The organism is Candidatus Kaistella beijingensis (assembly GCF_020084865.1).
Classification (GTDB): domain Bacteria; phylum Bacteroidota; class Bacteroidia; order Flavobacteriales; family Weeksellaceae; genus Kaistella; species Kaistella beijingensis.
Genome location: NZ_CP071953.1, coordinates 2,249,186 through 2,364,528, shown reverse-complemented (window position 1 = coordinate 2,364,528; position 115,343 = coordinate 2,249,186). Strand labels below are relative to the sequence as shown.

At 37.5% G+C, this 115,343-nt stretch carries 99 protein-coding genes, 5 tRNA genes and 3 rRNA genes (2 of these 107 running past the window's edge); 51 read left to right on the top strand and 56 right to left on the bottom strand.

What is annotated here, in order from left to right; translation table 11 throughout:
* The 4 genes in view from fabF to pyk are tightly spaced (at most 15 nt apart) and all read left to right on the top strand, a layout consistent with a single transcriptional unit that may run on beyond the window.
* Positions 1-774: the 3' portion of a beta-ketoacyl-ACP synthase II gene (gene fabF, locus J4771_RS10995; protein WP_224135049.1), read on the top strand. 471 nt of this gene lie to the left of the window's left edge; only the last 774 of its 1,245 coding nucleotides appear in the window; its start codon lies beyond the left edge, outside the window; it ends in the stop codon at positions 772-774.
* Between the two features lie 15 nt (positions 775-789).
* Positions 790-1,554: a ribonuclease III gene (rnc, locus tag J4771_RS10990; RefSeq protein WP_224135048.1), complete on the top strand. Its 765-nt coding sequence runs from the start codon at positions 790-792 to the stop codon at positions 1,552-1,554.
* A complete protein-coding gene (locus J4771_RS10985; RefSeq protein WP_224135047.1) occupies positions 1,529-2,002 on the top strand; it encodes an IPExxxVDY family protein in 474 nt (157 codons plus the stop codon). The genes rnc and J4771_RS10985 overlap by 26 nt, the downstream gene beginning before the upstream one ends.
* A complete protein-coding gene (gene pyk, locus J4771_RS10980) occupies positions 1,995-3,440 on the top strand; it encodes a pyruvate kinase (protein ID WP_224135046.1) in 1,446 nt (481 codons plus the stop codon). The genes J4771_RS10985 and pyk overlap by 8 nt, the downstream gene beginning before the upstream one ends.
* A gap of 201 nt (positions 3,441-3,641) precedes the next feature.
* Here pyk and groL read toward each other — a convergent pair whose 3' ends face one another.
* The 5 genes from groL to J4771_RS10955 all read right to left on the bottom strand — a co-directional run bounded on the left by groL (position 3,642) and on the right by J4771_RS10955 (position 9,930).
* Complete coding sequence (groL, locus tag J4771_RS10975) at positions 3,642-5,267, bottom strand: chaperonin GroEL (RefSeq protein WP_224135045.1); 1,626 nt, start codon at positions 5,265-5,267, stop codon at positions 3,642-3,644.
* 89 nt (positions 5,268-5,356) lie between these two features.
* Positions 5,357-5,635: a co-chaperone GroES gene (locus J4771_RS10970; protein WP_224135044.1), complete on the bottom strand. Its 279-nt coding sequence runs from the start codon at positions 5,633-5,635 to the stop codon at positions 5,357-5,359.
* A 181-nt stretch (positions 5,636-5,816) separates the two neighbouring features.
* On the bottom strand, positions 5,817-6,848 hold the full coding sequence (locus J4771_RS10965; protein WP_224135043.1) for a leucine-rich repeat domain-containing protein: 1,032 nt from the start codon (positions 6,846-6,848) through the stop codon (positions 5,817-5,819).
* A gap of 59 nt (positions 6,849-6,907) precedes the next feature.
* Complete coding sequence (locus J4771_RS10960) at positions 6,908-9,277, bottom strand: M1 family metallopeptidase (RefSeq protein WP_224135042.1); 2,370 nt, start codon at positions 9,275-9,277, stop codon at positions 6,908-6,910.
* Positions 9,278-9,351: 74 nt separating this feature from the next.
* A complete protein-coding gene (locus J4771_RS10955) occupies positions 9,352-9,930 on the bottom strand; it encodes a HupE/UreJ family protein (RefSeq protein WP_224135041.1) in 579 nt (192 codons plus the stop codon).
* Between the two features lie 54 nt (positions 9,931-9,984).
* Here J4771_RS10955 and J4771_RS10950 point away from each other — a divergent pair, with 54 nt between their 5' ends.
* Positions 9,985-10,494, top strand: coding sequence for a DUF6702 family protein (locus J4771_RS10950; protein WP_224135040.1), 510 nt, complete (start codon positions 9,985-9,987; stop codon positions 10,492-10,494).
* Here the strand turns inward: J4771_RS10950 and J4771_RS10945 are convergent.
* Together J4771_RS10945 and radA are read right to left on the bottom strand one after the other, a co-directional pair.
* On the bottom strand, positions 10,491-11,063 hold the full coding sequence (locus J4771_RS10945) for an acyl carrier protein phosphodiesterase (RefSeq protein ID WP_224135039.1): 573 nt from the start codon (positions 11,061-11,063) through the stop codon (positions 10,491-10,493). The genes J4771_RS10950 and J4771_RS10945 overlap by 4 nt on opposite strands.
* 161 nt (positions 11,064-11,224) lie before the next feature.
* Positions 11,225-12,571 carry a DNA repair protein RadA gene (gene radA, locus J4771_RS10940; protein WP_224135038.1) on the bottom strand — a complete coding sequence of 449 codons (1,347 nt, stop codon included), beginning with the start codon at positions 12,569-12,571 and terminating at the stop codon, positions 11,225-11,227.
* Positions 12,572-12,827: 256 nt separating this feature from the next.
* On the opposite strand from radA, the gene J4771_RS10935 reads away from it, so the two are divergent.
* Complete coding sequence (locus tag J4771_RS10935) at positions 12,828-14,447, top strand: CTP synthase (RefSeq protein WP_224135037.1); 1,620 nt, start codon at positions 12,828-12,830, stop codon at positions 14,445-14,447.
* A gap of 204 nt (positions 14,448-14,651) precedes the next feature.
* Positions 14,652-16,469 (top strand): membrane protein insertase YidC, encoded by a 1,818-nt coding sequence (gene yidC, locus J4771_RS10930; protein WP_224135036.1) that lies wholly within the window; start codon positions 14,652-14,654, stop codon positions 16,467-16,469.
* Between the two features lie 156 nt (positions 16,470-16,625).
* Here yidC and J4771_RS10925 read toward each other — a convergent pair whose 3' ends face one another.
* A complete protein-coding gene (locus J4771_RS10925) occupies positions 16,626-17,210 on the bottom strand; it encodes a ribonuclease HII (RefSeq protein WP_224135035.1) in 585 nt (194 codons plus the stop codon).
* A 135-nt stretch (positions 17,211-17,345) separates the two neighbouring features.
* Here J4771_RS10925 and J4771_RS10920 point away from each other — a divergent pair, with 135 nt between their 5' ends.
* The 7 genes from J4771_RS10920 (at position 17,346) to J4771_RS10890 (ending at position 27,314) form a co-directional block, all read left to right on the top strand.
* Positions 17,346-20,390, top strand: coding sequence for a SusC/RagA family TonB-linked outer membrane protein (locus J4771_RS10920; RefSeq protein WP_224135034.1), 3,045 nt, complete (start codon positions 17,346-17,348; stop codon positions 20,388-20,390).
* A 12-nt stretch (positions 20,391-20,402) separates the two neighbouring features.
* On the top strand, positions 20,403-22,061 hold the full coding sequence (locus tag J4771_RS10915) for a SusD/RagB family nutrient-binding outer membrane lipoprotein (protein WP_224135033.1): 1,659 nt from the start codon (positions 20,403-20,405) through the stop codon (positions 22,059-22,061).
* 80 nt (positions 22,062-22,141) lie between these two features.
* Positions 22,142-23,920, top strand: a complete 1,779-nt coding sequence (gene argS / locus J4771_RS10910; protein WP_224135032.1) for an arginine--tRNA ligase — start codon at positions 22,142-22,144, stop codon at positions 23,918-23,920.
* Positions 23,921-23,986: 66 nt separating this feature from the next.
* Positions 23,987-25,039: an AMP-binding protein gene (locus tag J4771_RS10905; RefSeq protein WP_224135031.1), complete on the top strand. Its 1,053-nt coding sequence runs from the start codon at positions 23,987-23,989 to the stop codon at positions 25,037-25,039.
* Positions 25,040-25,113: 74 nt separating this feature from the next.
* Positions 25,114-25,506 (top strand): alternative ribosome rescue aminoacyl-tRNA hydrolase ArfB, encoded by a 393-nt coding sequence (gene arfB, locus J4771_RS10900; protein WP_224137829.1) that lies wholly within the window; start codon positions 25,114-25,116, stop codon positions 25,504-25,506.
* 189 nt (positions 25,507-25,695) lie between these two features.
* Positions 25,696-26,670, top strand: a complete 975-nt coding sequence (locus tag J4771_RS10895; protein ID WP_224135030.1) for a deoxyhypusine synthase family protein — start codon at positions 25,696-25,698, stop codon at positions 26,668-26,670.
* 338 nt (positions 26,671-27,008) lie between these two features.
* Positions 27,009-27,314 (top strand): MGMT family protein, encoded by a 306-nt coding sequence (locus J4771_RS10890; RefSeq protein WP_224135029.1) that lies wholly within the window; start codon positions 27,009-27,011, stop codon positions 27,312-27,314.
* Between the two features lie 31 nt (positions 27,315-27,345).
* On the opposite strand, the gene recA is transcribed toward J4771_RS10890, so the two are convergent.
* Positions 27,346-28,350 carry a recombinase RecA gene (gene recA, locus J4771_RS10885; RefSeq protein WP_224135028.1) on the bottom strand — a complete coding sequence of 335 codons (1,005 nt, stop codon included), beginning with the start codon at positions 28,348-28,350 and terminating at the stop codon, positions 27,346-27,348.
* 171 nt (positions 28,351-28,521) lie between these two features.
* Here recA and J4771_RS10880 point away from each other — a divergent pair.
* The 4 genes from J4771_RS10880 to J4771_RS10865 all read left to right on the top strand — a co-directional run bounded on the left by J4771_RS10880 (position 28,522) and on the right by J4771_RS10865 (position 33,848).
* Positions 28,522-28,592, top strand: a tRNA-Gln gene (locus tag J4771_RS10880).
* Between the two features lie 609 nt (positions 28,593-29,201).
* On the top strand, positions 29,202-29,831 hold the full coding sequence (locus J4771_RS10875; protein ID WP_224135027.1) for a DNA methyltransferase: 630 nt from the start codon (positions 29,202-29,204) through the stop codon (positions 29,829-29,831).
* A complete protein-coding gene (locus J4771_RS10870) occupies positions 29,812-31,302 on the top strand; it encodes an Eco57I restriction-modification methylase domain-containing protein (protein ID WP_224135026.1) in 1,491 nt (496 codons plus the stop codon). The genes J4771_RS10875 and J4771_RS10870 overlap by 20 nt, the downstream gene beginning before the upstream one ends.
* 26 nt (positions 31,303-31,328) lie before the next feature.
* Entirely contained in the window at positions 31,329-33,848 is a 2,520-nt protein-coding gene (locus J4771_RS10865; protein ID WP_224135025.1) for a GIY-YIG nuclease family protein, read from the top strand.
* A gap of 439 nt (positions 33,849-34,287) precedes the next feature.
* On the opposite strand, the gene J4771_RS10860 is transcribed toward J4771_RS10865, so the two are convergent.
* Both J4771_RS10860 and J4771_RS10855 read right to left on the bottom strand, forming a co-directional pair.
* On the bottom strand, positions 34,288-35,169 hold the full coding sequence (locus J4771_RS10860) for an SDR family oxidoreductase (RefSeq protein ID WP_224135024.1): 882 nt from the start codon (positions 35,167-35,169) through the stop codon (positions 34,288-34,290).
* 160 nt (positions 35,170-35,329) lie between these two features.
* Positions 35,330-36,664: a dihydroorotase gene (locus J4771_RS10855; RefSeq protein ID WP_224135023.1), complete on the bottom strand. Its 1,335-nt coding sequence runs from the start codon at positions 36,662-36,664 to the stop codon at positions 35,330-35,332.
* Positions 36,665-36,769: 105 nt separating this feature from the next.
* Between J4771_RS10855 and J4771_RS10850 the strand changes: the two genes are divergently transcribed.
* The 8 genes from J4771_RS10850 to ribA all read left to right on the top strand — a co-directional run bounded on the left by J4771_RS10850 (position 36,770) and on the right by ribA (position 43,701).
* Positions 36,770-38,215, top strand: a complete 1,446-nt coding sequence (locus tag J4771_RS10850; protein WP_224135022.1) for an oligosaccharide flippase family protein — start codon at positions 36,770-36,772, stop codon at positions 38,213-38,215.
* Between the two features lie 54 nt (positions 38,216-38,269).
* Positions 38,270-39,295, top strand: coding sequence for a sugar phosphate nucleotidyltransferase (locus J4771_RS10845; protein ID WP_224135021.1), 1,026 nt, complete (start codon positions 38,270-38,272; stop codon positions 39,293-39,295).
* A gap of 106 nt (positions 39,296-39,401) precedes the next feature.
* Complete coding sequence (locus J4771_RS10840) at positions 39,402-40,196, top strand: DUF4292 domain-containing protein (RefSeq protein WP_224135020.1); 795 nt, start codon at positions 39,402-39,404, stop codon at positions 40,194-40,196.
* Entirely contained in the window at positions 40,193-41,776 is a 1,584-nt protein-coding gene (locus J4771_RS10835) for a peptidoglycan DD-metalloendopeptidase family protein (RefSeq protein WP_224135019.1), read from the top strand. The genes J4771_RS10840 and J4771_RS10835 overlap by 4 nt, the downstream gene beginning before the upstream one ends.
* Positions 41,777-41,810: 34 nt before the next feature.
* A complete protein-coding gene (locus tag J4771_RS10830; protein ID WP_224135018.1) occupies positions 41,811-42,011 on the top strand; it encodes a twin-arginine translocase TatA/TatE family subunit in 201 nt (66 codons plus the stop codon).
* 9 nt (positions 42,012-42,020) lie between these two features.
* The gene (locus J4771_RS10825) at positions 42,021-42,635 is read left to right on the top strand and encodes a DUF4254 domain-containing protein (RefSeq protein WP_224135017.1); all 615 of its coding nucleotides are present in this window, start codon (positions 42,021-42,023) and stop codon (positions 42,633-42,635) included.
* Complete coding sequence (locus J4771_RS10820) at positions 42,628-43,095, top strand: hypothetical protein (RefSeq protein ID WP_224135016.1); 468 nt, start codon at positions 42,628-42,630, stop codon at positions 43,093-43,095. Before J4771_RS10825 ends, J4771_RS10820 begins: the two co-directional genes overlap by 8 nt.
* A 9-nt stretch (positions 43,096-43,104) precedes the next feature.
* Positions 43,105-43,701 (top strand): GTP cyclohydrolase II, encoded by a 597-nt coding sequence (gene ribA, locus J4771_RS10815; protein ID WP_224135015.1) that lies wholly within the window; start codon positions 43,105-43,107, stop codon positions 43,699-43,701.
* A gap of 68 nt (positions 43,702-43,769) precedes the next feature.
* On the opposite strand, the gene deoD is transcribed toward ribA, so the two are convergent.
* Both deoD and J4771_RS10805 read right to left on the bottom strand, forming a co-directional pair.
* Positions 43,770-44,477 (bottom strand): purine-nucleoside phosphorylase, encoded by a 708-nt coding sequence (deoD, locus tag J4771_RS10810; RefSeq protein ID WP_224135014.1) that lies wholly within the window; start codon positions 44,475-44,477, stop codon positions 43,770-43,772.
* 121 nt (positions 44,478-44,598) lie between these two features.
* Positions 44,599-45,117 (bottom strand): hypothetical protein, encoded by a 519-nt coding sequence (locus J4771_RS10805; protein ID WP_224135013.1) that lies wholly within the window; start codon positions 45,115-45,117, stop codon positions 44,599-44,601.
* A gap of 111 nt (positions 45,118-45,228) precedes the next feature.
* Here J4771_RS10805 and J4771_RS10800 point away from each other — a divergent pair, with 111 nt between their 5' ends.
* The 5 genes from J4771_RS10800 to J4771_RS10780 all read left to right on the top strand — a co-directional run bounded on the left by J4771_RS10800 (position 45,229) and on the right by J4771_RS10780 (position 50,814).
* Positions 45,229-46,965, top strand: coding sequence for a glycoside hydrolase family 3 protein (locus J4771_RS10800; RefSeq protein ID WP_224135012.1), 1,737 nt, complete (start codon positions 45,229-45,231; stop codon positions 46,963-46,965).
* A 139-nt stretch (positions 46,966-47,104) separates the two neighbouring features.
* Complete coding sequence (locus J4771_RS10795) at positions 47,105-47,518, top strand: GxxExxY protein (RefSeq protein WP_224135011.1); 414 nt, start codon at positions 47,105-47,107, stop codon at positions 47,516-47,518.
* Positions 47,519-47,802: 284 nt separating this feature from the next.
* Positions 47,803-48,936, top strand: coding sequence for an N-acetyl-alpha-D-glucosaminyl L-malate synthase BshA (gene bshA, locus J4771_RS10790; RefSeq protein ID WP_224135010.1), 1,134 nt, complete (start codon positions 47,803-47,805; stop codon positions 48,934-48,936).
* A gap of 75 nt (positions 48,937-49,011) precedes the next feature.
* Positions 49,012-50,280: a DUF2851 family protein gene (locus J4771_RS10785; protein WP_224135009.1), complete on the top strand. Its 1,269-nt coding sequence runs from the start codon at positions 49,012-49,014 to the stop codon at positions 50,278-50,280.
* Between the two features lie 51 nt (positions 50,281-50,331).
* Positions 50,332-50,814 carry a hypothetical protein gene (locus J4771_RS10780; protein ID WP_224135008.1) on the top strand — a complete coding sequence of 161 codons (483 nt, stop codon included), beginning with the start codon at positions 50,332-50,334 and terminating at the stop codon, positions 50,812-50,814.
* 83 nt (positions 50,815-50,897) lie between these two features.
* Here the strand turns inward: J4771_RS10780 and J4771_RS10775 are convergent, their stop codons facing one another.
* Together J4771_RS10775 and J4771_RS10770 are read right to left on the bottom strand one after the other, a co-directional pair.
* The gene (locus J4771_RS10775) at positions 50,898-52,739 is read right to left on the bottom strand and encodes a monovalent cation:proton antiporter-2 (CPA2) family protein (protein ID WP_224135007.1); all 1,842 of its coding nucleotides are present in this window, start codon (positions 52,737-52,739) and stop codon (positions 50,898-50,900) included.
* On the bottom strand, positions 52,736-53,257 hold the full coding sequence (locus J4771_RS10770) for an NAD(P)H-dependent oxidoreductase (RefSeq protein ID WP_224135006.1): 522 nt from the start codon (positions 53,255-53,257) through the stop codon (positions 52,736-52,738). Before J4771_RS10770 ends, J4771_RS10775 begins: the two co-directional genes overlap by 4 nt.
* A gap of 80 nt (positions 53,258-53,337) precedes the next feature.
* Here J4771_RS10770 and J4771_RS10765 point away from each other — a divergent pair, with 80 nt between their 5' ends.
* Positions 53,338-54,489, top strand: a complete 1,152-nt coding sequence (locus J4771_RS10765; protein WP_224135005.1) for a hypothetical protein — start codon at positions 53,338-53,340, stop codon at positions 54,487-54,489.
* A 51-nt stretch (positions 54,490-54,540) separates the two neighbouring features.
* On the opposite strand, the gene recJ is transcribed toward J4771_RS10765, so the two are convergent.
* On the bottom strand, positions 54,541-56,253 hold the full coding sequence (gene recJ / locus J4771_RS10760) for a single-stranded-DNA-specific exonuclease RecJ (protein WP_224135004.1): 1,713 nt from the start codon (positions 56,251-56,253) through the stop codon (positions 54,541-54,543).
* A gap of 186 nt (positions 56,254-56,439) precedes the next feature.
* The gene (locus J4771_RS10755; RefSeq protein ID WP_224135003.1) at positions 56,440-58,062 is read right to left on the bottom strand and encodes an ABC-F family ATP-binding cassette domain-containing protein; all 1,623 of its coding nucleotides are present in this window, start codon (positions 58,060-58,062) and stop codon (positions 56,440-56,442) included.
* A 182-nt stretch (positions 58,063-58,244) separates the two neighbouring features.
* Between J4771_RS10755 and smpB the strand changes: the two genes are divergently transcribed.
* The 3 genes from smpB to J4771_RS10740 all read left to right on the top strand — a co-directional run bounded on the left by smpB (position 58,245) and on the right by J4771_RS10740 (position 61,100).
* Complete coding sequence (gene smpB, locus J4771_RS10750; protein WP_224135002.1) at positions 58,245-58,703, top strand: SsrA-binding protein SmpB; 459 nt, start codon at positions 58,245-58,247, stop codon at positions 58,701-58,703.
* Positions 58,704-58,780: 77 nt separating this feature from the next.
* Entirely contained in the window at positions 58,781-60,265 is a 1,485-nt protein-coding gene (locus tag J4771_RS10745) for an OmpA family protein (RefSeq protein WP_224135001.1), read from the top strand.
* A 94-nt stretch (positions 60,266-60,359) separates the two neighbouring features.
* Positions 60,360-61,100 (top strand): YebC/PmpR family DNA-binding transcriptional regulator, encoded by a 741-nt coding sequence (locus J4771_RS10740; RefSeq protein WP_224135000.1) that lies wholly within the window; start codon positions 60,360-60,362, stop codon positions 61,098-61,100.
* Positions 61,101-61,130: 30 nt separating this feature from the next.
* Here J4771_RS10740 and J4771_RS10735 read toward each other — a convergent pair whose 3' ends face one another.
* Positions 61,131-61,427, bottom strand: a complete 297-nt coding sequence (locus tag J4771_RS10735; RefSeq protein ID WP_224134999.1) for a GNAT family N-acetyltransferase — start codon at positions 61,425-61,427, stop codon at positions 61,131-61,133.
* A 246-nt stretch (positions 61,428-61,673) separates the two neighbouring features.
* Here J4771_RS10735 and J4771_RS10730 point away from each other — a divergent pair, with 246 nt between their 5' ends.
* A complete protein-coding gene (locus J4771_RS10730; RefSeq protein WP_224134998.1) occupies positions 61,674-62,093 on the top strand; it encodes an OsmC family protein in 420 nt (139 codons plus the stop codon).
* An 8-nt stretch (positions 62,094-62,101) separates the two neighbouring features.
* Here the strand turns inward: J4771_RS10730 and J4771_RS10725 are convergent, their stop codons facing one another.
* From J4771_RS10725 to J4771_RS10655, 15 genes are all read right to left on the bottom strand, one after another.
* The gene (locus J4771_RS10725; protein ID WP_224134997.1) at positions 62,102-63,790 is read right to left on the bottom strand and encodes a putative transporter; all 1,689 of its coding nucleotides are present in this window, start codon (positions 63,788-63,790) and stop codon (positions 62,102-62,104) included.
* An 87-nt stretch (positions 63,791-63,877) separates the two neighbouring features.
* The gene (locus J4771_RS10720) at positions 63,878-65,254 is read right to left on the bottom strand and encodes an alpha-amylase family glycosyl hydrolase (RefSeq protein ID WP_224134996.1); all 1,377 of its coding nucleotides are present in this window, start codon (positions 65,252-65,254) and stop codon (positions 63,878-63,880) included.
* 77 nt (positions 65,255-65,331) lie between these two features.
* The gene (aroQ, locus tag J4771_RS10715; protein ID WP_224134995.1) at positions 65,332-65,739 is read right to left on the bottom strand and encodes a type II 3-dehydroquinate dehydratase; all 408 of its coding nucleotides are present in this window, start codon (positions 65,737-65,739) and stop codon (positions 65,332-65,334) included.
* A gap of 63 nt (positions 65,740-65,802) precedes the next feature.
* Entirely contained in the window at positions 65,803-67,263 is a 1,461-nt protein-coding gene (locus J4771_RS10710) for a geranylgeranyl reductase family protein (protein ID WP_224134994.1), read from the bottom strand.
* A gap of 1 nt (position 67,264) precedes the next feature.
* Positions 67,265-68,293 (bottom strand): polyprenyl synthetase family protein, encoded by a 1,029-nt coding sequence (locus J4771_RS10705; protein ID WP_224134993.1) that lies wholly within the window; start codon positions 68,291-68,293, stop codon positions 67,265-67,267.
* Between the two features lie 2 nt (positions 68,294-68,295).
* Positions 68,296-68,913: a hypothetical protein gene (locus J4771_RS10700; RefSeq protein ID WP_224134992.1), complete on the bottom strand. Its 618-nt coding sequence runs from the start codon at positions 68,911-68,913 to the stop codon at positions 68,296-68,298.
* A 28-nt stretch (positions 68,914-68,941) separates the two neighbouring features.
* Positions 68,942-69,601: a hypothetical protein gene (locus J4771_RS10695; RefSeq protein WP_224134991.1), complete on the bottom strand. Its 660-nt coding sequence runs from the start codon at positions 69,599-69,601 to the stop codon at positions 68,942-68,944.
* Positions 69,602-69,610: 9 nt separating this feature from the next.
* The gene (locus J4771_RS10690; protein WP_224134990.1) at positions 69,611-70,213 is read right to left on the bottom strand and encodes a hypothetical protein; all 603 of its coding nucleotides are present in this window, start codon (positions 70,211-70,213) and stop codon (positions 69,611-69,613) included.
* Positions 70,210-70,998, bottom strand: coding sequence for a COG1361 family protein (locus J4771_RS10685; RefSeq protein ID WP_224134989.1), 789 nt, complete (start codon positions 70,996-70,998; stop codon positions 70,210-70,212). Before J4771_RS10685 ends, J4771_RS10690 begins: the two co-directional genes overlap by 4 nt.
* A gap of 25 nt (positions 70,999-71,023) precedes the next feature.
* Positions 71,024-71,494: a hypothetical protein gene (locus tag J4771_RS10680; protein WP_224134988.1), complete on the bottom strand. Its 471-nt coding sequence runs from the start codon at positions 71,492-71,494 to the stop codon at positions 71,024-71,026.
* 225 nt (positions 71,495-71,719) lie between these two features.
* Positions 71,720-71,791, bottom strand: a tRNA-Glu gene (locus tag J4771_RS10675).
* Between the two features lie 15 nt (positions 71,792-71,806).
* A complete protein-coding gene (gene rpsT / locus J4771_RS10670) occupies positions 71,807-72,061 on the bottom strand; it encodes a 30S ribosomal protein S20 (RefSeq protein ID WP_224134987.1) in 255 nt (84 codons plus the stop codon).
* 80 nt (positions 72,062-72,141) lie between these two features.
* A complete protein-coding gene (locus J4771_RS10665; protein WP_224134986.1) occupies positions 72,142-72,462 on the bottom strand; it encodes a hypothetical protein in 321 nt (106 codons plus the stop codon).
* Positions 72,463-72,480: 18 nt separating this feature from the next.
* Positions 72,481-72,552, bottom strand: a tRNA-Glu gene (locus J4771_RS10660).
* A 53-nt stretch (positions 72,553-72,605) separates the two neighbouring features.
* Complete coding sequence (locus tag J4771_RS10655; protein WP_224134985.1) at positions 72,606-73,886, bottom strand: N-acetylmuramoyl-L-alanine amidase family protein; 1,281 nt, start codon at positions 73,884-73,886, stop codon at positions 72,606-72,608.
* 55 nt (positions 73,887-73,941) lie between these two features.
* On the opposite strand from J4771_RS10655, the gene J4771_RS10650 reads away from it, so the two are divergent.
* The 3 genes from J4771_RS10650 to J4771_RS10640 all read left to right on the top strand — a co-directional run bounded on the left by J4771_RS10650 (position 73,942) and on the right by J4771_RS10640 (position 77,532).
* Positions 73,942-76,536 (top strand): putative LPS assembly protein LptD, encoded by a 2,595-nt coding sequence (locus J4771_RS10650; protein WP_224134984.1) that lies wholly within the window; start codon positions 73,942-73,944, stop codon positions 76,534-76,536.
* A gap of 171 nt (positions 76,537-76,707) precedes the next feature.
* Entirely contained in the window at positions 76,708-77,088 is a 381-nt protein-coding gene (locus J4771_RS10645; RefSeq protein ID WP_224134983.1) for a RidA family protein, read from the top strand.
* Entirely contained in the window at positions 77,089-77,532 is a 444-nt protein-coding gene (locus J4771_RS10640; protein WP_224134982.1) for a hypothetical protein, read from the top strand.
* Between the two features lie 66 nt (positions 77,533-77,598).
* Here J4771_RS10640 and J4771_RS10635 read toward each other — a convergent pair whose 3' ends face one another.
* Positions 77,599-79,119: a trypsin-like peptidase domain-containing protein gene (locus tag J4771_RS10635; protein WP_224134981.1), complete on the bottom strand. Its 1,521-nt coding sequence runs from the start codon at positions 79,117-79,119 to the stop codon at positions 77,599-77,601.
* Between the two features lie 301 nt (positions 79,120-79,420).
* On the opposite strand from J4771_RS10635, the gene J4771_RS10630 reads away from it, so the two are divergent.
* Entirely contained in the window at positions 79,421-80,335 is a 915-nt protein-coding gene (locus J4771_RS10630) for a dimethylarginine dimethylaminohydrolase family protein (protein WP_224134980.1), read from the top strand.
* A 179-nt stretch (positions 80,336-80,514) separates the two neighbouring features.
* Here J4771_RS10630 and J4771_RS10625 read toward each other — a convergent pair whose 3' ends face one another.
* The gene (locus tag J4771_RS10625; protein WP_224134979.1) at positions 80,515-81,177 is read right to left on the bottom strand and encodes a copper homeostasis protein CutC; all 663 of its coding nucleotides are present in this window, start codon (positions 81,175-81,177) and stop codon (positions 80,515-80,517) included.
* 66 nt (positions 81,178-81,243) lie between these two features.
* On the opposite strand from J4771_RS10625, the gene ctlX reads away from it, so the two are divergent.
* Genes ctlX through J4771_RS10585 form a run of 8 tightly spaced genes read left to right on the top strand, consistent with a single transcriptional unit; the run spans position 81,244 to position 88,598 of the window.
* The gene (gene ctlX, locus J4771_RS10620) at positions 81,244-82,167 is read left to right on the top strand and encodes a citrulline utilization hydrolase CtlX (protein ID WP_224134978.1); all 924 of its coding nucleotides are present in this window, start codon (positions 81,244-81,246) and stop codon (positions 82,165-82,167) included.
* 33 nt (positions 82,168-82,200) lie between these two features.
* The gene (locus J4771_RS10615; protein ID WP_224134977.1) at positions 82,201-82,560 is read left to right on the top strand and encodes an S-adenosylmethionine decarboxylase family protein; all 360 of its coding nucleotides are present in this window, start codon (positions 82,201-82,203) and stop codon (positions 82,558-82,560) included.
* Positions 82,557-84,023 (top strand): DUF4178 domain-containing protein, encoded by a 1,467-nt coding sequence (locus J4771_RS10610; protein ID WP_224134976.1) that lies wholly within the window; start codon positions 82,557-82,559, stop codon positions 84,021-84,023. Before J4771_RS10615 ends, J4771_RS10610 begins: the two co-directional genes overlap by 4 nt.
* Before the next feature lie 2 nt (positions 84,024-84,025).
* Complete coding sequence (locus J4771_RS10605) at positions 84,026-84,220, top strand: hypothetical protein (RefSeq protein WP_224134975.1); 195 nt, start codon at positions 84,026-84,028, stop codon at positions 84,218-84,220.
* A gap of 11 nt (positions 84,221-84,231) precedes the next feature.
* Positions 84,232-84,447, top strand: a complete 216-nt coding sequence (locus tag J4771_RS10600; protein WP_224134974.1) for a DUF350 domain-containing protein — start codon at positions 84,232-84,234, stop codon at positions 84,445-84,447.
* Positions 84,440-85,951 (top strand): polyamine aminopropyltransferase, encoded by a 1,512-nt coding sequence (locus tag J4771_RS10595; RefSeq protein ID WP_224134973.1) that lies wholly within the window; start codon positions 84,440-84,442, stop codon positions 85,949-85,951. Before J4771_RS10600 ends, J4771_RS10595 begins: the two co-directional genes overlap by 8 nt.
* 26 nt (positions 85,952-85,977) lie before the next feature.
* Complete coding sequence (locus tag J4771_RS10590; protein WP_224134972.1) at positions 85,978-87,567, top strand: flavin monoamine oxidase family protein; 1,590 nt, start codon at positions 85,978-85,980, stop codon at positions 87,565-87,567.
* A complete protein-coding gene (locus J4771_RS10585; RefSeq protein WP_224134971.1) occupies positions 87,564-88,598 on the top strand; it encodes a hypothetical protein in 1,035 nt (344 codons plus the stop codon). The genes J4771_RS10590 and J4771_RS10585 overlap by 4 nt, the downstream gene beginning before the upstream one ends.
* Positions 88,599-88,710: 112 nt before the next feature.
* On the opposite strand, the gene J4771_RS10580 is transcribed toward J4771_RS10585, so the two are convergent.
* The 3 genes from J4771_RS10580 to nadD form a co-directional block, all read right to left on the bottom strand.
* The gene (locus J4771_RS10580; protein ID WP_224134970.1) at positions 88,711-90,933 is read right to left on the bottom strand and encodes an outer membrane beta-barrel family protein; all 2,223 of its coding nucleotides are present in this window, start codon (positions 90,931-90,933) and stop codon (positions 88,711-88,713) included.
* A gap of 406 nt (positions 90,934-91,339) precedes the next feature.
* Complete coding sequence (locus J4771_RS10575) at positions 91,340-91,681, bottom strand: DUF3817 domain-containing protein (RefSeq protein ID WP_224134969.1); 342 nt, start codon at positions 91,679-91,681, stop codon at positions 91,340-91,342.
* A gap of 61 nt (positions 91,682-91,742) precedes the next feature.
* Entirely contained in the window at positions 91,743-92,327 is a 585-nt protein-coding gene (gene nadD / locus J4771_RS10570) for a nicotinate (nicotinamide) nucleotide adenylyltransferase (RefSeq protein ID WP_224134968.1), read from the bottom strand.
* Between the two features lie 152 nt (positions 92,328-92,479).
* Here nadD and J4771_RS10565 point away from each other — a divergent pair, with 152 nt between their 5' ends.
* On the top strand, positions 92,480-94,057 hold the full coding sequence (locus J4771_RS10565; protein WP_224134967.1) for a BamA/TamA family outer membrane protein: 1,578 nt from the start codon (positions 92,480-92,482) through the stop codon (positions 94,055-94,057).
* 113 nt (positions 94,058-94,170) lie between these two features.
* Here J4771_RS10565 and J4771_RS13210 read toward each other — a convergent pair whose 3' ends face one another.
* The 13 genes from J4771_RS13210 to leuS form a co-directional block, all read right to left on the bottom strand.
* Positions 94,171-94,305: a hypothetical protein gene (locus tag J4771_RS13210; protein WP_262900167.1), complete on the bottom strand. Its 135-nt coding sequence runs from the start codon at positions 94,303-94,305 to the stop codon at positions 94,171-94,173.
* A gap of 482 nt (positions 94,306-94,787) precedes the next feature.
* Positions 94,788-94,895 (bottom strand): 5S ribosomal RNA (rrf, locus tag J4771_RS10560).
* Between the two features lie 145 nt (positions 94,896-95,040).
* Positions 95,041-97,797, bottom strand: a 23S ribosomal RNA gene (locus tag J4771_RS10555).
* Between the two features lie 171 nt (positions 97,798-97,968).
* Positions 97,969-98,042, bottom strand: a tRNA-Ala gene (locus tag J4771_RS10550).
* A gap of 12 nt (positions 98,043-98,054) precedes the next feature.
* Positions 98,055-98,128 (bottom strand) — tRNA-Ile (locus tag J4771_RS10545).
* A 141-nt stretch (positions 98,129-98,269) separates the two neighbouring features.
* A 16S ribosomal RNA gene (locus J4771_RS10540) occupies positions 98,270-99,786 on the bottom strand.
* Together the 16S, 23S and 5S rRNA genes with 2 tRNA genes alongside form the textbook arrangement of a ribosomal RNA operon.
* 771 nt (positions 99,787-100,557) lie before the next feature.
* Entirely contained in the window at positions 100,558-102,222 is a 1,665-nt protein-coding gene (locus tag J4771_RS10535) for a tetratricopeptide repeat protein (RefSeq protein WP_224134966.1), read from the bottom strand.
* Between the two features lie 98 nt (positions 102,223-102,320).
* Complete coding sequence (locus J4771_RS10530; protein WP_224134965.1) at positions 102,321-103,193, bottom strand: PstS family phosphate ABC transporter substrate-binding protein; 873 nt, start codon at positions 103,191-103,193, stop codon at positions 102,321-102,323.
* A gap of 263 nt (positions 103,194-103,456) precedes the next feature.
* On the bottom strand, positions 103,457-104,299 hold the full coding sequence (locus J4771_RS10525) for an energy transducer TonB (protein ID WP_224134964.1): 843 nt from the start codon (positions 104,297-104,299) through the stop codon (positions 103,457-103,459).
* Positions 104,300-104,329: 30 nt separating this feature from the next.
* On the bottom strand, positions 104,330-104,896 hold the full coding sequence (locus tag J4771_RS10520) for an ExbD/TolR family protein (protein WP_224134963.1): 567 nt from the start codon (positions 104,894-104,896) through the stop codon (positions 104,330-104,332).
* A gap of 10 nt (positions 104,897-104,906) precedes the next feature.
* Positions 104,907-105,515, bottom strand: a complete 609-nt coding sequence (locus J4771_RS10515) for an ExbD/TolR family protein (protein ID WP_224134962.1) — start codon at positions 105,513-105,515, stop codon at positions 104,907-104,909.
* A 70-nt stretch (positions 105,516-105,585) separates the two neighbouring features.
* Positions 105,586-106,455 carry a MotA/TolQ/ExbB proton channel family protein gene (locus tag J4771_RS10510; RefSeq protein WP_224134961.1) on the bottom strand — a complete coding sequence of 290 codons (870 nt, stop codon included), beginning with the start codon at positions 106,453-106,455 and terminating at the stop codon, positions 105,586-105,588.
* 256 nt (positions 106,456-106,711) lie between these two features.
* On the bottom strand, positions 106,712-110,023 hold the full coding sequence (gene leuS / locus J4771_RS10505; protein ID WP_224134960.1) for a leucine--tRNA ligase: 3,312 nt from the start codon (positions 110,021-110,023) through the stop codon (positions 106,712-106,714).
* A 108-nt stretch (positions 110,024-110,131) separates the two neighbouring features.
* Here leuS and J4771_RS10500 point away from each other — a divergent pair, with 108 nt between their 5' ends.
* Positions 110,132-110,884 (top strand): glycosyltransferase family 2 protein, encoded by a 753-nt coding sequence (locus tag J4771_RS10500; RefSeq protein WP_224134959.1) that lies wholly within the window; start codon positions 110,132-110,134, stop codon positions 110,882-110,884.
* On the opposite strand, the gene J4771_RS10495 is transcribed toward J4771_RS10500, so the two are convergent.
* The 5 genes from J4771_RS10495 to J4771_RS10475 all read right to left on the bottom strand — a co-directional run bounded on the left by J4771_RS10495 (position 110,877) and on the right by J4771_RS10475 (position 115,187).
* Positions 110,877-112,139, bottom strand: a complete 1,263-nt coding sequence (locus tag J4771_RS10495; protein ID WP_224134958.1) for a 3-deoxy-D-manno-octulosonic acid transferase — start codon at positions 112,137-112,139, stop codon at positions 110,877-110,879. The two genes, J4771_RS10500 and J4771_RS10495, sit on opposite strands and share 8 nt — an antisense overlap.
* Positions 112,140-112,185: 46 nt before the next feature.
* Positions 112,186-112,659 carry a DUF1648 domain-containing protein gene (locus J4771_RS10490; protein ID WP_224134957.1) on the bottom strand — a complete coding sequence of 158 codons (474 nt, stop codon included), beginning with the start codon at positions 112,657-112,659 and terminating at the stop codon, positions 112,186-112,188.
* Between the two features lie 82 nt (positions 112,660-112,741).
* The gene (locus tag J4771_RS10485; protein WP_224134956.1) at positions 112,742-113,458 is read right to left on the bottom strand and encodes a C40 family peptidase; all 717 of its coding nucleotides are present in this window, start codon (positions 113,456-113,458) and stop codon (positions 112,742-112,744) included.
* Between the two features lie 72 nt (positions 113,459-113,530).
* Positions 113,531-114,178, bottom strand: coding sequence for an O-methyltransferase (locus J4771_RS10480; RefSeq protein WP_224134955.1), 648 nt, complete (start codon positions 114,176-114,178; stop codon positions 113,531-113,533).
* Between the two features lie 172 nt (positions 114,179-114,350).
* Positions 114,351-115,187, bottom strand: coding sequence for an OmpA family protein (locus J4771_RS10475; protein ID WP_224134954.1), 837 nt, complete (start codon positions 115,185-115,187; stop codon positions 114,351-114,353).
* A gap of 83 nt (positions 115,188-115,270) precedes the next feature.
* Here J4771_RS10475 and tilS point away from each other — a divergent pair, with 83 nt between their 5' ends.
* Positions 115,271-115,343: the 5' end (the start) of a tRNA lysidine(34) synthetase TilS gene (gene tilS, locus J4771_RS10470; protein WP_224134953.1), read on the top strand. The gene runs 860 nt beyond the window's last position; only the first 73 of its 933 coding nucleotides appear in the window; it begins with the start codon at positions 115,271-115,273; its stop codon lies beyond the right edge, outside the window.

Below are 115,343 nucleotides of genomic sequence, written 5' to 3'. Positions count from 1 at the left end.
TACACTACGGTTTCAGCGTGTGCTTCATCAGCAAATGCCATTATCGATTCCAAGATGTTGATTCAGTTAGGAAAAGCAGACGTTATTGTTTGCGGTGGTTCCGAAGCTGCAGTTACTGCAAGTGGAGTTGGTGGATTTAATGCAATGATGGCGCTTTCCACGAGAAACGATGATCCGAAAACAGCATCAAGACCTTTCGACAAAGACAGGGATGGTTTTGTTCTCGGTGAAGGAGCGGGCTGTATTATTTTGGAAGAATACGAACACGCGAAAAAACGCGGTGCTACAATCTATGCCGAATTAAAAGGTGGCGGTATGAGTGCAGATGCTTATCACATGACTGCACCACATCCTGAAGGTTTGGGCGCTTATCTCGTAATGAAAAATTGTTTGGAAGATGCAGGTGTAACAACCGACGAAGTAGATCATATCAATATGCACGGTACTTCTACTCCATTGGGTGACATCGCAGAATCTAACGCAATTTCTAAATTATTGGGTGAACACGCTTTCGACATTCAGATCAATTCCACCAAATCGATGACCGGTCACCTATTGGGTGCAGCCGGAGTTGTTGAGGCAATTGCAGCTTTAAAAACGATTATTCACAAAGTAGTTCCGCCTACAATCAACCATTTCACGGACGATGAAAAAATCGACAGCCGTTTGAATTTCACGTTCAACCACGCTGTAGAAAAGGATGTGGAGATTGCGATGAGCAACACGTTCGGTTTTGGTGGGCACAATGCATGTGTGCTTTTCAAGAAAATTTAAGTTTTAAAGTCCTTTATGGAGTTAAAGAAATACTTTTCTAAATTCTTAACTCAAAGAAAAAAAAACTTCTCGGAAAAAGATTATTATTTAAGCAGCGAAATCAGCAAGATTACCGGTTGCGGAATTCAGAATATCAATCTTTACCGTGAAGCATTTTCCCTTAAAACCACTTCTAAAAACAAGGAAATCCGAAATTACGAAAGACTGGAATTTTTGGGTGATTCTGTTTTGGGAGCGATTATATCCTGTCATCTTTTTGCGACTTATCCCGATGCAAACGAAGGTTATTTAACGCAGATGAAATCCAAAATCGTCAACCGTAAAAACCTCAACAAACTTGGTTCTGAACTGAATTTGCCTAAATTTCTTCAAAACGAATCGCAAACACCTTTAAGTGAAAATATTGCCGGAAATTTATTTGAAGCATTAATAGGCGCGCTTTATCTTGACGTAGATTACGAAACGTGTAAGAAAGTAGTTTTAGAAAGACTTTTAACTCCATCTGAAATCAACAAACTGGAAAACAAAATTGTAAGTTACAAAGGTTTGCTTTTGGAATGGAGCCAAAAAAAGAAAGTCAACATCAAATACGAAACCTGCGAAGAATTACAACCTAATAAAAGTTTGGTATTCCGCAGTTATGTTTGGTTGGATGAAGAAAAAATTTCAAACGCCACGGAAACTTCCAAGAAAAAAGCCGAAGAAAAAGCAGCACAACGCGCATTTTATATTCTGAACAAAAAACAAAGCATCCTTGAAAACCAAAAAACTGCTACTTGATATTGAAGATGATGACGAAGAAATAACGCTGGGTCTAGTTCGTCTTGCTAAAGAAGTTCCTGATTATGAGCTTTTTTACCAAATCAATTCTATTAACTCATTTCAGTTTTCGCGTATTGAGGATTTTGTTTACCACGGATTTTATTACGATTATTATTTCCCGAGATTTCAGACTTACCATACCGAATCTAAAATCTGCATCCATTTTATTTCAAATAAATCCACGCATTTCCTTCAGAAAAAAATTTCAACGGAACTCTTTTCAGGAGAACAGGAAACCAAGTATTTGCTTGATCATTTTCAAGATGTTGATTATCTTATTAAAACATCAGAAACGTTTGATGATTTTTCACTAATTTTGCTCCCTGAAAATCTCGTGTTTAAAACACAGGAATTTACTTTAAGTTCCGATGAAGAACTTTATCAACTAATTCAATACTATGAATAAATACTTAAAAAAGACAAAAATCATCGCCACGCTTGGTCCGGCTTCTTCTGATAGAGAAACCATGATTGATCTTATCAAAGCGGGTGTAGATGTTTTCAGAATAAATTTTTCCCACGCCGATTATGATTTAGTAAGAAAAAATGTGGAAACGATTCGTGAAATTAATCAGGAATTTGGCTTTTCTGCAGGAATACTTGGTGATTTACAGGGACCGAAATTAAGAGTGGGTGTCGTGAAAGAAGGTTCTTACCTGAATCCCGGCGATATTTTGACTTTTACCAATGAAAAAATAGAAGGAGACTCGAAGAAAGTTTATATGACTTACCAAAAGTTTCCGCAAGATGTAAAAGTAGGTGAAAGAATTTTGATTGATGACGGAAAATTGGTTTTGGAAGTTATTGAAACCAATGAAAAAGATACCGTAAAAGCAAAAACCATTCAAGGTGGACCATTGAGTTCTAAAAAAGGGGTAAACCTTCCGAACACCAACGTTTCACTTCCTGCTTTGACGGAAAAAGACATTCAGGACGCCAACTTCATGCTTGATTTGGAATTGGATTGGATTGCTTTATCCTTCGTTCGGCACGCTCAAGATATTATTGATTTAAAGGAGCTCATTAAAAAACATCCAAACAATAAGCAGAAAACCCCAATTATCGCTAAAATCGAAAAACCTGAAGGCGTAAGAAACATCGAGGAAATTCTATCAGAATGTGATGGTTTAATGGTTGCTCGTGGAGATTTGGGTGTAGAAGTCCCGATGGAGGAAGTTCCTGCGATTCAGAAAAATTTGGTGGAAAAGGCGAGAAAATTCTCAAAACCTGTTATTATCGCGACTCAAATGATGGAAACGATGATCAACAGTTTGACGCCGACAAGAGCTGAAGTAAACGACGTTGCAAACTCCGTTCTCGACGGTGCTGATGCGGTGATGCTCTCCGGTGAAACCTCAGTAGGAAGATATCCGGTAGATGTGGTAAAAAACATGTCGAAGATTGTAAAGAATATTGAACAAACGCATTTCTATCAATCAAAGAATTCACCAATCGAGCACGAATTCAACTGTATTGATGACCGTTTTATTACGAACAGAATTTGTCTTGCCGCAGTAAGAATTGCAAAAACTACTAATGTTGAAGCGATTGTAACGCTCACACACTCAGGTTATACGGCATTTCAAATTTCGGCGCACCGACCGAATTCGAACATTATTATTTTCTGTTCAAACCGAAGGGTAATCACGATGCTGAATCTTCTGTGGGGAGTTCGTGCATTTTACTATGATATGGAGAAATCTACCGATGAAACCATTGTTCAAGTAAATATGCTTACTCATACTCATGGTTTTGTGGAAAAAGGAGATTTTGTAATTAATTTAAATGCAACTCCTGCTTACGAAGGAGGAAAAACAAATACGTTGCGATTGACGACGATTTAGTCGAGTTACGAGTTTCGGGATTCGGGATTCGAGATATAACAAACCCTCTCCAAAGTTGGAATTTTGGAGAGGGTTTGTTTTTGGACACCCCGTCTGAAAGAGGGGAGCCGTTTCGCAGAAAAAAATCCGTTCAAATTTTTTGAACGGATTTTGTTTCTTGTTATGTGGATTGCAGAAAGCAGAAAGCCGACTGCAAAGTTCCTACATCATTCCCGGCATTCCTCCTCCCATTGGTGGCATTGCTGCTTCTGGTCTCGGAATTTCGGTGATTACGCATTCTGTTGTCAACAACATTCCTGCAACGGAAGCTGCATTTTCCAACGCAACACGAACTACTTTTGTAGGGTCGATAATTCCTGCTTCGTACATATTCACGTACTCGTCAGTTTTCGCGTTGAAACCGAAATCTCCGCTTCCTTCCTCTACTTTTGCAACGATTACAGAACCTTCTCCTCCTGCGTTTGCTACGATTTGACGAAGTGGCTCTTCGATCGCTCTTTTTACAATTTTAATACCTGTAGTTTCGTCAAGATTTGCTCCATTAAAATTCAATGATGAAATTGAACGAACCAAAGCAACGCCACCTCCAGGAACGATTCCTTCTTCCACAGCAGCACGAGTTGCATGCAAAGCATCATCAACTCTGTCTTTTTTCTCTTTCATTTCTACTTCGGACGCAGCACCAACGTAAAGAACTGCAACACCTCCTGCTAATTTTGCAAGACGTTCCTGAAGTTTTTCTCTGTCATAATCGGAAGTCGTGGTTTCCATTTGCGCTTTGATTTGGTTTACGCGACCTTTAATTTGCGCTTCATCACCACCACCGTTTACGATGGTTGTATTGTCTTTATCGATGGTCACTTTTTCAGCAGTTCCCAGCATTTCCAAAGTGGCATTTTCCATCGTGAATCCTCTTTCTTCGGAGATAACTTGTCCACCTGTTAAAATTGCGATGTCTTCTAACATTGCTTTTCTTCTGTCGCCGAATCCCGGTGCTTTTACCGCAGCGATTTTTAAAGAACCTCTCAATTTATTTACAACCAAAGTTGCCAAAGCTTCCCCTTCAACTTCTTCAGAAATAATTAAAAGCGATTTTCCTGCCTGTGCAACTGGTTCCAAAACTGGAAGCAATTCCTTCATTGAAGAAATTTTCTTTTCAACTAAAAGAATGTATGGATTTTCCAATTCAGCCACCATTTTTTCAGGATTGGTTACGAAATATGGAGATTGATAACCTCTGTCAAACTGCATTCCTTCAACAACATCTACAGTTGTATCGGTTCCTTTTGCTTCTTCAACGGTGATCACGCCTTCTTTACCAACTTTTCCGTAAGCTTCTGCGATTAACGAACCGATGGTATCGTCGTTATTTGCAGAAATTGCCGCAACTTGTTTGATTTTCTCTGAAGAATCACCAACAACTTGAGATTGAGATTTCAAATTTTCAACTACAGCCGTAACTGCTTTATCGATTCCTCTTTTCAAGTCCATTGGATTTGCGCCTGCTGCAACGTTTTTCAAACCTTCACGAACGATTGCCTGTGCTAAAACAGTTGCGGTTGTAGTTCCGTCACCTGCAATATCATTGGTTTTGGAAGCTACTTCTTTTACCATTTGTGCTCCCATATTTTCCACTTTGTCTTCCAGCTCGATTTCCTTTGCTACGGAAACACCGTCTTTGGTAACATGTGGCGCACCGAAAGATTTTTCGATGACTACGTTTCTACCTTTTGGACCCAAAGTTACTTTTACTGCATTTGCCAATGCGTCAACACCTCTTTTCAGGGCGTCTCTTGATTCGATATCGAATTTTATTTCTTTTGCCATAATTTTTTAGATTTTAGACGTCAGATTTCAGACGTCAGATTTTAGTTAATAATTTTTAAAATAAATAACACCAAGTTTCAGTCTGAACTCTATCCCAAGATTCCCAATAAATCTCCTTCTCTTACAATAAGAAAATCTTTTCCATCCAACTTCAATTCAGAACCTGAATATTTTCCGTAAAGTACTCTATCGCCCACTTTTACGGTAGTTGGTTCATCTTTTTTTCCAGGTCCAACTGCAACTACAGTTCCTTCTTGCGGTTTTTCTTTTGCAGTGTCTGGAATAATAATTCCTGATGCGGTAGTAGTTTCAGCAGCGTTTGGCTCGATGAGAACTCTGTCTGCTAATGGTTTGAAATTTACTGACATAATAATTATTTTTTTTAAATATTTTCTGTGCTCAATTTCTCCAACTTTATACCATTCGAGGTTTCAAGTTTCAAGTTCCAATTTTCAAGTTCAAATTGGCAGACTTTAAATATTGAGGTGAAATTTTGGCAGAAAAAAAGCCATCCAAAATGAATGACCTTATAAGTTAATTATAGGATTTTTATTCCTTTATAAATTTGCTATTTCCTTTTTCGGTTGTTAAAATATAAACTCCTGATGGAAGATGAGATATATTGATTTTTGAATCCTTATTCGCTTTTTTATCAAGTACAAGCTTACCGTCTGTAGTAAATATTTTTATTTGTTTTACTTGTTGGCTCAGATTTATGTAATCTTTAGCAGGATTAGGGCTGATAAAAATTTTAATTTCATTGTTAGTCACCTCAGATGTAGATAAATTACAACCAGTTAGCAACTGTGGAACAGGATCTGTATTGGGCAACAAATCATAGCTGTCTTTACAAATTAATTGTATAGGATTACCTTCAACATTTAAATATTGAAGATTTTGCAAAAAACCATCCTGAAAAGAAAGTGAATTTAGCTGATTGTTTGAACAATTTAAAATTTTCAAAGTTTGCAACCCACTGAGATTAATCGATGTTAGATTACTATTATTTATGTAAAGTGTCTGGATTTTGGGTAATGAACTTAAACTAATGGTTGAAGGTATACTATTATTAACGAATGAGAGTGTTTCCAAACTAGGCAGATTGCTTATTTGTAAAGAAGAAAAATTATTACCACCAAGATCTATATATTTTAAATATATTAATCCACTAAGATCAATTGAAGAAAGCTGATTATTACCGCAATATAAATATCTTAAATTGGTAGAACCATTTAGATTAATATTGGTAATATTATTATCCGCAATGTATGCATGCTGCAAGTTTGTCATTTCACTTAAATCAACAGTGGTAAGATTATTAGGGCCACAATACAAATTTATTAGATTTGAAAAAGACTTTATGCCTGTTAAATCTGAAATATCTTTGTCATTTAGATTTAATGAGGTAATATCTACAGCTTCTGTAAGTTGTATCTCTCCATCATTGTTTGTATCTACTCCGAGTGATATGAGCGCATTCTTGAAGTTTGGATCAGGAATGTTTACTATTTGTGCGGTTGTAAAGCATAGTGAAAATAAAAGAAAAAAAAGAAAAAGACTTTTTAATAAAATTGTTTTCATTCTTTGAGGATTTATTCGTAAAATTAAAAATAAATATTCAAAATTGAGTTATTTATTAATTATTTCTTTCCTGCAGCCTGCATCGGATTCACCCTTCCTTGTGCAGCTCCTCTTGCAGAACCTTCTTGTTTCTGTTTGAAAACCTGGAATTTCGAAGTCGGCGCCGGAATTTCGCCCCAGAAATTGTTGGAAGTATCAATGTCTGCCGTTTCTTTCATTGGGTCAAGCTGTACGGATTTTAATTTTTTATCAAAATAATAAGTTAGAGAAACTTTCTGTTCGTTCTTTCGCCAAATTTGAGCAGATTTCTTGTCATTCAATTTTGAGCCGTCTTCAAAGGTAAATTCAAGAATAATCGGCATTACCAAACCGCCTTTGTTGCTAAAATCTATTTGATATACAGTGATGTTTTGCAGTTTGGCTTTATCTTTTTCTGGAACTCTTTCTTGATTGTCGTTTTTCTGCGTGTATTTTTTATTGGTATCCACTTTTTCTAAACCACGATTGTATCGCCAGTAAAAATCTTGGGTTTCTTTGTCTTTATCGGTATAAAAAACGATGTTTTTATCTTCACGGTTTCGAATTTTTGAGATGTCCTCGAAACTGTTTTGCAAAGGCTTATCAACGGTGTAGGTAACTTCCTGTGGTTTCGGAGTTGCGTCCAAATCGGGCGTTGCAACAGTCACTTTATCAATGGAAATATCTACCGGATCGATTCCGTAGAACCAACCACGCCAAAACCAATCGAGATTTTCAGCACTTGCATCATTCATCGTTCTAAAAAAATCTGCAGGTTCAGGATGTTTGAACGCCCATCTTTTAGAATACATTTTAAACGCTTTATCAAAAAGTTCTCTTCCCATGATGGTTTCACGCAGAATATTTAATCCGGTTGCTGGTTTTGAATAGGCATTGGGACCAAACTGAATAATGTTTTCGGAGTTGGTCATAATCGGCTCCAACTGATCTTTCGGCAGCCTCATGTAATCCACAATAGTATGAGCTGGACCGCGACGGGATGGGAATTTGGTGTCCCATCTTTCCTCCGTTAAATATTCCACGAAAGTGTTCAAACCTTCATCCATCCAACTCCACTGTCTTTCATCGGAATTGATGATCATCGGGAAAAAGTTGTGTCCAACTTCATGAATAATTACGCCGATCATTCCGTTTTTAATTCCTTCGGAATAAGTGCCGTCTTTTTCAGTTCGCCCGAAATTGAAACAGATCATTGGATATTCCATTCCATTTGCCGCTTCCACAGATTGTGCGACTGGATAAGGATATGGGATCGTATATTCGGAATAAGTGAGAATCGTATGTGCAACAGCTTTTGTAGAAAATTTTCTGTAAAGATTATAGGCTTCCTTTGGATAAAGGCTCATCGCCATCACGTGGTTTTGGTTTTCAGGAATCACTACTTTCATTCCATCCCAGATAAATTTTCTTGAGGAGGTCCAGGCAAAATCTCTCACATTTTCAGCTTCGAATTTCCAAATTTTTCTTTCTTTTAATTTTGACTTTTCAGCTTTTTTGGCTTCATCTAAGGTTACAATCTCAATAATATCATTGGAGTTTTGAGCTTTTTCCCATCTTTGGTATTGTGCAGAAGTAAGAACGTCTTTAAAATTTTTTCCCGTTCCAGTTGCTGCAACAATATGATCTGCAGGAACATTCATCGAAACTTTGTAATTGCCAAAAGGTAATGCAAACTCACCTCTTCCAGTAAACTGGTTGTGTTGCCATCCCTTGAAATCACTGTACACACACATTCTTGGAAACCATTGCGTCATGGTGTAAAGGTCGTTTCCATCTTCAGGAAAATTTTCGTAACCGCCTCTTCCGCCCATCGTCATTCGGTTTGGAATGTTATAATTCCAATCGATTTTGAACACAAATTTTTCCCCTTTTTTCAGAACTTTTGGCAAATCGATTCGCATCATGGTTTTATTTACGGTAAATTTCAATGGATTTCCAGAAACATCGGTCACTTTTTCCAAATTTACTCCGTAACCATTATCTTTTCGTGGAATTTCGCTAATTCTTAATCGGTCAGAATTGGATTGCTTTGGCAAAGTTGACTCACTTTCATAACCCGCATTTTTTACAGAAGATTGTTGGTTTTCATCCAGCTGAAGCCACAAATAATCCAAATCGTCGGGAGAATTGTTGTAGTAGGTCACCGTTTCGGAACCTTTCAAGTTTCTTTTGTCTTCATCCAAATACGCGGTGATGTCATAATCTGCTCGGTTTTGCCAATAACCTTGTCCAGGAGCTCCGGAAGCAGTTCGGTAAACATTCGGTGTAGGTAAAATCGTTCCGAGTGCCTCAAATTTATTTCCGTGATTGCTTGTAGGATTGTTATGGATATTTTGGGCAAAAACGCCCAACGGAAGACACAATGAAAATATAATGGATTTGAAATTCATATTCAAATAATTTTAATTTATTGAAAAAAGTTGCTCAAAAATAATGAAAATAATTATGATTATCGGTGATGAAACTAAAAAGGCAACCTTTCTAAAGTCATTTTTAAAGCCAACGCAAAAACTCCCGAAGATATAAACATGATCCAGTCTTTTTTGTGAACTCGAAATATTTTTATCACCACGAAAAGCAAAATCAGAAGTGCAATAACAACTACAATTTGACCCAATTCCAAACCAATGTTGAAACCGAGTAAAGGTGTATACAAATTTTGTTCTTTAGCCAACATCATTCTCGCCGTGTTCGCAAAACCCATTCCGTGAATCAGACCAAAAAACAAGGCAAGGAAATAATTGATCCGCATCAATTTAGACTGATTTCCTTTAAAAATAATATTGTCGAAAGCCGTGATGACGATCGACAATGGAATTAGAAACTCAACCCAATCCGACGAAATCCTAATGATATCCAAAGTGCTCAACGCCAAAGTGATGGAATGTCCGATGGTGAAAGCGGTGACCATAACCAGAATCTTTTTCCAATCGCTGAACGAATAAACCGCCACCAAAACCAAAACGAAAAGTTGATGATCAAGCGCATCGAGCGAAATAATGTGTTCCCAACCGAGTTTTAGATAGAAAATAAAATCCTGCATGATGGTTAAATTTTTGAAAAGCGATAATACAAAAATTATATTTACTTTTGAGTCATGAAAAAAATACTTTTTCTTCTTTCTTTCCTTTTTGCTCTATTCTATACAAATCTTCAAGCCAGGGAAATCCATCCATACCACGTTGGTTCTGTTGAATTTAACTACAGTTCAAAATCCAAAACTTTTGAGATTTCCGGGAAATTTTTTTTGGATGATTTAGAAAACGCTTTGAAGGAAAAATACGGAAATGCAGTTCATTTCAATGACGCTAAATACAAATCTCAAATCAATGAATTGCTCACCAAATACTGTGCGGATTACTTAAAGCTAAAAGTTGATAATAAATTTGTGAAAATCAGTTATTTAGGTTACGAAGAAGACAGCGAATCGGTCAATATTTATTTAGAATCGGAGGTAGTAAATCAACCCAAAAAAGTGGAAACTGCGGTGAGTCTTCTGTACAATTTATTTGACGACCAAATGAACATCATCCACATTATCGTGGGCGGAAAAAGACAAAGCGACCGATTGAATTATCCGGATCGTTATCTCTACAAAAACTTCTAAAATTCCGAGTTGATTTTTGTGACATGCTCCAAAAGTTCTGGAAAGAAAATGTCGAAATGATTTTGAAGTCGAGGTTTGTTGTTCATAAAAACTTCAAAAACCGCTAAATTTTTATCCAAATATTTCGCTTTGTTCAACACGTTTTGGATGGAAAATTTGATTCCCCAATCTTCCTTGTAATTGTAGAGCCAATTGTCTTTTTCCATTTTTTTTAGCATTAAAATGAAATTTGCGGGAAGATATTTTTCATGCTTCCACAAAATCCGAAATACTTTTTGGGAATGATTAAAAAGAACATCGTCTGGAAGGGAATTTGCCAAAAAATAATCAAATGCCACGTCCACAAATGCTCCCGAATACAGCCGAACCAACGGACTGAAAACCTTCTTTGCTTCCGAAATTTCGGGATGAGCATCGGTGAAAGTATCAATTTCTCGATGCAAAGTTATTCCCTGTTGAATTTTTTCGGGAAAAGAATAACGCTCGCTGTTTCTGATAAAGTCTTCCAGAAATTGCCCGACAATTTGTTCATCGGAAAAAGTGAGGTAGGAATGGGCGAGAAAGTTCATGGAATTGGATGATGAGTGCAGGGTGATGGATGCTCAAACGCCACCAATTAATAATTTTTTCAAAAATAGGAAAAAGATTTTGATAAAAACTTTAGTGTGAAAACCAACATTTCTAATTCACAAATTCATCTTAATCCAGCTTCCGTCATCCCTCTTCCAGCCTAAAAAAGAAACTCATGAAAATCCTCAATCTTGCTCACTTCCACGATCGTGATTCCATACTTTTTCTTTGGAATTTTATTGAGGTTCGAAACAAAAATCTTTTCGTAACCCAATTTTTCCGCCTCGGAAATTCGTTGCTCAATTTGGGGAACGGGACGAATTTCGCCACTCAAACCGATTTCTCCCGCAAAACAGAAATGTTCGGAAATGGCAATATCTTCATTGGAAGAAAGAATCGAAGCGACCACCGCCAAATCTAAAGCAGGATCATCGGTCTTTATGCCGCCGGTAATGTTGAGGAAAACGTCTTTCGCACCCAACTGAAAACCTGCTCTTTTTTCGAGAACGGCAAGAAGCATATTCAACCTTTTGGAATCGAAACCGGTACAACTTCTTTGTGGAGTTCCATAAACGGCCGAACTTACCAATGCCTGAATTTCAATCAACATCGGGCGATTTCCTTCCAAAGTTACTGCGACTGAATTTCCTGAAAGCTCTTCAAATTTTTTGGTGATTAAGATTTCAGAAGGATTTTTAATTTCCTTTAAACCTTGCGAAATCATTTCGTAAATTCCAATTTCTGAAGTGGAACCGAAACGGTTTTTATTCGCTCTCAATAATCGGAACAAATGATTTCTGTCTCCATCAAAATTGAGAACTACATCGACCATGTGTTCCAAGACTTTCGGACCTGCAATTTGTCCGTCTTTGGTGATATGACCAACCAAAAAAACAGGTGTATTCGTGTCTTTTGCGAATTTGATGATTTCGTTGGAACATTCACGGATTTGGGAAACGGTTCCAGGTGAACTTTCAATCAACTGACTTTGAAGGGTTTGAATGGAATCGATGATTACAAAATCAGGTTTCAGTTTTTTGGCTTCATGAAGGATTTTTTCCACGGAAGTTTCGGTAAAAAGGTAGCAGTGCGGATTTTGAAGTTCAGTCAATCGGTCGGCTCGCATTTTTATTTGTGATGCGCTTTCTTCACCGGAAACGTAAAGAATTTTCTTCTTCATTTTCAAGGCGAGCTGCAGCAAAAGCGTTGATTTTCCAATTCCCGGTTCGCCGCCGATTAGGGTGACGGAACCTAAAACAATTCCACCGCCCAAAACGCGGTTGAGTTCTTCGGAAGGTGTTTTGATGCGGGCTTCTTCGTTGGTTTCAACTTCGATGATGTTGATGATGTGCTGTTTCGATTTTTCTAAAACACTTTTTGTGGAAGGTTTTTCTACAATTTCTTCGACCAAAGTATTCCATTGTCCGCAGTTTTTGCACTGACCGAGCCATTGTGGATATTGAGTTCCGCAGTTTTGACAGAAATATGCTGTTTTGAGTTTTGCCATGTTGCGAATTTCGTGAAATTTTTAAGATTTCAGTACAAAGGCACAAAGTTTCTGACAAATAACACCAGCTTTGTGAAAGTAGTATTTTCTTGGTGTCACAGTGTTAAAAATAGCCCTGATTGCAGCGGTTACCCCGCAACAAACGATGGCAAAAGCGTTGGCGTGAGGAGTAGGAGCGGAAAGCAGGTTCCCGGCTCCTAAAAATTTCATTTGCCTTGTCTGCCAAATTCCACTAACTTTGCGCAAACCTAATCTAATGAGTAAAAAGAACACCAAATACATCTTCGTAACAGGAGGTGTTACCTCTTCTTTGGGGAAAGGAATTGTGTCGGCGTCGCTTGGTTTGTTATTGAAATCACGCGGTTTTAAAGTCACCATTCAGAAACTCGACCCCTATATCAATATCGATCCCGGAACTTTAAATCCCTACGAACACGGTGAATGTTACGTGACCGAAGACGGAGCGGAAACCGATTTGGATTTGGGACATTACGAAAGATTCCTTGATTCTCAAACTTCACAAAACAACAACGTTACGACCGGAAAAATTTATCAAACCGTGATTGAAAAAGAGCGGAAAGGTGATTTTTTAGGAAAAACCGTTCAAGTGATTCCGCATATTACGAACGAGATTAAGCGCAGAATCAAAATTTTGGCAAAGAAAGATTACGACATCATCATCACCGAAATTGGCGGAACTGTGGGAGATATCGAGTCGCTTCCTTATATCGAATCGGTGCGTCAGTTGAAATGGGAGTTGGGCGAAAATAATTCGATGGTGATTCATTTGACGCTGCTTCCTTATTTGGCTTCGAGTGGCGAATTGAAAACGAAACCTTCACAACATTCGGTTCGTCAGTTGATGGAAAGCGGAATTCAAGCCGATGTTTTGGTGTGCAGAACCGAACATAAAATTCCGAAAGAACAGCGTGCAAAATTGGCGCAGTTCTGCAACGTAGGTTTAGAAAATGTGATTGAATGCAAAGATTTGGACACGATTTATGAAGTTCCGCTTTATCTTCAGAAACAAGATTTTGATGATGTGGTTTTGAAAGAATTAGGTTTAAAGAGCGATAAGGAAGCCGATTTGAAAGATTGGAAAAATTTCCTTAAAAAATATCAGAATCCAAAGAAAAAGGTGGAAATCGCTTTGGTGGGGAAATATGTTTCGCTTCAAGACTCCTACAAATCGATTGCGGAAGCGTTCATTCACGCAGGTGCAGATTTGGAAACCGAAGTGAAAATCCGTTGGGTTTACAGTGGCGAAATTACCAAAGAAAATGTTGAAGAAACATTTAAGGGAATCGATGGAATGTTGATTGCTCCAGGTTTTGGTGACCGTGGAATTGAAGGGAAAATCCTTTCTGCGAAGTTTGCACGTGAGAATAATATTCCGCTTCTGGGAATTTGTTTGGGAATGCAGATTATGACGATTGAGTTTGCAAGAAATGTTTTAAGTTTATCAAAAGCAAATTCAATGGAGTTTGACACTTCTACTCCAGAACCGGTGATTTCTTTAATGGAAGAACAGAAAAATGTGGTGGAAAAAGGCGGAACAATGCGACTTGGAGCGTGGAAATGCTCCTTGAAAACAGGTTCGAAATTGGCGGAAATTTACGGCTCAAAAAATATTTCAGAAAGACACCGTCATCGTTATGAGTTCAATTCTGAATTTAAGGAAGACTTTGAAAAGAATGGATTAATTCCGAGCGGTTTTAATCCCGAAACTGGTTTGGTGGAGACTTTAGAGCTGAAAAATCATCCTTTTTATATCGGTGTTCAATATCACCCGGAATACAAAAGTACGGTTGCAACACCGCATCCTTTGTTTAAAGCGTTTATAAAAGCGGCGACGAAGAATAATTTTTCTCACTGATTTTGCAGATGACGCAGGTTTCCTTTCTAAAATAATTAAATGTCCGTTCATTATACGGACATTTTTATTTAATGATAAAAAGTGAGTGCTTTCTAAAAAAATCAGTATTTTTGTCCACTTAAATTTTCGGGTATAAAGTTTGAGAATTTTCAGACTTAAAAACCTTGTCCCGAGAATTCGGGGTCAAATCTCAAATTAAAAAACATGCAGCAAAATAACGGTTTAGATAAGAATCAACTGATTAGTTTCGTACTTTTTACGCTTATTTTAATGGGTGGAATGTTTTATTTCCAAAACAAACAGGCGAAAGAACAACAGCTGAAAGATGCAGAAAACAAAGCAAAAGCTACGCAAACCGTACAAAACAGTCCTACAAAACCTGCCATCGTCACTAATCTGAACGACAGTGTAAAAACCGCTTCCATTCAGCAAGTGGAGTTGAAAAACAAGGACTTGACTTTGACGATTTCAACTTTGGGCGGACAAATTTCAACCGTTCAACTGAACCAATACAAAGCGTACAACAGAACTACCGACAAAAACGACAAGCAGCTTTTGCTTTTCGATAAAAATAATTCGACTTACGGATTTCAGTTTAAAGACAAAACGGGGAAAATTTTCAACACGAAAGATTTGGTTTTCTCGCCTGTTCAAAACGGAAATTCTGTAACGATGCAGGCAAATGTGAATGGAGCGGTTATCCAGTTTATTTATAATTTATCAGATAAATACACTGTTGATTTCAATGTAAAAACTCAGGGACTTTCGCAACTGGTTTCGGACCAAAAAGCAGATTTTGTTTGGGATTACAACGTTCGTGAAATGGAAAAAGGTCGTTCACAAGAACAAACGCACACGGAATTCAATTACACGTTCAACAATTACAAAAGTTTTGACTACGACGGGAGAACCACCATGGAAGAACCCGATGAAACTTTGAATTGGCTCGCTGTAAAACAACAGTTTTTCACGGCATTAATTGAACCAAAAAACGGTTTCAAAAATTCCAGAGGTTCGCAGGAAATGATTGAAGAAGGTGAATACTTGAAGAAATTTAATTTCAACGGGCAGGTTGATTTGGCAGGAAACGAATTGAATCAGGATTTCAAATGGTACTTTATGCCTTTGGATTTACCTTTATTAAAGTCTTATGAAGGTAAAAATTTTGATGAACTTCTTCCTTTAGGTTGGTCATTTATCGGAAGTTTGAACAGATGGTTCTTTATTCCTTTATATAATTTAATTTCAAGTTGGGGAATTGCTGCAGGTTGGGTAATTTTCTTGATGACGATTTTCGTGAAAATTATCTTGTCGCCAATTATGTTCAAACAACATAAATTGAGCGCGATGATGAGAGTAATTCGCCCAGAAATTGATGAGGTGAATGCCAAATTCAAGGACGCGGATCCGATGAAGAAACAGCAGGAAGTGATGTCGGTTTACCGAAAAGCAGGCGTGAATCAAATGGCGGGATGTTTACCGGGCTTGATTCAGATTCCTATTTTCTATGCGTTGTTCCGTTTCTTCCCAAATATGATTGATTTAAGAGGGAAAAGTTTTTGGTTTGCTAAAGATTTAACAGCGTATGATGATGTTATAAAACTACCTTTCAATATTCCTTTTTTAGGTGACCATTTAAGTATTTTCGCGATTGCGTGTACTATTGTTATACTTATCTATACCGTTATGACGGCAGGAAATATTCAGCAACCGACACAGGAAGGAATGCCGAATATGAAAGTGTTGATGTATATTTTCCCAATCACGTTCTTATTTTTCTTAAACACCTCTGCATCTGGACTTTCCTGGTATTATTTTGTTTCGAATGCAATCAACATCCTCATTATTTTAGTCATTAACTATTGGATTTTGGATGAGAAGAAGATTCACGCTCAAATTCAGGCCAACAAACAGAAAGAGCCGAAAAAGGAAGGAAAATTCCAAAAAAGAATGCGTGAAATGATGGAACAAGCGCAGGAGCAGCAGAAATTGCAACAGCAGCAAAAAGGGAAGAAAAAATAGTTAGCGTGTTGCTGTATTGGTGAGTGAAAGGGTTTCATACTCCTTAATTATATATATAAGAAAAATCGGAAACTATAATTTCCGATTTTTTTTGTTTTTCAAACTTCAACCTTCTTCAAAATGTACACTGCTGAAATCCGAAAAGTAGATTGTGCATCAATCATAAATAAGCTTGAAAGATTTCCTATGGTGAATGGTTGGCCCGAATTTATTCAGCGCTTCACGATGTTGTTTGGTGGCATAACCCATATTTTTATTCCAGCCATAGTGAGGAAATTCATCATGAAGATTAATCATTAATTTGTCCCGGTAATTTTTTGCTATAATAGAAGCTGCAGCAATTGAGAGTATTTTAGAATCACCTTTAATAATACATTGATGCGGCGTAAAGTTGTAGGGATGAAATTTGTTTCCATCTACCAAGATTAGTTCTGGTCGAATTTTCAATTGATCAAGGGCAAGATGCATCGCGTGAATGCTGGAATTAAGGATATTGTGTTCATCTATAAAAGCGGGTGGAAGTTCGGCAATCGCATATTCTTTTACATTGTCTTTTATATACGAATCAAGTTCAAATCTGGTCTTAATTGTTAATTTTTTGGAATCGTTAACCAAATTTTGCTTAAAATTATCGTCCAAAATAACGGCTGCAGCGACAACAGGACCACTTAAACAGCCACGTCCCACTTCATCACACCCTGCTTCTAAATAAAGATTCGACCACTTTTTTAATAATTCCACAATAAACAATTTAAATAAACGTTTAAAATTACGATTAATATAAGATTACAAATTTATTAAGAATTATTTAACAAAAAATTTGGTCAGTTTGATAAAGTTTTGCACTTTTGTGACAATGAAAAAATTTAATTTGATATGAAGAAACTAACAACAAGCGTTTTAGCTGTAGTTTTGACTTCGTCATTTGCCTTGGTAAATGCGCAGACAGACACCACTAAAACCCAGGATATCGAAGGCGTTGTAGTAACGGCTTTAGGTATTAAAAGAGAAAGAAAATCTTTGGGTTATGCAACACAAAGTATTAAATCTGAAGATGTAACAAGAACGCCTACTGCAAACTTCAGTAGCAACCTTTCTGGTAAAGTTGCGGGTCTTAACATCAAGAACAGTGGTAACATCGGTGGTTCAGTTGATATCACCTTAAGAGGTTACCGTTCAATGGCTGGAAACAACCAAGTTTTATTCGTAATTGATGGCGCTCCTATGATTAACAACAGTACGTCGATTAATACATCAGGATTGTCTGTGGATATCGGGAATACGATTTCCGATATCAACCCTGAAGACATTGCAGAAATCAACGTATTGAAAGGTGCGGCTGCAACTGCACTTTATGGTTCAAGAGCAGCGAACGGTGCGATTATTATCACCACCAAAAAAGGTAAGGCATCTCAGAAATTAGACATTGATTTCACGTCGTCTATTTCTTACTCTGCTATCAACAAGGAAACTTTCCCAACTTACCAATCCGAGTATGGACAAGGTTATGGACCTGTATATGGGCCAAATGAGGATTCTTTCTTTGAAGTTTATAATGGGCAACCTTTATCACCAACCTACGAAGATGCTTCATACGGTGCCGCTTACAATCCAAACTTAATGGTTTGGCAATATACGGCATTCATTCCAGGCTCTAAAAACTTTGGGAAAGCTACACCTTGGGTAAAGGCAGCGAATGATCCTTCAAAATTATTTGAAAAAGCATTTAGCTATAATAACTCAATCTCTGTTTCAAAAGGGAATGAGGTTTCTTCGTTCCGTTTGTCTTATCAAAATGTTCAGGGCAATGACATCCTTCCTAATACAAAGCTAGATAAAAACGCAATTACCGGTAATGCATCATATAAAATTACAGATAATTTAACTGCAAGTTTATTTGGAACTTTCGTTAAACAAGGAACTGTAGGAAAGAACCCAACTGGTTATCACGGTATGATGGGTAACTTCAGACAATGGTGGGCGACAAACGTTGACATGTATGACCAGAGAGATTTGTACTTCATGAATAAGCGTAACAATTCTTGGAACATGTCCGGTCCTGATAACACAGCTCCATTATACTGGGACAACCCTTATTTCCGTCTTTACGAGAACTATATTACCGATTCAAGAGAAAGATTTGCGGGTAACTTCAGTTTAAGTTATGATATCAATGAAAAATTCAATTTACTTGGTAGAGTATCTCATGACGGATATACCTACATGATTGACGAAAGAAGAGCTGTAGGTTCACTACCAGATGCGATGTCATTTGGTCCCGCTACGGGAAATCAAGGGTCTGGTTATGCCTTAGAAAATCAGAGAAGAAATGAGGAGAATTATGACTTCATTGGAACTTATAAGGATAAATTTTCAGAAAACTTGAGTGTTACTGCATTATTAGGTACTAACATTAACGTTCAGAGATTATATAGAAACCTTCAAGGCACACAGGGAGGATTGTTTATTCCAGGAGTTTATTCTGTGACTAACAGTGCTGCAACACCTAACGACCCAATTGTCAGGGATACAGAAAAAAGAATTTACGGTCTTTTCGCACAAGCATCATTAGGATTTCTAGATACTTATTTTGTTGAGGGTTCCATTAGAAGAGATGTATCAACAGCATTGCCGCCACAAAATAATACGTATTGGTATCCTTCCCTTTCCTTTAGTGCGGTAATTTCCAACTGGGAATTCTTGAAAGGTTCAGCATTGAATTTTGGTAAAATTAGGGCTTCTTACGCTGTGGTAGGAAATGATACTGATCCGAACCAAATTCTTAACACCTATTCAAAAACAACAACATTTGGAACCCCAACCTTTTTATATAATACTACTGCAAAAAACCCAGATTTGAAGCCGGAAAAAACTAAATCGTTAGAAGCTGGTATTAATCTACAGTTTTTCAGAAACAGAGTAGGATTTGATTTAGGCTGGTTCAGAGCAGATACTTCTGACCAATTACTTGCGTTGCCTGTAACTTTGGCTTCCGGAAATTCAGCGAAATTCCAAAATGTTGGTAATATGAGATCAGAAGGATTTGAAGTTGCCTTAAATTTGGTGCCAATTAAAACAACAGATTTCACTTGGGGAATGGATATAAACTGGTCTAACCCTAGATCTAAAGTAACAGAATTGGCTTCAGGTGTTGAAAATATTACTTTAGGGTCTTTCCAAGGAGGTGTTACGGTTAACGCTTCATTAAATGAAGATTATGGTACTATTAAAGGATCTGATTTCGTATATGACGCTAATGGTAATAAAATAATTGATAACAGTACAGGTGCTTCTAGAGGAAAATACTTGACAAGTAATACTAACGCCGTTATTGGAAACACCCAGGCAGATTGGTTTGGAAGTGTGATAAACAGACTTTCTTACAAGGATTTAAGTTTATCATTCCAAGTTGACGTAAGACAAGGTGGTGACATTTTCTCTCTTGACCAATATTATGGAATGTCGACTGGTTTATATCCTGAAACGGTATTCAACAACGATTTAGGAAATCCTGTGAGAAATTCATTAGCTAATGGCGGTGGTCTAATTTTACCAGGAGTAATCAATACTGGTACTTCAGCAAACCCAAATTATGTGCAAAACAACATTAGAATTGATGCAGAAGGTACAAATGCATTTGGATATTTAGCATATCCTGCATCTCAATTTATCTATGATGCTTCTTTCGTAAAGCTTAGAGAAGTTGCTTTAACTTATTCTTTACCTAAACGATTTTTACAGTCAACTTTTGTACAGGGAGCATCATTTAGTTTAATTGGAAACAACCTTTGGATTATTCATAAAAACATGCCTTACGCAGATCCAGAATCTGGATTCAGTGCCGGGAACGTACAAGGATATCAATCCAGTGTTCTTCCAACCACAAGAACAATATCTTTCAATGTAAGACTTAACTTTTAATACTATAAAATAATGAAAAAAATATTAGCATCCATCTTATTGGTTTCTTTACTGCAATCTTGTGGAAGGGAATCAATGGAAGAGATTAATACAGACCCGAATAGTTATTATACCACTGTTCCTTCTAGTGTATTGACCTATGCTCAGAAACAATTAGCAGATTATGTAACAACACCTAACGTAAATATCAATAACTTTAGGTTAACAATGCAATATTGGCAGGAGACTACCTATATTGACGAAAGTCAATATAACTTCTCTACAAGAAATGTATCAGATCAGGTTTGGAATTATATGTACGTAAGGGTACTTAAAAATCTTGACCAAGCGAGAAAATTAATACTTGCCTATCAGCCGACTGCCACTGAACAAGCGGGTTGGCCGAAGCAAATGAAAAACCAATTGGCTATCATTGATTTACAACAAGCATATGCATTTCAAATTTTAGTAGATACCTATGGGGATATTCCTTATACAGAGGCTCTCGACATTGATGTACACCCGCTTCCTAAATATGATAGTGGCAAAGATATTTATGCAAGCTTAATCAACAGAGTAAAGCAAGATTTGGCAAATCTTGATACAACAGGAAAAACTTTTGCTTCTGGAGAGAAATACTATAATGGAGACATTTCAAAATGGAAAAAATTTGGTAACTCTTTATTGTTGAAACTTGGTATTGGTATAGCGGATTCCGATGCAGCCCTCGCACAATCAACAGTTCAAGCAGCAATTGCCGGAGGTGTATTTGCTTCAAAAGCTGACGACTGCGTTCTTGCGTATCTTGCATCGCCTAATTATAGCCAGTTGTATGCAAATTTAGTTGCAAGCAATCGTAATGACTATGTATTAGGTAAAACTCTTGTGGACTATATGAATGATAGCAATGATGTGAGGAGAGATTTATATATGCAAAAGAACGTTCACTATTTAGCAGGAAGTGTAACCAATGTTACTGGTTCAACAATTACATTTACTCCAGCTGACCCTGCACCTGCAGTGGCACCTAAAGTTGGCGATGATGTATATGTAATGCCAAATACAAAAGTTGGAACTATTACAAGTATTTCAGGAAATTCATTCACTTTGAGTGGTTATGTACCTGGCTCTGTTGTTGAAGAAAATGATTTAGGTTTCAGTTATTATTATAAAGGTGGAACAATTGGTGCAAAATCTTCATTCAACTCTAATACAAGAGTGGGAACATTTGCCTACACTACTACAACTCCAGGTATTTTATTGAATTATACAGAAGTAGCCTTCTATCTTGCTGAAGCATCTGCAAGATGGGGTATTGGAGCGGCTCCAGCAGTAGCTTATACAAATGCTGTTACCGCATCTTTCCTACAATGGGGAAAAACTGCTGCTGACGCAACAGCTTATCTGACAACTCATCCTTATGATGCCACAAACTGGAAAAAATCACTTGGTGAACAAGCTTGGGTGGCAATGTATGACCAACCAACAACCAGTTTCAATTTCTGGAGACGATTAGATTATCCAATATTGTTACCAGCTGCAGGTGCAGTATCTGATGCGAACAATAAAGTTCCTGTGAGATTAAAATATCCTGTAACTGAACAATCTACCAACCCAACAAATTATAATGCAGGTTCATCTGCTATTGGTGGAGATTTCTTATATACAAAAGTATTCTGGGATAAAAACTAATTCACTTTAGTGAATTAAACAGAAACCACTCTTCGGAGTGGTTTTTTTATTTCCGTATATTTGTCATTCAAAATTTTAAAATGAATATTAAAAATCTCATACAAAATAAACTCCAAGAAATTATCCAAACGAATTATCAACTTGATGATCAAAATGATCCAAAAAAGGTAACTCTTGAGGTTCAGAAAACAAATCCCGATCATGAAGGCGATTTCACCATCGTTACTTTTCCTTTAGTGAAGATATTGAAGAAAAGTCCTGATGTAATTGCAATGGAATTAGGAGACGCATTATCAACTCAATCAGATTTTCTTGAGAGTTACAATGTGGTAAAAGGGTTTCTAAATCTTAAAATCAAGAACAGTTTTTTTCTCAATAATTTTAATTCTGTAAAAGACAATTTTGATAAGGTTCCGGAAAAGAACGAAACCGTTATGGTAGAATATTCTTCACCAAATACCAATAAACCTTTACATTTGGGACACATCAGAAATAATCTTTTAGGATTTTCTGTTGCTCAAATTCTAAAGCAAGACGGTTATAACGTCATCAAAACCCAAATCATCAATGACCGTGGAATCCATATCTGCAAATCAATGTTGGCTTGGGAAAAGTTCGGAAATGGTGAAACTCCAAAATCAAGCAACACAAAAGGTGACAAGTTTGTCGGAAATTATTATGTAGAATTCGATAAAAACTACAAATCGCAAATCGCAGATTTAATTGCAAACGGGCAAACCGAGGACGAAGCCAAAAAAAATGCAGCCATCATTCAGGAAGCCCAGCAAATGCTCCTCAATTGGGAAAAAGGCGACGAAAAAGTAAGAAATCTTTGGAACGAAATGAATTCTTGGGTGTATGAAGGCTTTGGTGAAACATACAAGAGATTAGGCGTCGATTTTGACCAAGTACAATATGAAAGTAACACCTACATTTTGGGAAAAGACTTAATCCAAGAAGGTTTGATTAAAGGAATTCTATTTCGAAAAGAAGATGGCTCTGTTTGGTGCGATCTAACGGACGAAGGTCTTGACCAAAAATTATTGCTTCGTTCAGACGGAACTTCGGTTTACATGACACAGGATTTGGGAACTGCAGTTCAGCGTTTCAAAGATAACGACATTCAGAAATTAATTTATACCGTAGGAAACGAACAAGATTATCATTTTGATGTTTTGTTTAAAATTCTTAAAAAACTCGGCTATAATTGGGCGGAAAACCTTTATCACCTGTCGTATGGAATGGTGGAACTTCCCGAAGGCAAAATGAAATCCCGCGAAGGAACCGTAGTTGACGCCGATGATTTGATGCAGGAAATGTACGAAACGGCAAAGGAAAAAGCGCAAGAATTGGGTAAACTTGAAAACCTTTCAGATTCAGAAAAAGAAAAATCTTACGAAACGGTTGGTTTAGGCGCTTTGAAATATTTCATGCTAAAAGTTGACCCTAAAAAGAAAATGCTTTTCAATCCAAAAGAAAGTATTGATTTCAATGGAAACACAGGTCCTTTTATTCAATACACTTACGCCCGAATCCAATCTTTGTTGTCTAAAGCAGAATATCAAGAACAATCCGTTTCAAACTATGAAATGAATGATTTGGAAAAAGAATTGGTGATGAATCTTTCTAATTTTAAAGAGGTGGTTTCGAAAGCAGCGGAAACCCTTTCTCCTGCTTTGGTTGCCAATTACGTGTATGATTTGGTAAAATCCTATAACTCATTTTACCAAAACAATCCGATTCTGAATCAGGATAACGAAAACACAAAACAATTCCGGCTAGAACTTTCTGCACTCACAGGAAAAACCATCAAAAAAGGACTTTCTCTTTTGGGAATTGGAACCGTTGACAGAATGTAAAATAAAAAGCCAAGAACCAAGAATAAAGAGCCAAGAAAATTCAGTTTACAGAATTTAACTTTCATCATGAAATTAAAATTTTCTGAAATCATCAATTTAAATTCACTTTCTCCACAAACTGAATTTGAGGAAAAAGTGGTTTCTTTTTTAGAAGACTGGTTCTCAGATTCCGAAATGGTTTCTGTACAAACATCCGGTTCAACAGGAAAACCAAAAATTTTTGAAGTTGAGAAACAGCGCATGTTGAATTCTGCAAAAATGACTTGTGATTTTCTAAAGTTGAAAAAAGGTAATTCCGCCCTACTCTGTCTTCCTGTAGAATACATTTCCGGCAAAATGATGTTGGTTCGCTCTATTGAAAGAGGATTAAAACTTTCCATTGTAAATCCAACTTCTGCACCGATGGAGTTTTTTAATGAAGAAATTGATTTCTGTGCGATGTCTCCACTTCAAGTTGAAAATTCTTTAGATAAAATCCACCTTATCAAAAATTTAATTATCGGTGGAGCGCAAGTTTCAGCAACTTTAAAAGAAAAATTAACCCAAAAATGTAAAAACTCAAACGCTCAAACGAAAATCTACGAAACCTACGGAATGAGCGAAACGCTTTCCCACATTGCCTTACAGCAAATTTATCCAATAGCGGAAGATTATTTTACGGTTTTAAAGGATGTGGAAATAGCTCTAGACGAAAGAGGATGTTTGGTGATTTCCGCACCAAAATTGAATCCTCAACCTCTTAAAACTAACGATTTAGTTGAGCTGAAAGATTTAGACTTTCATGAGTCTGACAAAAAACAATTTAAGTTTTTAGGCAGGCTTGATAACGTTATCAATTCCGGCGGATTAAAAATTCACCCCGAAGAATTGGGAAAGTTAGTAAATAATCAAATTTCTAACGAGGTTGTTTTCGTTGGGATCAACGACCAAAAACTTGGTCAAAAATTAGTTTTATTAATTGAAGGAAATGAAAGCGATGAAATAAAAAATCAATTATCTGCCATCGTTTATCCATCAAAAAACCACAAGCCGAAAAAAGTCGTTTTTAAAAAAGAATTTCCTAGATTGCCGAATGGGAAAATTGATCGATTGAAATTATTAAATAGTTTAATTAAATAAACCACCCCGTCTTCTAAAATTCCTTGAATTTTACAATCCACCCCTCCAAAGGAGCGAATTACAACAGCAAACTTATGAAAGATTTCACCAAAGAACTCACTTACAAAACTTCCCGCAGCAGCGGCGCAGGTGGACAAAACGTGAATAAGGTGGAAACTTCTGTCACCGTCATTTGGATGGTTTCAGAAAGTGAATTTTTCAACGAAGAGGAAAAAGAATTGATTTCAGAAAAACTAAAAAACCGAATTAATTCAGAAGGATTATTGCAACTTACCGTTACGGAAAGCAGAACCCAACTTCAAAACAAAAAAATCGCAACAGAAAGAATTCTTGAATTGGTGAATAAATCATTAATCAAACCAAAACCAAGAAAAGCAAGCAAACCATCAAAAGGACAAATCGCAAAACGTCTTGACAATAAGAAGAAGCTCTCCGAGAAAAAAGAAAACCGAAGATTCAGACTTTGAAATCCTAAATAATTGCTTTTTATCAAGTTAATTGTTATATGTGGGAAAAATTGTACTATAAATGACAACGAATTTCTTACATCAAAACACACGGGCTCCAAAATTTGTCTTTAAAAAACTTCCAACTCCCAACTTCCCGCTTCCAACCCAAATCCCTATCTTTGTTAAATCGTAAAAAATAATCAAGATATGAACAAACCGATTACAGAATTTATCGAAAAATATTATCTGCACTTCAACGCGGCAGCTTTGGTGGATGCTTCCAAAGGATATGTCGCCCATTTAAAAGATGGCGGAAAAATGCTGATTTCACTTGCAGGAGCAATGTCCACTGCAGAACTCGGAAAGATTTTGGCGGAGATGATTCGTCAGGATAAAGTGGCCATTATCTCGTGTACCGGTGCGAATTTGGAGGAAGATTTAATGAATCTTGTAGCGCATTCGCATTACGAAAGAGTTCCGAATTATCGTGATTTGACGCCGGAACAAGAGTGGGCTTTGTTGGAAAAAGGCTTAAACAGAGTTACCGACACCTGTATTCCCGAAGAAGAAGCGTTTAGAAGATTGCAGAAACACATCTACGAAATTTGGAAAGATGCCGACAACAAAGGCGAAAGATATTTCCCGCACGAATACATGTACAAGATGATTTTGTCGGGTGTTCTAGAGCAGTACTACGAAATTCCACGTGAAAATTCATGGATGATTGCAGCGGCAGAGAAGAATTTACCGATTGTAGTTCCGGGATGGGAAGATTCCACGATGGGGAATATTTTCGCGAGTTACTGTATCAAAGGTGATTTGAAACCTTCCACCATGAAATCGGGAATTGAATACATGACTTTCCTTGCCGATTGGTACCCAAAAAATTCCGGCGGAAAAGGCGTTGGATTTTTCCAAATCGGTGGTGGAATTGCTGGAGATTTCCCAATCTGCGTAGTTCCGATGCTTTATCAGGATTTGGAAATGCACGACATTCCGTTTTGGTCGTATTTCTGTCAGATTTCGGATTCTACGACTTCTTACGGTTCCTATTCAGGAGCGGTTCCGAACGAAAAAATCACTTGGGGAAAACTCGATATCAGTACACCGAAATACATCGTTGAAAGCGACGCCACGATTTGTGCACCATTGATGTTCCAATATATTTTGGAAAACTCTTAAAAAATTCGAATTACGAAATTTGAATTACGAAAAGTCGCTTCCTGGAGCGACTTTTTTAATTAGGAGCAAGAAGGTTTGAACTTCTTTTATAACTTGGTCCCGCTTTCCGTTGCAATCTTTTTTGCGGCGGCTTCGCCGCCGCAAAAAAGGATTTTCTCTGCAATCGGGGCTAGAAATAAAGTACATTTTTCCTTTTAAAGGGCTACTCTACAAAAACTCTTTTTGGCGCTCGCTTCGCTCGCACCCAAAAAACATCTCCACTAAAAAAACCGTAATTTTGAAAGTTAATCAATCGAATCTCGAATCTCGAATCTCGAATCTCGTAACTCGCACCCAAAATGAACGACCTTTTCAAACAACAAGTCTTCGAAATCATCAAATTAATTCCTTCGGGAAGAGTGACGAGTTATGGAGCGATTGCAAAAGCAGTCGGTTATCCCAATCATGCACGACATGTGGGAAATGCTTTACGAAATTACGATGAAGATTTTCCTGCGCATCGAGTTTGCAGTTCTTCAGGGAAAATCACGGCAAATTGTCTTCATGATTTCGTTGTAAAGTTGGGAGAAGAAGGAGTTGAAGTGAAGTTCAACAAAATACAAAACTTTAAAACTCTATTTTGGAATCCTTTGCAAGAGCTATAAAACAAAAATGACCGCTTTCGCAGTCATTTTTTTATTTTGATTCTTTAATCTGTTCCTTTATTTTTGCTTCCAATTCATCCGCTAAATCGGGATTATCTTTCAGCATATCTTTTACGGAATCTCTTCCCTGTCCAAGTTTAGTGTCTTCATAGCTGAACCAAGAACCGCTTTTCTTCACAATTCCCATATCAACTGCGGTATCTAGAATTTCACCAACTTTAGAAACACCTTCTCCGTACATAATATCGAATTCGGCTTGTTTGAAAGGTGGAGCAACTTTATTCTTCACGATTTTTACTTTCACTCTGCTTCCAACCGCTTCGTCACCAGATTTAATTGGCGCGCTTGCTTTTCTGATGTCAATTCTCACCGAAGCGTAAAATTTCAAGGCATTTCCTCCCGTTGTCGTTTCAGGATTTCCAAACATCACACCGATTTTTTCTCTTAATTGGTTAATGAAAATCACGGTACATTTAGTTCTGGAAATCGTTGCCGTCAACTTTCTCAAAGCTTGCGACATCAATCTCGCATGAAGTCCCATTTTGGAATCTCCCATTTCGCCTTCAATTTCCGCTTTTGGCGTCAATGCAGCAACCGAGTCGATTACCACAATATCAACCGCTCCGGAGCGAATTAAATTATCCGCAATTTCCAAAGCTTGTTCACCATTATCGGGTTGTGAAATAATTAAATCATCAAGATTAATTCCCAACTTGGATGCATAATGTCTGTCAAAAGCATGTTCCGCATCAATGAATGCTGCAATTCCCCCCGCTTTTTGTGCTTCTGCAATTGCATGCAAAGTTAAAGTTGTTTTCCCTGAAGATTCGGGTCCGTAAATTTCAATTACTCTTCCTCGCGGATAACCACCAACTCCCAAAGCCAAATCCAAACCAAGCGAACCAGAAGGAATCACCTCAATCGAATCATCCACCGAAGCGTCGCCCAAAGTCATCACTGTTCCTTTTCCGTAGGTTTTATCAAGCTTGTCAAGCACCAACGCGAGTGCTTTTTTCTTATCTTCAATACTGCTCATCTGTAAATATTATTTCTTCAAAAGTACGTAAATTCTCCCGCTTTTCACAACCGTTTTTTCACCAATAAATAATAAAAATATTGAAGGTGTCTTCTGCAACAAATATTTTTTGGTGAAATAAATTTGCTCAACAAAAAAATATTATTAAATTTGCACCACTCAAAACAAGACAGACCGATGGTGTAGCGGTAACACTACTGATTTTGGTTCAGTCATCTGGGGTTCGAATCCCTGTCGGTCTACAATATAATTTAGCAATCAACTGATATTCAGTTGGTTGCTTTTTTGTTTTTACTTATTTTATAAGTAACAGTAATGATTCTGGTGAAGGCAAATGAATCCCAAATCTCCAACTGTGAAAAAGCGAAGTATTGCTTCAAATTTCCAACGGTGCAACCTATGAAATTATTCTCAAGATTTCATTTGACCACAATTTTATATGCAATTTTTTTCTATATTTGATAAATTTTTACGAAAATAAAAGCGTTGGCTTTTGTTCTGTTGCCCGAAATCTGGAAAATTTTATTTGCAACACAGTTCAAAATGTGAATGCTCACCGTTGGCGTGGGCTTTACTTTTCTGTGTTGCTAGGTTTTCCAGAACCGCGGGCGGCAGGATTTGTTTAGTACCACGCTTTTCTATTGATAAGTGCTAATTTTATTCTGCTGCCCGAAATCTGGAAAATTTTTAAGTAGCAACACAGAATTTAGTTAGCAAAAAGGCGAAGAAGACTTTAAGTCTTCTTTGCTGTGTGGCTGCTTGTTCAGTAATTGAATAAAATTTTGTTCCAGCGCTTATCCTTTATTGTTTAATCTGCTCTTGGAACGGCGCAGAATAACTTATTGGATGCAATGCAGGTAAAATCGCGCAAACGCGTCGCAGACCATGGCGAAGTGTTTACCAACGAACGCGAGGTAAAGGCGATGCTCGATTTGGTGAAAGACCAAACCGAACGTATTGATGCTACTTTTCTGGAACCCGCTTGTGGTTCCGGAAATTTTCTGATTGAGATTTTGCACCGCAAATTGCAAGTCTTGCTCTCCAAATACAAAAACAGCCGGACTGAGTTCGACAAAAACCTTATCGTTGCGGTGTACAGCATCTATGGCGTAGAACTTCTGGAAGACAATGCCGCAGAATGCCGTGAACGACTCTACACCAAAATCGAAGCCGACTATCCCAAAAAATTTAAAACGCACGAAGATTTCACCCACCTGATGAAAAGTGTGCAGCATATTCTGCATACCAACATCATTTGCGGAAATGCGTTGGACTATACCACCAAAGATGGTGATCCCATCATCTTCACCCATTGGAGTTTGCAAACGGACGGAAAAGTGATTCAGAACTTTTTCGATTACCGCGAAATATCCAATGTAAAACAAGGAATGCAGTCCTTGTTTGCAGAACAGCAGGATCCCAATCCGCCCAAGCCGAAACACTACCTAAAACTTTACCGAGATGATGAGGACGGAATATAACCCCGATGTGCTGACCTGCCTTGCCAACCTGAGCAACGATGAGGTCTTCACACCGCCGCAAATTGCCAACCAAATGCTGGACCTGCTTCCTGTGGAGCTTTGGAGCAATCCCGAAGCTAAATTTCTGGATCCGTTTACCAAGTCGGGCGTTTTTCTGCGGGAGATTACCAAACGTCTCATTACCGGTCTGGAAACGCAGATTCCCGATTTGCAAACGCGCATTAACCATATTATGGCAAACCAAATTTACGGAATTGCCATTACAGAACTTACCTCTCTTTTGGCAAGGAGAAGTTTGTACTGTACCAAAAATGCAGACGGCGAATTTTCTGTTGCCGACATTTTTGCAAACCCCGAAGGAAATATTGCCTACGAAAACATCCCGCATACTTGGGATACTAATGGCAAATGTATCTATTGCGGCGTAAGCAAAGATGTGATGGGCGAGGAAATAAGAGAAGGCTTGGAAAGCCACGCCTACATGTTTATACACAACAAAAACCCTTTTGAAAATATGCAGTTTGATGTCATTATAGGAAACCCGCCGTATCAGTTGAGTGATGGGGGGCATGGTTCAAGTGCAATGCCGCTATATCATAAATTTATTGAACAAGCAATAAAATTGCAGCCGAAATTTATTAGTGTAATCATACCTGCTCGGTGGTTTTCTGGAGGTAAGGGGCTTGATGAATTTCGGGACTTGATGCTATCGGGAAATAAAATGAGGATATTAGTCGATTTTATTAATTCTACTGATTGTTTTCCAGGTGTTGATATCTCTGGCGGAATAACTTATTTTTTATGGCAAAATGATTACAATGGGGATTGTGTAGTTCGAACTATCGAAGATAATAAGGTTATTTCTGAAATGACTCGCCCATTAAAAGAGAATAATGCAGATATTTTTATTCGATATAATGATGCAATTCCTATTATACGAAAACTAGAGCAATTCAATGAGAAATCATTTATGACTGTGGTGAGTTCAAGAAAGCCTTTCGGTTTAACTACAAATTTTAGAGGTAGCAACAGCGGTAATGTTAAGGTTTATACGAGTGCAGGAATTTCTTATACTACAGATGAAAATGTACTAAATAATAAAGATTGGGTTAATCTGCCAAAAGTATATACAGCAAAGGCTTATGGCGAAAGAATAGCCACGAATTTTTGGGTTACCGGTAAGCCTTTTTTAGGCGAAAGAGGTTCTATTTGTACGGAAACATATCTTGTTGTAGGTCCATTTGCTTCTGAAAAGAAATGTGAGAATGTTATTTCATATATGCGTACGCGTTTTTTTAGATTTTTAGTCCTTTTGGTTAAAAATACCCAAAATGCACCTAAAGGCGTATACCAGCTTGTCCCTATTCAAAACTTTAATGAAGAATGGACAGATGTGAAACTTTACAATAAGTATAATCTTTCTGATGAGGAAATACGTCTTATTGAGAAATTGGTTAGACCAATGGAATAAAACATTCAACAAGAAAAAAACACAGTATGCCCACCGAACTTTTTCCCGCCAAACAAATCCCAAGAATATACGCCTACCAAGACAGTCGCTATCCCAATATGCTGAAGGTAGGCTACACCACAAAATCTGCCCAGGAACGAATCAAGGAACAATATCCCGTTAATCTTCCTTCTCAGTCTTATGAGATTGTGCTGGATGAGCTCGCCATTCGCGAAGACGGTACTTTTTTTACAGACAAGGTGATTCACAAACGCCTTAAAAAATGGGAGATCAACAATGCCGCCGGAGAATGGTACAGCTGTGCTAAAGAAGAAGTGCTTGCAAGCATCATCGCCGAACGAAAAGGTATTGAGAACGAACAGAAACGCACCCAAGATTTTAGAATGCGCCCCGAACAAAAGGCAGCAGTAGATAAAACCGCACGATATTTTAAGTCTTTCGAGGACGAAGAAGGCATTATTCCTCATTTTTTGTGGAATGCCAAAATGCGTTTCGGGAAAACCTTTGCATCGTATCAGTTGGCAAAAGAAATGGGCTGGAAGAAAATTTTGGTGCTAACCTTCAAACCTGCGGTTCTCAGCGCATGGCGCGAGGATTTGCTTTCGCATATTGATTTCAAAAACTGGCAGTTTGTATCGCAAAAAGACGAAGATTTAAAAGAAAAAGATATCGACCGTAAAAAACCGTTTGTGTACTTCGCCTCGTTTCAGGATGTTTTAGGGAAAGATACCAAAACAGGAGGCATCAAAGTAAAAAACGAATGGATACACAATGAGGAATGGGACTGCGTGATCTTCGATGAATACCATTACGGAGCTTGGCGAGAAAATGCCAAAGACCTTTTCGGTAAAGAAGAAAAGCGGGACTTCGAACAAATAGAAGCCGAGCTGGAAGAAATGGAAATGGATACTCCGGATTATTTCGATGAAAAACTCATCCCGATCAAGACAAGCCATTATCTCTATCTTTCAGGAACGCCGTTCCGCGCTATCGGTTCGGGAGAATTTATTGAAGAACAGATTTTCAACTGGACTTATTCCGACGAACAGAAAGCTAAAGAAGAATGGAAAGGTGATGATAATCCTTATGCTTCACTGCCGCGAATGGTAATGCTGACTTACCAGCTTCCGGAAGAAATACAGCAGATTGCACTGAAAGGTGAATTTAATGAGTTTGATTTGAATTTGTTTTTTTCGGCAGATGGTGAAGGAGTTCGCGCAAAATTCAAATATGAAGATGAGGTACAAAAATGGCTGAACCTGATCCGCGGACAATACACCGAAACTCTGGTAGATGACCTGAAGCTGGGCAAAAAGAAACCACCGATGCCCTATTCTGATATCCGCTTGCTCAATGTACTGCAACATACATTTTGGTTTTTGCCCAATGTAGCATCATGTTTTGCGATGGCAAATCTTTTAGCACAGCCACAAAACACCTACTATCATGATTACGAAGTTGTAGTTTGCGCAGGCAGTGCAGCCGGTATTGGAGTAGAAGCACTTGTGCCGGTGAAAAAAGCAATGGGCGAACCCCTGAAAACGAAAACAATTACGCTGTCTTGCGGAAAATTGACGACCGGTGTTTCCGTAAAACCCTGGACTGGGATTTTTATGCTGAGAAATTCTTCAAGTCCCGAAACTTATTTTCAGGCAGTTTTCCGTGTACAAACACCATGGACAGTGAAGAACCCCGACAAAAATTCACCCAACAGCGAGGAGATCATTAAACACGAATGTTATGTTTTCGATTTTGCACCAACAAGAGCGTTAAGCCAAGTTGCATCATATAGTAATCAGCTTGATATAAACCCAAATGCAAATCCCGAAACCAAAGTTGCAGATTTCATTAAGTTTTTGCCCATCCTTGCTTATGACGGCAGCAGTATGAAGGAAGTGGATGCTGCGGAAATCCTTGACATTGCAACAAGCGGAACTACGGCGACACTTCTTGCCAAACGCTGGGAAAGCGCCTTGCTAGTAAATGTGGATAACGTAACGCTGCAAAGACTTTTAAACAATGCTCAAGCAATGGAGGCGTTAAGTAATATTGAAGGATTCCGCTCTTTAAATCAGGAAATTGAAACGATCATCAATAAATCTGAAGCAGTGAAAAAAGCGAAGAAAGAAGCTTCGGTCAAGGGCGAAGAATTATCAGCTAAAGAGAAGCGAGAACTTACGGCTGAGGAAAAGGAAACCAAAAGTTTGCGAAAGCAAATTCAGGAGAAACTGATTAAGTTTGCAACAAGAATACCTGTATTTATGTATCTAACCGATTTTCGGGAGCATACGCTGAAAGATGTGATTACCAAATTGGAACCCGAACTTTTTAAAAGAGTTACAGGTCTCACGGTAAATGATTTTTCGTTGCTGGAACGTTTGGGTGTTTTTAATGGAGCATTGATGAACGACGCTGTTTTCAAATTTAAACGATACGAAGATTCCAGTTTGAACTATACCGGCATCGATCGCCATCACGAAACCGTTATCGGCGGATTTGACACGACCAAACCAGTTAGAGATTTTGAAGAAATGAGATCGTCGTAGATAATTCCCCTTTGCAACATTGAAACCTACATCCCCAAAAATTTTTTTTCGCTATATTCGTAGTAGAATTTCAGAATTCTAAAAACCGCTTCACTCAATGGGGTCCACAATATCTGCTACGGTAGATTCCTTGCATTGGGTTTTGCGTAGATATAGTTCTTAGTTTTTTCGTTCAATCGCAATTTGGGATTACAAGTTCTTCTGCGGAAGTCGCCTTGAAATTGCAACCACTCGGAGTTACTGCTCCGTTTATTAAATTTATTATTTGGCGGAGATTAATTTTCCGCCATTTTTTTCTGCGAGGTATTAGTTTTAACTACTTTAACTCAACTATTGAGCAATTAAAATGTCTTCCAATAGTTTGTTTTCGATACGATCATCCTGATAAGTGCTCAACATCTTCACGCTTTACAACATTGCACAAGATTTTAGCTGATCATCACTGTGATTTTTTTGCCTTAATCATTGCTTCCAACATATCCCACATTTCCTGCGGAATTTCCTCCAACATATTGAATTCTCCTGCACCTTGAAGCCATTCTCCGCCATCAATAGTTACAACTTCTCCATTTACATAAGCTGAAAAATCAGAAACCAAATACGCCGCAAGATTCGCTAACTCCTGATGTTCGCCAACTCGCCTTAAAGGAACTTTTTTTCTCATATCGAATTTTTCCGCCAAATTTCCGGGCAATAATCTTTCCCATGCTCCTTTTGTAGGAAACGGACCCGGTGCGATGGCGTTGAAACGAATTCCGTATTTCGCCCACTCAACCGCTAAACTTCTCGTCATCGCGAGAACGCCCGCTTTTGCACATGCAGAAGGAACTACATACGCAGAGCCGGTCCATGCATAAGTAGTGACAATATTTAAAACGGTTCCTGGAATTTTATTTTCAATCCAATATTTTCCGATGGAAAGGGTACAATTTTTTGTTCCCTTTAAAACGATATCTAAAATAGAGTCGAAAGCAGAATGCGTCAATCTTTCCGTTGGTGAAATAAAATTTCCCGCCGCATTATTTAGTAAAATATCGATTTTACCAAATTCCTTTATTGCGGCTTCTTTCATTGCTTCCACTTCATCCCAATTTCTAACGTCGCAGGAAACACAAAGCACTTTTCCGCCTGTTTCTTCCTCCAATTCTTTTGCCGTGATTTGTAATTTTTCAAGATTTCTAGAGGTGATGACGACTTTCGCGCCGAGTTGCAGAAAATATTTGGTCATGGCTTTTCCAAGTCCGCTTCCGCCTCCTGTTACGATGGCGACTTTATCTTTCAATGCATCTTCGCGAAGCATAGGTTGTGTGTAAATATTCATATTTAGGTTTTTTGTAAAGTTAAGGGAAATAGTTATTTTAAAAAATCTAAAAAGTATGTTGCGAATAAAATGAAGCGATTCAGACTTTTTGAAACCTTTTAATACTTTTGATTGAAATTCTTTTCGGCGGCGGCTTCGCCGCCGCCGAAAAGCCCAATAGTTATCTCTCAAACAACAATCTCTCCCCAAACTTTTCTTCAGAAAACTTCCCGTTCTCAAAAACCAAGTTTCCGTTGACAAAAGTGTGCGTTATTTTAGAGTGAAAAGTCATTCCTTCCAACGGACTCCAACCGCATTTGTACAAAATATTTTCTTTTGAGATGGTGAATTCATCATCCAAATCTACCAAAACCAAGTCCGCTTTGAATCCTTCTTTTACAAAGCCACGTTTTTCGATCTGAAAAAGGATTGCAGGATTGTGACACATTTTCTCCACAATTTTTTCTAAAGAAATTTTGCCCTTCTTGAAATGCTCAATCATCGCAACCAAAGAATGCTGAACAAGCGGCGCTCCTGAAGGTGCTTTGGTGTAAACATTTTGTTTTTCTTGCCAAGTGTGTGGAGCGTGGTCGGTTGCAACGATATCAATTCTATCATCCAAAAGCGCTTCCCAAAGTCCAACTTTATCTTTTTCTGTTTTTACGGCGGGGTTCCATTTGATTAAAGTTCCTTTTGTTTCGTAATCTTCATTTGTAAAAGTGAGGTGATGTACGCAAACTTCTGCGGTGATTTTTTTATCTTTTAAGGGAATATTGTTTTGAAAAAGCTCCGTTTCTTTTGCCGTAGAAACATGGAAAATATGCAGCCTCGCTCCTGTTTTTTTTGCAAGTTCAACTGCTTTTGATGAAGAAAGATAACAAGCTTCTTCACTTCGAATCAAATGATGGTACATCATCGGAATATCTTCGCCGAATTTTTCCTTGTAGATTTCGGTATTCTTTCTAATGGTAGATTCATCTTCACAATGAACCGCGATAAGCATTTTGGTTTTGCTGAAAATATTTTCTAAAGTTTCGGGATTATCAACCAACATATTTCCTGTCGATGAACCGAGAAAAAGTTTAATTCCCGCCACATTTCTCGGGTTTGTTTTTAAAATTTCTTCAAGATTATCATTCGTTCCGCCCATCATAAAGGAGTAATTGGCGAAGGATTTTTCAGACGCAATTTGATATTTTTCTTCCAAAAGTTCTTTGGTAACTGCATTTGGAACCGTGTTCGGTTGCTCGATGAAACTTGTAACGCCACCTGCAATTGCTGCTCTCGATTCACTTTCTATATCACCTTTGTGAGTAAGTCCAGGTTCGCGAAAATGTACTTGGTCGTCAATAATCCCAGGCAAAAGATATTTTCCTGATGCATCAATAATTTTATCAGCACCTTCTTCAGAAATATTTTTTGAGATTTTTGAAATGAGGTCTTTTTCAATCAACAAATCACTCTCAAAAATTTGATTTTCATTGACGATTTTGGCATTTTTAATAAGGATTTTCATTCGCTTTCGATTTCTACAAATTTAGATTTTATTGATGGCAATTTCAAATCTCGTACTTCAAATCTCAAATCTATTTATTTACCTTTGCGGAAAATATTTCAAAAATTGTATAAGAAATTACTCGGACAAACGGCGATTTATGGATTAAGCACCGTAATTATACGCCTGTTCCCCTTTATAATCAGTCCGTTTGTAACGCATGCGTTCGGTCCGAAAGCGTTGGCTCCGTTCATCGACTTCTATTCGGTTGCAGGAATCATCATCGTATTGCTTTCGCACGGAATGGAAACCACTTTTTTCCGTTTTGCAGAGAAAGAAGATAACAGCACAAAACTGATTTCCACGGCGACTTTAAGTGTAGTCGGAGCATCGTTTCTCTTCATGCTGTTCTGTTATATTTTCCGACAGGATTTGGCGATTGCGTTCAAAACTCCCGATCAAGTTGATTTATTGACAATGATGCTTATCGTTCTAGGATTGGACGGACTTTCAACGATGCCTTTCGTTATTTTAAGAAAAACAGGACGGCCAAAAAAATATGCAATAATTAAAATCATTAATGGCGTCGTGAATTTCTTACTGGTCGTTTTATTCATCGTGGTTTTACCAAGGTTAGGCGACAAAGGAATTCTCGGCTTTACTTATAATAAAGATTTCGGAATCGGTTATGTTTTTGTGGCGAATTTGGTTGCAAGTGCCGTTACTTTTTTATTGCTTTTTCAAGAATTAAAATCCGTGAGGTTTTCCGCTTTTAGTTGGGACTTGTGGAAACAGATGATGAAATATTCTTGGCCAATTACGATTGCAGGTTTAGCCGGAGTCATCAACGAAACGATGGACAGACAGTTTTTAAAATATCTCCTTCCCGATGGAATCAACACGGAACAAATGGCGATTTATGGCGCAGTCTGCAAAATCGTGACTTTTTTGACTTTATTCAGACAGGCCTATCTTTTAGGAATTGAGCCTTTTTTTTTCTCCCACGCAAAAAATGAAAATTCGGGACAATCCTACGCGAAACTGATGGATATGTTCGTGATTGTGAACAGCGTAATTTTACTCGCACTTTGTGCCAATTTAGATTGGTTGGGAAAACTTTACCTTTCAAATCCTGCCTATAACGAAGGAATTCCAATTGTGCCTATTGTTTTGATGGCGGCAGTTTTTCTTGGAATTTATTTGAACATGTCGGTTTGGTACAAACTTTCAGACAAAACCATTTTCGGTGCATATCTTTCCATTTTAGGAGCGGCGGTTACGATTGTCATTAACTTTTATTTCATTCCAAAATACGGATATTGGGCTTCAACTTGGGCAACTTTCTTTAGTTACTTTTCAATGATGACGGTTTCCTATTTTCTTGGGCAATATTTTTATCCCGTTCCTTACCACATGAAGAAAATTTTGGGTTATTTGGGATTGAGTATTTTGTTTTCCGTACTTTCTTATTATGTCTTTAAAGGAAACTTAATATTAGGAAACCTATTATTAATCATATTTTTAGCAATTGTTTTCTATTTTGAAAAAGATACCTTGCGAAGATTGCGATGAAGCTGACTTTAATTTAATAAATTTGCAAATAAGACTAAGAAATAAAACTCTGATATGAAAATAATCGTTCCGATGGCGGGAAGAGGTTCCCGATTGAGACCACACACTTTAACTGTTCCAAAACCATTAATCCCGATCGCAGGAAAACCGATTGTACAAAGATTGGTTGAAGACATTGCCAAAGTTGCAGGCGAAAAAATTGACGAAATCGCTTTTATTATCGGAGATTTCGGACCTGAAGTGGAAGCGTCTTTAATTCAGATTGCTGAAAAATTGGGCGCAAAAGGAAGCGTTTACACACAAGATGAACCACTCGGAACCGCACATGCGATTAAATGCGCAGAAAACTCAATGCAGGGCGATGTTGTGGTAGCTTTTGCGGACACTTTATTTAAAGCAGACTTTGTTTTAGATAAAAATTCTGACGGGGTAATTTGGGTGAAAAAAGTAGACGACCCATCTGCTTTTGGTGTTGTGAAATTGGACGATTATGGCTTTATTACTGATTTCGTAGAAAAACCAAAAACTTTTGTTTCGGATCTGGCGATCATTGGAATTTATTATTTCAGTTCTGCAGAAAAATTAATGGCCGAAATTAATTATATCATGACCAATGACATAAAGCAAGGTGGTGAATATCAATTAACTACCGCTTTGGAAAACCTTCGCCAAAAAGGAGCAAAATTCTCCCTCGGAAAGGTTGATGATTGGATGGATTGCGGAAACAAAAACGCAACCGTGGAAACCAACGGAAAAGTTTTGGAGTATGAAAGAGCAGAATTCTCGCAATTTCCTGCTTCTGCAAAAATTGAAAACTGTTTGATTATTCCACCTTGTTTTATTGGGGAAAATGTAGAAATTTCCAACTCTAAAATTGGACCTAAAGTTTCTATTGGAAATAATACGAAAGTTGTAAATTCAAATATTGACAACTCATTAATTCAAGAAAACACCGTAATTGATCACGGAAATTTGAGCAATTCCATGATTGGAAATTCTGCACAATATTTCGGCGTTGCGCGTGAAATTTCACTTGGCGACTATTCTGTTTTAGATTTTTTATCAAAAGACGGAAATTAATTAAAGATTTTAATCAAAATACAACGAACCGAGCCACACAAAACAATTTGTGTGGTTTGGCGTTAATATTGCAAAGTTTCTCGCAGAATCTTTTAAGAACAAGAAAATGAAAAATATTATTTTAGCAGTCGCAGCAATGGTTTTAATGGTGTCGTGTAAAACGAAATCCGCTGTAAATAATCCAATAAGTACAACGACTCCTATCACTTCAAACAGCGCTTTTTTTAAAAAAATTAAAGAGCAGCCTAACTTTCAGCAACTTAAAATTAGTTCAAAAGTGAATGTTGAAGGCAATAGTTTTATCCCAACTTTAGACGCCACCATTTACATCGAAAACGGACAAAAAGTTTGGATGAACATGATTGCAGTGATCTTAAACGTTGGTCGTGGGGTTGCCACTCCAAGCGGAATTAAAGGCTACGAAAAATGGAACAAAACCTATATCGAATCCGACTTTACTTATCTTAATAATTTGATGAACGTTAACTTTATCGATTATAATGCATTACAGAATTTGTTGATGGGAAAAACGTTCATTCCCGTAAATGAAAAAGATTTTGTTTTGACTAAAAATGCGCAAGGTTATAACTTAAGCTCAACCAAAAATCTTATATTTAAAAACAACGGGGAAACTTCGGAATATCATGTTTCCATCGATTATTCCAACGATTTTGATTTGACGAGAGTAAACATGAAAGACACGAAATCTGCCGACAATTTGGAGGTTTCTTATGCAAACTACATCGACTTCAATACTATTAAACTCCCAAAAAACGTTAAAATAATTATAAAAGGGTCAAAAACAAGCCAAATTTTAATGGAAAACACGAAATTTGACAGTTCTAAAATGGAGACTCCGTACTCCGTCCCAAATAATTATACGAAAACTGAGATTAGATGATTAAGAAATTAAGCGTTTTAATAGGAATTTTGCTGTTTGGAGTTTTTTCTGCCCAAAAGAAAGAGCAGCTTCAAAAGCAAAATGCCGAACTCAAAAAACAAATCGCGGCAATTAACGCAAACCTTGCAAAAACTCAGCAACAGTCAAAACTTTCCCTAGCTTACCTCAACGATGTGAATAAGAAAATTCAACTTCGCGAGAAAGTATATACCAATACCCAAAAAGAAAAACGGTTGATAGAAGACGACATCTATTTGCGTCAGCTCGAAATTAATCGCCAAAACCGAGAACTTGCAGTTTTGAGAAAAAACTATGCAGAAGTTTTGGTTAAAGCCTATAAAAATAAAGGCGTTCAGAATAAGGTAACTTTCATTTTATCCTCAAAAAACTTGGGTGAAGCGCTAAGAAGAGTTCAATATTTAAAGGATTATTCTGATTATCAGGATAAAAAAGCGGCGGAAATTTCCGATGCTGCGAAAAAACTTTTACAGAATGTTGCCCTAAAGCAAAAATCAGTAAAAGACAAGGAAACGATTTTAAGCAACCAGCAAAAAGATTTGCTCACCATTGAAGCCGAAAGAAAACAGAAGGAAAGCCTGTTGGAAGAATTTAAGAAAAATGAAGTTCAGCTCACTGCTGAACTCAGACAAAAGCAGACAGAATCTAAGAAATTAGAAGCTCAAATCCGTTCCATCATTGCGGAAGAAATTAGAATCGCAAAAGCGAAGGAAGAAGAAAACCGAAAAATAGAAGCCGAAAAAATTCGTCTTGCAAAAATCGCCGCAGAACGCGAAAAAGCAAGAATCGAAGCTGAAAACAAAGCAAGACTTGAAGCACTTGCGCTTGCAAAAAAGAAAGCAGATGAAGAAGCAAAACGTCTAAAAGATATTGCCGATAAAAAAGCTGCAGAAGAAGCGGAACGCGCAAAAATAGCCGCCGCTGCAGATGCCAAAAAAACGGAAGACGCAAAAAGAGCCGCAGATGCAGAAAAAGCAGAAGCAAGAAGATTAGCCGCAGCTAAGGAAGCAGCAGATGCCGCAGCAAACGCAAAAGTCGCTGCAGACAAAGCTGCTGCTGCAAGAGCTGCAGAAGCCACCTTAGCCAAGAAAAACGACGACGACAAAAAAGCAGCTGAAACAAAAGCGATGACCAATTTCGGAGTCACTGCCGCAGTGGGAAACAACTTTGCAGCTAACCGGGGAAGAATGGGAATGCCTGCTTACGGAACAATCACCCACCGATTCGGAAGACAGCCACATCCTGTTTTCAAAAATATCGTGGAGGAAAATAACGGTATTAAAATCGCAGTTGCAAAAGGTACGGTTGCCAAATGTATCGCACCAGGAACCGTTTCCCGAGTAATCGCTTCTGGTGACGGCTTGAAAACTGTGATTGTGAAACATGGCGATTATTTCACAATTTACGCAAACCTTGCAACCACGATGGTTTCGGCAAACCAACAAGTTTCGGCAGGAACTTCTATCGGAAGTGTCGGCGAAGATTTTGACGGAAGCTATACCCTCGATTTCCAAATTTGGAACGGAAGCAATCCGGTGGATCCGCTTGGTTGGGTGAACTAAAAAAAATACTTTAACTTTACAGAAAATTTTAGAAATGGAAACATTAACAATAATGGCGCTTTCTTGGCAGCATCTATTAATTGTAGCTATTCTTTTGCTCGTACTTTTCGGCGGAAAGAAAATCCCCGAAATGATGCGCGGATTAGGTTCCGGAATTAAGGAATTTAAAGATGCCGTGAAAGAAGAAGACAAAAAACCGGAAGAACCAAAAAGCAATTCAGGTACCACGAACTAAATCGCTGCTATGAGTTTTACTGATCAAGCCTGGGAAATTTTTAACGCTTCAATTTCAGATTATCACATTAACGATCATGTAGATACACCGATAAAAAACCCTTTCGAAAGTGAGAGTTTGGAACGGCTTTTGTACGCAAAAAACTGGATTGATACCGTTCAATGGCATTTGGAAGATATTATTCGCGACGAAAATATTGACCCAACTGAAGCTTTGAAATTAAAAAGAAGAATAGACTCCTCTAATCAGCAAAGAACTGACTTGGTGGAGTTTATCGACAGTTGGTTCCTACAGAAATACGAAAATATCGCTCCAAATTCGGATGCAAAAATCAACACTGAAACTCCAGCTTGGGCAGTGGACAGATTATCGATTTTGGCCTTAAAAGTTTATCACATGTCGCTCGAAGCCAACAGAACTTCAGCTGATGAAGAACACAGACAGAAATGTTCAGATAAATTAAATGTGTTGCTCGAACAAAAGAAAGACTTGTCAGAAGCAATAGATCAATTGATTTTTGATATTGAGAACGGTAAAGTTAAGATGAAAGTTTACAAGCAGATGAAGATGTATAATGATGAAAGTCTTAATCCGGTCCTTTATCAAAATCAGAAAAATGGGTAAAAATAACCTAATTTATATTTTAGCAATTCTTCTTACGACATCTTGCTCTGTCGAAAAATTTAATCTGTCACCTGTTAGTGATATTACTTCGGAAACTAACAGCAAAAATGCTACGGTAACATACGGCAGCAAGAAAAGCCAAATCATCTACTCCTCTGAAATTTCAAATTTAGTATCCACTTTTCCGAAGTTTAGAAATGATGCAGTTAACACTGAAGTGGCCAATTTGAAATATCATCTGAAGGAATATGTCGGTGCAATGGAAGCCTACAACATCAACGGTTTAAACGCTGCGCAAAGAAAATTTCAAAAATCTTATAAGAAACTTCAGAATTTGCGAAAGTATCTCAATGCTGATGATGACCAGGTTTTAAATCGTTATCTTGTAAGAATCAAAACCAATATGACCCTTTTGGAGAGTAATATTGTAAAGGATTCCCTTTCCACCACCAAAAACTAATTTTTATCCATGTTAAAAAAACAGGCGGAAGCCAATGTTCCAACCGAACACGGAAATTTCCGTTTCATCGCCTTCTCCGAAAATGAAAGTGATTGGATGCCGCACATGGCAATTATTGCGGAAAATACCGATTTTTCACGACCTGTAAATGTTCGTTTTCACTCAGAATGTATTACCGGCGAAGTTTTTCATTCCAAAAAATGTGAGTGTGGACAACAGTTGGATGCCGCTATGAAGTACATGCACGAAAATGGTGGAATCATCGTTTATCTTCGGCAGGAAGGTAGAAATATAGGGATTATAAACAAATTGAAAGCATACGCTCTTCAAGAAAAAGGTTTAGACACCGTTGAAGCAAACGTAAAATTGGGACTTCCTGCAGATGATAGAGATTTTGCAGCCGCGATCGAAATCCTGAATTTATTGGAGGTGAAAGAAGTAAATCTATTAACCAACAATCCTGAAAAGCTGAAAATTGTAAGAAACAGCAATATTCACCTCAACAAAAGAATACCTATTCAGATTCATTCTACGTCCGAGAGCAAAGGCTATCTCGAGGTAAAGAAAAATTATTTCGGACATCTTTTAGATGATGAAAATAATTAGTTGGTGTAAATCATAAAAAAATCTTCTTTGTATAAAAGAAGATTTTTGTATTAGTTAAAGTTTGATTTTTACATTTTCAAAGCAGACTGCAAAGCAAGTTCAATCATTGTCTTTAAAGCCTTTTCTCTTTGATCCGCAGAAATCTGCTCTTGAGTAGGGATCACATCAGAAACTGTAAGAATTGCCGCTGCGTTTTTTCTTAAATATTTTGCATTGGCAAAAAGAGCAAATGCTTCCATTTCTACTGCAGAACAATTATATTTTTCAGCAATTGCAGGAATTCCCTCATCTTTTCTGTAGAAAATATCACTGGTGTGAATATTTGTAGATTTTATTTCTAAAGATAAATCTTTTGCGGTTTCATTAATTAGGTTAAATGAACTGCCCTGACTTGGAAGAAGCTCCTCCTCAAATCCCCACGCAAATTTTCCGTACGTTGATTCGCTTGCCGCATTTTCAACATTTAATACCTCAAACAATTTTAAATCCGTCGTGTAAGCACCGCAAGTCCCAATTCGAATAATGGTATCCACTTCATATTCTGTAAAAAGTTCAAAGGAATAAATTCCAATGCTTGGAATTCCCATTCCACTCGCTCCTACCGAAATTTCTTTTCCATTGTAAAGCCCAGTGAAATAAAAAATATTTCTTGTTTGGCTCACCAGTTTTACATCAGTCAAAAAATTGTCCGCAATATATTTGGCACGAAGTGGATCTCCTGGCTGCAAAACAATCTTTGCGATTTCTCCCTTCTTAGCGGCGATATGTACACTCATATTCATTAAAATTTTAAAAAATAAAATTACATCATTTCCTGCACATTTGAAAATAAAAAAACAGAGAAACCTGCAGAAAAATCCGCAGGTTTCAAAGAGGTATATATGAAGTTTTGAATGATTAGAATCCTTTTACATGGGAGTCATCAAGATTATAGAAACGAATCACACTGTTGTAGTCTCTGTAATCTACATTGGCATTTTTACCCTGTGAAGCTGGTACAAGTACAACTCTGAATTGTTGGTTGTTCAGGAAAGTTGTAGCTTCTGCAGCAGTCATGGTTGCCTGGTCAAAGTTTGCCTCTGTAAAAATCTCCAAATTGGTGGTGTTAAAAAGAAAATTGTAATCCAGTTCGCGGCTGTTACTTAAGTATTCTGTCTTTGGAAGAAGTTGCCAAACAGCTCCATTAGAATTCCCCGAGTTGATGTTTCGGTAAACCAAAACAACATCTGTTGTTTGTATGTTAATACCCTGACTTATCGTATACTGATTCGCAGCATTAAAAGTTCCGCGAATATCCCTCATCATAGGATAAGTGTCATTGTCCGTTTGTTGCACCACTTCAGTGCTTCGGTCGCAACTTACAGTAGTACCTAAAGTTGCGAATGCCATTAAAGAAAGAAAAAGATATTTTTTCATTTTACTGCTTTTAAATGTTTAATTATATATAATGTTTCAAGATGTATGCCAATAAATAGCAAGTTTTAAAGTTTAAAAATTGTATTTTTGTTCAATACCATAATTTAGATAATGAAAAATTTCAAAAGTCAAATTGCACTTCTATTTATTTTAATATTTTCTTTAAAATCCACAGCACAATATCAACCGAAAAACCTATCAAAATCAGATTTGAAAAAGGCGAATGACTGGGTTGATAAAACATACAGTTCTCTATCGCAAGATGAAAAATTAGGACAACTTTTTATTGTTGCACTATATACCAACAAAGGAGAAGACTTCATTAATAATGTAAGAAATATAGTCATTAATGAAAAAATTGGCGGAATTATTTTAATGCAGGACGATGCGGAGAGGGAAATTAATCTAGTCAATGAATTTCAGTCGAAATCAAAAGTTCCATTAATGATTGGGATGGATGCAGAATGGGGACTTTACCAAAGAATTGCAACGGCCCGCAAATTTCCTTGGGCGATGACTTTGGGAGCGATTCAGGACAAAAACTTAATTAAAGAAATGTCCGCAAAAATTGCCGAAGATTGTCACAGAATGGGCATCAATTGGGATTTTGCACCTGTTGTTGACGTGAACACGAACCCAAATAATCCTATTATCGGTAATAGAAGTTTCGGTTCGGAAGTTCAAAATGTGGTGAATTCTGCAATGGCTTATTCCAACGGACTTCAGGACAACAATGTTTTGGCTGCAATCAAACATTTTCCGGGACATGGCGACACCAATACCGATTCGCATTTGGATTTACCTGAAGTGTCCCACGATTTGAAAAGATTGAATGAAGTAGAACTCGCTCCTTTCAAAGCATTGATGGATAAAGGAATTGGAGGAGTGATGGTCGCTCATCTATACGTTCCAAGTTTGGAAAGCGCTAAAGGAATTCCTGCATCGGTTTCAAAAAATATTATTACCGGACTTTTAAAAGAAAAATTCGGTTATAAAGGTTTGATTATTACCGACGCCTTAAATATGGGAGCCGTTGCAAAACGATATAAACCGGGAGAATTGGATGCGCTCGCTTTCAAGGCTGGAAACGACATCATGCTTTTTTCTGATGGCGTGAAAGAAGGAAAACGTCTGATTCAACTGGCAATTGATAATAAAGAAATTTCACAAAATCGTGTGGAAGAAAGCGTAAAGAAGATTCTTTTGACCAAATATTTTTTAGGTTTAAACCAATATGAACCAAAAAATCCTGAAAATATTAATGCTGACTTAAACAACGATTCGCACAAACAAATCGTGCAGAAAATGTATTCCAATGCGTTGACGTTGTTGAAGGACGATAAAAAGCTTCTGCCACTGAACTGCAAAGAGACCTATTACTACGTTCCTTTGGAAGAAGCGCCATATCAAACATTCCTCGACACGATGAATCTGAATACCACGTTGATTGTTAAAAAACCATCAGAAATCTCCACAATTCCTGCAAATTCAAAAGTGATTGTTGCTTTTCACAAGGATAATTCTACCGCTTATAAACCTTATAAAATTTCAGATTCAAGCAAAAAAATCTTGTCGGATTTAAGTAAAAATCAGAATGTGATTCTGAATGTTTTTGGTTCTGCCTATGCTTTGAAAGATGTGGATATTTCTAAAGTTTCTACCGTTCTGGTTGCTTATGAAAATAATGACGATTCGATGACGGCGACTGCAAAAGCATTGAACGGAAAAACAAAAATTTGGGGCAGACTTCCGGTTTTAGTCAATGACAAACTGAAAGCTGGAATGGGAATGGATTTGAATGAATCGGTGAGAACGAATTTGAAAAATTCTAAAAAAGTGGTAGAGTAAATAAATTTAACCACAAAAGGCACAAAAGTTTTTATTGGACGTTTATGCTGCAAACTTTTCCGCAAATAATGCACAAAAGTTGAAAATCAAAGATTTTCAATTGCCGTACAAATCAAACTCCGTTTTAAAAATTGAAGACATGAATGTGACAAAATCGTATCTAAAAGATTTAACTTACAAAATAAACGGTGCTTGTATTGAGGTTCATAAAATAATGGGACCCGGTTTGCTTGAAAGCGTTTATCATAAATGTCTTGAGCAAGAATTCAAATTGCAGGGAATTAATTTTAGGTCTCAATTTCATATACCTGTAATTTACAAAGGAATTACAGTTGATAACGATTATCGTTGTGACTTTTTAATCGAAGATTTAATTGTTTTGGAAATAAAAAGTGTTTCGGAATTTAATCCGATTCACCGTGCAAAAGTGATTCATTATATTAACTTACTACAAAAACCTAAAGGAATTTTAGTCAATTTCAATGTAGAAAAAATTTATCCTGATGGACAAGAAACCTTTGTCAATAAATATTTTGAGCAATTACCACATTGATTATTTGTTAAACAATAGTTGTTAAAAAATAATAACCACGAAAGGCACAAAAGATTGGTTCTCAAAAAAAATCTTTGATTTTTTTCTTTTGTGTTTTTTAAAAATAGCAGACTTTATATAACAAAATAATAGTAGCAAAATTCTTTTGTGCCTTTTGTGGTTTAAAAAGTAGAGTTGCAGTAAATACTTTTCAAGCCTTTCGAACACAAAATACCATTATCTTTTGCTTCATTCATCCATTTTATCTTACCTTTAAGAGAAATTTTTCAGTATAAAACAAACACATGAAAATAGGAATCCTCTGTTACCCAACCTATGGCGGAAGTGGCATCGTTGCTACAGAATTAGGCATGTCGCTCGCCAACAAAGGTTACGAAGTTCACTTCATCAGTTCCGCACTTCCTGCACGACTCGACATCACGAATCCGAATATTTTTTTCCATAAAGTGAATGTTCAGACGTACCCGCTTTTCCAGTATCAACCGTATGATATTGCGCTTTCGTCGATGATTTATCGCGTGGTAAATTTATACAAACTCGATTTGCTTCATGCGCACTACGCGATTCCGTACGCTTATGCGGCGTTCACTGCTAAACAAATGTTGAAGGAAGAAGGAAAAGACATTCCATTGGTTACAACGCTTCACGGAACGGATATTACTTTGGTTGGTCAACATCCGAGTTATAAACATGCGGTGGAATTCTCTATCAATCAATCAGATACGATTACTTCTGTTTCGGAAAGTTTGAAAAGAGACACGCTGCAATTTTTTAAAATCACAAAACCAATCGAAGTCATCACCAATTTCATAGACAATTCAGAATTTGATGAATATGTGGAATGCAGCAGGAAACAGTTTGCAAGTGATGATGAGAAAATCCTGATCCATGTTTCTAATCTTCGTCCTGTAAAGCGTGTGGATGAAGTTTTGCAGATTTTTAAAAATGTAAACTCAAAAGTAAAATCCAAACTGATCATCATCGGTGAAGGACCCGACATGGAAAAAATCAATGAGTTTCTAGAAGACAATCCAGACTTAATCGGCAGAATACGACTTCTTGGTAAAGTAAATGATTTGTATAGAATTCTTCAACTTTCAGATGTTTTCCTACTTCCTTCAGAGCAGGAAAGTTTCGGTTTGGCCGCATTGGAAGCGATGGCTGCAAACACGCCTGTAATTTCTTCTAATGCAGGCGGAATTCCCGAAGTGAATATTCAGGGTGAAACAGGTTATCTCGCAGAAATCGGAAATGTGGATGCAATGAGCAACTACGCCATCAAATTATTGAGCGACGAGCAACTTTTGTCGGAAATGAAGAAAAAGGCAAAAGAACAGGCAATACGATTTGATTTGAAAAATATTTTGCCGCTGTATGAAAAAATGTATGAGGAAACGATAAAACATTTTAGGAAATAGCGCACAGATAACACAGATTTCCACAGAATTTTATTTTTTTTTTCGTGCAAATCTGTGAAATCCGTGAGAAAAAATATGAACGAAAAGTTGCTTCAATATCTTTGGAATTTCAAGATTTTCAAAAATTTTGATTTTAAAGATGTGGATGGAAACCATTTGGAAATTCTCGATTTCGGGAAATGGAACTTCGATTCGGGACCTGATTTTCTTTACAGTAAGATTAAAACGAAAGATTTAGTTTTAGTAGGAAATATTGAGCTTCATGTGAAATCTTCCGACTGGATTTTTCATCAACATTCAGGAAATCCCGAGTTTGAAAATTTAATTCTTCATGCAGTTTTTATTCATGACGTTGAAATTCCAGAATTAAGGGATAAAAATATTCCAACGCTTGAGCTAAAAGAATATATCGACCAATCTTTGCTTTGGAAATATGAGTCGATGCTCAAGGAAAATCAATTTATGCCTTGTGAAAGTATTTTTGATGCGAAGAAAATCCCATTCAACTTTTGGGAAGAGTCTATTTTGAAAAAATTGGACGAAAAATCGATTGAAATTGAAGAATCTTTAAAGAACAATAGAAACAATTACGAAGCAGTTCTCTTTCAAAATTTGTCTTATGCATTTGGATTAAAAGTGAATGCTCCAATTTTCAAACAAATGGCAGAAAGTTTGGATTTCACAACCGTCAATAAAATCCGTCAAAATCAAACGCAACTTGAAGCGTTGTTTTTTGGAATCAGCGATTGGCTAAATCAGCCCCAAGACGATCAAATGAAAATTTGGAAACGTGAATTTGATTTCCTCAACTCTAAATTTGAACTTTCAAAACTTCGTTTCAACCCAAAATTCTCCAAACTTCGTCCACCAAATTTTCCAACGATTCGGCTTTCCCAATTGGCGTCGCTTTATCATTTGAATCAGAATCTGTTTTCCAAATTAATTTCTACGAAAAAGATTGATGAGATTTACGAGATTTTCAAAGAGGTGAAAGCAAGTGAATATTGGAACAACCGTTTTAACTTCGCGAAAATTTCGCCTGTAGATGGGGAGAAATATATAACTAAAGATTTCGTTGACCTGCTTTTAATCAATGCAATTTTGCCGATAAAATACACTTATAACAAAAATGCGGACGAAAACATTAATGATGAAATTTTAGATTTCTATCTAAATATTTCCCCTGAAAAAAACACCATTATCGATGGCTGGAAAATGTTGAAAGTTCCTGTTTTGAACGCTTTGGAAACTCAGGCGCTACTTTTTCATTATAAAAATTACTGCCAAAAGAAAAACTGCCTGAATTGTGGAATCGGATTTCAACTTTTAAAAAAAATAGAATAACTTAGCTGCTTGAGGAATTGTTATTGCTGCAAAATACGTACTTTAAAAATTATGAAAATTCTCACACTCCTTATTTTCACCACTGTATTGGCCTGCAAAAATGACCAGGAAGTGATTTCTGAAAACAAAATTAGCAATGATCAAGAATTGGTTAAAATTGACAGCACTCAAAATCCAGTGATCAAAAATCCAGTCGCTGCGGCAGTTTTTGAAATTGTTCCCCAAGAGATTTCTGCAGGAAAAGGAAGATCAGTTTTTACTCAAAACGGGAAGACTTTGTTCTATATGGAACAAAATTCAAACAAAGGAAATATTAAAATTGACGGGAAAGATTACACTTTAAACATTTACGATTTTAATGAAAACAACTACACGCTTTCAGGAAATGAAGTAAAAATTGAGGCAACAAACGGCGATTTCAAAGATCAAACCGGCGATTGCGTGAATGGGATTTTTCCTGATGTGAAAGTCACTTTAAACGGAAAAGTTTTGAATCTTTCCAACGTAAATGTTCAGGATTGCCCCGATTTCTAAAATTGCTTTAAAATTATGCGATAAGGAAATTGAGATTGTATAATTCACCATTCACAGCGAAGCGAATTCACCATTCACTTTGATCAATTCAAATACTCCTCATTATCATTCCACTGCGACTCGTCAAAACTGTGACTGTCTTCTGCTAAAAGTTTAGCTTCCTGATCCAAAGAATCTTTTAAAGTAAAAGTGACCTGATCTTTCAACTGTTCTTTGGCGAGCTTTCGAACCATTGCTTTATCAATCAGCATAAATCTTCTGCCTAGTCTTCTTGCGGCATAAGCTCGCATTCCCGTTGCCTTTAAAACATCAACTGCCATATCAACAGCGGTCCCAAGAGTTTCCCTGTAAATGTTATCGACCCCGTTATTCAGAAAGTCATAAGCTTCAAGACGGTTTTTTGCACGCACAAAAATTTTCAATTGGGGGAAATTCTTTTTGGCATATTCAAGAATGGAGTAATTACTTTCGAAATTATCGAGACACAAAATGAGCAAATCTGCCGTTTCTGCACCGGCTGAACGCAGCATTCCGGGTTTAGTAGCGTCACCATAATATACCTTAAAACCATTACTTCTTAATAAATTTACTCTTCGCGCGTCATTATCGAGAATCGTTGCTTTAGTTCCTGTCGATCGCAACAACCTTCCGACTGTACTCCCAAAAAAGCCGAAACCCACAATAATAATTCGCTGCTTTTTGATGGGTTCATGACTTTCCGATTCCATATTTTTAACGAAAATCTTTTTAGGCTCGATAAATTTTTCATTAATGATTAAAAGAATAGGAGTTACACACATTGTAATCGCTGTAATCGCCATCAACTGCGCATTAAGTTGCGGACTTAACAAATACAGTTGTGTAGAATAATTCACCAATACAAACGCAAATTCCCCGATTTGCGAAAGTGCGAATGCTACCAAGAAATTCTGATCAATTTTAAGTTTAAAGAACTTTCCTATACCGTATAAAACCAATAATTTCACGAGCAGAACCACGATCACCGTTGAGAAGATAAACATCGGATCCTGCATGATGACAAAGAAATTAATCGTAGAACCTACGCTCACAAAAAATACGGCGAGAAGCAATCCTTTGAACGGCTCAATCTGACTTTCCAACTCGTGACGGAATTCAGAATTCGCCAACATCAATCCTGCGAGAAATGCTCCTAAAGCGGGGCTTAATCCAACCGCATACATCAATTCCGAAACTCCGATGACTAAAAATAATGAAGAGGCCGCTAAAAGTTCATTCATTCCCGAACGTGAAACGTAGCGCAGAAAAGGAACGAAAACATATCTTCCTAAAAATATCAAAGCGGCAACGCCGAGAATAATTGAAAACGGCTGCAACCAATCAGGAAGATATTGAAGCAGAATTTGGTTTTCTTCATCCGCAGACTTTTTAGCAATGATCGGAAGCAATGCCAAAATTGGAATCACCGCAATATCCTGAAAAAGCAAAATTGAAAATGATGCTTCTCCTGCCTGTGTACGGAAAATATTTTTCTCCTTCAAAGTCTGCAAAACAATCGCAGTCGAGGAAAGCGCAAAACACAATGCTGCAACCAAAGCCTGATCAGGACGCCATTTTGCCACATAAAAAATCAGGAACAACGAAACGACCGTTAAAACCATCTGACTTAAACCCATCCCGATAATTCGTTTTCGCATCGTCCAAAATTTTCGTGGTTCGATTTCTAAACCTACCAAAAAAAGCAGCATAATCACCCCGAATTCGCCGGCATGCATAATGTCATCCGTATCATTTCCTGTTAACTTTAAACAGAAAGGACCGATGATAATTCCGCCCAAAATATAACCGATCACCGCACTCAATCCTAATTTTCGCACAAGCGGAACCATGATGATTGCGGCACCCAAAAAAATCAATGCGGTGAAGGCGAGTGAAGTTTCGTTCATCTGATTTCAAGTTTCGTTTTAATGGTTTGTGAAATTTCTTTCAACTCATTTTCTTTCAAATCATCTGCGTTGTACAGGGCAAAAAATTCTTTAACCTCAATATTATTAACCTTCAAAGAAAGGGTAAGTTGCTTCATCAATTCGGGAATCGTGGTTCCGTAAACCCCGTCTTTCTGGTAGTATTCTTCTTTTCCGCCAGCGGTTACAATGATTGCGGCATCCTTATTAGTCAAAGGGTGATCTTCGTCGGAAATCCACTTCATATCAAAAACTTCATCAATCCAAAGTTTAAGAAGCGGCGGTAAACCGAACCAAATCAAAGGGAAATGAAAAATTAGCCTCTCGAAGGTGCGGATTCTTTTTCTTTCCCGAAAAGTGGCAATATGAAAGTCGGGATATTCTTCGTACAGGTCTTTGAATTCCAAGTTTTCCACACCGTCGTACATTTTAATTAACTCTAAATTTGCGGTAGAGTATTCAAAATAGGGATGTGCAAAAATGACGAGCGTTTTTTTCAAAGTTTTGAATTTCCATAAAAATACTGAAAAATTTAAAAATATTCGTATTTCCACTGTCAAATATTTCCTATTTTTGAATTATGAAGGCAGTACATGTTGTTTCCGACGAACTTAAAAAGGAATTTCTAGACTTTCCCGCACGACTTTTTCAGAATGACAAAAACTACATCCGTCCTTTAAATAATGATATTGAGGAGATTTTTAATCCGAAACGAAACAAATTTTTCCGCTCTGGTGAATGCGAACGATTTCTTTTTAAAAATGATAAAGATGAAACCGTCGGAAAAGTTGCCGTCTTCATCAACAAAAAATACAAACAAAAGCAAGCAACTGGTGGAATCGGCTTTTTCGATTGTATTAATGATCAAAAAACAGCCGATTTTATATTTGATTTTGCCAAAAATCGTCTTCAAGAAAAAGGCATGGAAGCGATGGATGGACCGATTAATTTCGGGGAACGCGACAAATTTTGGGGACTTTTAATTGAAGGATTTTCTGAACCGCTTTACGGTATGAATTATAATCCGCCCTATTACAGGGAGCTTTTTGAGAATTACGGTTTCCAAATTTATTTTAATCAATTGTGTTTTGGTAGAAAGGTTCACGATGCTGTTGCAGATAATTTTTTGGAAATGCACAAAAGGATTTCTCAAAATAAAAACATTTCCGCCAGACGAATGAAAGTGAAAGATCTGGAAAAATATGCCAAAGATTTTACGGAAGTTTACAACAAAGCGTGGGCTAATCACGGTGAAGGAAAGGAATTGACGAATGCGCAAACTTTTAAACTTTTCAAAACGCTGAAACCGGTCATCAATGAACATATTTCGTGGTTTATTTACGAAAACGAAAAACCGATTGCCATGTGGATGAATATTCCCGACTTGAATCAATGGTTTAAATATTTAAATGGCGAATTTGGATTGCTGCAGAAACTGAAATTTTTATTCTTAAAAAAATTCAAGAAAAATAAAAAAATGGTGGGGCTTGTTTTTGGAATCGTTCCTGAATGGCAACGAAAAGGAATCGATGGTTACATGATTTGGGAAGGCACGAAACATTTCCGCAAAACCACCGATTTTGAAGATTACGAAATGCAGTGGATTGGCGATTTCAACCCAAAAATGATAAAGATTGCCGAAAATTTGGAAACGGTTGTTACGAGAAAATTAGCGACGTACCGTTATTTATTTGATAGAGAAAAAGAGTTTGAAAGACACAAGATACTGTAGAGACCAATCGCAATTCGTTGGCAACTTGTAAGGACAAATCACGATTTGTTCCTACTTATGAAATTTCACGTCCCGAATATTCAGATAATACGTCACATTTCCTTTCCAATGATTTTCTTCGGCAGTAAATGCGATATCGAAGGATTTTTCACGGAAATCATCCGCGTATTTTCCTAACTTGAAGCCGACACATTCGATGTTTCTTCCGGTAGATTCCTGTTTAATATAGAATTTGAGGTGACTCCCATCTTTTCCCATCGTTTTCACATAACCTGAAACTTTTTGATTTTTTAAAACCAAAACAGGTTTCATATTGTGCGGTCCGAAAGGGGCGAGTTTGCGGTGAAAGTTGAAAAAATCTTTATTCAGGTCATCAATTTCCACATCAGAATCAATAGAAATACTTGGTTCTTTTTGGTGTTCCTGAATTTTTTCGGCAACTACTTTTTCAAATTTTTCACGGAAAAGTTCAAACTTGTCTTTTTCCATGGAAAGTCCTGCTGCAGCGGGATGTCCGCCAAATTTTAAGAACAAGTCGGAACAGATTTCCAAAGCATCATGCACATCAAAATCAGAAACAGAACGTGCAGAAGCAACCATTTCTCCGTTATTTCCGTCGGTAAAAACCAAAGTCGGTTTATAATAAGTTTCGGTCAACCTTGAAGCAACAATTCCAATTACGCCTTTGTTCCAATCCGGACCGTAAACAACTGTGGTGAAGTTAGAAAGTTGACCGGTATTCACCACCTGCAAAAGTGCTTCGGTTGTGCTGCTCATGTCCATTTCACGGCGGGAATCGTTGAGGTTCACAATTTCATCAACAATTTGGTGAGCATGTTTCAAATTATCTGAAACCATCAATTCTACTGCGGCTTTTCCGTGGGAAATTCTACCTGCAGCATTGATTTTCGGAGCGATTTCAAAAACAATATTCGAGATTTCAAATGTGGCTAATTTGTCTTCGGGAATCAACATCCTTAAACCAAGATTTCTCGTTTTCCGTAAAACTTTCAATCCCTGTTTTGCCAAAACTCTGTTTTCGCCGGTCATTGAAACAATATCGGCTGCAATGGAAATGGCGAGTAAATCGGTGAGTTCAAAAAGTTCGGCTTCAGGAATTTTATAAATAGTGTTTAAACCTTGACACAATTTAAAACCAACTCCGCAACCTGAAAGCTCCTTGAAAGGATATCTGCAATCTTTTCTTTTAGGATCCAAAACTGCAACCGCATCAGGAATTTCCTCGCCTGGTAAATGGTGGTCGCAAATGATAAAATCGATTCCTAAATTTTTGGCGTACTCAATTTTATCGAGCGCTTTAATACCGCAATCCAGGGCGATAATTAAAGAAAAGCCGTTTTCTTTGGCGAAATCAATTCCTTCCGTAGAAATTCCGTAACCTTCAGAATTTCTGTCGGGAATATAAAAATCGAGGTATTTTTTCTCGACGATTTTACTTAAATAAAGGTACATCAACGCAACCGCGGTAGTTCCATCAACATCATAATCGCCGTAAACAAGTATTTTTTCACCATTTTCAATTGCCGTTGCAATTCGGTCAACAGCGACCTGCATATCTTTCATTAAAAACGGATTGTGAATATCGTTGAGGTTGGGCTTGAAAAATTCCCGGGCTTTTTGATAATTGTCTATCCCACGAAGAACGAGGATTTTGGATTCAAACGTTCCAAATCCGAGTGACGAACTGATTCCGTCCACAATATCTTCATCGGGTTCCGGTTTGTAAATCCATTTTTGACTCATAGTTTACAAAAGTAAGAAAAAAGTTGGAAGATGGAAGTCCGAAGATGGAAGTTGGAATACAGAAGATGGAAGAGCAGATAATAAATTTTCTTAAGATTATTTTCAATATTGCAAAAAAATACCGCCCAATCTCTTGAGCGGCAATTTCTATTTCAAGTTTCGTACTTTTTATTTGGATCTTCTTATTTAAGAATACATTTCCAGTTGAAGTTCCTTTACTTTTTTATCCTGAAGATATTCGTCGTAAGTCATTTCGCGGTCGATAATTCCTTTTGGAGTAAGCTCTACGATTCTGTTACAAACGGTTTCAAGCATTTCGTGGTCATGAGAAGCGAGAAGAACAGTTCCTTTAAAGTTTGACAGTGAGTTGTTCAAAGTGGTGATACTTTCCAAATCTAGGTGGTTGGTTGGTTCATCCATTAAAAGGATATTTGCTTTCTGCAACATCATTCTAGAAAACATACAACGCATTTTTTCGCCTCCGGAAAGTACGGTACAAGATTTCAAGGCTTCATCACCAGAAAACAGCATTCTTCCTAAAAACCCGCGAACAAATTCTTCGTGACGTTCTTCGTCATTTCTCGTGAACTGTCTTAACCAATCCACAAGATTTATATTCTCTTTAAAAAATTCTTGGTTATCAAGCGGCATATAAGATTGAGTTGTCGTAACTCCCCAATTGAATGTTCCTTTGTCCGCCGTGGAATTTCCTGAAAGGATTTGGAAAAACTCTGTAATGGCTAAAGAGTTTTTAGAGATAATTGCCACTTTATCACCTTTCTTTAAATTCAAATTGATATTTGAGAAAAGCAGTTCGCCGTCTTTCGTTTTTTCTAAATCTTTCACCTCAAGAATTTGGTCACCTGCTTCTCTTTCGGTGTCAAAAATAATGGCAGGATAACGTCTTGAAGTGGGTTTGATGTCCTCAATATTCAATTTGTCGATCATTTTTTTACGTGCAGTTGCTTGTTTTGCCTTTGCTACGTTAGAAGAAAATCGCGCGATGAAATCCTGAAGTTCCTTTTTCTTTTCTTCTGCTTTCTTATTTTGTTGTTGACGCTGTCTTGTTGCCAATTGCGACGCTTGATACCAAAAAGAGTAATTTCCGGTATATAGATTTAATTTTGAATAATCCAAATCACCGATGTGCGTACAAACCGTATCCAAGAAGTGACGGTCGTGCGAAACCACAATCACGGTATTTTCATAATCAGCAAGGAAATCTTCAAGCCAGGAAATCGTGTCGATATCTAGGTCGTTGGTAGGTTCGTCGAGAATTAAAACGTCCGGATTTCCAAATAAAGCCTGTGCGAGAAGAACTTTTACTTTGTCTTTATTTTCAAGTTCGCTCATCATTTGATAGTGCATGTCGTCTTTAATTCCAACGTTAGAAAGCATCGTCATTGCATCAGATTCTGAATTCCAACCACCCATTTCATCATAGATTACTCCAAGTTCACCTGCTTTAATTCCATCTTCATCAGAGAAATCTTCTTTAGCGTAAAGTGCATCCATTTCTTCTTTGATGTCGAAAAGTTTTTTATTTCCTCTTAAAACTGTTTCTAAAACAGTGAAGTTGTCATAAGCAAAGTGGTCCTGCTCCAAAACCGACATCCTTTTTCCCGGTTCTAAAGACACATTTCCTGTTGTTGGCACTTGTTTTCCTGTTAATATTTTGAGGAAGGTGGATTTTCCGGCACCGTTTGCACCGATGATTCCGTAGCAATTTCCTTTGGTGAACATGATGTTTACCTCGTCAAATAGCACCCTTTTTCCGAATTGTAGTGATAAATTAGATACTGTTAACATATAGTTTTGTAAATTTGCGGCAAAATTACGAAAAGTAATCGGGTTTTTAGGTATGGTTTTTGTAAGGGCTATTTGCAATGGTTTAAAAAATCAATTTAATTCTGCTCTTTGAAATTTGTGATTGTTTTGTTAATATTTTATAAAATTTAACAGTTTAAAAAATTCCAATTTTTTACTTACAGATGAAGATCGAAAAAACAGTAAATATTTTTAATAAACGCGCCCGATTTGAATACGAAATTTTGGAAGAAATCGAGGCGGGAATGGTTCTTACAGGAACTGAAATTAAATCTTTACGGTCTTCAAAAGCGAGTATAACGGAAGCGTTTTGTCAATTTGTTGATGGAGAATTATACATCATTAATATGATGATTGATGAATACAAATTGGGAACATTTTACAACCATAAATCAAAAAGGGAACGGAAATTGCTTTTGCACAAAAGAGAATTGCAAAAGTTTGAAAAAAAACTTAAAGATGTTGGCAATACTATAATTCCTTTAAAGCTCTATATTAATGATAAAGGAAAAGCCAAAATTTTAATTGCATTAGGTCGCGGTAAAAAACTCTTTGATAAACGAGAAAGTATAAAAGAGAGAGAAAATAAGAGAAATCTAGACCGTATATTAAAGAAAAGTTAAAAAAAGACTAGAAATCTTTGTATATAAAGAAAAATTATATTTATTTTGCATTATCAATTATTTAATCATTTAATTCTATGAAAAATCTAAAATTAGGAATTTCAGCATTGGCACTAACTGTTGCCTCTACTGTTTTCGCACAAACAACTACAAATCCGTGGTTGATCGGTGTAGGTGCACACGGGATAAATCATGTTGCTGTTGGAGGTAAAAGTTTGGGTAGCACACTTGGAACTGCTTTCGGAGGCGATGACGCTAACAGATTGTACAACATTAACAATTTTACAATTACGCCGCCACTTTCAAAATTAACTGTTGCAAGAAACATTAATAAGTATTTGGTTCTTGATTGGCAAACTTCTGTTGGTAATATTGATAACAAAAGAATCAACATGGGAAAAGAATTTTTCCTAATGACTGGTTTAGGTCTTCAATTTAAATTTAACGGTCTTTGGAACGAAGAGTCTTGGTTTGACCCATATTTAAGAGTGGGTGCTAATTATATGAGACATGATTATTCAGGCGTAACTTTCCCTGTTACTGATTATTATCATAATATCACTTATCCAGGTTTCTCTGACAATCAGGCGTTTACACAGAGAAGAAAAGATCACTTCACTGTTGCAGGTGGTTTAGGATCTAACTTCTGGATTACTAAAAACTTCGGGTTAGGTATTCAAGGTGATTATGTTGCTACACCAACTGACAAATCTGATGTTGCTAATTTCTGGCAAGCTTCAGCGTCTATCTTGTTCAGATTCGGACAAACAGATAAAGATAAAGACGGAATTTTAGATAAAGACGACAGATGTCCTGATACTCCAGGTTTAGCAGAGTTCCAAGGATGTCCTGACACAGACGGAGACGGAATTCCAGATATCGATGATCAATGTCCAGATGTTGCTGGTCCAAAAGAAAATAACGGTTGTCCTTGGCCAGATACTGATGGAGATGGTGTTGTAGATAAAGACGATGCTTGTCCTACTGTTGCTGGTCCAGCTGAAAACAACGGTTGTCCTTGGCCAGATACTGACGGTGACGGAATCTTAGACAAAGATGATGCTTGTCCTACAGTTCCAGGTCTTGCTCAATACAATGGTTGTCCAAAACCAAAATCAGTAACTGCCTCTGAAGTAGAAAGTGAATTGAAAAACATTTATTTCGATTTCAATAAAGCTACTATCACTCCGCAATCTAGCGCTAGATTAGATGCTGCAGCTACAATTATCAAAACTGATGGAGGTAACTATTTACTAGAAGGTCAAACTGATAAAAAAGGATCAGAAGCTTACAACTTGAACTTATCTCAAAGAAGAGCAGAAGCTGTCGTAAAAGCTCTTGATGCAAGAGGTGTAGATGCAGGTGCATTGAAATCTATCGGTGTTGGTGAAGCTAAAGCGGTAGTTCCTGAAACTGCTACTGATGCTGAAAGACAGCAAGACAGAAAAGTAGTTGTAAGAGCTATCGAAGATGCTACTGAATGGGGTACTTACAAGAAATCAGATGTTGTAGTTCCTGTGAAAAAGGCTCCAGCTAAGAAAGTTGTAAAAAAGAGAAAATAATTAAAAAGTTTTTCTAAATATGAAACACCTCCAATTTGGGGGTGTTTTTTTATGAACTAATTCGTATTTTTGCAGCCATAAAATCATACAAATTATGGGACGCGCATTTGAATATAGAAAGGCATCAAAAATGGCACGTTGGGATAAAATGGCCAAAACATTTTCCAAAATAGGTAAGGACATCGCACTTGCCGTAAAAGCAGGTGGACCTGATCCCGAATCAAATCCTGCACTAAGAAGATGTATCCAAAATGCGAAGGGTGCAAACATGCCAAAAGACAATGTGGAGCGCGCAATCAAAAAAGCAAGTGGTGCGGATGCGGAAAACTACGAAGAAATCACTTATGAAGGTTACGGACAAGGCGGTGTTGCATTCTTTGTGGAGTGTACCACCAATAATCCAACGAGAACTGTTGCTAACGTAAGGGCGATTTTCAATAAATTTGATGGAAATCTTGGAAAAAACGGCGAACTCGCTTTTATTTTTGACAGAAAGGGAATTTTTTCAATTGAAAAATCCTTAATAAAAATGGACTGGGATGATTTTGAAATGGAAATGATTGATGGAGGTGCCGAAGAAATAGAAAGCGATGATGATGAAGTAATGATTACAACAGCATTTGAAGATTTCGGTCATTTGTCGCATAAACTAGATGAACTTGGAATTGAGGTCAAAAGTGCAGAGTTGCAAAGAGTAGCCAATAATACCAAGGAGGTTTCTGAAGAACAATTTAAAGCCAACATGAAAATGCTTGACCGTTTTGAAGAAGATGAAGACGTTCAGAATGTTTATCACAATATGGATATCACAGATGAACAAATGGGTACGCTATAAAATAAAGACCCAAAAATATTCTTTGAGTCTTCATTTTAAATGCTGTAGCAACACGTCTTCTACCCCATCCATCCTGTTCATTACTGCACGCGCGTAAGAGCAATGTGGATAAATTTTCCAACCGTTTTCTCTTGCAAATTTTATGGCATCTTCCACCAAAAATTTGCCCATTCCTCGACCTTCAAATTGTGGATGAACCAATACAAATGATATAATCAATTTATGATCATCGGGAAATATGGTATATGTTAAGCGTCCAATTTCGTCAGTTTCATTATTTAATGTTATAAATCCACCGTTGCCGGATCTGTTGTTTTCAAATCTCATTCTATGATATTACAATTATTTAAATATAATAAAAAAATTGGATGTAGGGAAATCCTACAAAAAAATAAAAAAACAACATTTGAGATGGGAAAAAATCTAATAATTTTTTCGTTTGTGCGTCAAGTAATTTACAAAGCCGTAAATTGCCAAAACAATAAATAATAGTAAAAACCAATTCATCACTATCAATTTTTGTTAAAGTTATAGAGTTATTGCAGATATTGCAACCGTGAAAACACCTTTTTTATGAAAATCAAATTAAACCGAATCGACGAAGACTTTCTATTTGAATGCACAAATTCTAACGGAAATAAAATCCTTTTAGATAATACATCAAAACCTGATTCAAAAGGTGTCTCTCCGATGGAAAGCGTGTTGATGGCTGTTGCTGGATGCAGCGGAATCGATATCGTTTCAATTTTGAAAAAACAAAGACAGGAAATCAAAAGTTTTTCAGCCGAGGTTGAAGGTGACAGAATTCAAATTGGCGACGCAAAACCATTTAAGAACATCATGGTTCGATTTTACCTAACAGGTGTGGTCGATATTAAAAAAGCGTTCAAAGCTGCCGATCTTTCTTTCGAAAAATATTGTTCCGTCTCAAAAACTTTAGAACCCAATGTAAAAGTAGATTGGGAAGTTTTTGTTAATGGCGAGAAAGCGTAAGGAATTAGCTATGAAAAAATCAAAATTAATAAGCTTGCCACAAAAATTCGGAAAATCGTGACCAACGGATAAACCTGAGCATAACTTTGGACAGGAATATCGGAATCCAAATAATTCGTGCTGAACGACAACGCAGCGGGATCGGTGTAGCTTCCGCTCATGATTCCTGCCAATTGAAGGTAATTTATTTTCATGAAAAACCTGCCAACAATTACCATCGCGATTAGAGGGATAAATGTTATGGCTGAACCGAAAAGCAACCAATTCCAACCGTTATATTTGATAAAATTTTCGTAGAATCCATCTCCCGCATGAATACCTACTGCGGCAAAAAATAAACAAATTCCGAAATCCTTCATAAAATATATCGCTCCATTATTGATATAGGAGTGGATAAAAGAAATTCCTCCATATCTAGAAATTAACAAGGCCACAATTAAAGGTCCGGCTGCAAAACCCAGTTTAATTGGAACGGGCAGCGACGGAATTACGATAGGAATTGATCCCAAGATAACCCCCAAAAGCAAACCTCCGAAAAGTGAAAGAAAATCGGGCTCCAATAATTTTTTTTCTGAGTTTCCAATAATTTTTTCGGCTTCTTCAATAGCTTCCCGTGAACCAATAACACGTAAAATATCACCATAGAACAACTCCAGAGAAGGGCGCGGTAATATTTCCCGACCAGCCCTAAAAACACGGGTTACCTTTAGATCGTAAGTATTGTAAAGGTCGAGTTGCGACAGTTTTTTGTGAACTGCGGAAGGTTTAGTAACAAAAATATTCTTTTTGCGAATATCGGAGTCCGATTCAATAAACAAATCAGTTGAAGGACGCCCCACCTTCTGAATAAATTCATCCAAATGGCTTTCCAGGCCTACAATCATCAACACGTCTCTGTCACGAAGATGCGTATCTAATGTTGGTGATTGAACCGCATCGCTTCCACTGTGTTTTAACCGGGAAACCACTATTTCATGCCCAAAATCTTTAATGACTTGATGTAAAGTTTTTCCAAAATACTCCGGATTGGTAACCCTCATTTTCTTGTGAATCAAGGGCAGCTCTCGATTGATTTTAGACATTCGAAACTTGCGCATTTCAACTTCAGGATTAATCTTCAAAAGTAATTTGGACAGAATAATTGTTCCAATAATACCGAAAACTCCTAGAGGGTAAGTTATGGCGTAACCAATGGTAGGATCGTCGAAGGTTTTGTTTGGAAATGAATTTTTAATTTCTTCAATTGTATTTTTTGCGGCCCCTAAACCTGGAGTATTCGTAACAGAACCACTCATAATTCCTACCAAATCCTCTATTTTTAATCCCGTTAATCTAAAAAGAACAATCGTTATCAATCCACCAAAAAGTACTGTAGAAACTGCCAATATATTAAATTTCAATCCCTCATTCCTGAATGAAGAAAAAAAGGATGGTCCTACTTGAAGACCGATTCCGTACACAAAAAGAATTAATCCAAAATCGCGAATAAAATCCAAGATTCCGTCTTGAATTCTGTATCCTAAATGACCAAGAAATAATCCTGTAAACATCACTGCAGAAACTCCGAAGGTGATCTTACCCAGCTTTAATCTACCCAAGAATATTCCAGTTCCTATTGCAAGCATGATCGCAACAATAGACTGTGTTACAGAAGGATTTTCAACGGGTAGTAAAAGATTTTGAAGCCAATCGAACATGATGTAAAATTTTTAGCAAAATTACACCTAAAAAGGTTGAAACAACATTAATTAAAAATGAAATTTATCAGATTAATGGTTGTAGCACTATTTTCCTTTAACCAGAACCAGGTAAGACCAAGGTTCCAAATTCAGCATTGTTTTTTCTTTGATGTCGAAATTCTTATCCGTGAAAAGTTCCCTGTATTTTCCCTGAAAGTACTGAGTGTCTAAATTAACCTCAACCGTTTTATCAGAAAAATTAAATATTGGGAGAACGGCATCTTGATTTTTTTCCCTGTAAAAGGAAACAACTCGGTCTTGATGATCATTCACCACCCGAATCATTTCGCCACCATATTTTCCGTTCCAAAGTGCTTGGTTTTCATGTTTAAGATGGAAAAGTTTGCTGAACAAAACTTCGTTTTCGTGATCTTTCCATTCGATTGGATCTTTGTCGAAAAATTTCAAACTTCGGTTTAAACCTGCTTCCTGACCACTGTAACAAAGTTGCATTCCATTTACGACACCCGTGAAAACAATGGATGTTTTCAATCCGTCACCGAAGTTTTTTTGTGGCGTTCCGTTCCATGAATTCATGTCGTGATTATCGGTGAAGACCATTCTATAGGCATTTTTCGGAACAGAATTCACGTCATGCGAAAGATACTCCACCAAACCTGCAATTCCTTTATTTTGTGTGGTTGCATCTTTTAGTTTATCAAATAAAGTCCATGAATAAGTCATGTCGAAAGATTTTTTGTACAGATCGCGGCTTTCCCACTCTGCAAGCATAAATACGGGTTTGATTTGATCGAGTTCCGCTCTTGCATTCTCCCAAAAATCAACGGGAATAAATCCTGCAACATCTGCTCTGTAACCATCAATATTAGCTTCTTTGACCCAAAATTTCAGAGATTCCGTCATATATTTTCTGAAATCGGGATTGTCATAATCAAAATCAATCACATCATCCCAATCGTACCATGGAGTGGGCTGAAAATTTCCGGAACGTGTTTTTGTGTACCAATGCGGGTGAGTTGTTGCGAGCGGATTGTCCCATGCAGAATGATTTCCTACCCAATCGATGATCACATACATTCCCATCGAATGAATTTTATTCACCAAATTTTTGAAATCCTGCATCGTTCCAAACTCGGGATTAATTCCACGAAAATCTTTTACGGAATAATAACTACCCAATCCGCCTTTCCTGTTTTTCTCTCCGATCGGATGAATCGGCATCAGCCAAATAATATCGACTCCCATTTTTTTGAGTCTTTGCAAATGACTTTCGAAAGACTTGAAAGTTCCTTCGTTGGTATATTGACGGAGATTCACCTCATAAATCGTTGCATTCTTGCTCCATTCAGGATGTTTGATTTGAACGTATTCTTTCGGTTGATAACGCGGATCTTTGGTTTGGGAATGAAAAAAAGTAAGCCCGAAAAGGATTACGAATAATGACAGAATAGAATTTTTCATTTTGATAATTTTATCAAAATTAAAGAAAATATGAACATGCAAAGTTTAGGCAAAAGATTCAAGCAAAATAAAAAAGATTACTTCAGGCTTAAAATTGCGAGTTTGTAGCCATTCAAACCAAAACCACTTAGAACAGCATCGGTATTTGCCGCGGTAACTGATTTTTGACGGAATTCTTCTCTTTTGTAAATGTTAGAAATATGAACCTCAACTTTAGGCTTTGAAATATTTTTCAGGCAATCTGCAATGGCGTAGGAATAATGAGTAAAAGCACCTGGATTAATGATCAAAGCCTCAAAATCATCTTCTTGAATTCGGTTAATAATTTCTCCCTCCACATTGGATTGGTAATACTGAATTTCATGTTGTGAAAATTCTTTAGTTAAAGATTCCAAAAAATTTTCCATGGAAATATTTCCATAGATTTCCGGTTCGCGAGTTCCCAGGAGATTAAGGTTGGGTCCATTGATGATGAGGATTTTCATGCTGAAAAATATGTTGAAACAAATATAATTCAACTTTTGGGAATTTAGACATGCAATTTTGTTTTAGTCTTTCGTAGATTTTATTGCATATTTGGACACGTTCACGATTTTTTTTCCGATTTGTGAAATCCATTCCATATTGCTTCTTCGGTCGTGGCTTATTTCTGAAAGAATTTGCTTAGCAGATTTCCAAAACAAACTTCCGTCCTCTATAAAATCTGATGGCTGCTTTTTCATGTCTAAAAAATAATTACTCCCTGAAATCCCGCCCTGCAACAAAATTTTTAAGATAAAATCCAAAGTCAACGCCTGAAATGAAGGAAAAGTTCCCTCTGAAATCCCCACAATAATTTCACCAAATTTTTGGTCATTTTTTGCCCTTGCAACTAAAATATCAACTGCTTTCATCCAAATAGGAAGCAAGGATTTATTTCGTGGAAAATGCACAATCAGATTCGAAAATGCCAAATCATAACCCAACTCTTTATCCAGAATTTTTTTGTACGGCTGAAGTTTTTCGGTTGTAAAATCGTCCTCCTCGAAACATTTTTTCAAAATTTCCGAAGCCCATCTTGCACTGAGCAAAGCATACTGAATTCCATCGCCGCTTAAAGGATTAATTAAACCGGCTGCTTCACCTACCAATAAAACACGGTTTCCTGTTACTTCTTTTTTCGCGTCGTAAAAGGTTATCGGCCAACCTTCAATTTTATGACGAAGTTTTCCGTTCCCAATTCTCGCAGAGATGTCTTTATTATTAGAAATATGGTCGTTCAATAATTTCTTTACTTGTTGCTGCTTTTGGGGAAAAGTTTTAGAAAGCGTTGCCAAACCAATGTTTGCACCTGATTCCCCTTCTGGAAAAAACCAATAAATCCCTGGAAAATTATCCTCAATGAAATAAACATCCATTCTGTCCGAAGGCCCTTTCACTTCGTCGTAATACGCCCGCAAACCAACCAATTGATAATCTTCGTCGAAAGTTTCTTTGCGCAGCAATCTTCGGACTACCGAGCGACTTCCATCTGCGCCGATGATGATTTTTGAGGTAATGTCGAATACTTTTTGTTCTTGCTGCAAAGTGGTAATTACTTTGTTCGGAAGCACTTTATATTTTAAGACACGGGTTTGTTCCAAAAATTCTGTGCCCACTTTTTTGGCGGTTTCAAAAATAGCGTTGTCCAATTCAATTCGGGGTATGATTCTCGCATGGTACGGCAAATGTTCGGGTAAGACAAGATTTACGATGGCGTGATCGTCTTTTACAAATAGCCCAACTTTAGTAATTTCGTTAGCTTTTCTAAAAATATTGGAACTGGTAATTCCCATTTCATGAAGTTCGTTGATGGCAATGGGACTTACCGCATCGCCGCAAACTTTGTCGCGTGGAAATTTTTCTGATTCAGCAACTATCACCCTTAAACCTAATTTGGAAAGATGATAGGCAATTGCACTTCCGGCGGGACCGCCACCGGAAACCAAAACATCGCAATCAAAATTAATTTTTTCCTTAATTTTTAACATGTCAATAATTTCTGTTGATCATATATAAGATGATGCTTTCTAAAAAAGATTTGTCTTTGGAGTCGGGCAATTGCGCAAAATGGGTATAAAATTCCTTCAAGGCAGCACCCGCCAAATATTTGCTCGTTTCTTTGGCGTGGTCAATGGATTTGTACTTTTGCATCAACTGAAAAACTTTCGCTGCTTCGTCATTTCTACGCTGAGGAATGGGTTGTGAAAGAAAACTTTTTATAAAAGAGAGTTCCTTATTATTTGCATTCTCCATCAAATGAATGAGCATCAAAGTTCTTTTTCCCTCGATAATGTCCCCACCGATTTCTTTTCCATATTGGTGTTCATCAGCAATAAGGTTTAAAATATCATCCTGAATTTGAAAGGCCGCTCCCATGAAGAAACCAAGCCGGTCAAATTTTTCGGGTTTCACATACCCTTTTGTTCCGATGATTGCGCCGATTCGGATTGGATGCATGCAGGTGTACCAACAAGTTTTTTTCAGTATCATCCGAAAATAATCGGATTCATTCAAATCGATTCTGTTATCCAGCCTCCAACCGAGTTCCAACGCTTGCCCTTCTGTAGATTCTGTAACAAGATGTTGAACTTCTAAAAATATTTTCTCTGAAAGTTTTTCACCCAAACGAAATTTATTTTGAAAAAGCGGATAAAGTCCCAAAGCATTCATCGCATCACCCACGTTGATTGCAATTGCTTTTCCGGTCAACTGGTGCATGCTTGGTTTGTTTCGGCGGTTGTAACTTTCATCTTCCACATCATCGTGGATTAGGAACGCGTTGTGCAAAAGCTCCAAAGTAATTGCAGAAAGTTTTGCATCCTCCTGTTTTCCGCCAAAAGTTTTGCATGTGGCGATACACAAACCGGGGCGAAAACCTTTTCCGCCTCTGTTCGGATAATCGTGCATCAAATCGTAGAGATATGCTTTCGGCTCTTTATCGGGAATAAACTGATTAATGCCGGAAAGCGTATATTCCCCATATTCCTGCAACATATCTTTCATCATTGTAGAATTCATCTTTATTCATCTATTTGCAGGGTAATTAAAATGACGGTTTTTGGATTTAATTTATCCGAGAGAATTGCGCGATAAAATCCTGAGGTGGCATTTTTTGGAATTTTGACCACGATATGGATTTCCACTTTTTCTTTTGCTTTTAATAAAACTGAATTCGGCTTGATGAGTATGTTTCGCGAACTGATTTTCTTGTTGTCATAACCGATAAAATCAGATTTTGTAAGGGAAATTTGCACGTCGTTATCATCATCGGAAAGTACAATTTGGAATGAAACAGATTCACCAGGTTTTAGAATTTTGTCGGATTCCAAAAAAACGGGTTGTGATAAATTTTCGGTTGACTTCTTTTGAATAACTGCTGATTTTTCGGCATTTCCAGTTTTTGCTCTTTCAGTAATCCCGTTCAGTTGTTGCGCCAAAGTAGCAAATGCATCCAGAAATAAATCCACCGCTTCATGGGTGTCCCTACGTATTCTGTTCATTAATTCGTCCTGATTATTTCGCACTTCTTCTACGTTGATGAATTTGGTTTCCAATTTTTTGGCAGCCAAAATTCCAGCGGCGATCTCTTCCTCCAAAACATTTACCGCAGAACTCACAATTCTTTGTGCACTGCTCATAATCCGCTCCGAACCCTTTTCTTTGGAGCTATTTTTTTGCGGTGGTTTTTTTTGCGGGTTGGGTATTGATGACATCTTGTTTTGTGTTTTGCTCTATGGTAAGTACAATGGTAAAATAAGCCGGTTCAAAACCGATTACTCTCGCGTAGCTATAAAAAGTTCCTGCCGCTGATTTTTCTGAAACTGAACACAAAACCGAAATACTTTCAGATTTTCCTGCTTCCAAATCAAAAGATTGTGGCTGGAATGAAACTGTAATGTCCGGATTCTCCTTATGTTCATCAATGCTTACAAAAGGGGTATTTTCCAGTTGACAAAATGCTTTCTCGCTTTTGGAATTATCCAACACAAAAGAAATGTCGATTGAACTTCCAGCATTTCCTTTGCCAGCAAGTGTGAACGAAGAACCCTGCTCTTCATTTTCTCCCCGTCGATTTTCTGGAACAGACAAAATTTTGTTCGTCACGGTAAAACCATAATCAATCAGTTTGGAATAATAATCCAGGTTTAATTTCACAATTCCGTTGAAAACATCGGCGATTAAATCTTGATTGATATTGGTTATTTTTTGGGTGGGGGAATTCTTCAGTTTACCAATCACATCAATACTTTTATTAATGTAATTTCTATTGATATCCAAAAACTGTTTTGTGATACCTTCTAAATTTTGAGTGATATTGGTGCCCATAATTTCAGATTATCCGTTATTGGGTTGGGTTCTGGGGCGTTCACAATAGAAGTGGGTTTTCCAACTTTGCCATTTCAAATTGTATTTTTTTTCATCCAAAGGTGTAAAAACAGAGGCTGAAACATCTTGTACATCAACAGTTAAAAGAATGTTTTGATTATAATCTTTTTCGCGCACTACCACTTCCGTCTCATAAGTTCCTTTTGAGAAATTGGCAAGCTGAAGCCCAATTAAAATTCTCTCCTGTCCGTTTGGCGGAAGAACCACCGTATTTTTGTTGAGTTTTGGTTGAATCGGTGCTAAATTTCCATCATTATCTTTTAGTTCACGCATCCCTATTCGGTAAGTTTTCGGCACGGAAGAACCATTATTAATGATAAAGGGTACAATGATGCTTTCGTTCGGCATTGCGGAGCGGTAAAGTTTACCGATAAATTTCGGCGGGCATTCTTCTTTTGGCGCACACGCATCGCAATCGGAACTTGTGGGAAGTTTTAAATTGGTGGCATTAAGGCCTGTTTCCAGAATTCCCTTATACATTTCAAATGATCGCGAAAGAATAGTGCCTAAGTTATCGGCGACATTTCCTGAATTTTTGTTTGTGGTATTCATGATTTAGTTTTTATTTTTGTTTCAATATGAGATTTAATTACAAAGGATAAATCCTGGTCCCAAAAACGGATATTTCCGCTGTAATCGTTTTTGCGGTCTGCATTTTTTGGCACTGTAAAGTCGATGTGGCAAAGCGTACTTTCTCCAGGATTGATAATGGTACCGGCTTCCCTTACTTTTGCAGAAAGCCAATCTGCTAAATTCTTTCTGATGTTTTCAGTTACCGAATTCAAGGTGTCATTAAAGCTGGAGGACTTTGCGTCTCGAAAAGCAAAACCAAAAGCACGACAGATAAAATCCATATCTAACGCCGCAATGTGTTTGATTTCCGGAATTTGAAAAGGTAAATTTCCAGCGTTCACCAAAGTGAAGATGATGGTGTGATTGGTTCCCGGCGCCGTATTCTGCAACGTAAAATTTTTCGGGAAAATATTGATTTCGATGTTAGGTTGAACGATCAATTTCACCTTCTGTTTTTTACCGCCGATGTCCAAATACCGGTCATATTCTCCGGGTGCAGTATCGGGCGGGAGTTGAATGTTTAATTGCTGTAATTTTTTTTCGCCGGGCAAAAGTTTCCAACTGATACTTAAATCCGTTTTTTCTGCTTTTTTGGTGTTGTCGGTGAGTGCGATACTCCTTACTTTCACCGTTTCATTCAAGGAATTGCTTAATTGGACATAACCCGACATTGAAGTTGGGATTCCGTTTAAAATTATTTCCTGCTCTTTCTCAATGTTGATATGTTGCAACAAAGCGTCATTGCTTTCTTTGATGAATAACATGATGGGAAGTTTAAAAATTAATGGGCTATTTTCCTTTTATTTCAGGAAAAGGACGGGTATCTGCAGTGCAGCAGTCATCTTCGCACCGTTCCGCAGCATTGGGTACGAAAGGTTCGGTAATAATCTGGCTTTCCCCGCTCATGCACACATCGAACAGTTCGATGCCCAAAAATTTGAAGCACACTTTTGAATAATTAGGTATTCTCACCCTTTGTTTCATTAGGTCTTTGATGTCTTGCAGCGTGAAATGTGGTAGATTTTCGATATCGAACTTATTTTCTGTAATCACAGGTTCTTTTCTATCTCCTTTCAACTGTAAAACGTTGTTGGTCGCCAGATTCCCGCTAAGAACTGTATTCAGGGAACCGTTGTGCTGCACACCGAAACCTCCGGCAAGTTTTGATTCTATGGAGCCATCCAAAGTGGTATCCACATCAAACGGAGCAACGGGTTTCAAATTATGGGTGTAATTTGTTGGAATTGAAGGTACGCTCATGATAATTAGTTTTAATGGTCGTGTAAAGTTATACAAAAAAAATGTATAATAAACTAATTTTAACGTAAAAATATTTATAATATAATAACATATTATTAATTTTATTGCTGAATCAAATAAACGAATAGACTTGTAAAACATTTTTGAAACTATGGAAATAAAACCGTGAATATTCGTTTTGAACATAAAAAAACTCCCCGAACAATGATGTTCGGGGAGTTTTTGTAGCCCGTAGGGGAATCGAACCCCTCTTACCAGAATGAAAATCTGAGGTCCTAACCGATAGACGAACGGGCCGGACTCTTTATTTAATTAAGCCAGTTTGTTAACGTGCTTAGTTAATTTGCTTTTTAAGTTAGCCGCTTTGTTTTTATGGATGATGTTTTTCTTCACCAATTTATCCAACAAAGAGATTACTTTTGGCAATTGCTCAGTCGCAACTTTCTTGTCCTCCTCATTTCTCAATACTTTCAAAGCTGTTCTTGCAGTCTTATGATAGTATCGGTTTCTTAATCTTTTTTTCTCGTTTTGTCTGATTCTTTTCAGCGCTGATTTATGATTTGCCATAACTGTTTCTGAATTGTGGGTGCAAAGATATAACTATTTTTTATTCCTGCAACAATTTTTTAAAAAATTCTTTAAAAATTTTACATTTCTGAGGATAAATATTTTTTCAGCTTGCTTAAAGCCTCCTCAATTTTTTCGTCATCCTGCTCTCTCTCCATTTTTTTGATGGTATTTTCGAGCATAATCATGGCATTATTCCATTCACCGGTGTTATTTACAAAAGTAAAACCATCGATGGTTACCTCAAATGACGCTTTTTCGCTTTCTTTATAAAACCTAAAACTAATTTCCTCATCACTTCCGGTAATGATCCCATTATTAAGTTTCAGTTCGTAATTTTTCGGGCTGCTTAAAATTTTCTTTACGAGCAATTGTGCTTCCTGAATTTTTAAAACCCTCATGATTTTTGTTTTTTATTGTAGCCTATAGGGGAATCGAACCCCTGTTGCAAGAATGAAAATCTTGAGTCCTTACCACTAGACGAATAGGCCTTTGTTTTTCGGACTGCAAAAATATCATTTATCTTTTACACTACAAAACTTCCCTATTTCGCCACTTTCTGAATTACAGTGTTCTTAATTCCCTTCGTATCTAGATCTTTTTGTGCTTTTATAGCGTCTTCCAAGCTGCTAAATTTTCCGTAGGTATAATAAAAAACGCCATTCTCCTTGGTTCTTTCAACTTCTTTCAATGTATTGAGCAAATAAGAATTAGAACTCAATTTTTGCGGACTTACCGCCACTTCAATGGTATAATAACCAATCCCTAATTTTTGAGCAGGAACAAAAGAAATGGAAGTCGCATTATTGAATCCTGCATCTCTTGCTGTTTTGAGGTTGTTGTCGCGAACCGAGGCAAAATTGGTCACACTGTAATAATATTTGTAAAGCCCGTTCTCTTTGATTGGAAGAATATAATTCAACCCTTTCAACGCTGGATCACCACTGTTGTATTTGGTTGGAGTGGACATCAGCAAAATTCTGAAATCATTTTTCAATGGCTTTTCTTCCGGTTTTTCAGGTTCAAGTTTTGAATTAGAAGCATTCCTGTCTCTTGCCTTTCTATAGCTTACAATAGCATCGTAAATACTTTCCGCAATTTCATTCTGTCCTTTTTCGGAAGCGAGATACATCGCGTCATCATAATTACTAATGAATCCCGTTTCAATCAAAACTGAAGGCATTGCATTTAATCTTAAAACGTGAAGGTTTTGCTGCTTTACGCCACGTGAAAATCTCTTGTCTTTTTTCTCAAAATTTCCTTCTACAAAACTTCCAAATAAAAGGCTACTTTCCAAATATTTACTCTGTTGGATTTTCAACGCAATTAAAGATTCCGGTGAGCGAGGATCGTATGAAGCGAACATTTCCTTATCTTTTTCATCAAGGTAAATTACGTCGTTTTCCGCTTTTGCCACTTCTAAATTGGTTTTGTTCTGATCCGGTCCCTGCACAAAAGTTTCCGTTCCATAAGGTGCACTTCGAGTGTTCGCATTACAGTGAACCGAGATAAATAAATCTGCCTTGCTTCTGTTGGCAAGATTTGTTCTGTCGATTAATGAAGGGTATTCGTCTATTTTTCGGGTATAAATTATTTTGTAATCTTTGTTTTTTTCCAACATTCGTCCAAGCTTCAAAACCACGGCAAGTGTAACGTCTTTTTCGTTTAACCTACCTGTTTCGGGATACACTCGATTTGCACCGAAATCTGTTCCGCCGTGACCTGCGTCTAAAACAATGGTAAACTTTTTCTGTGCACCGCTGAACGTGAATAATAAGACAAAAATTAAGAGGAGATATTTTTTAAAAGAAAAACTGCGATTCATCTTTAGATTTTAAAAATTATATTAATTTTGAGCCCAAATTACAGAAAATACCGTATTGCTCAAAACAGGCATCAAAAATATAATACCTATTTTAATTATCCTAATTTTTAACAATTTTTTAGCAGTTTTAAATGCTCAAAAATTGCCTGAAAACAAGATAGTTAATGACACTATTCGCAAAAAAGACACCATCGTCGTAAAAAAAGAACAGCTGGACGATGTGGTCGAAAGCAAAGCCGACAACATCCGAAACGACATCCCGAAAAAGATGACTTTCCTGAACAAAAAGGCGCAGGTAAAATATCAGGATATGCAGATTGACGCGGATTATATTTCTATCGATTGGGACAAATCGCTGATTTTTGCTCGTGGCGAGTTGGATTCTTTAGGAAAAATAAAAACGCCCGCCATCGCAACTCAAGGTGGTAAAAAATACGAGTACGACGAATTCACCTACAACATCAAAACAAGACAGGCAATCGCTTTCAACGCGAGAACGGAAGAAAGTGAAGGTGTAATCGTAGCCGAAAAAACCAAAAAATACAACGATTCCGTTTTCTTCATGCGACGTGGAAAATATACGACCGACGAGTATTTCATCAAGAAAAAAGACACGATTGCCGATTATTATTTGCTCGCTCCAAACATCAAACTGATTAAAGGAAAAAATAAGTCACAAGTTATTACCGGTCCGATTCAAATGTATATTGAGCAGGTTCCAACGCCTTTAATAATGCCGTTCGCTATTCTTCCGTTTTCGGATAAAAGAAGTGCGGGAATTTTGATTCCAAGTTTTGGGGAGCGTGAAGATGTTGGGTTTTTCTTGAACGGGTTGGGTTATTATCAACCAATTGGCGACCATTTCGACCTGAAAATCCTCACCGATATTTACACCAAAGGAAGCTGGAATTTCCGGCCGGAAGTGAATTACAAGAAAAATTATCGATACACCGGCAATTTTTCGGCAGATATTGGAACCACAATTAGAGGGATTAAGGGACTTTCCGACTACTCAAAAGCAAGTACTTATCGAATTGCGTGGCGACATCAGCAAGACCAAAAGGCGAATCCGTTCTTAACTTTCTCTGCTTCGGTGGATATGGTGAGTAATAAATTTTACAACAACACGGTCAATAATAATTACGCCTTTAATCAAAACAATTTAAACGCTCAACAAAACTCCACCGTGAGTGTAATTAAGAGGTTTTTGACGCTTCCTGTGACGATTACGGGAACGACTTCTTATTCGCAAAACTTTTCAACCGGTTTTTCAGATCTGAAACTTCCGGTGGTGAACGTGGCGATTAATCAGTTTTATCTTTTCAAGCCTAAAACTGGTGTAAGACAAGGACTTTTAGAAAACATTACCGTCAATACAGGATTGAATTTCAATAATTACGTGCAAACCAATGCGGGTGAACTTTTCACCAAAACAATGTGGGATAAGATGCAAACAGGTTTGAAAAACAATATCAGTTTAGGAACTAATACGACGATTGCAAAATATTTCACTTTTTCTGTTAATGCCAATATCGACAATGCTTTAACGACGAAAACTTTAACGAGATTCTACAACCCGTTGTCAAACAAAGTGGAAGATGTTCTCAATAAAAAAATTGCAGGATATTCTTCATTTACTACGGGTGCAAGTTTGCAAACGGTTCTTTATGGAATGTTGAACTTCAAGAAAGGCTCGCCAATTCAGGCGATTCGCCACATGATGACACCACAGATCGGGTTTTCATATTCACCAGATTTCTCTGCTCCCGGTTTTGGATATTATAAAAATTATTACAACGACCGCGGCGAAATGACGCAATACTCGATTTTTGACCGAGGAATTGTGGGAACTCCGAGTTCACAGCTGGTTCAGGCGATGACTTTCAGCATCAACAATAATGTGGAGATGAAAGTGAAATCTAAAAACGATTCTACAGGCGTAAGAAAGCTGAAGATTTTTGAAAGTCTCAATTTCAACACCAGTTACAATTTTGCAGCGCCAAGTCACAAATGGTCGATTTTCCAATTCAGTGGACAAACAACACTTTTTGAGAAACTTAACCTGAATACGAGTTTAGCTTTAGAACCTTATCAAATTTTGTTTGCTCCGGGAGAAGATACGGGAATCAGAACAGAGAATTTCGGGCATTTCAGCGTTCAAGGATTTAATGCGCAACTTTCTTACCCTTTAAGTGACGCTATTTTTAGAAAAAAGGATGAAAAGCAAGACCTTTCTAAAAAATATTCAACGAAAGGTGAAATCCGCAACGAAAATTATTATTTCGATGAAGATAATTACGCGAGATTTGAGCAACCTTGGACTTTGAACATCAATGCGCAGTACGGTTACACCAGAAGTTTGACGAGATTCGGAAACAAAATGGCGTCGATTGGTTTGGACGGAAGCATAAAACTTTCACCATATTGGAACCTCAACGGAAACCTTTACTACGACGTGATTACCAAAGAAATTGCCAATACGAGAATTGGTTTTTCGCGTGACCAAAGAAGCTTCACCATTAATTTCAACTGGATTCCTTATGGACAATATAAAGTGTATGATTTCTTCATCGGAATTAAAGCCAACATTTTGCGTGATGCGCTGAAATATAAGGACAGAAGTTTTACACAGCCGAATGCGCCGTTTTAGTGAGTAGGCGTGTTGGTGAGTGGGTGAGAATTCCCCTTCTTTGGAGGATTGGCAGAAATTTTCTCCGAAAATTTAGTGACGGGGTGGTTTAAACATCAAACTTGAAACAAGAATGTGGAACTCGGAAAAAATTTTATATTTGCGAATTGAATCTTAACGAAAAGGTATACAATGAAAAAACTGATATCTACTACAAACGCACCAGCTGCAATCGGGCCTTATTCTCAGGCGAATTTTGCAAATGGGATTCTTTATATTTCGGGGCAAATCCCTTTAAATTCTGAAACGGGAAAATTGGAAGAAGGCATCACCAAAGCAACGCATCAAGTGATGAAAAACTTGGAAGCCATTCTTACGGAAGCAGGTTTAACCTTTAAAAATGTAGTTAAAGCAACAATTTTCTTGAAAAACATGGATGACTTTGCGGTGATGAACGATATTTATGCTTCTTACCTCGATTCAGAAAGTTATCCGGCGAGAGAAACGGTTCAGGTTTCCTGTTTGCCAAAAAATGTGGATATTGAAATCTCAATGATAGCTCACCAATTCTAAATGAATTTTCTGCGGAATACTTTTGGTGTCCTTGTTGGACTTGCTGTTGCGGCACTAATTATCTCGATTGGAGTTCGATTGAATCCGTCGTGGATTAACTATGAGGAAATCGCGCCATTTCAACGCTGGGAAAAAGTTCTGAAAAGCGTGGAACACAAACCTTATTTTTTTGTGGCATTGCTTATTTCATCAGGTATTGCTGCAACAATTGGCGGTGTTGTAACTGCGATTATCGTAAAATATGCGAAAGTAGCCTACGCCATTTTGATCGGGTTTATTTTGCTGTTCATCGCGATGCTCGACATTATTATTTTTCCGTATCATCCTACTTTTTATAAAATTTTAATTTTCCTCACCTTCTTTCCTTTTGCTTGGATGGGTGGAAAAATCACAGAAGTCATCTACGAACGAAAAAAGCGGCGAAACCGAAGATTACAGAAATAAAAAACGCAACTTTCAAAGCTGCGTTTTTTCATTATTAATTATTACTTCTTAATTATTCATCAACTATTAAGGCATTTTAAAACCTCTTGTGGTAATTCTTCCGTATTCATCCACATATTTCACTTGAACGTTTCCTTGATATTTGTCGAGAATCTTTTCAACATCTTTCTGCGAGTTTACCGGTTTACCGTTGATTTCGATAACGATGTAATTATCAACAATTCCAATTTTCGACATTTCCAATCCGTCCACTACGTTCTTTGCAATTACACCACTGTTTAAACCATAGTCTGTTTTAAACTTCTCACTTAGCGGTTCGAATTCGGCTCCAATTTTTTCAGTAACGGTCAAGTCTGCTTTGCTTCTGAAGGATGTTCCTCCTCTTTCATCTTTTAAAGTTACGTTTACCGTATTTTCTTTACCATTTCTCAAGTACGTTACTGCAACCTGATCTCCCGGTCTTTTACTTCCTACCGCGAAAGAAAGGTCGTAATAACTGGAAACAACGGTATTGTCAACTTTTGTAATAATGTCGCCTGTTCTTAAACCTGCATCTTCTGCTCCGCCTTTTGCAGCAATATCCACCAAATAAACACCTTCTCCCGTTTTAATATTGGTCTTTTTTTGTTGATTGTATTGTGCAACCGATCTTTGATCCGACAAATCTAATGGAACTACTCCCAAAAATCCTCTTTGAACCAAACCAAATTTCTTGATATCTTCCACCACTTTTCTTGCCAAATTTGCAGGAACCGCAAATCCGTAACCTTCGTAATATCCTGTTTTCGAAGAAATTGCAGAGTTAATTCCAATCAACTCACCATTTGGATTTACCAAAGCTCCGCCTGAATTTCCCGGGTTAATCGCCGCATCCGTTTGAATAAAATTTTCAATCGGAGTTCTAGATTGTTGGCTTAACAAGTCAATACTTCTACCCTTTGCAGAAACAATTCCCGCGGTTACTGTAGAATTCAATCCCATCGGATTTCCTACCGCTAAAACCCATTGTCCAACCTCAACATTGTCGGAATTGGCAAAATTCAAATAAGGCAGACCTTTTTCTTCAATTTTTAAAAGGGCAATATCTGTAGTTGGGTCAGTTCCCACCAAATTCGCTACATAAGTTTTTTTGTTGGACAGTTGAACTTCCAATTTTGTTGCACCTGCAATAACGTGATTATTCGAAATAATGTAGCCATCGGGCGAAATAATTACTCCTGAACCCATTCCACGCGGCATTTCCTGTTGCTGTTGTTGTTGCGGCTGTCTTTGTTGATTTCCACCAAAAGGATTTCCAAAGAATAAATCGAATAAATCCTGATCACTTCTCTGCGAAGTTCTGTTCGAGAAATTTTTAATACTTACTACAGCGGGAACCGTCATTTTAGCGGCTTTCACAAAATCGTCGCCCACTCCGGTCATATTAAAAGATGCAAATTGGGCATCATTGTTTTTCTTTGGTGCGAAATAGGAAAATTCCGAATCGCTGTTTTTTACTCCAAAATAATTAATTGCCCCAAATGTTGTTGCTCCGGAAATTACTCCCACTAAAGCATAAGGAATTAGTTTTTTTAATGTATTCTTCATCGTCATAAATTATTTATCTTTTTACTTTCACGAATATTTACTGAACAAATTTAATGCTAAATAAGTATTAATAAAAACGTGATTGTTTCAATTTTAACTATTATTTAACAAGAATTAGAAGTTTTTAATTGTATTTTAATTTTTGATGTAAATTTTCCTGACAGGTTAAAAATTCAAAGCGGAAAATTTGGCAGAACAAGAAAATCAAGTGCCAAAAGGACTGTATGCTATTTTTACACGTTCTAAAAAAATTTCCCCACTTCGATTGGTTTGTTTAAATTTGTCTCAAGCCACAATATTTATGAAGCTCAACATCAAAAACGAAACCGCCAAACTAAAATCCGTAGTTCTGGGACAACCCGGCTCGATGGGAAAGATTCCAACACTTGAAGAAAGTTACGATGCTAAATCTTACGACACCATTCTAAAAGGAATTTATCCGAAAGAGGAAGACATCATCCACGAAATGACCGAGTTTGAGAAGGTTTTAAAAAAATATGACGTTCAGGTTTTTCGTCCGGAAATCATTGAAGATTACAACCAGGTTTTTGCTCGCGATGTTGCTTTCGTGATTGAGGACAAAATGATTATTTCCAACGTCATCCAAGACAGAGCCGATGAGCAGGACGCCTACCGAAAAATTTTTGAAAAAGTAAAGTGGCGCAACATTATCAACCTCCCAGAAACTGCCCACATCGAAGGTGGCGACGTGATTGTGTGGAACGATTACCTTTTTATCGGAACTTGCTACAGCGAGGATTACCGCAGTTTTAAAACCGCCCGAACAAATGAATATGCCATCGAAATTTTAAAGGAATATTTTCCTAAAAAAAGAATTCTGGATTTCGAACTGATTAAAAACGACAAAGAACCCTACAAAGGAATTTTACATTTAGACTGCACTTTCAATCCTGTTGGAAAAGACAAGTGCATCATCTATAAAAATGGTTTTGTGGATGAAAGCGACTACAACTTGATTCTCGATATTTTCGGGGAGGAAAACTGCTTTCATGTAACCGACGAGGAAATGTTTGAAATGTTTCCCAATATTTTTTCAATTTCTCCCGACGTTGTGGTTTCCGATAAGGCCTTTACAAGAATGAACAATCACCTCCGAAACGAATGGGGAATCACCGTAGAAGAAATTCCATATCGCGAGATTTCTAAAATGGGTGGATTGTTGAGATGTTCTACGTTGCCTTTGGTGAGGGAGTGATTTTGTTGGTGAGTGGGTGTGTTGTTGGGTGGGTGAGATTGTAATAAAAAAATAAAGTTATGGCAATAATCAGATTTCACACAGAATTAGATTGTATATCGAAAGTCTTTTGATGTTGCGATGCAAATGTATCGGTTGTCATGATCCACTCACCAAATCACCCACTCACCAACAAGAAACTACCCGCAATTCAACTTCAACCTCTTAATCTCATCATCCGTTGGAAAAGTATCGTACTTTTTAACCGCTGATGAATGAAAGAATCTTCCGCCTGTAAATTCTTTCAATTCTGCAATGTTTTCTGAGCGAACTCCGCCGCCGATGAGAATGTTGATTTTATATGAATATTTATCAATCAATTTTTTCAACATTTCTTTTCCTTCCATCGCATTTGGTTGTCCGCCGGAAGTGATAACGTTGGTAAATCCAAGTTTAATTAAAGTTTGGATTGATTTTTCCAAATCTTTGGTACGGTCAAAAGCTCGGTGAAAAGTGGACGGAATTCCTGCTGCAAGTTCGATAAGTTCGGCATTTTTTTCTTCATCAATTTCGTGATGTTCATTTAGAATTCCGAAGACAAAACCGTCTGCGCCGCCTTCTGCAAATTCGATGACACTATTTTTCATCTGCAAAAATTCTGCATCGGAATAGAAAAACGGGCCGCCTTTCGGACGAATCATCACATAAATCGGTTTTGAAAAATTGGATTTCAAAGAGCGGAACTCATAAAAATCTGGGGTTGTTCCTCCCAAATCGTGGTTGGCGCAAAATTCAATTCGGTCGGCAACAGATTTTAGAGCGACTTCGGCGGAAGTAAATTCAAAGCAGGCAATTTCTAACATATCTTTTTTAAATCTCTATAAATTTAAGTAATTTTGAAGACATTCAAATATTAAAAAATTCTTTAAATGCAGACAACCGATACTGTTTTGATGATTGAGCCGATTGCTTTCGGATACAACGCGCAAACTGCGGAAAACAATTATTTTCAGGTAGAACAGAAAGATTCTGATATTCAGCAGAAAGCACTTTCCGAATTCAATAATTTTGTGGAAAAACTTCGCTCGAAAGGAATTAACGTGATTACCATTAAAGATACTTTAGAGCCACATTCTCCCGACTCGATTTTCCCGAACAATTGGGTTAGTTTCCATAAAGACGGAAAAGTGGTTTTGTATCCGATGTTTGCCCCAAACAGACGAGTTGAGCGACGTGAAGATATTTTAGAAACCATAAAAAATCAAGGTTTTGAAATTGCGGAAGTGGATGATTTTTCCCATTTCGAAAATGACGACAAATTTTTGGAAGGAACAGGAAGCATGATTTTCGACCACGACCACAAAATTGCTTACGGTTCGGTTTCCCTTCGTTTGGACGAGGAGTTGTTCAGGAAGTTTTGTGCAAAATTTGGTTTTACTCCGGTTGTTTTTCACTCCTTCCAAAATGTGGGCGACCAAAGACTCCCGATTTACCACACCAATGTCATGATGTGCGTTGCAGACCATTTTGTCGTTATTTGTTTGGATTGTATTGATGATGAATTAGAACGCGAAAAAGTGGAGGAAGTCATCAAATCCAGCGGAAAGGAAATCATCGAAATTTCCGAAGACCAAATGCAGCAATTCGCAGGAAATATGTTGCAGGTACAGAATTCCGAAGGAAAAAAGTTTTTGGTGATGAGCGAGACTGCATATAAACCGTTAACTCCCGAACAAATTCAAAATATTGAAAAATACTGCGAAATCATTTATTCTGACTTGAATACCATTGAAACCAATGGAGGCGGAAGTGCAAGATGCATGTTGGCGGAGGTTTTTTTGCCAAGGAAGTAATTTTTTCCTAATATTACTTTTAAAATAAATTCTTTGAAAGAATCCTACAGCAAAGGTTTGCACATTCTTCTGACTTTGAAAACAGAGTCGGAATATTTGTTGTTAAATTCCGAACTTTTCTTACATTACATTTCCAAAATTCTTGCAGAAAACGAGACCGAAATCGTGGGAATCGCCAAACATATTTTTGAAAACGGAAGTTTTACGGCTGCAATTTGCTTGAAAGAATCTCATCTTTCCATTCATACCTGGCCGGAATTTAAGCAACTTCAAGCGGATATTTTTCTGTGCAACTACATCCACGACAATACCGAAAAGGTAGAAAAAATCACAGCGGAAATCGTCAATTATTTTAACGCAGAAATTCTGCAGCAAGATCGTATTTACAGATGATTAGTTACGCTTGTCCGGTTTGTAAAACAGAAAATACACTTGAAGCCAACTTTCAGGTGACCGATTACGTTTGCAAATCCTGCAACAACCTCATCAGTACAGAAAATAATAAAACGAGAGGAGTTTTAAAGCAACCCGCTTCAAACGTTGTTTTAAAAGTGGGCGACAAAGGATTTCTCGACGGTAAAAATTTCACAGTCATTGCAATTGTTGTCAAAAAATACGGAAGTTCTACTTTCTGGCGGGAATACTACTTAAAGGACCAATCCGGAAACAACGCGTTTTTAAGTGAAAGCGATGGACATTGGGTTTTAATGTACCCGAAAGAAAATCCGCTCAAAGATTTTAAATATTATTCTGATTTCGAAGGTAAAAAATACAGATGGTACGAAACCACACCAAACAATGTTGCCGCCGCTTCAGGATTTTTTGAAGATAAACTCGAATTAAAACTTTCCAATTATAAAGAATTTGTAAACGGAACCGAAATGGTTTCCTGGGAGGAAACTGGAAATAAAAGACAATTTTTCTGGGGAAAACACATTCCGAAAGGAAAAGTCAGAAGAGCTTTCAAACCTTCATACATGCCCAATTATTACGGAATTGGAATTGTGCAGCCGTTTTACTACAATGTGAAACATATGGTAAATATTCTTGGAGTTGCGGCATTGTTGATTTCTTTGATGCAGCTTTATGTTCATATTTCGAGGGCAAACTATCCGGTTTTTGAAGAACAAATTAACTTTTCGGATGCGAAAGACAAAGAGTTGGTCAGCAAATCCTTTGAATTAAAGGGAGGTTCGGCTCCATTAAAAGTTAAAATTAAGTCACAGGTGGACAATTCCTGGGCAAATACAGAAATCAGTTTGGTGAACGAAAGCACCAACGAAATCACGTCCACTTCACAGGATATTGAATATTACCATGGAGTAAGCGATGGCGAAAGTTGGAGTGAAGGAAGCACTTCCAAAGAAATAAATTTCTGTGGTGTTGCTCCAGGGAAATACCATTTTTTAATTTCTGCCGAAAAAGAGCAAGGAGCGCTTGTTTATCCCACTTCACAAACTGAAATTTCAGGTAGAACCGTGACCGTTCGTCCCGATGGTTTGGTGGAAGTTCGTGATGCCGTCACAGGAAATCTTACAACTTATGGAGATATTTCGACTTACAGAAAAGATTCTCTGAATTTTGCTGAATTTGAAAAAGTGAAGAAAAAACAGGATTCAATCAATGGACTTTCCAATCTGCCTTTAAACACGGAACCAACAGTTGCAGAAATCAACCCAGAAAATCAAAACATCAGTTTGAAAGCGACTTGGCTACCTGTTTCCCTTTGGAATTATGGAATAATTATGGCTGCAATGGCAGTTTTTGTGGCTCTTTCTTATTGGGGAAAATATGCTTTTGAAAAATCAAAATGGAGCAACAGTTCCAATTCACCTTATCCAGAATCTGAAGAATAGTGATGGAAAATATTTTAAACTACATAAAAAACAATTGGCTTCTGGTGGCAATCGCTGCATTTTTCATGGGTTTTTACATTTACTTAACTTACAGCGGAAATCAATTCTGCGACTGCGCAAAAACCGAAACTTATCGTGACGGAACCACCCGAAGCTCCACTCACGGACGAACTTTTTATCGATATTATCACAAATAAATCAAAAAATTATGGGCGAAATGCACTGGACACCAATTATCAATTCCGTTTTGTTTTCATTTCTCGGAATTACAATCCTGTTAGTAGGATATTTTATTATCGAAAAACTTACCCCAGAAAAAACCTGGAAAGAAATTGTGGAGAATAAAAACATTGCTCTTGCGATTATTTTCGGAGCGTTCATCATTGGGATTTCTATGATTATCAGTGCGGCAATTCATGGATAAAAAACGGATTTCCTTCGAACTGCTTTTGCTGTTTTCCGTTTTCGTCATCGCCACTTGCGGATTGGTTTACGAACTGGTTGCCGGAGCTTTGGCCAGTTATCTTTTGGGCGATTCGGTAAAGCAGTTTTCATTCATCATTGGCGTTTACCTTTTTTCGATGGGTGTCGGTTCGTATTTCGCAAAATTTATCCAAAAAAACTTACTCGACCGATTTGTTGAAATCGAAATTTTGGTTGGATTAATCGGCGGAATAAGTTCGGTCATTCTTTTTCTACTTTTCAATACAGTGCATCATTTTGAGTGGGTGCTTTATCTTTTGGTTTTCATTACAGGTTGTTTGGTTGGACTAGAAATTCCTCTATTAATGAACATTTTGAAAGACAGAGTTGAGTTTAAAGATTTGGTTTCCAATGTTTTTGCGTTCGATTATATTGGTGCTTTGCTCGCTTCGATTCTGTTTCCTTTAGTTTTAATTCCAAATTTGGGAATTATTCGAACTTCACTGTTTTTTGGTTTAATTAATGTATCCATCGCCATTTTTCTTTGTTTTTATTTGAGGAGAGAACTTCGGAACCCAATTTCATTAAAGATTAAGTCCATCACTACTTTTTTAGCTTTACTCGCTTTATTTATTTTCGCCGATAAAATTTTAAGTTACTCGGAAGAAAAATTATATGGGGAGAATATTATTTACAGCCGCTCTTCGCCTTATCAACGAATTGTTCTAACGAGAAACAGCAATGATTTTCGGCTTTATCTCAACAACAATTTGCAGTTTTCTTCCGCCGATGAATATCGTTATCACGAAGCGCTTGTTCATCCCGCAATGTCAATGGCTAAAAACATCAAAAGAATTCTGATTCTTGGCGGTGGTGACGGTTTTGCAGTGCGTGAAGTTTTAAAATATCCAGAAGTTGAACATATTACTTTGGTGGATTTGGATGGTGAAATGACCAAGTTTTTCCAGCAAAATGAAACGATGAACAAACTGAATCACAACTCTTTAAACAACAAAAAATTAGAAATTGTCAATCAGGATGCGTTCATGTGGATTAAAGATTTAGATAAAACTTTCGACGTTATTATCATTGATTTTCCCGACCCTTCCAATTACAGTTTGGGGAAACTTTATTCGCTACAATTTTATAAGGAGTTGAAAAAAGTGACCAATCCATCGACTAAAATAGTTGTTCAAACCACTTCACCTTATTTTGCTCCAAAATCATTTTGGTGCATCCAGAAAACTTTGGCGCAGGTTTTCCCGATGGTGGCGGCTTATCACACTTACGTTCCTTCGTTTGGTGAATGGGGATTTTGTTTGGTTTCAAATTCAATGGAGAAAGAAACAATTCGCAAAATTTCGGGACTTCGTTTTTATGATTATAATTTTGACCAAATGGCTTACTTCAATAAGGACATGAAGGCAGAAAATTTGGAGGTCAACCGACTCGACAATCAAATTTTGGTAAGGTATTTTGATGAAGAGTGGGGAAAGGTTCAGTAAAAATGTGGTAATTCTTCAGGCAATCAATGAAAAAGGGAAATCAAATTTCACGTAGAAATTTTCTGTCCATGCTGTTTTGGGCAGGTCTTTTTATACCTTTTTTTCAGTATTGCGAACAGAAAGCAAAATCGCTTCTATTAAAAGTCACGGGAACCAATCATGTTTTAGGTCATCAACTTTGGGCGAAAAATTTCCCGAAACCAACTGAAGAAATCAAAACAAAGTATCTAATTGTCGGTGGTGGAATTTCAGGACTTTCTGCGGCTCGACATTTTAAAAATCATGGCGAAGAAGATTTTTTGATGGTAGAACTTGAAAATCATTTGGGTGGAAATTCCTCAAACGGCGAAAACAAATTCTCTAAATTTCCTTTGGGAGCGCACTATTTGCCAATTCCAAATAGAGAAGACACGGAAATCATTGAATTTTTGCGGGAATGTAAAATGTATCTCGGCGACGATGAAAACGGATTGCCTATTTTGGACGACTATCAATTAACTTTCCCAAAAGAAGAACGGCTTTTCTTTAAAAATTCCTGGCAAAATGATTTGGTTCCGTTGAAAGGAATTAGGGAGGAAACGAAAAAAGAAATTGAAATCTTTTTTAAAATGATGGATGAATTCAGAACCAAAAAAGACGCTTTAGGAAAATATTGGTTCGATATTCCGCTCAACAAATCGAGTGATGATGGAAAAAATCTTGATGAACTCACTTTTGCAGATTGGCTTTCCAAAAATAATTTCAAATCCGAAGAATTGCTTTGGTTGCTCGATTATTCCTGCAAAGATGATTACGGTTTGGGAATTCAATACGTTTCAGCTTGGGCGGGAATTCATTATTTCGCCGGAAGAAAAAACAATTGGGCAACCAACAGAACCGACCAGGTTTTTACTTGGCCCGAAGGAAATGCCCGACTCGCAAAACATTTAGAAAAATTTACAGAAGACAAAAAGCTGACAAATCATTTGGTTTTTTCCGTAGAAAATAATGAAAAAGTGGAAGTTTTGGCTTTTGATAATTCTAAAAAGATTTCAAAAAAAATCATTGCAGAAAAAGTACTTTTTGCGACACCTCAATTTGTAAATCAGTATCTTTTTAAAAATAGAAATATCAAAAATTTCCAATATGTTCCTTGGCTTTTGGCGACTTTAACATTAAAAAATGAATTTGGTGGCGAAGATGAATTAGCGTGGGATAACGTAATTTATGGTGCAGAAGGTTTAGGCTATATTTACGACCAACACCAAAACCTGAACCAAAATCTGGGCGAAAAAGTAATTACTTATTACAGAAGTTTCTCTGAAAAAGATTTAAAAGAAGCACGCCGAAAACTGTTTAATCTCAAAGAAAATGAACTGAAAAAATTAGTTTTAGACGAACTGAAAATCGCCCATCCTTTAATTGAAGACTATCTGTTGGAAATTCAGTTTCATAAATTGGGACATGCAATGATTTCGCCCGTTCCGAACCAAATTTTTGGGAAAGAAGCAGAAAATGCGAGGAAAAATATTAACGGAAAAATATTTTTTGCACATACTGATTTATCGGGAATATCTATTTTTGAAGAAGCATTTCATCAAGGAACAAACGCCGCAAAACAAATGTTGAAAACATGAAACAACCGTGGATTAATAACGCTAAAACAGATTCGCTCTTTATCCTTTCGCCGCCATTTTTGGTCTTGGCAACGGTTTTTCTTTTTCAAGATACATTGATGGAACTCAATGAAAAATACAGTTTTTTCACGTGGCTTTTTTTGATTGTCTTCGTCGATGTGGCGCATGTTTATTCTACCCTTTTCAAAACCTATTTCGTAAAACAAGAATTCGAAAAACGGAAAAAACTCTATCTCACCATTCCAATATTGAGTTTGGTTTTAGGAATTATGTTCTACCAATTAGGAAGTTTGATTTTCTGGTCGGCTTTAGCGCTGGTTGCGGTCTATCATTTTATTAGACAACAATATGGTTTTATGCGGCTTTACGCAAGATTTGAACCCAACAACCTTCATAAAAAAATTGACACCGCCGCAATTTATGCCGCCACAGTTTACCCGATGCTTTATTGGTTTGGAACGCCGAGAAAATTCAATTGGTTTGTAGAAGATGAGTTCAATTGGATGGGAAAACTTCCTAATTACATTCCTGTAATCACCATTCTTTATTTTGTAATTCTAGCGGTTTGGATTTTGAAAACGGTGGCGGTTTTTGTGAAATTTAAGGAATTCAACATCCCAAAAAATGCAGTGATTAGCGGGACTTTTCTGTCATGGTATTTCGGAATTGTCTATTTTAATAACGATTTGATTTTTACTTTTCTCAATGTCGTTTCGCATGGAATTCCGTATATCGCCCTAATTTATCTGAACGAGATTGAGAAAAAAGATGATGCTTATCTAAAAAAACTTTCCGTATTCAAATCAGGGATCGGAGTTCTTCTGTTTATTGGAATTCTTTTAGTCATCGCTTTTTCAGAAGAATTTCTGTGGGAAACTTTTGTTTGGAAAGAGCACATTTCTTTCTCTAATTTCTCGTTATCTGGAGATTGGCAAATGTTGCTGGTTCCGTTGCTTACCGTTCCGCAACTCACCCATTATTTGTTGGACGGCTTTATTTGGAAGAAACCAAAAAAAATTGGTGAGTTTTAGTTTTATACCGCCTCATTTAATCATCAAGCCTATTGAAAAAATCAGCGCTTTTGCAAAACGCCGATTTCAACAATTTAATATAGAGAGGTATGAGAAATATTTTCAGTTAAAATTAATTTCCAGTTCTGTTTTTAATGTCGCTTGCTGCACCTTCAATGTTTCTCGCCTTCTTAATTTTCTGGTTTCCAAAATTATAGGTAATCGCCAAAGTTGCTCTTCTGGAATCTTGATATTGGTCGATAGAATTAAATTTTCCGCTTGCCTGAACATCATTAATAATAATTTTGTTGGTTTTCAAAACGTCTCTTAAATCAAGAGAAAAAGTCCAGTCGTTCCAGATTTTTTTTACATTCAAATCCAGTTGTTGAAGCGGACTCAAAGTTCCCAAATCAATTTTATTTTTTCCGAGATAGAAATAATTCACCCCCAAAAACCAGTCTTTTTTAGAAGAAAGTCGAATCGTATTCTGTGCCTGGAAAAATGGCGTCACCAAACTTCCATCCACCACATAAGGATCGAAAATTTCATGAGTGATTGGATCCATATTTACGCTTCCTTTATAGGTGTTGATTTGCATTCCAATGGTGTAATTCACATTCCAGATTTGTTTGAAAAACTGTTTGTTCATTCCCAAATTTGCGCTGAAATTATTTTCGGTTCCATAATTTGTACGGATATACCGCAACTCGCTAACTCCGTTTACCGTTCGCTGCAATGGAACTTGAGTCGTTGCATCTTTGGTGTAAGAATTCGATAGTTGAAGAAAATACGCATTGTTGAACATATACATCAACTCTTGATTAAATACAGAAGAAGCTTTCACAAAAGGATTATTCTGTACATAATTCACTTTGGTCAAATAAATTCTTTCGGGATTGATTTCCCAAAAACTTGGTCTTTTCATTCGACTTGTAAAAGAGTATGAAAGCGAATTTTTGTCATTGATATTGTAATTCAAACTTAAAGTCGGAAGAAAGTTTTGGTGTTTTCTTTTCACGTCAATCGCGGTTCCGAGAATTTGCCCGTAACTGTCGGTAAATTCCATTCTTGCGCCGATTTTTGTAGAAAATTTCTCACCGAAATTTTTGTCCACATTCACATAAACTCCCGAAATTTTTTCATCATAAACAAAGTGGTTGCTTTGATTGAGGTCTCTCACATAGTTTCCAGTGGTTAAATCCAAATTTTCAAGATATGTGTCGTTATCTGTTTTAGTCTTGTTGAAATTTCCACCCACACCTAAAGTGAAACTTTTAAAAACCTTTGTAAAATCAGCCGTTCCCGAAAAATTATCGATATCCTGTGGAATTCTTTGATTGAATTTTCCTTCCAAACCTGTGATGAGATTTTGAGAATCTGTAATATTGGTAACGCTTTTGTTATTTTCGGTTTGATTGTATTTCAAATAGGCAGCGTTCAAGTTTAACTTGCTTCCCTTCTCGCCAAACTTTACTTCGTAATTCAAATTGAAATTATTATTCAAATGATGAGAATCCATGAAGTTTTGAGTTCTGTTGTAATGCGTTTGCCAAACATTGTTGTTATCCAGGAATTTAATGGTGTTGAAAAAGTTGCTTTGCGTGTCTTTATTCTCGCTGTACCAAGTGTTGTAAGAAAATCCCACGGTTTGTTTTTCAGAAATATCGTAATCAATATTTAAATAACCACCTAAATCGAAGGTCCCGTTTTTCACGTAACCTACCGAATTATTGCTACTTTTAGAGTCGCCGTTATTCATGGCATATTGCTGATTTCTGATTTGGTTTATGGAGTTCAAATTGGTACTGATCGCCCATTTATTTTTTCTAAAATTCAAACTTGCAGAAGCGGATTGACTGTTGTCGATTCCCTGATAATTGGTCATTCGAAGATTTCCGTTGGTTCCGTCGGTCATTTTTTTCTTCAACACGATATTGATGATTCCGTCCGAACTTTCTACATTAAATTCACTTCCAGGAAGTGTGATGACTTCTATTTTTTGGATGTTTTCAGCGGGAGTGTTTTTCAAAAGAGCTTCGATTGCATCGGCGTTCATCTGGGTTCTCTTTCCGTTGATATAAATTACGGCGTTGCTTTTCCCGGCGATTTTCAAGGTTTTGTCGTCGGTTGAAGAAACCAATGGCGTTTCTTTAAGCAAGTTAAAGGCAGTATTTCCTTTTGCAACAGGCGATGCAGCGACATCAAAAACCAATCGGTCTGCTTTTTTTTGAAACACTTTTTTGGAAACAACGACTTCCTGAATGTCTTTTGTTTTGGCTGAATCCTTTTTTGGTTTTTCTTGAGCAAAAGCAACAAATCCTGAAAGAAGTGAAAGTGCAATGATTAATTTTTTCATGGTTTTAAGTTTAGGAAAAAAGAAAGAGAAGGAAGTTTTTGGTGATTAGTTTTAAAGCTATTAGTTTCGGTTATGAGTTTACTTCCTTCTTTTCTTTTTGGTTATTCGTTTTTTGGTTACAAGTTTTTTGGTTATCAATTTTACATTGCAAAGATATGTTATTATTTTAGTATTATGCAATACAAAGTAGTAAATAAATTTTAATCCATCATCTAATCAACTGATAATCAACAATAAAAATTTTACAAAATTTTTTTGGATTCAATTAATTAGACAACTGAAACTTGAAAAATGTTACAGGTGAAAGATTAAAAAAGTGAATTTCTTCGAGTGAATATTGTTCGCCGTCAATTTTTCTGTGACGAATTTAGTAGTGGAACAAATCAAATTTACTGCTCCAGATGATTTAATCTTCCCGATCAAATCTCGCATACTTTATTTCAATCCAAATTGTGGCAAAAGGGAAAAATGCAGAAATCAGGGCAAAGACGAAATCCTCATCGTCCCATTTATAAATTTTTCTAGCGGGAAGAATCAGCAAAAGGTACAGCGTGAAAAACAATCCATGGATATTTCCGATGGTTGCAATATAAATAATGGGCAACAAACCATCCGGGTCATAACGAATCCAAATCATCGCGGAAAATAAAAATGCCCAGGAAATGGCTTCAAGTTTGCAAACTTGATGGAACCATTTCGTGATTTTCTCCTCACCATGTTTTTCTAAAAGTTTATCTACCATTTCCATTTTTTCTTTCAAGTTCAACGTTGATGACGGTTTGCTACAACTGCCAATTACTTATTGCTCATTACTTATAAAAAGAAGAGCCATCCAAATATTCAAAAACTTCCGGCGGCAGCATCGGTCGTACATTTTTCCCAAGCTTGATCATCTCCCGAATTTCTGTAGCGGACAGTTCTATTACAGGTGCTTTGATTAAATGAATGTTTTCATGCTGTAAGTATTCGTGGTCTTTTTTCTCGCCTTCAAAAACTCTCGGATAAACGATGATCTGATGATTTTTAATTAAAGTTTCCGAGTTTTTCCATTTTGCAAGTCCGTTCAAATTGTCTTCACCCATAATTAAAGCAAAGGAATTGTCGGGATATTTTTCATGAAGGTAAGTTAAAGTATCAATAGTGTAACTTGGTTTTGGTAAGGAAAACTCTACGTTTGAGGCACGCATTTTCGGATAATTTTTTACGGCGAGTTGCACCATGTCTAAACGGTTGTGGTCTTTCAGCAGAGATTTTTTGTCTTTAAATGGGTTTTGCGGACTTACCACAAACCAGAGTTCTTCCATATCCGAGTTTTCCAGGATATAGTTTGCCAAAATCAAGTGCCCAATGTGAATGGGGTTGAAACTGCCGAAAAAAAGACCTACCTTCTTCATATATTTTGAAACAACTAACTTTCATTGAGTAAAATCAATGGAAATTCTTTAATTTGTACCAATAAAATTACAGTCTGCAAGATAATAAACTTACCTTAATTCTGTTGAATTGTTACTGACTGCTTTTGAAAAAAATCCTCTACATATTCACCATGTTTTTATGTGTATTTCTGAATGCGCAGCAAAAAGAATTTTGGTTGAATGATGTTCAAAACGGTAAAAGAATTTTGGCTAAAGATTCTGTTTTGGCGGTGAAGTTTCTGGATTCGCTTTCCCAGAACAATTATTATTTAATTCAGTTGAAGGACGTAAAAAAGGAAGGCAGCCACACTGAAATCTTTTTCGACAAGGGAAAAAACTTCAACGAAGCACAGGTAAAAATTTCCGATGAGATAGAAAAAAACACCAAACTCAATAAGGAGTTCTTTACCAGAAATTTAGACTCCTTAAAAAAGTCAATCAGCGAAAAGTATCGAAATCAAGGTTTTTCCTTCAATCGTGTTAAGTCAAAATATCTTGGAATAAAAAAAGGGATTCCACAGGTTGAAGTTTCTGTGATTCCTGGGAATCAACGAAAAATGGATGCTTTCGTTTTCAGAGGTTATGAAAAATTGCCAAAACGTTTCGTGAAGAATTTGGAAAAAGAATTCCAAGGAAAAGTTTATGACGACAAAAATTTGATGCAGATTAACCAGTCGCTGCAAAACCATCCGTTTGTACTTTTAGAAAAGCCGCCACAAACTTTGTTTACGAAAGATTCAACGCAGATTTTCCTTTTTACCCAAAAGAAAAAATCCAATTCTTTCGACGGGATTTTAGGTTTCGGGAACGACAAAACCGACAAATTTACCTTTAATGGAAGTTTGAATGTGAATTTCAGAAATATGTTCAACAGTTTTGAGAGCATCAATATTTTTTGGCAAAGAAATCCGGACAAAGGTCAAACTTTCGACTTGAAAACCGATATTCCATATCTTTTTGGTTCCAATGTGGGAACGAATATCAATGTAAATATTTACCGTCAAGACTCTACTTTTGCGAATGTGAAATTGATTCCCGCGTTTTATCTTCACCTCAACAACCGACAAAAACTGGGCGTTCGAGGAACGTTTGAAACCTCAACCGTGATGGATTCGCTGTATGTTCAAGGAAAAGATTACGTAAAAAAAGGAATTGGTGCTTTTTATGAATTCAACGAACCGACTGAAATTGAACTCTTTCTCTATAAAACACGAATTCGCGCAGAAGCTGATTTTATTTCGACTAATTATTCAAAGGACAATTTAAATGTTACTCAAAATAATTTCTACTTGTTGGGCGAAAGAAATTTTCATCTGAAAGGTAATCATTTTTTAAATCTTAAAGGTGAAACCGCGATGATCAGTTCCAAAAACGATTTCGCAACAAACGAACTCCTCCGCTTTGGCGGTTGGAATTCTTTGCGCGGTTTTAATGAAAACTCCCTCTATGCCGATTTCTATTATTACGGAACTGCGGAATACCGTTATCTGGTGGGAAGTCAAGCCTTCTTCGATATTTTTGGGCAATACGGGCAGATTAACAATAAAACACTTTCACTGAAACCAAGGTTCTACAGTTTCGGTTTGGGTTTCAATTTCTTTTTACCGATTGGTTTAATGAGCTTCCAGATTTCGAATGGAAATGAGTTTGGAAATCCCTTTAAATTTAACGACACCAAGATTCATTGGGGGATTTTGAGCAGGTTTTAACAAAAATTCCGCCTCTTTCTTTAAGAGACGGAATCTAATTATTTATTATGAATTATTTACGGCTTCCAAAAAGACCACTTACTGCCGTTGAAAACAATCAGTCTGTAATCTGCCTATCCTGTTGTAGGCTTTAGGAACGTCATCATTCCTGCTGCAGGGCTTGTATAATACCAGCTTTTACACATCAAAAGTCTGGTTTCCAGACTTATCTCCTTACTTTTTTCAGCAAGGATAATACCTTCGGACAAGTAGCTTTCAAAGTTTTCTGTATTAAGAGAGTTTACTTTAATGGTGAGGATTTTCTGTATAAAATTTAAAGTGCCTTATTCATAATTAAGCTTTTTAGAAAGTTTATAGGCATCAGTCCAAATCTTCATCAGTTCATTTTGACTGTATTTAGAGTATGCTTCCGAGTTTTTAAATAAAGCCAATAAACTGCCAACCTTTTGGGTGTTATTAAAATAAAAAGTGCCAAAAACAGCAATCGCCAGTAATCTAAAAACAATTCTCAGAAATGTGATTTGATGCCTAAAGTTATGCCTCATATATAAAAAAAAGCTAAGAAACTATTTGTGAGAAGAAACTTTCCTATGTTTTTGAAAATAAAATCGTGTCAAAAACAACTCAGGTTCTCATCAATTCTGCCTAATTAATACTAGAATAATTAACTAACTTTCAAAAGCAACAAAAAAAGTCCCCAACTACGTTAGTAATTGGGGACTCTGAAAAAAACTGGCGGCGGCCTACTCTCCCGCGTTAGCAGTACCATCGGCGCTGGAGGGCTTAACTTCCGTGTTCGGAATGGGAACGGGTGAGCCCCTCCGCTAAAACCACCCTAAATATTATTATAATTAGGAGATTAAGAGATTAGGGTGTCAGGATATTAGCAATCCCTCAACACACCAATCTTTAAAATTCTTAATTTTTATCGATAAAAACTTTCACAAAGAGCAAACCTGCGCTTGCCCCCGGGTGCCCAACCAGGCCATAAATCTACGGGTAATTAGTACTGCTCGGCTATGACATTGCTGTCTTTACACCTGCAGCCTATCGACGTGGTCATCTCCCACGACCCTTAAAAGATGTCTCATCTTGAGGCAGGTTTCGCACTTATATGCCTTCAGTGCTTATCCTTTCCAAACGTAGCTACTCAGCGGTGCACCTGGCGGTACAACTGATACACCAGAGGTTTGTTCAAATCGGTCCTCTCGTACTAGATTCAAGCCCTCTCAAACATCTAACGCCCGCAATAGATAGAGACCGAACTGTCTCACGACGTTCTGAACCCAGCTCGCGTGCCACTTTAATGGGCGAACAGCCCAACCCTTGGGACCTTCTCCAGCCCCAGGATGTGACGAGCCGACATCGAGGTGCCGAACCTCCCCGTCGATGTGAGCTCTTGGGGGAGACTAGCCTGTTATCCCCGGAGTACCTTTTATCCTATGAGCGATGGCCCTTCCATGCGGAACCACCGGATCACTATGTCCTGCTTTCGCACCTGATCGACTTGTAGGTCTCACAGTCAAGCACCCTTATGCCATTACACTCTGCGCACGGTTACCAAGCGTGCTGAGGGTACCTTTGAAAGCCTCCGTTACTCTTTTGGAGGCGACCACCCCAGTCAAACTACCCACCACGCAGTGTCCTTCCCTTAGGAAGTTAGGCTCCAAGTAAACAAAGGGTGGTATTTCAACGTCGGCTCCACCGACACTAGCGTGCCGGCTTCAAAGCCTCCCACCTATCCTACACATTGTTTACTCAAAGTCAATACGAAGTTATAGTAAAGGTTCACAGGGTCTTTTCGTCCCATTGCGGGTAATCGGCATCTTCACCGATACTACAATTTCACCGAGCTCGTGGCTGAGACAGTGCCCAGATCGTTACACCATTCGTGCAGGTCGGAACTTACCCGACAAGGAATTTCGCTACCTTAGGACCGTTATAGTTACGGCCGCCGTTTACTGGGGCTTCAGTCAAAAGCTTCGCTTGCGCTAACTTCCTTCCTTAACCTTCCAGCACCGGGCAGGTGTCAGACCCTATACAGCATCTTTCGATTTAGCAGAGTCCTGTGTTTTTGATAAACAGTCGCCTGGGCCTCTTTACTGAGGCCTCCCCTGGGGGAGGCGTCCCTTCTTCCGAAGTTACGAGACTATTTTGCCTAGTTCCTTAGCCACGACTCACTCGAGCACCTTAGGATTCTCTCCTCGACTACCTGTGTCGGTTTTGGTACGGGTTGCTTCACTTCGGCTTTTCTTGGAAGCGCTTTCCCTGCAGCAGCTTCGCCCGGAGGCTAGGCCTTGACTATTCCGTCAGTCTCCAGCAGGTACGGCGCTCCGTCCCCTTTTTAGTGTGAGCAAGTACGGGAATATTAACCCGCTGTCCATCCACTTCCCCTCTCGGGTACGCGTTAGGTCCCGACTAACCCTCAGCTGATTAGCATGGCTGAGGAAACCTTAGTCTTTCGGTGAGGGGGTTTCTCGCCCCCTTTATCGTTACTTATGCCTACATTTTCTTTTCTGTCCGCTCCACAATGCCTCGCGACACTGCTTCGGCGCAGACAGAATGCTCCCCTACCAGATATATCCTACGATATAAATCCATAGCTTCGGTACTATACTTATGCCCGATTATTATCCATGCCGAACCGCTCGACTAGTGAGCTGTTACGCACTCTTTAAATGAATGGCTGCTTCCAAGCCAACATCCTAGCTGTCAATGCAGTCCAACCGCGTTGTTTCAACTTAGTATAGATTTGGGGACCTTAGCTGTTGGTCCGGGTTCTTTCCCTTTCGGACATGGACCTTAGCACCCATGCCCTCACTGCCGCGCAACATTTATTAGCATTCGGAGTTTGTCAGGAATTGGTAGGCGATGAAACCCCCGCATCCAATCAGTAGCTCTACCTCTAATAAACTTATCGCGACGCTGCACCTAAATGCATTTCGGGGAGTACGAGCTATCTCCCAGTTTGATTGGCCTTTCACCCCTACCCACAGGTCATCCGAAGACTTTTCAACGTCAACCGGTTCGGTCCTCCACTTTGTGTTACCAAAGCTTCAACCTGCCCATGGGTAGATCACAAGGTTTCGCGTCTAATCCTGCCAACTAAGCGCCCTATTCAGACTCGCTTTCGCTCCGCCTCCGCACCTGAAGTGCTTAAGCTCGCTGGCAAAATTAACTCGTAGGCTCATTATGCAAAAGGCACGCCGTCACCCAACTTGTGGGCTCCGACCGCTTGTAGGCGTACGGTTTCAGGTTCTCTTTCACCCTCCTATTCGGAGTGCTTTTCACCTTTCCTTCACAGTACTTGTTCACTATCGGTCTTTCAGGAGTATTTAGCCTTGGAGGATGGTCCCCCCATATTCAGACAGGATTTCACGTGTCCCGCCCTACTCATTTATCACTTATGTATGCCTTTCATGTACGGGGCTATCACCCTCTACGGCCGTTCTTTCCAGAACATTCTATTAAACATATAAAAGCTTTTGGGCTAATCCGCTTTCGCTCGCCACTACTTACGGAATCTCTTCGATTTCTTTTCCTCCGGGTACTTAGATGTTTCAGTTCTCCGGGTTTGCTTCCCTTGCGGGATAATACATCTTCAATGTATTGGGTTGCCCCATTCGGACATCCGCGGATCAATTCGTGTGTGCCGATCCCCGCGGCTTTTCGCAGCTTACCACGTCCTTCTTCGCCTCTGAAAGCCTAGGCATCCGCCATACGCCCTTAACGATTTCCTTCCTAATTGTTATATTAGTATATTTTTATACTCGGCGCCCGAAGGCGCTCGGTTTTCTCTTTGTGATGTCTTTACCGTTAATGTCAATGATCTTAATGTCTTTTCTTCGTCCTGATGAACAGATGTTGTTTTTGGCTCCATCCGTAACCTTTAAACCAGGCCCCCGAAACTGTGGAGAATAAGGGAGTCGAACCCTTGACCTCCTGCGTGCAAGGCAGGCGCTCTAGCCAGCTGAGCTAATTCCCCTCTATCAATTAGTAGTCTCGGGCAGGCTCGAACTGCCGACCTCTACATTATCAGTGTAGCGCTCTAACCAGCTGAGCTACGAGACTGCTTGCTATTAATCTCTTCCCTGTACTAATTTCTAGTGGGTTTATTTTTAAATACCAACCAAAGTAAAAAAACTAAAGCGAACTTCAAGCAAGTTCTTTCGTGCCGAGGCACTTGTCTGTTTAACGTCGAACGACGCTCTAAAATGAGATGTTCCAGCCGCACCTTCCGGTACGGCTACCTTGTTACGACTTAGCCCTAGTTACCTGTTTTACCCTAGGCAGCTCCTTTTACGGTCACCGACTTCAGGTACCCCAGACTTCCATGGCTTGACGGGCGGTGTGTACAAGGCCCGGGAACGTATTCACCGCGCCATGGCTGATGCGCGATTACTAGCGATTCCAGCTTCATAGAGTCGAGTTGCAGACTCCAATCCGAACTGAGACCGGCTTTCGAGATTCGCATCCACTCGCGTGGTAGCTGCCCTCTGTACCGGCCATTGTATTACGTGTGTGGCCCAAGACGTAAGGGCCGTGATGATTTGACGTCATCCCCACCTTCCTCTCTACTTGCGTAGGCAGTCTCACTAGAGTCCCCAACTGAATGATGGCAACTAGTGACAGGGGTTGCGCTCGTTGCAGGACTTAACCTAACACCTCACGGCACGAGCTGACGACAACCATGCAGCACCTTGAAAATTGCCCGAAGGAGGATCTATTTCTAAATCTGTCAATTCCCATTTAAGTCTTGGTAAGGTTCCTCGCGTATCATCGAATTAAACCACATAATCCACCGCTTGTGCGGGCCCCCGTCAATTCCTTTGAGTTTCATCCTTGCGGACGTACTCCCCAGGTGGCTAACTTATCACTTTCGCTTGGTCTCCGAGCCTTGCGGCCCGAAAACGAGTTAGCATCGTTTACGGCGTGGACTACCAGGGTATCTAATCCTGTTCGCTCCCCACGCTTTCGTCCCTCAGCGTCAGTTGAATCTTAGTGACCTGCCTTCGCAATCGGTGTTCTAAGTAATATCTATGCATTTCACCGCTACACTACTTATTCCAGCCACTTCAAATTCACTCAAGACCCGCAGTATCAATGGCAGTTTCGCAGTTAAGCTGCGAGATTTCACCACTGACTTACGGGCCCGCCTACGGACCCTTTAAACCCAATAAATCCGGATAACGCTTGCACCCTCCGTATTACCGCGGCTGCTGGCACGGAGTTAGCCGGTGCTTATTCGTACAGTACCTTCAGCTCCCCTCACGAGGGGAGGTTTATCCCTGTACAAAAGAAGTTTACAACCCATAGGGCCGTCGTCCTTCACGCGGGATGGCTGGATCAGGCTTCCACCCATTGTCCAATATTCCTCACTGCTGCCTCCCGTAGGAGTCTGGTCCGTGTCTCAGTACCAGTGTGGGGGATCTCCCTCTCAGGACCCCTAAAGATCATCGACTTGGTGGGCCGTTACCCCACCAACTATCTAATCTTGCGCGTGCCCATCTCTATCCACCGAAGTTTTCAATAATAATTGATGCCAATCATTATATTATGGGGTATTAATCTTCCTTTCGGAAGGCTATCCCCCAGATAGAGGCAGGTTGCACACGTGTTACGCACCCGTACGCCGCTCTCAAATCCCCGAAGAGATTCTACCGCTCGGCTTGCATGTGTTAGGCCTCCCGCTAGCGTTCATCCTGAGCCAGGATCAAACTCTCCATTGTATGTTTGTCTTGACTCGCTCAAAGTTGTTTACGCCTTAGTTTTTTCCTTACTTTTTTGGTTGTTATTTGTATGTCAATGAACTTGTATTCTCTTCGCGCCCCGGAAACTCTCTCTGTCGTTTGTTCCGATTTGCGAGTGCAAAAGTATGAACTATTTTTGATGTGGCAAAATTTTTTGGAGAAAAATTTAAAATATTTTCTAACTGCTTAAAATTCAGCGCGAAAAATTTCAGAGATTTTAACCCCTACCAAATTCATAACCAAATCCTCTACTCCGCTACCCCAAACTCTACCGATTAGGGACTGCAAAGATAAAAAGATTTTTCAATACACCAAAACTTTTTTTAAAAAAATTACAGAGGCTTTTTCCTCAACAAATCTTCTTTGTTTATGTTTTCTACTTCGCTCCGCCTCTCTCGATTTGGGATTGCAAAAATACTGAGTTTCTCTAATAATGCAAATTTTTTAGCTAATATTTCTTAATTAAAATCACAAGTGTTTGATTTTCTGAAAGAAAAATTTCACTTTAGCACGTAGAAGAAGTTTGATTATTTATGCATAATAGGATTTTGAAGTGCTCTTAAAAGTTTGAAAAGAAGCAATCAATTTCTTTTTAGCCCCGATTGCAGCGGTTACCCCGCAATCCCGAAATTTCGGGATGAGGAGTATGAGCGGAAAGCGGGACTGACTTTGAAAGTAGCGTAAAACTGCACGCTACAAAAAAATTCCCACTCTTTCGAATGGGAACTGATTGGTCTTTATATTAAAGAACTATTTGTTTAACTGTTTGTTCAAGTTTACAGCATCTTGGTAGGTTGGATTCAACTGTACTGATTTTGCTGCGTAGTCTTTCGCTTTAACTGGATCATTCTCCTTTACCAAATAAGCGACAGCAAAATAAGCATAGGAAAGAATTTCTTTGTTAGCTTCCATCTCTGAAGGCTTTACAGTGCTTATGAATTTTTCGTATGCTGATTTAGCTAATTCAGATTGACCAGCTTGTTGGTATGCATAACCTATACTATAATACGCAGGGGCCCAATCTGGAAGCAATCCGCTCATTTTTTGCCAAGACATAATTGCCCCGTTCCAATTTTTAGCTTCTTGATAAGCGTTTGCCAATTTAAATAAAGCGTCCGTATCTTGTGGATTTGCTGCTACCATCTTTTTCAATCCTTCAATTTGAGGATTCGTTGGACCTGCGTCAACTGCAGCTTGATTTACTCCTCCACCGCCTTTAATCTTAAGTAGTTCATCATCCCATTTCATTGTCTCGTCCTTAGCAGCTTTTGCAATTGCAAGCTTCTGTTGAGATTCCGCCAATAACGCTGCTTTTTTAGTTGCATCCTTTTCTTTTTCTGCCAATCCTGCTGCGAGCAACCCTTCTAAACCTTGATCTGCTGGAAGAACTCTAGATTTATCTGCTTTAGAAATAAAAGTGTCCATAGCGGTTTTTGCTCCCGCATAATCTCCATCTGCATATAATAAGTAAGCTCTCAACTTATATTTGATTGGGTCATCAACCTTGTCAAAAACCTTGTCGAGATATGTTTTGGAGTTTGCATAATCCTCGTTGGTAAAAAATAGCTTCGATATTTCCAACTGGGTATTTGCATCTTCATCTGCATATTTTGCATAGTTGATTAAATCTTGCGTTGCAAGAGCATTTTGCTGATATTTGATACTGTATCCAGCTTTTGCTTTGTAAGCAGGTGCGTAAGTTGGATCGATAGAAATTGCTTTGTCAATATTTTGCTTCGCTTGCTGCCATTGTTGAGCCTGCATCCAAAGTGTTCCAATTCTTGTATAAACGGAAGCCTTGTTCTTTGCTGTTGGAAGGGCTTTCTCATACGCCGTCATTGCCGCACCTGCAACTTGTGGGCTTGTTGTTAACTTAAGTCTGTAAGCATCTCCGAGAGTGTAATAGTAGTTTGCAGGAGTTCCATTTTTAGCCGATCTTTCAACTGCTTTGTTTAGGTACTCAATTGCTAAATCTGCAGTTTGCGCACCACCAAAAAGTGTTAATGCTTCTGCAGCTCTGTAAAGAACTTCAGCGTCTTTTTCTTTAGAATCTTTTACTATATTTTGGATCTCTGTTACTGCTGATTTATCACCCTTTCCTAATTTAACTGATGCTAAACCAACCCTGTTCAAATAGCTTTTTTTATCGGCCATCAGTCCTTTATTGAAATTCTCGGTAGCTTTTTCAAAATTGGGTTCGAACTGAGTTAAAAAAGAGTTTCCTAAATAAAAATAATTTTCAGCAGTTGCAGATTTAGTTACCATATCGTTGAACACTTGCCTTGCTGCAGCATATTTATGGCTATCAGCATTGGCAATGCCTTCCTGCAAAGTTTGAGCGAAAGCAAAGCTAGACAAGAAAGCTGCCGCAACTCCTAAAGTAATTTTTTTAGATAAATTCATTATATCTTTCATTTTAATTTGTTTAAATAATTTTAATTTGTGTTTACATAATACCCAATTTTTGTACCAAAAATTTCAAGGGGATTTCTATTGGTAGATTTTTATAAAAATTAACGCATCTGAACCTCTCTCTTAAAGATGTTATAAGGCTGTAAACCTTCTTTTTCAACAACGATTTGACCTAATTGCTGACATGAGAACCTTATAAATCCATTACCCAAACCATAATAACCTTCGTTGGTAAGAAAATATAAAACTCTTGTGAACGGATACGTCATATTTTTTAAATTGATAATGTCGGGTTCATACGATTTTCCGCCCTCGACCACTTTTAAAATCTTAACAGAATTCTTTAAACTTTCTGACTCTTTGTCATAAGGTCTGCTTATAGTATTTAAAGAAATAACACCAATTTTATCGGGGTATTTGTTAAGTTGTTCAATAATATTTTTATTCCCACTGATAATAGAATATTTCAATTTATCTGGCGTGGATTTAAACTTCTGCGCTACAAAATTTAAATTGCTGGAATTTGTGCCATCAAAAATAATCTTTTTATTATCTGACTGAAGTTCCTTTTCTATTTCCTCTACAGAAATGTTTTCTTTGGCCGAATTTTTAGGAACCACAAAAACTACAGCGTCTGCCGCAAATTTCGCAGGCTGCATTTCCATATCAATTTTGTCCTTGTAACCTTGCTTTTCTTTTTCAGTCAATTCTCGCGACATTATAATCACGCGTGCTTTGTTATCGAGCAAATCCAAGAAAGCCAAATCTTCTTTTTTGATGACCAAATTAATCTTGGTATTAGGATTTAATGCCATATATCTTTCAGTGAGTGCTTCTGATACACTTTTGAAAGATTCATCTGCTGTAACAGTTATGGTCCCAAGCTGTGGATTATCTACAATTTTGTCGGTCTTTTTGCACGAAATGACCAGGACAAAAAAACTAATGAGAAAAATTTGAAAATTATGCTTCATTTCTATCCTGACGTATTCTGTAAATGGCGCGACCTATTCTGAAAATTCCATATAATATGAGCAACCCTCCCAAAGGGTATGCAATATTTGGTTCTAAAAAAATAATAAAGAACTTATAAATGATAACGGCAATTCCTAAAACTATATAAAAAATTCCCGTTATTAAAGACAACCAATTAAACATCATAAAAGCAAAAATACACAAAAAAATAAAAAAGAGAAGCCAACGCTTCTCTTTTAAGAAAATTTTATAAATTTTACTTTTATTCAAACTGCATCGTTAATGGTAATCTGTATCTGTAACGTACAGCTTGACCATTAATTTTTGCAGGAGCCCATTTATTTTTAATAGACTTCACAGTTCTGATTGCTTCAGCATTCATTGCAGAGTTACTACCAGTGGCTTTTACATCAGTAATACTTCCATCTCTTTCAACTACAAAAGTAACTTCAGATTTCACAACACCTTCATCACCATTCATTACAGAAGTATCGAAATTACTATTTACTTTACTTCTAAAAGCGTTGATTCCTCCCGGGAATTCTGCCAACTGCTCCACTTCCGTGTACACCTGAGTTTCAGAAACCTGAGGCTTCACTTCCACCGTTTCAGTTTTTGTACCTGTTGACGGCGGTGGCGGTGGTGGAGTGTAACTAGGTGTTTTTACACCTTCTTGGTTAACTAAACCTGTTGTTGTTTCCAACTGTTTTGTAATTGGTGGAGGTGGAGTTTCAACCTTTGGTGCTTTCACCGGCTCTGGAACTACGTTTTGAATCACCTCTTGTTTAGGCTCTTCTTTAGGCGGTGGTGGCGGTGGTGGTGGTTCATCCTCTTTTGGCTGTTCTATAATTGGATCCTCTTCCAAAATATTTACCAAATCTGCTTTTACCTCAACTTTATCAGGTGCGGTAAGTCTTTTGATTGTGGAATAAATTAATGGAGATAATGCCAAAATCAAGAACAGAATCGTACCAATCACAAAGGCTCTTGTGAGTAGTTTTGGGTACGTGTGTCTTAAGTCATAGGCACCGTATTCCTTATTTCTGTTTTCAAATACGATTTCGTCTAGGGTAAGATTATCATCGTATCGAGTTTCGTTTGCCATTCTAAATAAATATTAAATTATTTAATTAAATTATTTTGTAGGAGCTGGAGTTGCCGTTCCTGAAACTTTCTTTTCATAAATAGCTTTCTCCCAAGGTTTGATATCGGTGATACCATAAATCTCATTCTTGGTAATTGCCATTTCGTCAAGCATATCTACAAAATTTTTATATACTGCATCGTCCGTTGGCTTGATGATTACCGTAAATTTGGTTTGATCTTTAGCTCTGGCTTTTGCCTGCTCAATTACTTTTGTAATTCCAGTTCTGTCAAAAGTTGTTTCCTGCAAAGTTTGTTCGTTCAAACCAGCTTGATCCAACTGATGATAGAATATTCTGTTGTCTTTTCCTAATATTAACGAAATTGAGTTGGTTAAATCAATCTCAGTTGGTGGCGGTTTTGGTTGGTCTGCTTTTGGTTTTGCAGGTAAACCTAGATCCATCACGTTTGGTTTGCTAAATGTTGTCGTAAACATAAAGAACGTAATTAATAGGAATCCTAAATCCACCATTGGAGTCATGTCAACTCGGGTATTCTGCTTTTTCGAACGGACCTTGCCGCCTTTGTCGCCTTTTTCCTGTACTTGTACTTCTGCCATTTCTAGTGAATTATTCGTTAGGTTTTCCTTCTTGTGATGTAATCAGCCAGAATTTAAGAAAATCGATATCTCTTAAACCTTCAAATAGGGATTTTACTTTTGGATACTCTGTAGAAACGTCTCCTTTGATTGCCATTTTGTAATCAGGATTCACGGCCAAACTTTGTTGTACCCAATCGATTAATTCCTTTTTTGTACTGTCCATAGGAATTCCTGTAGGACTTTTATACGCTTTTTGCTCATCTTCCGACATGTTCAAGTAACTTTTCAGTTGAGTCATCGGTACACCGATTGCCTGAACTTTCGTAAACGCCACTTTCTCATTATTGTTGAAAGTCATCCCGTATTTTTTACCCATATTGTCAAGAAGCTGCATTCTTTCAGTTCCGTTTTCTACAGGCTGGAAATAGAATTTTCCTTGGGGTGTAACATTTACAGTCATTAAACTTCCATCAGGTAATAATTTCTCTGATATCGAAGATGGCGGTTTTATTTGCTCCACATCAGGTTTTTTGAACTGTGTGGTCAAGATAAAGAACGTAAGTAACAGGAACGCAACGTCGCACATCGCGGTCATATCGGTTACTACACCGTGTCTTTTTGGTTTAACTCTCGCCATTATTTTTTCTTAATTAAATTATACTTTCTAAAACTGCATTTTTTTAATGCAAATACTTTGCCTGGAATTCTTAGTGGAATTCAGCGAAAGACTGTTGGATAGACATTGCGATTTCGTCAATCTTATAAGTCAACCCGTCGATTTTAGAAGTAAAGTAGTTGTAAAGGATAATCGCGATTGCAGAAGTACCAATACCTAAAGCCGTGTTAATAAGTGCTTCAGAGATACCGATTGATAATGCAGCCGCATCCGGTGTTCCACCACCTGAACCTAAAGCGAAGAACGCCTTGATCATCCCGATTACCGTTCCAAGAAGCGCTACCAAAGTTGCAACAGTTCCTAAAGTTGAAAGAATCATCATATTCTTTTCCAACATCGGCATTTCAAGAGTTGTAGCTTCTTCGATTGCCTTGTTCAAAGCAACCATTTTCTGCTCCTTGTTTAACGATGTATCGTGAGCAAGCGCCTTGTAAGTTGTAAGACCTTCTTTCACCACATTTCCTACAGAACCTTGTTGTCTGTCGCACTCTTCCAAAGCTTCGTCAACTCTGTTTTGGTTCAACAAACTTCTTACTTTTACTACGAAGTTATCAAGATTTCCTGCTCCAGAAGCTTTTCTAAGAACGAAGAAACGCTCGAAAGAGAAAACGATTACCGTAATCATGAAAGTAATCAAGATTGGTACTATTGGTCCACCCATATAAATAATTCCCATGAACGATGAAGGATGAAGCTCTTTTGCGTCTAGATCAGCAAAAGCAACAGAAGCCTGTCCTGCAATCCTCGCATCTTCTTTAAAATTATTAGGGCTTCCTAAAACAAAAATGTAAATCGCAATACCTACGATTAACAAAATTGGCAAGATAAAAGCTGGATTTAATCCTCCTTTTTTCTTTGGTGCAACATCTACGTGCTCGTTGTTTGAAACATTCATTTCCATACTAAACTAAATTATAATTGTTATTTTTTTTAATTTTCGAGGTGTAAAATAAAGTTAAAATATTTAATAATGCAAGTATTTCTACGGTATCGGAAATAATTTTTTTGATGTTAAGATTCATTAACATTACATAATTACTAAAAATTGAAATCAATTTTGATAATAATAACCGATTTTAAAAATACCATTAAAAATTCAAAAAATTAACCGCCTTTTTTTTACGATTGCTTTAGAAAAAATTTCTGCATGATTTTTTTTACGTAACAATATTAATGATTTTTTTTGGGACTATGATGATTTTTTTTGGCAAATTTCCTGCTAATTGCTGAATTATTCTCTCATCGCCCATTGCGCTTTCTTCGATTTGTTGAGCAGATAAATCTGCAGGCAATTTTAGCTTAAACTTCATTTTTCCGTTGAAACTTACAGGATATTCAATTTCGTCTTCAACCAAATATTTTTCTTCAAATTTTGGGAAAGGCTCAAATTCAATGGAACTTGAATATCCCAAATTTTCCCATAACTCTTCGGAAATGTGCGGTGCATAAATAGAAACAAGGATTGCAAGGGGTTCCAAGATCTTTCTCTTGTTGGTTTTCAACTTTTGGAATTCATTCACCGCAATCATAAACTGCGCTACAGAAGTATTGAAAGAGAAATGATCAATATCCGTAACCACTTTTTTAATTAAAGTGTGAAGGACTTTATATTCTTCTTTTGTCGGTTCTTCTTCTGAAACTTCAAAGACTTCTCCGTTAAAGTAAAGATTATAGAATTTTTTCAAGAATCCGTAAACACCGCTTAAACCTTGTGTATTCCACGGTTTGCTTTGTTCTAAAGGCCCCAAAAACATTTCGTACAACCTCAAACAATCCGCACCATATTCTTCACAGATATCGTCGGGATTTACCACGTTGTATTTTGATTTGGACATTTTTTCTACTTCCCTTTCGGTAATATATTTTCCATCCTCTAAAATAAATTCTGCATCAGCAAACTCTGAACGCCAATTTTTGAATTTTTCAATATCCAATTCGTCGGAAGTTCCCTTTAATAAAGAAACATCAACATGGATTTTTTGAGTTTGGTAGTCTTTTGCCAAATTTTTAGAAACATATTGATTGGTTTCATCAATTCGGAAAACAAACGCACTCATCCCCAAAATCATCCCCTGATTAATCAATTTTTTGAAAGGTTCATCCTGCTCGATATAACCCCGGTCTTTCAAAAACATATTCCAAAAACGGGAATACAATAAATGTCCTGTCGCGTGTTCACTTCCACCGATATACAAATCAACTTGTCCCCAATAATCGGAAAGATTTTTTTCGGTAAAAACCTGATCGTTTTTCGGATCCATGTATCTCAAGAAATACCACGAACTTCCTGCCCAACCAGGCATTGTAGAAAGCTCCAAAGGAAAAACAGTGATGTTGTCAATCAAATCTGTGGAAACTACTTTCTCATTCATTTCGTCCCACGCAAAATTTTTGGCGTTTCCTAAAGGCGGATCACCATTTTCTGTCGGCAAATATTTTTCAACTTCGGGAAGTTCCAATGGAAGCGCGGAAACAGGCAGTGTAGAAGGGATTCCGTCTTTATAGAAAACAGGTACAGGTTCTCCCCAATATCTTTGGCGGGAAAAAATTGCGTCTCTCTGTTTATAGTTTGTCGTTCCGTGACCAATTCCACGATTGGTGATTTCATCAATGATTCTTGCTTTGGCTTCATCATATTTCATCCCATTCAAAAAATCGGAATTCACACAAACTGAATCTTTGGAATCATACGATTCTTCTTGAACATCATTCTCGTTTTCGATCACATTGATAATTGGCAAATTGAATTTCTTCGCAAAACGGTGGTCGTTCTCGTCGTGTGCAGGAACCGCCATCACCGCACCTGTTCCGTAACCCATCAAAACGTAATCTGAAATATAAATCGGAATTTCTTTTTCTGTAAAAGGATTTACCGCATAACTTCCCGTGAAGGCGCCCGACACATTTTTCACATCCGCCATTCTGTCGCGTTCTGTTTTTTTGGAAGTTTCATCGATGTAATTATCAACTTCCGTTTTTTGTTCAGGAGTTGTCAATTTTTCAACCAAGGGATTTTCGGGAGCTAAAACCATGAAAGTTGCACCAAAAATAGTATCGGGACGGGTTGTGAAAACCTCTATCCCCCTTTCCCCCAAAGGGGAGAGCAATGGTTGATTATCTGATTGAATTTCGCTTAAGCTGTCATTACTTAATTTTTCTTCAGCGAAATTTGGTCGAGATTCTAATTTTTGAATGATTGTTTTAATGACGTTTTCATTGTCGCCAATTACTTCTTGATTTTTAAATCTAATGATTTCAAATCCTTCATTTTCTAAAACTTTAGTTCTTTCTTCATCAGAAATTTGCTGTTTTGCTGCAAGATGATAACCTCCATCAACTTCGATTATTAACTTTTTCGAAAGACAAACAAAATCAACAATGAAATCATTAATCAAATGTTGTCTTCTGAATTTATGCTCTAATTTTTTTGATTTTAACTGTTCCCAAAGTAATGCCTCTGCTTCTGTTGGATTGTCCCTATTTTCTTGTGCTTTCTTAATTAACAGTGCCGAATTATTTCCTCCTGTCAAATAGCCAAATTTTTTGGACTCTTTTTGTAGAGATTTATTTGTAGAGTCGTTCTCCCCTTTGGGGGAAAGGGGGAATCTGACTTCTGCCCCCATCGATTTCCCAATCCAATAATCCTGCGAATCTTTTAAAGGTTGTGGCCAATCGATATTCTGTAAACCTTGCAACAATCTTTCGGAATATGCGGTAATTCTCATGCTCCACTGCATCATTTTCTTTTGGAAAACAGGGAAACCGCCACGTTCAGATTTACCGTCTTTCACTTCATCATTCGCCAAAACAGTTCCCAAAGCAGGACACCAATTCACGGTTGTTTCAGCACGATAAGCCAATCGATAGTTTAATAAAATATCTTGTTTGTCAAGTTCAGAAGCGTTTTTCCATTCTTCCGCAGTGAAATGTAATTCGTCATTTTGTACTGCCGATAAATTTGCAGTTCCATGTTCCTCAAAATGCTTGATTAAGGTTTGAATCGGTTCCGCTTTATCAGTGATTTTATTGTACCAAGAATGAAAAAGTTCAATAAAAATCCACTGCGTCCATTTGTAATAAGATGCATCGGAAGTTCTTACTTCGCGGCTCCAATCGAAGGAAAAACCAATTTTTCTTAATTGTTCTTCGTAACGGGTAATATTTTGCTGGGTTGTAATTGCGGGATGAGTTCCTGTCTGAATCGCGTATTGTTCCGCAGGTAATCCGAAAGAATCGTAACCAATCGGATGCAGCACGTTGAAACCTTGATGCCTTTTGTATCTCGCATAAATATCCGAAGCGATGTAACCAAGCGGGTGACCAACATGCAAACCCGCTCCTGAAGGATAAGGAAACATGTCTAAAACATAAAATTTTGGTTTATCAGTTTGGTCGGAAGTTTTGTAGGTTTGGTTTTCTTCCCAATATTTCTGCCACTTTTTTTCTATCGATTGGTGATCGTAAAACATTCTTCTGTGTATAAATAATGAATAATAAGCTACAAATTTAAGGTTTTGAAACGAATTTAGGAGTCCATTGCAATTTTCAAATTAATTATCTTTGCAAAAACTCATTTGATGCCCGAAGTTTCTATTATAACGCCTTGCTATAATTCATCAAAATTCCTTCAACAAACGATTGATTCGGTTTTAAACCAAACTTTTACCGATTGGGAATGGCTGATTACTGATGACAAATCCACCGATAATTCTGTAGAAATCATTAGAAAAGTGAATGACGAAAGAATTAAATTAACGGTTGCCGAAAAAAATGGCGGAGCGGGGCATGCTAGAAATTTATCACTAGAAAAAGCGAGCGGAAGATTCATTACTTTTTTGGATGCAGATGATTTTTGGGAGCCGAATTTCCTTGAGGAAATGGTTTCGTTCATGAAAAAGGAAAATGCGGAACTCGCCTACTCCAATTATTCGAGGTGCGATGAAAATTTAATTCCGAAAATTGACGATTTTAAGGCGGATAAAAACGTGAGTTTTAATAATTTATTGAAAACTTGTAGATTGTCTTTATTAAGCTCAATGTACGATTCACAAAGGGTTGGAAAAGAATTTTTTCCCGAACGTAGCAAACGCGAAGATCACGTCATGTGGCTAAATTTGTTAAAGAAAATTCCCGTTGGAAAACCACTTCCGAAAACCATGGCTAAATACAGAATGCACGCTTCAAGCATTTCCCGCAAAAAGACCAACATCATGCTCGATCAGTATTTGGTTTACAAGGATTACATGAAATTTTCGACGTTGAAATCGATGTATTACACGGCAAATTGGGCGTTTAACGGTTTTAAGAAATATTCCAAACTTTTTAATTAGAAAGAATTTGTTGTTCCGAATCAGCCAAAATTCTTTTTAAGATATAATCCGATGCATTCGGCTGTGAGTTGATGAAGTTTTTAGCATTCTCTCCCATTTTTTTCATCAGAGTTTCATCTTTTAAAAGTCCCATAATATAAGGCGCTGCAAAAAATTCGTCTTCAAAAGATTTGCCGCCATTTTGCGCGATCAATTCGTCGGCTTCTGGATTTTTTTGATATTGGTCGCCAAAGAAAACCGGAACTCCGAAAGTCGCAGCTTCCAAAATGTTGTGAAGCCCTTTTGAATGAAAACCACCACCGACAACTGCAATATCCGCATAAGAATACAGTTTCGACAACAAACCAATGCAATCGACAATCAATGTTTGAGCGTTTGAGATTTTGAGGGTTTGAGGGTTTGAGAGTTGCGAATAAAGAATCGCATTCGGGAAAATCTTTTTCAGGTGTTCCACCCTTTTCAAATCATGCGGTGCGATAATTAACTTAACTTCCCGATTTTTGGAAGCGATAATTTCCGCCAACCGTTCTTCTGATTCCCACGAACTTCCAAAAACAATGGTCTTTTTGCCTTGTTTAAAATCAGTTATAAAATCAACCGAATTATTCCGGTCGCGAAGTTGTTTTACACGGTCAAATCTTGTGTCTCCCGCTGTTGAAGAATTCTTCAAACCGATTCCTTTCGCCAAAGCTGTAGAATGTTTCGTTTGATGAAAAAACCAATCAATGTTTTTTTCTAACTGTTCTACAAACCAGCTTCCGTAAGCTTTAAAGAAAACTTGGGTTTCATAAAACAAGGCAGAAACGACGTAAATTTTCGCCCCTTGTTTTTTCAGTTCCTGCAAAAGATTGTACCAATAATCATATTTTACGGTGAAAAAAATATCTGTTTGAAAGTTGACGGTAAATTCTTTCACCCACTTTTCCGTATCGAAAGGTAGGTAGCAAATCGCATCTGCAATATGATTTTTCTTGATGACATTATCATAACCTGAAGGAGAAAAAAAGGTAATCAAGATTTTGTGTTCAGGAAACTTTTCTTTCAATTTTTCTAAAACAGGAAGTCCCTGTTCATATTCACCGAGACTTGCAGCGTGCATCCAAATCACTTTGTCCGTGGGTAAAAATGTAGATTTCACGATTCCGCAACTTTGTCTTCTTCCCGCCAAACCTTTCTTCAACTTATAATTAAAGATTGCCCCGATTTTCATTCCGAAAATGAGTAGGGAAACGAATATGTTGTAAAGGAATTTCAATTTGAAAATGTGTTAATTTGAAAAATTTGAAAATGCTGGTTCGTTGTTAAATTTTAGATTTTTTCGTTAATCTCCAAGAATAAATCATCATTGCAATGATAAACAAAAACATTAATCCTAAAATGTAATTCGTGATATGGCTTAAACCTTCAACTTTTCCTAAAGAAACTTGAATACTTTCGTAATTAATATTTGCAAAAAGAAACATAGTCAAAACACACAAAATACTCACCACAAATTCCGAAATTGCAGGATCTTTTTTCAGATTTTCAGGAATATTCAATCCAGGAGCATTTGGATTTTGTGAAAGGTACATCATTAAAATAAAGATTGCACTCGAAATCCCCGCTAAAAACCAATTGGTGTTTTTCGAACCAAAACCATCTGCTTTTCCATCTAAACCAAAATGAATGGGAACAGTTTCAGGAAGCTTTCCGTAAGTAATCATGGTATAAACCCAAATAAAAACTAAAAGGAAAAATGAAGATAGCTTTAGAAAAAATGAAATGTTTTTTAACATGATTTAATAACCCATAGAAGTTCAATTCATAAAGATAAAAAAGATTTCTATTTAAGTAAAAATAGTTGTACTTAAAAAAACCTCAAACCCTCAAACTCTTCACAAACCTCAACTTATGCGTATGTTTTTTCAGATCGGCATTATAAATTCCCGCCGAATCTAGCGAATCAATCCGAACTTTTCCGTAAGCGTGAATAATTTTTTGGTCTTCCAACATGATTCCGACATGCGAAATAATTCCATCTGAGTTTTCAAAAAACGCCAAATCTCCCGCTTCACTTTCCTCGATGAAATCTAAAACCTGACCCATTTCAGATTGTTCGCGAGCTTCCCTCGGCAATGAAATTCCGTGGACTTTATAAACCAACTGCACAAATCCACTGCAATCAATGCCGAAAAAACTTCTACCGCTCCATAAATAAGGAACGTTTAAAAAATGTTTTGCGGTTTCGGCGATGCTTTCATTATGTATAGTTTCAGTGCATTTTTCAGTTTCAGAATTCAGTTCACTTCCCATAGAAAGCAAATTTTTTCCTCCTTTTACATCATAAATTCCAAAAGGCTTTGAAATAATTTCGGTTCTTCTGTTTTCAAATTCTTCAGCCGAAATCTTGGAAATCTGCCTGGAATCAACCCAACCTTCATAACCATCAAAATCCATCTTTATTTTAGAAAAATTTTCCTCAATTTCAATAATTTCAAGACTTTCGCCATACAAAAGTTGGGAAGTCATTTCCGACTGATGAGAATGTTGTGCCCGAATTGGTGCGACTGAAACGGCGCAGATTGCTTTGTTCATACGAGTTACGTGTTACGAGATGCGTGTTACGAGGTTAAATTGTGCCAACTTCGGACAAATCACGATTTGTTCCTACAGTTTTCGCAGCAAATTCACACCGTCGCGCAAAGGTAAAATAAGATTTTCAAAATCTTCGTCGTTTGCAATCCTATCATTTAATTCCTTGATTTTTTGGGTAGATTTTTGTTTCGGATTTTCTTCCAAAACTTTTCCGTACCAAAGAACGTTATCGAACAAAACAACTGAACCCGATTGTAATTTTGGCTTGATTAAAGTGAAATATTCAACATAATTTTCTTTGTCTGCATCGATGAAAACAAGGTCAAAAGTTTCATCCGCTTCCTTTAAAAATTCTTTCGCGTCCTGAAGTTTAAAATTAATCTGATTGGAAAACTCACTTTCAGCAAAATATTTTTTCGGCAGATAGGCGAGTTCTTCATTCACATCCAAAGTCGTGATTTTTCCGTCTTTACTTAAACCTTCCGCTAAACAAAGTGTTGCATAACCTGTGAAAGTCCCGATTTCCAAAACGTTTTTTGGACGAATCATTTTAGAGATTATCGACAATAATCTTCCTTGTTGATATCCCGAAATCATGTGTGGTTGCGTGGTTTTCTGAAAGGTCTCCTTTCGCAAACGTTTCAAAATTTCAGGTTCGGAAGAAGCGTGGGTTTCTAAATAGCGGTCCATTTCGGGACAATTTTCTTCGAAAAAACTCATAAAATGTTGGATGTTATATGTTGGATGCTGGATGTAAAATGTATGATATTTTTCAAAAATAAATAAAAATCTCGCAGATTTTGCAGATGACGCAGATTTTATCATCTGCTAAATCCGCCAAATCTGCGAGTTATTTGGAGCGTTGTTAGCGCTTGAAGTTAACAATGCTAAATTAATTTTTCACCGGAGCAATATCCATCAACTTCATGAACTCGTCGAGTTTTGGCATGATGATGATTTCTGTTCTTCTGTTTTCAGCTCTTCCCGAAACGGATGCGTTGGTTGTTTTCGGGTTGTATTCGCTACGTCCTCCTGCAGTAATTCTGTTGGGATTTACACCAAATTGAGTTTGGAGAATTTTCGCCATCGAAGTTGCTCTCAATGCAGAAAGATCCCAATTGTCTTTCGGTAAACTTGAAGAATTCAACGGAACATTATCGGTATTTCCTTCGATTAATACGGAATAAGTGTCGTAATCATTAATCACTTTAGCCACTTTACCCAAAACTTCTTGAGCTTGAGGTAAAACGTTGTAATCGCCTGTCTTATAAAGCATTTTGTCGGATAACGAAATCATCACCACTCCTTTCAAAACTTTTACCTGAACATCTTGATCCGCCACATTATCCAACGATCTTTTCAATCGGTTTGATAATGCCAAATTCAAGCTGTCGTTTTTCGCATTCGTAGAAATCAGCTGTTTGATGTATTTGTTGGAAGAATTGATTTCGCCAATCAACTTATCAATATTGGCCGAACCTTTTCCTTGATTTGCCAAACATGCGTCAAGTGACGATTTTAAAGCGTTGTTTTGGTCTTTCAAAAGACTGTTTTCGCTTGACAAACCTGCGTTGGTTGCCTTCAAATCCTGAATTTCACGCTGTCTTTCGCCAATATTGGTGATGCATTGGTCATAATTAATTTTCATCGCGTCGAACTGCTTCTTACTCACGCAAGAAGTTAAAGTGATTGCCATTACCAAAACGGCTAAAATTTTTCCCATTTTCATATCGATTCTGTTTATAATTCAGCCAAAAATAGAGATTTCATTTTAAAAGAGAAGAATTATCTTTGCTAAATATTCCTTAAAATTTGATTACTTCAGAACTATTTCTGCAATCTATCAAGAAACTGCTCAATAATTTTGAACAGAGAAAATTTCTTT

Bases quoted from the DNA above. Each gene is read 5' to 3' on its own strand.
- J4771_RS10730 (WP_224134998.1), top strand. From the start codon at position 61,674: ATGAAAATCAAATTAAACCGAATCGACGAAGACTTTCTATTTGAATGC.
- J4771_RS10905 (WP_224135031.1), top strand. From the start codon at position 23,987: ATGAAATTAAAATTTTCTGAAATCATCAATTTAAATTCACTTTCTCCA.
- J4771_RS10945 (WP_224135039.1), bottom strand. From the start codon at position 11,063: ATGAACTTTCTCGCCCATTCCTACCTCACTTTTTCCGATGAACAAATT.
- J4771_RS10865 (WP_224135025.1), top strand. From the start codon at position 31,329: ATGCCCACCGAACTTTTTCCCGCCAAACAAATCCCAAGAATATACGCC.
- J4771_RS10500 (WP_224134959.1), top strand. From the start codon at position 110,132: ATGCCCGAAGTTTCTATTATAACGCCTTGCTATAATTCATCAAAATTC.
- J4771_RS10630 (WP_224134980.1), top strand. From the start codon at position 79,421: ATGAAGCTCAACATCAAAAACGAAACCGCCAAACTAAAATCCGTAGTT.
- J4771_RS10765 (WP_224135005.1), top strand. From the start codon at position 53,338: ATGAAGGCAGTACATGTTGTTTCCGACGAACTTAAAAAGGAATTTCTA.
- rpsT (WP_224134987.1), bottom strand. From the start codon at position 72,061: ATGGCAAATCATAAATCAGCGCTGAAAAGAATCAGACAAAACGAGAAA.
- deoD (WP_224135014.1), bottom strand. From the start codon at position 44,477: ATGAGTGTACATATCGCCGCTAAGAAGGGAGAAATCGCAAAGATTGTT.
- J4771_RS10580 (WP_224134970.1), bottom strand. From the start codon at position 90,933: ATGAAAAAATTAATCATTGCACTTTCACTTCTTTCAGGATTTGTTGCT.
- aroQ (WP_224134995.1), bottom strand. From the start codon at position 65,739: ATGAAAATCCTCATCATCAATGGACCCAACCTTAATCTCCTGGGAACT.
- leuS (WP_224134960.1), bottom strand. From the start codon at position 110,023: ATGTTTTACGATCACCAATCGATAGAAAAAAAGTGGCAGAAATATTGG.
- J4771_RS10785 (WP_224135009.1), top strand. From the start codon at position 49,012: ATGAACGAAAAGTTGCTTCAATATCTTTGGAATTTCAAGATTTTCAAA.
- J4771_RS10735 (WP_224134999.1), bottom strand. From the start codon at position 61,427: ATGAGATTTGAAAACAACAGATCCGGCAACGGTGGATTTATAACATTA.
- J4771_RS10855 (WP_224135023.1), bottom strand. From the start codon at position 36,664: ATGAAAATCCTTATTAAAAATGCCAAAATCGTCAATGAAAATCAAATT.
- J4771_RS10575 (WP_224134969.1), bottom strand. From the start codon at position 91,681: ATGGAAATGGTAGATAAACTTTTAGAAAAACATGGTGAGGAGAAAATC.
- J4771_RS10480 (WP_224134955.1), bottom strand. From the start codon at position 114,178: ATGAGTTTTTTCGAAGAAAATTGTCCCGAAATGGACCGCTATTTAGAA.
- J4771_RS10695 (WP_224134991.1), bottom strand. From the start codon at position 69,601: ATGGGCACCAATATCACTCAAAATTTAGAAGGTATCACAAAACAGTTT.
- smpB (WP_224135002.1), top strand. From the start codon at position 58,245: ATGAAGATCGAAAAAACAGTAAATATTTTTAATAAACGCGCCCGATTT.
- J4771_RS10590 (WP_224134972.1), top strand. From the start codon at position 85,978: ATGAAAAAGGGAAATCAAATTTCACGTAGAAATTTTCTGTCCATGCTG.
- pyk (WP_224135046.1), top strand. From the start codon at position 1,995: ATGAATAAATACTTAAAAAAGACAAAAATCATCGCCACGCTTGGTCCG.
- J4771_RS10845 (WP_224135021.1), top strand. From the start codon at position 38,270: ATGAAAATAATCGTTCCGATGGCGGGAAGAGGTTCCCGATTGAGACCA.
- J4771_RS10685 (WP_224134989.1), bottom strand. From the start codon at position 70,998: ATGTTATTCATCAAAGAAAGCAATGACGCTTTGTTGCAACATATCAAC.
- J4771_RS10605 (WP_224134975.1), top strand. From the start codon at position 84,026: ATGGAAAATATTTTAAACTACATAAAAAACAATTGGCTTCTGGTGGCA.
- J4771_RS10950 (WP_224135040.1), top strand. From the start codon at position 9,985: ATGAAAAAAATACTTTTTCTTCTTTCTTTCCTTTTTGCTCTATTCTAT.
- J4771_RS10740 (WP_224135000.1), top strand. From the start codon at position 60,360: ATGGGACGCGCATTTGAATATAGAAAGGCATCAAAAATGGCACGTTGG.
- J4771_RS10565 (WP_224134967.1), top strand. From the start codon at position 92,480: ATGTTTTTATGTGTATTTCTGAATGCGCAGCAAAAAGAATTTTGGTTG.
- J4771_RS10970 (WP_224135044.1), bottom strand. From the start codon at position 5,635: ATGTCAGTAAATTTCAAACCATTAGCAGACAGAGTTCTCATCGAGCCA.
- ctlX (WP_224134978.1), top strand. From the start codon at position 81,244: ATGCAGACAACCGATACTGTTTTGATGATTGAGCCGATTGCTTTCGGA.
- J4771_RS10745 (WP_224135001.1), top strand. From the start codon at position 58,781: ATGAAAAATCTAAAATTAGGAATTTCAGCATTGGCACTAACTGTTGCC.
- J4771_RS10705 (WP_224134993.1), bottom strand. From the start codon at position 68,293: ATGAATTCTACAATGATGAAAGATATGTTGCAGGAATATGGGGAATAT.
- J4771_RS10520 (WP_224134963.1), bottom strand. From the start codon at position 104,896: ATGGCAGAAGTACAAGTACAGGAAAAAGGCGACAAAGGCGGCAAGGTC.
- J4771_RS10510 (WP_224134961.1), bottom strand. From the start codon at position 106,455: ATGGAAATGAATGTTTCAAACAACGAGCACGTAGATGTTGCACCAAAG.
- J4771_RS10720 (WP_224134996.1), bottom strand. From the start codon at position 65,254: ATGAAAAATTCTATTCTGTCATTATTCGTAATCCTTTTCGGGCTTACT.
- radA (WP_224135038.1), bottom strand. From the start codon at position 12,571: ATGGCAAAACTCAAAACAGCATATTTCTGTCAAAACTGCGGAACTCAA.
- J4771_RS10665 (WP_224134986.1), bottom strand. From the start codon at position 72,462: ATGAGGGTTTTAAAAATTCAGGAAGCACAATTGCTCGTAAAGAAAATT.
- J4771_RS10635 (WP_224134981.1), bottom strand. From the start codon at position 79,119: ATGAAGAATACATTAAAAAAACTAATTCCTTATGCTTTAGTGGGAGTA.
- J4771_RS10490 (WP_224134957.1), bottom strand. From the start codon at position 112,659: ATGTTAAAAAACATTTCATTTTTTCTAAAGCTATCTTCATTTTTCCTT.
- J4771_RS10820 (WP_224135016.1), top strand. From the start codon at position 42,628: ATGGGTAAAAATAACCTAATTTATATTTTAGCAATTCTTCTTACGACA.
- J4771_RS10835 (WP_224135019.1), top strand. From the start codon at position 40,193: ATGATTAAGAAATTAAGCGTTTTAATAGGAATTTTGCTGTTTGGAGTT.
- J4771_RS10680 (WP_224134988.1), bottom strand. From the start codon at position 71,494: ATGAGCGTACCTTCAATTCCAACAAATTACACCCATAATTTGAAACCC.
- groL (WP_224135045.1), bottom strand. From the start codon at position 5,267: ATGGCAAAAGAAATAAAATTCGATATCGAATCAAGAGACGCCCTGAAA.
- J4771_RS10915 (WP_224135033.1), top strand. From the start codon at position 20,403: ATGAAAAAAATATTAGCATCCATCTTATTGGTTTCTTTACTGCAATCT.
- rnc (WP_224135048.1), top strand. From the start codon at position 790: ATGGAGTTAAAGAAATACTTTTCTAAATTCTTAACTCAAAGAAAAAAA.
- J4771_RS10755 (WP_224135003.1), bottom strand. From the start codon at position 58,062: ATGTTAACAGTATCTAATTTATCACTACAATTCGGAAAAAGGGTGCTA.
- J4771_RS10585 (WP_224134971.1), top strand. From the start codon at position 87,564: ATGAAACAACCGTGGATTAATAACGCTAAAACAGATTCGCTCTTTATC.
- J4771_RS10710 (WP_224134994.1), bottom strand. From the start codon at position 67,263: ATGTTAAAAATTAAGGAAAAAATTAATTTTGATTGCGATGTTTTGGTT.
- J4771_RS10840 (WP_224135020.1), top strand. From the start codon at position 39,402: ATGAAAAATATTATTTTAGCAGTCGCAGCAATGGTTTTAATGGTGTCG.
- J4771_RS10475 (WP_224134954.1), bottom strand. From the start codon at position 115,187: ATGAAAATGGGAAAAATTTTAGCCGTTTTGGTAATGGCAATCACTTTA.
- J4771_RS10610 (WP_224134976.1), top strand. From the start codon at position 82,557: ATGATTAGTTACGCTTGTCCGGTTTGTAAAACAGAAAATACACTTGAA.
- J4771_RS10870 (WP_224135026.1), top strand. From the start codon at position 29,812: ATGATGAGGACGGAATATAACCCCGATGTGCTGACCTGCCTTGCCAAC.
- J4771_RS10645 (WP_224134983.1), top strand. From the start codon at position 76,708: ATGAAAAAACTGATATCTACTACAAACGCACCAGCTGCAATCGGGCCT.
- J4771_RS10535 (WP_224134966.1), bottom strand. From the start codon at position 102,222: ATGAAAGATATAATGAATTTATCTAAAAAAATTACTTTAGGAGTTGCG.
- J4771_RS10805 (WP_224135013.1), bottom strand. From the start codon at position 45,117: ATGAAAAAATATCTTTTTCTTTCTTTAATGGCATTCGCAACTTTAGGT.
- J4771_RS10875 (WP_224135027.1), top strand. From the start codon at position 29,202: ATGCAGGTAAAATCGCGCAAACGCGTCGCAGACCATGGCGAAGTGTTT.
- J4771_RS10965 (WP_224135043.1), bottom strand. From the start codon at position 6,848: ATGAAAACAATTTTATTAAAAAGTCTTTTTCTTTTTTTTCTTTTATTT.
- J4771_RS10795 (WP_224135011.1), top strand. From the start codon at position 47,105: ATGAATGTGACAAAATCGTATCTAAAAGATTTAACTTACAAAATAAAC.
- J4771_RS10655 (WP_224134985.1), bottom strand. From the start codon at position 73,886: ATGAATCGCAGTTTTTCTTTTAAAAAATATCTCCTCTTAATTTTTGTC.
- ribA (WP_224135015.1), top strand. From the start codon at position 43,105: ATGTTAAAAAAACAGGCGGAAGCCAATGTTCCAACCGAACACGGAAAT.
- J4771_RS10530 (WP_224134965.1), bottom strand. From the start codon at position 103,193: ATGAAGCATAATTTTCAAATTTTTCTCATTAGTTTTTTTGTCCTGGTC.
- recA (WP_224135028.1), bottom strand. From the start codon at position 28,350: ATGAGCAGTATTGAAGATAAGAAAAAAGCACTCGCGTTGGTGCTTGAC.
- J4771_RS10860 (WP_224135024.1), bottom strand. From the start codon at position 35,169: ATGAATATTTACACACAACCTATGCTTCGCGAAGATGCATTGAAAGAT.
- J4771_RS10775 (WP_224135007.1), bottom strand. From the start codon at position 52,739: ATGAACGAAACTTCACTCGCCTTCACCGCATTGATTTTTTTGGGTGCC.
- J4771_RS10485 (WP_224134956.1), bottom strand. From the start codon at position 113,458: ATGAACAAAGCAATCTGCGCCGTTTCAGTCGCACCAATTCGGGCACAA.
- J4771_RS10890 (WP_224135029.1), top strand. From the start codon at position 27,009: ATGAACGACCTTTTCAAACAACAAGTCTTCGAAATCATCAAATTAATT.
- J4771_RS10725 (WP_224134997.1), bottom strand. From the start codon at position 63,790: ATGTTCGATTGGCTTCAAAATCTTTTACTACCCGTTGAAAATCCTTCT.
- J4771_RS10825 (WP_224135017.1), top strand. From the start codon at position 42,021: ATGAGTTTTACTGATCAAGCCTGGGAAATTTTTAACGCTTCAATTTCA.
- J4771_RS10625 (WP_224134979.1), bottom strand. From the start codon at position 81,177: ATGTTAGAAATTGCCTGCTTTGAATTTACTTCCGCCGAAGTCGCTCTA.
- J4771_RS10525 (WP_224134964.1), bottom strand. From the start codon at position 104,299: ATGGCAAACGAAACTCGATACGATGATAATCTTACCCTAGACGAAATC.
- J4771_RS10515 (WP_224134962.1), bottom strand. From the start codon at position 105,515: ATGGCGAGAGTTAAACCAAAAAGACACGGTGTAGTAACCGATATGACC.
- recJ (WP_224135004.1), bottom strand. From the start codon at position 56,253: ATGAGTCAAAAATGGATTTACAAACCGGAACCCGATGAAGATATTGTG.
- J4771_RS10640 (WP_224134982.1), top strand. From the start codon at position 77,089: ATGAATTTTCTGCGGAATACTTTTGGTGTCCTTGTTGGACTTGCTGTT.
- yidC (WP_224135036.1), top strand. From the start codon at position 14,652: ATGCAGCAAAATAACGGTTTAGATAAGAATCAACTGATTAGTTTCGTA.
- J4771_RS10920 (WP_224135034.1), top strand. From the start codon at position 17,346: ATGAAGAAACTAACAACAAGCGTTTTAGCTGTAGTTTTGACTTCGTCA.
- nadD (WP_224134968.1), bottom strand. From the start codon at position 92,327: ATGAAGAAGGTAGGTCTTTTTTTCGGCAGTTTCAACCCCATTCACATT.
- J4771_RS10800 (WP_224135012.1), top strand. From the start codon at position 45,229: ATGAAAAATTTCAAAAGTCAAATTGCACTTCTATTTATTTTAATATTT.
- bshA (WP_224135010.1), top strand. From the start codon at position 47,803: ATGAAAATAGGAATCCTCTGTTACCCAACCTATGGCGGAAGTGGCATC.
- J4771_RS10895 (WP_224135030.1), top strand. From the start codon at position 25,696: ATGAACAAACCGATTACAGAATTTATCGAAAAATATTATCTGCACTTC.
- J4771_RS10955 (WP_224135041.1), bottom strand. From the start codon at position 9,930: ATGCAGGATTTTATTTTCTATCTAAAACTCGGTTGGGAACACATTATT.
- J4771_RS10780 (WP_224135008.1), top strand. From the start codon at position 50,332: ATGAAAATTCTCACACTCCTTATTTTCACCACTGTATTGGCCTGCAAA.
- arfB (WP_224137829.1), top strand. From the start codon at position 25,114: ATGAAAGATTTCACCAAAGAACTCACTTACAAAACTTCCCGCAGCAGC.
- J4771_RS10700 (WP_224134992.1), bottom strand. From the start codon at position 68,913: ATGAGCAGTGCACAAAGAATTGTGAGTTCTGCGGTAAATGTTTTGGAG.
- J4771_RS10600 (WP_224134974.1), top strand. From the start codon at position 84,232: ATGGGCGAAATGCACTGGACACCAATTATCAATTCCGTTTTGTTTTCA.
- J4771_RS10960 (WP_224135042.1), bottom strand. From the start codon at position 9,277: ATGAATTTCAAATCCATTATATTTTCATTGTGTCTTCCGTTGGGCGTT.
- J4771_RS10690 (WP_224134990.1), bottom strand. From the start codon at position 70,213: ATGAATACCACAAACAAAAATTCAGGAAATGTCGCCGATAACTTAGGC.
- J4771_RS10830 (WP_224135018.1), top strand. From the start codon at position 41,811: ATGGAAACATTAACAATAATGGCGCTTTCTTGGCAGCATCTATTAATT.
- J4771_RS10935 (WP_224135037.1), top strand. From the start codon at position 12,828: ATGAGTAAAAAGAACACCAAATACATCTTCGTAACAGGAGGTGTTACC.
- J4771_RS10595 (WP_224134973.1), top strand. From the start codon at position 84,440: ATGGATAAAAAACGGATTTCCTTCGAACTGCTTTTGCTGTTTTCCGTT.
- argS (WP_224135032.1), top strand. From the start codon at position 22,142: ATGAATATTAAAAATCTCATACAAAATAAACTCCAAGAAATTATCCAA.